107 protein-coding genes and 1 riboswitch (1 of these 108 only partly in view) are annotated in these 115,343 nt (G+C 65.7%); of the genes, 78 read left to right on the top strand and 29 right to left on the bottom strand.

Annotated features, from left to right (window positions below; genetic code table 11):
• The first annotated feature begins 53 nt into the window (after positions 1–53).
• Together ACIBJI_RS23295 and recG are read left to right on the top strand one after the other, a co-directional pair.
• Entirely contained in the window at positions 54–2,576 is a 2,523-nt protein-coding gene (locus ACIBJI_RS23295; RefSeq protein ID WP_397085631.1) for a DAK2 domain-containing protein, read from the top strand.
• 4 nt (positions 2,577–2,580) lie between these two features.
• Complete coding sequence (recG, locus tag ACIBJI_RS23290; protein WP_364341819.1) at positions 2,581–4,854, top strand: ATP-dependent DNA helicase RecG; 2,274 nt, start codon at positions 2,581–2,583, stop codon at positions 4,852–4,854.
• 72 nt (positions 4,855–4,926) lie between these two features.
• On the opposite strand, the gene ACIBJI_RS23285 is transcribed toward recG, so the two are convergent.
• Positions 4,927–6,348, bottom strand: a complete 1,422-nt coding sequence (locus tag ACIBJI_RS23285) for a short-chain fatty acyl-CoA regulator family protein (protein WP_364341817.1) — start codon at positions 6,346–6,348, stop codon at positions 4,927–4,929.
• A gap of 271 nt (positions 6,349–6,619) precedes the next feature.
• Between ACIBJI_RS23285 and ACIBJI_RS23280 the strand changes: the two genes are divergently transcribed.
• On the top strand, positions 6,620–7,006 hold the full coding sequence (locus tag ACIBJI_RS23280; protein ID WP_364341816.1) for a nuclear transport factor 2 family protein: 387 nt from the start codon (positions 6,620–6,622) through the stop codon (positions 7,004–7,006).
• Between the two features lie 286 nt (positions 7,007–7,292).
• Here the strand turns inward: ACIBJI_RS23280 and metE are convergent, their stop codons facing one another.
• The gene (metE, locus tag ACIBJI_RS23275) at positions 7,293–9,548 is read right to left on the bottom strand and encodes a 5-methyltetrahydropteroyltriglutamate--homocysteine S-methyltransferase (protein ID WP_397085628.1); all 2,256 of its coding nucleotides are present in this window, start codon (positions 9,546–9,548) and stop codon (positions 7,293–7,295) included.
• A 140-nt stretch (positions 9,549–9,688) separates the two neighbouring features.
• Positions 9,689–9,993, bottom strand: a riboswitch (cobalamin riboswitch).
• 233 nt (positions 9,994–10,226) lie between these two features.
• On the opposite strand from metE, the gene ACIBJI_RS23270 reads away from it, so the two are divergent.
• The 3 genes from ACIBJI_RS23270 to coaD are packed head-to-tail and all read left to right on the top strand — an operon-like array spanning position 10,227 to position 14,728.
• Positions 10,227–13,631 carry a pyruvate carboxylase gene (locus tag ACIBJI_RS23270; RefSeq protein ID WP_397085626.1) on the top strand — a complete coding sequence of 1,135 codons (3,405 nt, stop codon included), beginning with the start codon at positions 10,227–10,229 and terminating at the stop codon, positions 13,629–13,631.
• Entirely contained in the window at positions 13,628–14,188 is a 561-nt protein-coding gene (gene rsmD, locus ACIBJI_RS23265) for a 16S rRNA (guanine(966)-N(2))-methyltransferase RsmD (protein ID WP_364341810.1), read from the top strand. The genes ACIBJI_RS23270 and rsmD overlap by 4 nt, the downstream gene beginning before the upstream one ends.
• 54 nt (positions 14,189–14,242) lie before the next feature.
• The gene (gene coaD / locus ACIBJI_RS23260; RefSeq protein ID WP_364341808.1) at positions 14,243–14,728 is read left to right on the top strand and encodes a pantetheine-phosphate adenylyltransferase; all 486 of its coding nucleotides are present in this window, start codon (positions 14,243–14,245) and stop codon (positions 14,726–14,728) included.
• A 58-nt stretch (positions 14,729–14,786) separates the two neighbouring features.
• On the opposite strand, the gene ACIBJI_RS23255 is transcribed toward coaD, so the two are convergent.
• Positions 14,787–15,302 (bottom strand): GtrA family protein, encoded by a 516-nt coding sequence (locus ACIBJI_RS23255; RefSeq protein WP_364341806.1) that lies wholly within the window; start codon positions 15,300–15,302, stop codon positions 14,787–14,789.
• 306 nt (positions 15,303–15,608) lie between these two features.
• Here ACIBJI_RS23255 and ACIBJI_RS23250 point away from each other — a divergent pair, with 306 nt between their 5' ends.
• The 9 genes from ACIBJI_RS23250 (at position 15,609) to ACIBJI_RS23210 (ending at position 23,071) form a co-directional block, all read left to right on the top strand.
• Positions 15,609–16,355, top strand: coding sequence for a DivIVA domain-containing protein (locus tag ACIBJI_RS23250; RefSeq protein ID WP_364341804.1), 747 nt, complete (start codon positions 15,609–15,611; stop codon positions 16,353–16,355).
• Between the two features lie 176 nt (positions 16,356–16,531).
• Complete coding sequence (locus ACIBJI_RS23245) at positions 16,532–17,158, top strand: YceD family protein (protein WP_397085624.1); 627 nt, start codon at positions 16,532–16,534, stop codon at positions 17,156–17,158.
• A 61-nt stretch (positions 17,159–17,219) separates the two neighbouring features.
• A complete protein-coding gene (gene rpmF / locus ACIBJI_RS23240; protein WP_014987105.1) occupies positions 17,220–17,402 on the top strand; it encodes a 50S ribosomal protein L32 in 183 nt (60 codons plus the stop codon).
• Positions 17,403–17,424: 22 nt separating this feature from the next.
• Entirely contained in the window at positions 17,425–18,147 is a 723-nt protein-coding gene (gene rnc / locus ACIBJI_RS23235) for a ribonuclease III (RefSeq protein ID WP_364341800.1), read from the top strand.
• Between the two features lie 159 nt (positions 18,148–18,306).
• The gene (gene mutM / locus ACIBJI_RS23230; protein WP_364341798.1) at positions 18,307–19,167 is read left to right on the top strand and encodes a bifunctional DNA-formamidopyrimidine glycosylase/DNA-(apurinic or apyrimidinic site) lyase; all 861 of its coding nucleotides are present in this window, start codon (positions 18,307–18,309) and stop codon (positions 19,165–19,167) included.
• Between the two features lie 55 nt (positions 19,168–19,222).
• Positions 19,223–19,804, top strand: coding sequence for a dihydrofolate reductase family protein (locus tag ACIBJI_RS23225; RefSeq protein ID WP_364341796.1), 582 nt, complete (start codon positions 19,223–19,225; stop codon positions 19,802–19,804).
• Between the two features lie 5 nt (positions 19,805–19,809).
• Positions 19,810–20,865, top strand: coding sequence for a PHP domain-containing protein (locus tag ACIBJI_RS23220; RefSeq protein ID WP_364341794.1), 1,056 nt, complete (start codon positions 19,810–19,812; stop codon positions 20,863–20,865).
• A 125-nt stretch (positions 20,866–20,990) separates the two neighbouring features.
• The gene (locus ACIBJI_RS23215; protein WP_397085621.1) at positions 20,991–22,556 is read left to right on the top strand and encodes a PstS family phosphate ABC transporter substrate-binding protein; all 1,566 of its coding nucleotides are present in this window, start codon (positions 20,991–20,993) and stop codon (positions 22,554–22,556) included.
• A 65-nt stretch (positions 22,557–22,621) separates the two neighbouring features.
• Positions 22,622–23,071, top strand: a complete 450-nt coding sequence (locus ACIBJI_RS23210; RefSeq protein ID WP_396956168.1) for a carboxymuconolactone decarboxylase family protein — start codon at positions 22,622–22,624, stop codon at positions 23,069–23,071.
• 1 nt (position 23,072) lies between these two features.
• On the opposite strand, the gene ACIBJI_RS23205 is transcribed toward ACIBJI_RS23210, so the two are convergent.
• A complete protein-coding gene (locus tag ACIBJI_RS23205; RefSeq protein ID WP_396956167.1) occupies positions 23,073–23,354 on the bottom strand; it encodes a hypothetical protein in 282 nt (93 codons plus the stop codon).
• Positions 23,355–23,719: 365 nt separating this feature from the next.
• Between ACIBJI_RS23205 and ACIBJI_RS23200 the strand changes: the two genes are divergently transcribed.
• The 3 genes from ACIBJI_RS23200 (at position 23,720) to ACIBJI_RS23190 (ending at position 27,318) form a co-directional block, all read left to right on the top strand.
• On the top strand, positions 23,720–24,916 hold the full coding sequence (locus ACIBJI_RS23200) for a glycosyltransferase family 4 protein (RefSeq protein WP_396956166.1): 1,197 nt from the start codon (positions 23,720–23,722) through the stop codon (positions 24,914–24,916).
• A complete protein-coding gene (locus ACIBJI_RS23195) occupies positions 24,913–27,051 on the top strand; it encodes a glycogen debranching N-terminal domain-containing protein (RefSeq protein WP_364341786.1) in 2,139 nt (712 codons plus the stop codon). The genes ACIBJI_RS23200 and ACIBJI_RS23195 overlap by 4 nt, the downstream gene beginning before the upstream one ends.
• Positions 27,052–27,132: 81 nt before the next feature.
• Positions 27,133–27,318, top strand: coding sequence for a hypothetical protein (locus ACIBJI_RS23190; protein ID WP_364341784.1), 186 nt, complete (start codon positions 27,133–27,135; stop codon positions 27,316–27,318).
• A 49-nt stretch (positions 27,319–27,367) separates the two neighbouring features.
• Here ACIBJI_RS23190 and ACIBJI_RS23185 read toward each other — a convergent pair whose 3' ends face one another.
• From ACIBJI_RS23185 to ACIBJI_RS23170, 4 genes are read right to left on the bottom strand one after another with little or no spacing between them, the layout of a single operon-like run.
• On the bottom strand, positions 27,368–28,255 hold the full coding sequence (locus ACIBJI_RS23185; protein WP_397085619.1) for a potassium-transporting ATPase subunit C: 888 nt from the start codon (positions 28,253–28,255) through the stop codon (positions 27,368–27,370).
• A gap of 1 nt (position 28,256) precedes the next feature.
• The gene (gene kdpB / locus ACIBJI_RS23180) at positions 28,257–30,428 is read right to left on the bottom strand and encodes a potassium-transporting ATPase subunit KdpB (RefSeq protein WP_397085617.1); all 2,172 of its coding nucleotides are present in this window, start codon (positions 30,426–30,428) and stop codon (positions 28,257–28,259) included.
• 1 nt (position 30,429) lies between these two features.
• On the bottom strand, positions 30,430–32,100 hold the full coding sequence (gene kdpA, locus ACIBJI_RS23175; protein WP_397085615.1) for a potassium-transporting ATPase subunit KdpA: 1,671 nt from the start codon (positions 32,098–32,100) through the stop codon (positions 30,430–30,432).
• The gene (locus ACIBJI_RS23170; protein WP_364342044.1) at positions 32,101–32,187 is read right to left on the bottom strand and encodes a potassium-transporting ATPase subunit F; all 87 of its coding nucleotides are present in this window, start codon (positions 32,185–32,187) and stop codon (positions 32,101–32,103) included.
• Between the two features lie 379 nt (positions 32,188–32,566).
• On the opposite strand from ACIBJI_RS23170, the gene ACIBJI_RS23165 reads away from it, so the two are divergent.
• The 8 genes from ACIBJI_RS23165 to ACIBJI_RS23130 all read left to right on the top strand — a co-directional run bounded on the left by ACIBJI_RS23165 (position 32,567) and on the right by ACIBJI_RS23130 (position 39,366).
• Complete coding sequence (locus ACIBJI_RS23165; RefSeq protein ID WP_397085613.1) at positions 32,567–32,740, top strand: hypothetical protein; 174 nt, start codon at positions 32,567–32,569, stop codon at positions 32,738–32,740.
• On the top strand, positions 32,737–35,238 hold the full coding sequence (locus ACIBJI_RS23160) for an ATP-binding protein (protein WP_397085611.1): 2,502 nt from the start codon (positions 32,737–32,739) through the stop codon (positions 35,236–35,238). The genes ACIBJI_RS23165 and ACIBJI_RS23160 overlap by 4 nt, the downstream gene beginning before the upstream one ends.
• A 41-nt stretch (positions 35,239–35,279) precedes the next feature.
• Positions 35,280–35,987, top strand: a complete 708-nt coding sequence (locus ACIBJI_RS23155; protein ID WP_364342042.1) for a response regulator — start codon at positions 35,280–35,282, stop codon at positions 35,985–35,987.
• Between the two features lie 104 nt (positions 35,988–36,091).
• Positions 36,092–36,562 carry an OsmC family protein gene (locus ACIBJI_RS23150; RefSeq protein ID WP_364341774.1) on the top strand — a complete coding sequence of 157 codons (471 nt, stop codon included), beginning with the start codon at positions 36,092–36,094 and terminating at the stop codon, positions 36,560–36,562.
• Positions 36,562–36,840 (top strand): acylphosphatase, encoded by a 279-nt coding sequence (locus ACIBJI_RS23145; RefSeq protein ID WP_364341772.1) that lies wholly within the window; start codon positions 36,562–36,564, stop codon positions 36,838–36,840. Before ACIBJI_RS23150 ends, ACIBJI_RS23145 begins: the two co-directional genes overlap by 1 nt.
• 385 nt (positions 36,841–37,225) lie before the next feature.
• Positions 37,226–37,723, top strand: coding sequence for a hypothetical protein (locus ACIBJI_RS23140; RefSeq protein WP_397085609.1), 498 nt, complete (start codon positions 37,226–37,228; stop codon positions 37,721–37,723).
• A complete protein-coding gene (locus ACIBJI_RS23135) occupies positions 37,723–38,886 on the top strand; it encodes a glutathionylspermidine synthase family protein (protein ID WP_364341770.1) in 1,164 nt (387 codons plus the stop codon). The genes ACIBJI_RS23140 and ACIBJI_RS23135 overlap by 1 nt, the downstream gene beginning before the upstream one ends.
• A gap of 30 nt (positions 38,887–38,916) precedes the next feature.
• Positions 38,917–39,366 (top strand): DUF350 domain-containing protein, encoded by a 450-nt coding sequence (locus ACIBJI_RS23130; protein ID WP_063042863.1) that lies wholly within the window; start codon positions 38,917–38,919, stop codon positions 39,364–39,366.
• An 18-nt stretch (positions 39,367–39,384) separates the two neighbouring features.
• On the opposite strand, the gene ACIBJI_RS23125 is transcribed toward ACIBJI_RS23130, so the two are convergent.
• The 4 genes from ACIBJI_RS23125 to ACIBJI_RS23110 all read right to left on the bottom strand — a co-directional run bounded on the left by ACIBJI_RS23125 (position 39,385) and on the right by ACIBJI_RS23110 (position 44,830).
• On the bottom strand, positions 39,385–41,376 hold the full coding sequence (locus tag ACIBJI_RS23125; RefSeq protein WP_364341767.1) for a hypothetical protein: 1,992 nt from the start codon (positions 41,374–41,376) through the stop codon (positions 39,385–39,387).
• A 243-nt stretch (positions 41,377–41,619) separates the two neighbouring features.
• A complete protein-coding gene (locus ACIBJI_RS23120; RefSeq protein WP_397085607.1) occupies positions 41,620–42,561 on the bottom strand; it encodes an alpha/beta hydrolase in 942 nt (313 codons plus the stop codon).
• 208 nt (positions 42,562–42,769) lie between these two features.
• Entirely contained in the window at positions 42,770–43,195 is a 426-nt protein-coding gene (locus ACIBJI_RS23115) for a DUF1707 domain-containing protein (protein ID WP_364341765.1), read from the bottom strand.
• Positions 43,196–43,468: 273 nt separating this feature from the next.
• Positions 43,469–44,830: a hypothetical protein gene (locus tag ACIBJI_RS23110; protein WP_364341763.1), complete on the bottom strand. Its 1,362-nt coding sequence runs from the start codon at positions 44,828–44,830 to the stop codon at positions 43,469–43,471.
• Between the two features lie 583 nt (positions 44,831–45,413).
• Here ACIBJI_RS23110 and smc point away from each other — a divergent pair.
• Positions 45,414–49,031 carry a chromosome segregation protein SMC gene (gene smc / locus ACIBJI_RS23105; RefSeq protein ID WP_397085605.1) on the top strand — a complete coding sequence of 1,206 codons (3,618 nt, stop codon included), beginning with the start codon at positions 45,414–45,416 and terminating at the stop codon, positions 49,029–49,031.
• 58 nt (positions 49,032–49,089) lie between these two features.
• On the opposite strand, the gene ACIBJI_RS23100 is transcribed toward smc, so the two are convergent.
• Complete coding sequence (locus ACIBJI_RS23100; protein WP_364341758.1) at positions 49,090–50,010, bottom strand: NmrA family NAD(P)-binding protein; 921 nt, start codon at positions 50,008–50,010, stop codon at positions 49,090–49,092.
• Positions 50,011–50,115: 105 nt separating this feature from the next.
• Here ACIBJI_RS23100 and ACIBJI_RS23095 point away from each other — a divergent pair, with 105 nt between their 5' ends.
• The gene (locus ACIBJI_RS23095) at positions 50,116–50,907 is read left to right on the top strand and encodes a helix-turn-helix domain-containing protein (protein ID WP_364341756.1); all 792 of its coding nucleotides are present in this window, start codon (positions 50,116–50,118) and stop codon (positions 50,905–50,907) included.
• A gap of 73 nt (positions 50,908–50,980) precedes the next feature.
• Here ACIBJI_RS23095 and ACIBJI_RS23090 read toward each other — a convergent pair whose 3' ends face one another.
• Positions 50,981–51,370, bottom strand: coding sequence for a DUF2237 family protein (locus tag ACIBJI_RS23090; RefSeq protein ID WP_019048221.1), 390 nt, complete (start codon positions 51,368–51,370; stop codon positions 50,981–50,983).
• Between the two features lie 120 nt (positions 51,371–51,490).
• On the opposite strand from ACIBJI_RS23090, the gene ftsY reads away from it, so the two are divergent.
• The 8 genes from ftsY to ACIBJI_RS23050 all read left to right on the top strand — a co-directional run bounded on the left by ftsY (position 51,491) and on the right by ACIBJI_RS23050 (position 62,173).
• Positions 51,491–53,098: a signal recognition particle-docking protein FtsY gene (gene ftsY / locus ACIBJI_RS23085; RefSeq protein ID WP_396956153.1), complete on the top strand. Its 1,608-nt coding sequence runs from the start codon at positions 51,491–51,493 to the stop codon at positions 53,096–53,098.
• Positions 53,099–53,332: 234 nt separating this feature from the next.
• Positions 53,333–54,712 (top strand): ammonium transporter, encoded by a 1,380-nt coding sequence (locus ACIBJI_RS23080; RefSeq protein ID WP_364341751.1) that lies wholly within the window; start codon positions 53,333–53,335, stop codon positions 54,710–54,712.
• A gap of 4 nt (positions 54,713–54,716) precedes the next feature.
• Positions 54,717–55,055: a P-II family nitrogen regulator gene (locus tag ACIBJI_RS23075; protein WP_040868325.1), complete on the top strand. Its 339-nt coding sequence runs from the start codon at positions 54,717–54,719 to the stop codon at positions 55,053–55,055.
• Positions 55,056–55,143: 88 nt separating this feature from the next.
• Positions 55,144–57,612: a [protein-PII] uridylyltransferase gene (locus ACIBJI_RS23070; RefSeq protein WP_397085602.1), complete on the top strand. Its 2,469-nt coding sequence runs from the start codon at positions 55,144–55,146 to the stop codon at positions 57,610–57,612.
• Between the two features lie 108 nt (positions 57,613–57,720).
• Positions 57,721–58,035 (top strand): hypothetical protein, encoded by a 315-nt coding sequence (locus ACIBJI_RS23065; RefSeq protein WP_364341747.1) that lies wholly within the window; start codon positions 57,721–57,723, stop codon positions 58,033–58,035.
• Between the two features lie 160 nt (positions 58,036–58,195).
• Complete coding sequence (gene ffh / locus ACIBJI_RS23060) at positions 58,196–59,749, top strand: signal recognition particle protein (RefSeq protein ID WP_396956148.1); 1,554 nt, start codon at positions 58,196–58,198, stop codon at positions 59,747–59,749.
• 219 nt (positions 59,750–59,968) lie between these two features.
• Positions 59,969–61,063 carry an amidohydrolase family protein gene (locus ACIBJI_RS23055; protein WP_364341743.1) on the top strand — a complete coding sequence of 365 codons (1,095 nt, stop codon included), beginning with the start codon at positions 59,969–59,971 and terminating at the stop codon, positions 61,061–61,063.
• Between the two features lie 126 nt (positions 61,064–61,189).
• Complete coding sequence (locus ACIBJI_RS23050; protein ID WP_364341741.1) at positions 61,190–62,173, top strand: LLM class F420-dependent oxidoreductase; 984 nt, start codon at positions 61,190–61,192, stop codon at positions 62,171–62,173.
• A 277-nt stretch (positions 62,174–62,450) separates the two neighbouring features.
• Here the strand turns inward: ACIBJI_RS23050 and ACIBJI_RS23045 are convergent, their stop codons facing one another.
• Complete coding sequence (locus tag ACIBJI_RS23045; protein WP_364341739.1) at positions 62,451–62,618, bottom strand: hypothetical protein; 168 nt, start codon at positions 62,616–62,618, stop codon at positions 62,451–62,453.
• Positions 62,619–62,843: 225 nt separating this feature from the next.
• Between ACIBJI_RS23045 and rpsP the strand changes: the two genes are divergently transcribed.
• From rpsP to trmD, 4 genes are read left to right on the top strand one after another with little or no spacing between them, the layout of a single operon-like run.
• Positions 62,844–63,269, top strand: a complete 426-nt coding sequence (rpsP, locus tag ACIBJI_RS23040) for a 30S ribosomal protein S16 (protein WP_364341737.1) — start codon at positions 62,844–62,846, stop codon at positions 63,267–63,269.
• Complete coding sequence (locus tag ACIBJI_RS23035; protein WP_040693288.1) at positions 63,269–63,511, top strand: RNA-binding protein; 243 nt, start codon at positions 63,269–63,271, stop codon at positions 63,509–63,511. Before rpsP ends, ACIBJI_RS23035 begins: the two co-directional genes overlap by 1 nt.
• Positions 63,511–64,035: a ribosome maturation factor RimM gene (gene rimM, locus ACIBJI_RS23030; protein ID WP_364341734.1), complete on the top strand. Its 525-nt coding sequence runs from the start codon at positions 63,511–63,513 to the stop codon at positions 64,033–64,035. The genes ACIBJI_RS23035 and rimM overlap by 1 nt, the downstream gene beginning before the upstream one ends.
• Before the next feature lie 26 nt (positions 64,036–64,061).
• Positions 64,062–64,742: a tRNA (guanosine(37)-N1)-methyltransferase TrmD gene (trmD, locus tag ACIBJI_RS23025; RefSeq protein WP_364341732.1), complete on the top strand. Its 681-nt coding sequence runs from the start codon at positions 64,062–64,064 to the stop codon at positions 64,740–64,742.
• A 434-nt stretch (positions 64,743–65,176) separates the two neighbouring features.
• Here trmD and ACIBJI_RS23020 read toward each other — a convergent pair whose 3' ends face one another.
• Positions 65,177–66,031, bottom strand: coding sequence for a LuxR C-terminal-related transcriptional regulator (locus ACIBJI_RS23020; RefSeq protein ID WP_364341730.1), 855 nt, complete (start codon positions 66,029–66,031; stop codon positions 65,177–65,179).
• Between the two features lie 96 nt (positions 66,032–66,127).
• Between ACIBJI_RS23020 and ACIBJI_RS23015 the strand changes: the two genes are divergently transcribed.
• The 4 genes from ACIBJI_RS23015 (at position 66,128) to ACIBJI_RS23000 (ending at position 72,978) form a co-directional block, all read left to right on the top strand.
• Positions 66,128–67,774, top strand: coding sequence for an AMP-binding protein (locus ACIBJI_RS23015; RefSeq protein ID WP_364341728.1), 1,647 nt, complete (start codon positions 66,128–66,130; stop codon positions 67,772–67,774).
• Positions 67,774–69,408 (top strand): AMP-binding protein, encoded by a 1,635-nt coding sequence (locus ACIBJI_RS23010; protein ID WP_364341726.1) that lies wholly within the window; start codon positions 67,774–67,776, stop codon positions 69,406–69,408. The genes ACIBJI_RS23015 and ACIBJI_RS23010 overlap by 1 nt, the downstream gene beginning before the upstream one ends.
• A 243-nt stretch (positions 69,409–69,651) precedes the next feature.
• Entirely contained in the window at positions 69,652–72,081 is a 2,430-nt protein-coding gene (locus ACIBJI_RS23005; RefSeq protein ID WP_397085669.1) for a Tex family protein, read from the top strand.
• A 30-nt stretch (positions 72,082–72,111) separates the two neighbouring features.
• Positions 72,112–72,978: a hypothetical protein gene (locus ACIBJI_RS23000; RefSeq protein ID WP_364341724.1), complete on the top strand. Its 867-nt coding sequence runs from the start codon at positions 72,112–72,114 to the stop codon at positions 72,976–72,978.
• A 74-nt stretch (positions 72,979–73,052) separates the two neighbouring features.
• Here the strand turns inward: ACIBJI_RS23000 and ACIBJI_RS22995 are convergent, their stop codons facing one another.
• On the bottom strand, positions 73,053–73,922 hold the full coding sequence (locus ACIBJI_RS22995) for a sigma-70 family RNA polymerase sigma factor (protein ID WP_397085598.1): 870 nt from the start codon (positions 73,920–73,922) through the stop codon (positions 73,053–73,055).
• 95 nt (positions 73,923–74,017) lie between these two features.
• On the opposite strand from ACIBJI_RS22995, the gene ACIBJI_RS22990 reads away from it, so the two are divergent.
• The 16 genes from ACIBJI_RS22990 (at position 74,018) to ACIBJI_RS22915 (ending at position 87,039) form a co-directional block, all read left to right on the top strand.
• Positions 74,018–74,395: a DoxX family protein gene (locus tag ACIBJI_RS22990; protein ID WP_364341720.1), complete on the top strand. Its 378-nt coding sequence runs from the start codon at positions 74,018–74,020 to the stop codon at positions 74,393–74,395.
• Positions 74,396–74,413: 18 nt separating this feature from the next.
• On the top strand, positions 74,414–74,737 hold the full coding sequence (locus tag ACIBJI_RS22985) for a hypothetical protein (protein ID WP_364341718.1): 324 nt from the start codon (positions 74,414–74,416) through the stop codon (positions 74,735–74,737).
• On the top strand, positions 74,734–75,216 hold the full coding sequence (locus ACIBJI_RS22980; RefSeq protein WP_364341716.1) for a hypothetical protein: 483 nt from the start codon (positions 74,734–74,736) through the stop codon (positions 75,214–75,216). Before ACIBJI_RS22985 ends, ACIBJI_RS22980 begins: the two co-directional genes overlap by 4 nt.
• On the top strand, positions 75,213–75,554 hold the full coding sequence (gene rplS / locus ACIBJI_RS22975; protein WP_011210681.1) for a 50S ribosomal protein L19: 342 nt from the start codon (positions 75,213–75,215) through the stop codon (positions 75,552–75,554). Before ACIBJI_RS22980 ends, rplS begins: the two co-directional genes overlap by 4 nt.
• 106 nt (positions 75,555–75,660) lie before the next feature.
• Positions 75,661–76,404 carry a signal peptidase I gene (lepB, locus tag ACIBJI_RS22970; protein WP_364342034.1) on the top strand — a complete coding sequence of 248 codons (744 nt, stop codon included), beginning with the start codon at positions 75,661–75,663 and terminating at the stop codon, positions 76,402–76,404.
• A 97-nt stretch (positions 76,405–76,501) separates the two neighbouring features.
• The gene (locus tag ACIBJI_RS22965) at positions 76,502–77,236 is read left to right on the top strand and encodes a ribonuclease HII (RefSeq protein ID WP_396956483.1); all 735 of its coding nucleotides are present in this window, start codon (positions 76,502–76,504) and stop codon (positions 77,234–77,236) included.
• A gap of 46 nt (positions 77,237–77,282) precedes the next feature.
• On the top strand, positions 77,283–77,588 hold the full coding sequence (locus tag ACIBJI_RS22960; protein ID WP_011210678.1) for a DUF2469 domain-containing protein: 306 nt from the start codon (positions 77,283–77,285) through the stop codon (positions 77,586–77,588).
• Between the two features lie 180 nt (positions 77,589–77,768).
• Complete coding sequence (locus ACIBJI_RS22955) at positions 77,769–78,125, top strand: YraN family protein (protein WP_364341711.1); 357 nt, start codon at positions 77,769–77,771, stop codon at positions 78,123–78,125.
• Positions 78,125–79,633, top strand: coding sequence for a YifB family Mg chelatase-like AAA ATPase (locus ACIBJI_RS22950; protein WP_364341709.1), 1,509 nt, complete (start codon positions 78,125–78,127; stop codon positions 79,631–79,633). The genes ACIBJI_RS22955 and ACIBJI_RS22950 overlap by 1 nt, the downstream gene beginning before the upstream one ends.
• 686 nt (positions 79,634–80,319) lie before the next feature.
• The gene (dprA, locus tag ACIBJI_RS22945; RefSeq protein ID WP_364341707.1) at positions 80,320–81,471 is read left to right on the top strand and encodes a DNA-processing protein DprA; all 1,152 of its coding nucleotides are present in this window, start codon (positions 80,320–80,322) and stop codon (positions 81,469–81,471) included.
• Between the two features lie 373 nt (positions 81,472–81,844).
• Positions 81,845–82,765, top strand: a complete 921-nt coding sequence (locus ACIBJI_RS22940) for a tyrosine recombinase XerC (protein ID WP_364341704.1) — start codon at positions 81,845–81,847, stop codon at positions 82,763–82,765.
• A 326-nt stretch (positions 82,766–83,091) separates the two neighbouring features.
• Positions 83,092–83,820 (top strand): acetoacetate decarboxylase family protein, encoded by a 729-nt coding sequence (locus tag ACIBJI_RS22935; protein ID WP_364341702.1) that lies wholly within the window; start codon positions 83,092–83,094, stop codon positions 83,818–83,820.
• Between the two features lie 162 nt (positions 83,821–83,982).
• A complete protein-coding gene (locus tag ACIBJI_RS22930; protein WP_364341700.1) occupies positions 83,983–84,348 on the top strand; it encodes a DUF202 domain-containing protein in 366 nt (121 codons plus the stop codon).
• On the top strand, positions 84,345–84,653 hold the full coding sequence (locus ACIBJI_RS22925) for a DUF202 domain-containing protein (protein ID WP_364341698.1): 309 nt from the start codon (positions 84,345–84,347) through the stop codon (positions 84,651–84,653). The genes ACIBJI_RS22930 and ACIBJI_RS22925 overlap by 4 nt, the downstream gene beginning before the upstream one ends.
• A gap of 48 nt (positions 84,654–84,701) precedes the next feature.
• Complete coding sequence (locus ACIBJI_RS22920; RefSeq protein ID WP_364341696.1) at positions 84,702–86,597, top strand: alkyl sulfatase dimerization domain-containing protein; 1,896 nt, start codon at positions 84,702–84,704, stop codon at positions 86,595–86,597.
• Between the two features lie 76 nt (positions 86,598–86,673).
• Complete coding sequence (locus ACIBJI_RS22915) at positions 86,674–87,039, top strand: hypothetical protein (RefSeq protein ID WP_364341694.1); 366 nt, start codon at positions 86,674–86,676, stop codon at positions 87,037–87,039.
• A gap of 155 nt (positions 87,040–87,194) precedes the next feature.
• Here the strand turns inward: ACIBJI_RS22915 and ACIBJI_RS22910 are convergent, their stop codons facing one another.
• The 3 genes from ACIBJI_RS22910 to ACIBJI_RS22900 form a co-directional block, all read right to left on the bottom strand.
• Entirely contained in the window at positions 87,195–87,713 is a 519-nt protein-coding gene (locus ACIBJI_RS22910; RefSeq protein WP_364341692.1) for a DUF1990 domain-containing protein, read from the bottom strand.
• Between the two features lie 69 nt (positions 87,714–87,782).
• Entirely contained in the window at positions 87,783–88,328 is a 546-nt protein-coding gene (locus ACIBJI_RS22905) for a M23 family metallopeptidase (RefSeq protein ID WP_364341690.1), read from the bottom strand.
• Between the two features lie 6 nt (positions 88,329–88,334).
• Positions 88,335–88,874: a hypothetical protein gene (locus ACIBJI_RS22900; protein ID WP_364341688.1), complete on the bottom strand. Its 540-nt coding sequence runs from the start codon at positions 88,872–88,874 to the stop codon at positions 88,335–88,337.
• Positions 88,875–89,239: 365 nt separating this feature from the next.
• Between ACIBJI_RS22900 and rpsB the strand changes: the two genes are divergently transcribed.
• The 5 genes from rpsB (at position 89,240) to ACIBJI_RS22875 (ending at position 94,119) form a co-directional block, all read left to right on the top strand.
• Entirely contained in the window at positions 89,240–90,073 is an 834-nt protein-coding gene (gene rpsB, locus ACIBJI_RS22895; RefSeq protein WP_364341686.1) for a 30S ribosomal protein S2, read from the top strand.
• 170 nt (positions 90,074–90,243) lie between these two features.
• Positions 90,244–91,068 carry a translation elongation factor Ts gene (tsf, locus tag ACIBJI_RS22890; protein WP_364341684.1) on the top strand — a complete coding sequence of 275 codons (825 nt, stop codon included), beginning with the start codon at positions 90,244–90,246 and terminating at the stop codon, positions 91,066–91,068.
• A 249-nt stretch (positions 91,069–91,317) separates the two neighbouring features.
• On the top strand, positions 91,318–92,046 hold the full coding sequence (pyrH, locus tag ACIBJI_RS22885) for a UMP kinase (RefSeq protein ID WP_364341682.1): 729 nt from the start codon (positions 91,318–91,320) through the stop codon (positions 92,044–92,046).
• A 49-nt stretch (positions 92,047–92,095) separates the two neighbouring features.
• Positions 92,096–92,653 (top strand): ribosome recycling factor, encoded by a 558-nt coding sequence (gene frr / locus ACIBJI_RS22880; protein ID WP_364341680.1) that lies wholly within the window; start codon positions 92,096–92,098, stop codon positions 92,651–92,653.
• Between the two features lie 599 nt (positions 92,654–93,252).
• Positions 93,253–94,119 carry a phosphatidate cytidylyltransferase gene (locus tag ACIBJI_RS22875; RefSeq protein WP_364342032.1) on the top strand — a complete coding sequence of 289 codons (867 nt, stop codon included), beginning with the start codon at positions 93,253–93,255 and terminating at the stop codon, positions 94,117–94,119.
• 63 nt (positions 94,120–94,182) lie between these two features.
• On the opposite strand, the gene ACIBJI_RS22870 is transcribed toward ACIBJI_RS22875, so the two are convergent.
• Positions 94,183–94,569, bottom strand: coding sequence for a lipopolysaccharide assembly LapA domain-containing protein (locus ACIBJI_RS22870; RefSeq protein WP_397085591.1), 387 nt, complete (start codon positions 94,567–94,569; stop codon positions 94,183–94,185).
• Between the two features lie 182 nt (positions 94,570–94,751).
• Between ACIBJI_RS22870 and rlmN the strand changes: the two genes are divergently transcribed.
• The gene (gene rlmN / locus ACIBJI_RS22865) at positions 94,752–95,861 is read left to right on the top strand and encodes a 23S rRNA (adenine(2503)-C(2))-methyltransferase RlmN (RefSeq protein ID WP_364341675.1); all 1,110 of its coding nucleotides are present in this window, start codon (positions 94,752–94,754) and stop codon (positions 95,859–95,861) included.
• 141 nt (positions 95,862–96,002) lie between these two features.
• Here the strand turns inward: rlmN and ACIBJI_RS22860 are convergent, their stop codons facing one another.
• The gene (locus ACIBJI_RS22860) at positions 96,003–96,320 is read right to left on the bottom strand and encodes a hypothetical protein (RefSeq protein WP_364341673.1); all 318 of its coding nucleotides are present in this window, start codon (positions 96,318–96,320) and stop codon (positions 96,003–96,005) included.
• A gap of 134 nt (positions 96,321–96,454) precedes the next feature.
• Here ACIBJI_RS22860 and ACIBJI_RS22855 point away from each other — a divergent pair, with 134 nt between their 5' ends.
• The 3 genes from ACIBJI_RS22855 to ACIBJI_RS22845 all read left to right on the top strand — a co-directional run bounded on the left by ACIBJI_RS22855 (position 96,455) and on the right by ACIBJI_RS22845 (position 99,689).
• On the top strand, positions 96,455–96,871 hold the full coding sequence (locus tag ACIBJI_RS22855; protein WP_364341671.1) for a CBS domain-containing protein: 417 nt from the start codon (positions 96,455–96,457) through the stop codon (positions 96,869–96,871).
• A 131-nt stretch (positions 96,872–97,002) separates the two neighbouring features.
• Positions 97,003–97,569 (top strand): hemerythrin domain-containing protein, encoded by a 567-nt coding sequence (locus tag ACIBJI_RS22850; protein ID WP_397085588.1) that lies wholly within the window; start codon positions 97,003–97,005, stop codon positions 97,567–97,569.
• Between the two features lie 5 nt (positions 97,570–97,574).
• Positions 97,575–99,689, top strand: a complete 2,115-nt coding sequence (locus tag ACIBJI_RS22845; protein ID WP_364341667.1) for a catalase — start codon at positions 97,575–97,577, stop codon at positions 99,687–99,689.
• Positions 99,690–99,737: 48 nt separating this feature from the next.
• On the opposite strand, the gene ACIBJI_RS22840 is transcribed toward ACIBJI_RS22845, so the two are convergent.
• Together ACIBJI_RS22840 and ACIBJI_RS22835 are read right to left on the bottom strand one after the other, a co-directional pair.
• Positions 99,738–100,691 carry a TIGR03557 family F420-dependent LLM class oxidoreductase gene (locus tag ACIBJI_RS22840; protein WP_364341665.1) on the bottom strand — a complete coding sequence of 318 codons (954 nt, stop codon included), beginning with the start codon at positions 100,689–100,691 and terminating at the stop codon, positions 99,738–99,740.
• 90 nt (positions 100,692–100,781) lie between these two features.
• Complete coding sequence (locus ACIBJI_RS22835) at positions 100,782–100,982, bottom strand: hypothetical protein (RefSeq protein ID WP_364341663.1); 201 nt, start codon at positions 100,980–100,982, stop codon at positions 100,782–100,784.
• A 207-nt stretch (positions 100,983–101,189) separates the two neighbouring features.
• On the opposite strand from ACIBJI_RS22835, the gene ACIBJI_RS22830 reads away from it, so the two are divergent.
• Positions 101,190–101,447, top strand: a complete 258-nt coding sequence (locus tag ACIBJI_RS22830; RefSeq protein ID WP_364341661.1) for a cold shock domain-containing protein — start codon at positions 101,190–101,192, stop codon at positions 101,445–101,447.
• Positions 101,448–101,480: 33 nt separating this feature from the next.
• On the opposite strand, the gene ACIBJI_RS22825 is transcribed toward ACIBJI_RS22830, so the two are convergent.
• Complete coding sequence (locus ACIBJI_RS22825) at positions 101,481–102,509, bottom strand: alpha/beta fold hydrolase (RefSeq protein ID WP_364341659.1); 1,029 nt, start codon at positions 102,507–102,509, stop codon at positions 101,481–101,483.
• Positions 102,510–102,630: 121 nt separating this feature from the next.
• Between ACIBJI_RS22825 and ACIBJI_RS22820 the strand changes: the two genes are divergently transcribed.
• Positions 102,631–103,668 carry a hypothetical protein gene (locus tag ACIBJI_RS22820; RefSeq protein WP_364341657.1) on the top strand — a complete coding sequence of 346 codons (1,038 nt, stop codon included), beginning with the start codon at positions 102,631–102,633 and terminating at the stop codon, positions 103,666–103,668.
• Here the strand turns inward: ACIBJI_RS22820 and ACIBJI_RS22815 are convergent.
• On the bottom strand, positions 103,665–104,456 hold the full coding sequence (locus tag ACIBJI_RS22815; protein WP_364341655.1) for an SAM-dependent methyltransferase: 792 nt from the start codon (positions 104,454–104,456) through the stop codon (positions 103,665–103,667). The two genes, ACIBJI_RS22820 and ACIBJI_RS22815, sit on opposite strands and share 4 nt — an antisense overlap.
• Before the next feature lie 204 nt (positions 104,457–104,660).
• Here ACIBJI_RS22815 and ACIBJI_RS22810 point away from each other — a divergent pair, with 204 nt between their 5' ends.
• Positions 104,661–105,248, top strand: a complete 588-nt coding sequence (locus ACIBJI_RS22810) for an RNA polymerase sigma factor (RefSeq protein WP_364341653.1) — start codon at positions 104,661–104,663, stop codon at positions 105,246–105,248.
• A 347-nt stretch (positions 105,249–105,595) separates the two neighbouring features.
• On the opposite strand, the gene ACIBJI_RS22805 is transcribed toward ACIBJI_RS22810, so the two are convergent.
• Positions 105,596–106,009: a DUF5997 family protein gene (locus ACIBJI_RS22805; protein WP_364341651.1), complete on the bottom strand. Its 414-nt coding sequence runs from the start codon at positions 106,007–106,009 to the stop codon at positions 105,596–105,598.
• Positions 106,010–106,092: 83 nt separating this feature from the next.
• Here ACIBJI_RS22805 and ACIBJI_RS22800 point away from each other — a divergent pair, with 83 nt between their 5' ends.
• Entirely contained in the window at positions 106,093–107,016 is a 924-nt protein-coding gene (locus tag ACIBJI_RS22800) for a LysR substrate-binding domain-containing protein (protein WP_364341649.1), read from the top strand.
• A 41-nt stretch (positions 107,017–107,057) separates the two neighbouring features.
• Here the strand turns inward: ACIBJI_RS22800 and ACIBJI_RS22795 are convergent, their stop codons facing one another.
• Positions 107,058–107,324, bottom strand: coding sequence for a DUF2631 domain-containing protein (locus ACIBJI_RS22795; RefSeq protein ID WP_364341647.1), 267 nt, complete (start codon positions 107,322–107,324; stop codon positions 107,058–107,060).
• Between the two features lie 150 nt (positions 107,325–107,474).
• Here ACIBJI_RS22795 and dxr point away from each other — a divergent pair, with 150 nt between their 5' ends.
• The 5 genes from dxr to ACIBJI_RS22770 all read left to right on the top strand — a co-directional run bounded on the left by dxr (position 107,475) and on the right by ACIBJI_RS22770 (position 114,194).
• Positions 107,475–108,617: a 1-deoxy-D-xylulose-5-phosphate reductoisomerase gene (gene dxr, locus ACIBJI_RS22790; RefSeq protein ID WP_364341645.1), complete on the top strand. Its 1,143-nt coding sequence runs from the start codon at positions 107,475–107,477 to the stop codon at positions 108,615–108,617.
• 276 nt (positions 108,618–108,893) lie between these two features.
• Positions 108,894–110,096, top strand: a complete 1,203-nt coding sequence (locus tag ACIBJI_RS22785) for a site-2 protease family protein (RefSeq protein WP_364341643.1) — start codon at positions 108,894–108,896, stop codon at positions 110,094–110,096.
• 169 nt (positions 110,097–110,265) lie between these two features.
• A complete protein-coding gene (gene ispG, locus ACIBJI_RS22780) occupies positions 110,266–111,423 on the top strand; it encodes a flavodoxin-dependent (E)-4-hydroxy-3-methylbut-2-enyl-diphosphate synthase (protein WP_364341641.1) in 1,158 nt (385 codons plus the stop codon).
• A 55-nt stretch (positions 111,424–111,478) separates the two neighbouring features.
• Positions 111,479–112,342 (top strand): GNAT family N-acetyltransferase, encoded by an 864-nt coding sequence (locus ACIBJI_RS22775; protein ID WP_364341639.1) that lies wholly within the window; start codon positions 111,479–111,481, stop codon positions 112,340–112,342.
• A gap of 64 nt (positions 112,343–112,406) precedes the next feature.
• On the top strand, positions 112,407–114,194 hold the full coding sequence (locus ACIBJI_RS22770; protein ID WP_364341637.1) for a penicillin-binding transpeptidase domain-containing protein: 1,788 nt from the start codon (positions 112,407–112,409) through the stop codon (positions 114,192–114,194).
• Here ACIBJI_RS22770 and ACIBJI_RS22765 read toward each other — a convergent pair.
• On the bottom strand, positions 114,188–115,343 hold the 3' portion of the coding sequence (locus ACIBJI_RS22765) for a BTAD domain-containing putative transcriptional regulator (protein ID WP_364341635.1). 14 nt of this gene lie beyond the right edge of the window; only the last 1,156 of its 1,170 coding nucleotides appear in the window; its start codon lies off the right edge, out of view; it ends in the stop codon at positions 114,188–114,190. The two genes, ACIBJI_RS22770 and ACIBJI_RS22765, sit on opposite strands and share 7 nt — an antisense overlap.

Below are 115,343 nucleotides of genomic sequence, written 5' to 3'. Positions count from 1 at the left end.
TCTGCCAGCAGTCGCTTGGGTGCGGGTGGCGGTGTGAACGATCGCGGAGAGAGGTGGCGGTGCCCGGAGTGCGGGACATGATGGGTGATGGCCCCGACGCGGGACTGCCTGCCGTTGCCGGGCCGAATGAGCTGAACGGCACGGGTCTACTGCGCTGGGGCCGAATCTGCCTCGAAGGCCTGCAGCAGCGGCGCGAGGAGATCAACGCCCTCAACGTCTTCCCCATCGCCGACGCCGACACCGGTACCAACATGCTCGCCACCATGCGAGCGGCAATGCAGGCCGCGGATGCCGCCGTGATCTCGGCGCGCGGGTCCGAACGATCGGATGGCGCCGCGACCGAGGGTGTTGCTGCGGACGGCGACGCGGTCGCCGGTACTGCGGTGTCGGACGCCCGGGCGGTCAGTGGTTTTGCGGCGGTTGCCGGGACGATCGGCGGTGCCCCGGTATCGGACACCCCGACGACGTCGCCAGAGGAGTTCGCGAACCGAGTTATCGCCACGAACGGCATCGATCGCCGCGGTCTGTCTGATTCCGCGGCGCGTGGGAGCTCGCGGAACGGCCCCAGCGCGGCGCTGTGGGGTGCAACTGCCGACGGGTATCCCGACTCGAGCGAATCGCTCTCGACGCACGATGTGGCCGTGGCTATGGCGCGCGGGGCGACGCTCGGGGCGCGCGGTAATTCCGGGATCATCCTGTCGCAGGTGTTGCGGGGGATTGCCGAGGCGGTGCGCGGTGGGCCGCTGACGGCGCAGACGTTGCGCGACGCGCTGGCCACCGCATCGGCGCTGGTGCGGGAATCGTTGAGTGTGCCGGTCGAGGGGACCATTCTGACCGTCCTGGATAGGGCCGCGGAATGTGCCGCTGCCTGCTCGGAATCCGCACTGGCCGAGGTGGCGGTGGCGGCGGCCGATGGCGCCGCCAAGGCGCTCGGTGATACACCCGCCCAGCTCGGTGTGCTGCGCCGAGCGGGGGTGGTCGATGCGGGCGCGCGCGGGTTGGTCGTGCTGCTCGATAGTCTGGTCGCCCTGACCCTCGGTGAGACACCCGCTCGGCCGGGATACGCGCGCGGCGAATTCGTATTCGCCGGTGACCAGGCGGGTGCTGATCGTGGCACCCTCGCGGCGCAGGCTGGTTCCGCTCTGCGAGCCGACGCCGAACCGTATGGCAGCTGTGCCGAATCCCTGAACAGTGCCGACCTGAACAGTGCCGAACCTCACTTCGAGGTGATGTACCTGCTCTCCGACACCGACGACCAACGAATCGCACACCTGCGCGACCGCCTCGCCGACCTCGGCGACTCCGTCGTGGTCGTTGGCGACGGCGCGGGCTCGTGGTCCGCGCACGTCCACTGCGCCGACGCGGGTGCCGCCGTTGAAGCGGGAATCGCCACCGGCACCCTCAGCGCTATCCGCATCGAAAGCTTCACCACCGACGCAGCCCGGGCACTTGCTGCGGATCGTACCGACGCTGCTGTTCGGCCTGTTCATGTTGGACGCGCAGCTCCGTCTCCGCGTGCTGCCGCCAGCGGGCACCACGATGCAGCTCCCACCGGTGAGGCCGGCGGGCACCACGATGCAGCTCGCACCGGTGAGGCCGGCGGGCACTCTGACACAGACCCTGCGAACGCTACGGGGCGGGTTGATGCCGGCGCGCGGCTTGGAGGTACTGGGCACGCGGTTCCGTCCGCGCATGTTGATGGTGGCGTGCACCGCGATTCAGCGCCCGCCGATAAAGCGGATCGCACTGATGCTCGGGGGCACCGCGATTCAGCCCCGGCGGACCTTGTGGATCCCGCTGATGTGGCCGCTCAGCCTGGTAGTGCCGGACGCACTGACGCGACCGCACGCGTTCAGTTTTCCGGCGTGTCCATCCGATCGGGCGTTGCCACGCACACCGGATCCGATCACGAAGGGCCCGCAGATCGCGCCGTTCTGGCTGTCGCATCGGGGGACGGCGCGGCGGCGCTGTTCGAGGCCGGGGGTGCGGTGGTGCTCGGCGGTGATGGGCGGGTGACCAGTGCGGCGCTGCTTGCGGCGATTCGGCAGCTGCCTAATCGGGAGGTGTTGGTGCTGCCGAACGGCGCGCTGCCCGCGCATGAGCTGGTTGCGGTCGGTGTTGCGGCTCGTGACGCGCATCGGGACGTGTTGTTGTTGCCGAGCGGGTCCATGGTGCAGGGGTTGGCGGCGCTGGCGGTGCATGATTGCGGCCGGATCGCGGTGGACGATGCGTTCGCCATGTCGGAGGCGGCGGCCGCGACCCGTTGGGGCTCATTGCGTGCTGCCACAGAGCGGGCGCTCACCATGGTCGGCACCTGCGAGGCCGGTGATGGGCTGGGGCTGGTCGGTCATGATGTCGTGGTGATCGATCGGGATGCGCCGAGCGCGGGGCGGACCCTGCTGGACCGGATGCTCGCCTTCGGCGGTGAGCTGGTCACCCTGCTCATGGGTGTGGCGGCCCCGGCCGAACTCGCGGACGAACTGGCCGGGCATATCGCGAACGGCTTTCCCGGTGTCGAGGTGAGTGTGTATTTCGGTGGGCAGCAAGCGGATCTGGTGCAGATAGGGGTGGAATAGGAATATGGCGACACTCAGCGATCGGCTGGACCACCTGCTCGGCGTGAAGGCAGCCGAGCCGCTCGCCGACGCCTTCGACATGCATACCGTCGAGGATCTGTTGCGGCACTACCCATTACGCTACGCCACCCAGGGCCAACCGCTCACTCAGGAGCAGCCGGAGGAGGGCGCGCACATTACTGTCATCGGCCGGGTGACGAAAACCGAACTGCGCCCGATGAAGAACCGCAGGGGCCGACTGCTCAAGGTCGCACTCGACACCGGTTCGGTCACCCCGATCGATATCACCTTCTTCAACGGCGACAAGGTGAGTCACCTTGTCCGCGAAGGGGTCCGGGCCATGATGTCGGGCACCGTGCACTGGTGGCGCCCGGATCGCTGGAACCTCTCGCATCCGGATTATCTGATCCTGCCCGAGAAGGAAGAGGACTCGATCGAGAACCTCACCTCGGTACGCGGCGGCGGCGCACTGCGTGGATTGGCGCAGAGCGCGAAAGGTAAAGGGGGAGTGGATGTCTCGTTCTTCGAACGCGAATACATCCCGGTGTACCCCGCGACCGCCAAGGTGCAGAGCTGGGATCTGCTCGCCTGTGTCCGGCAGGTGCTCGACCAACTCGACCCGATCGACGATCCGCTACCAGGTGACCTGCGCGAGGACCGCGGGCTGGTGAAGATCTCCGACGCACTGCGCCTGATCCACCTGCCCGAACGCAAGTCCGATATCGAACAGGCCAGGGAGCGTTTGCGTTTCGATGAGGCGCTGGCATTGCAACTGGTGCTCGCCGAGCGGCGACATGATGCGGAGGCGCGGGCGGCCCGGCCATGTCCGCCCCGATCCGACGGTATCGCAGCGGCTTTCGAAACCCGCTTGCCGTTCGAGCTGACCGAGGGACAGCAAAAGGTGATCGCGGAGATCTCCGACGATCTCGCGCGCAGCCATCCGATGCACCGGCTACTGCAGGGTGAGGTGGGTTCGGGCAAGACCATCGTCGCACTGCACGCCATGCTGCAGGTGGTCGACGCCGGTCAGCAATGCGCACTGCTCGCGCCGACGGAAGTCCTTGCCGCCCAACACTATCGGTCACTGCGCACGATGCTCGGCGATCTCGGCACCGCCGGTGAACTCGGTGCCGCCGAGAACGCGACCAAGGTCGTGCTGGTAACCGGCTCGATGTCGGCATCGGCCAAAAAGGCCGCGCTACTGGATGCGGTCACCGGCGAAGCGGGCATCGTGATCGGCACGCACGCACTCATCCAGGACGCGGTGGAGTTCTTCGATCTCGGCATGGTGATCGTCGACGAACAGCATCGGTTCGGTGTGGAACAGCGGGACGCGTTGCGCGCCAAGGCGAAAGCCGGTACCAGCCCGCATCTGCTCGTCATGACCGCGACCCCGATCCCCCGCACCATCGCCATGACCACCCTCGGTGATCTGGAGACCTCCACCCTCACCCAGCTGCCCCGGGGCCGCTCGCCGATCGTGTCGAAGGTGGTGCCGCGCAAACAGCATCCGAACTGGGTCGACCGTGCCTGGGAGCGCATCCTGGAGGAGGTCGGCGCCGGACGGCAGGCCTATGTGGTGTGCTCGCGCATCGGCGACGACGAGGAGAACGGCAAGGCCCGCAACGGAAAGAAGTCCGGTAAGGCAGAGGAGAAGGAAGGCCCGACCACGGCCGCCGCCCTCGAGGTCTTCGACATGCTGCGCACCGGTCCGCTCGCGAGCGTCCGGGTCGGCCTGCTGCACGGCAGACTCCCGACCGATGAAAAAGACCAGGTAATGCGGGCATTCAACGACGGCGACATCGATGTGCTGGTCTGCACCACGGTCGTCGAGGTCGGCGTCGACGTGCCCAATGCAACCGTCATGGTCATCGTGGACGCGGATCGCTTCGGTGTCAGCCAGCTACATCAGCTGCGCGGCCGCATCGGCCGCGGCAAACATCCCGGCCTGTGCCTGCTGATCACCGACGCGGGCCCCACCGGCACCGCCATGGCCCGCCTGGACGCCGTCGCCGCCACTACCGACGGCTTCGAACTCGCCGTACTCGACCTGCGCCAACGCCGCGAAGGCGACGTCCTCGGCGCCGCCCAATCCGGCACCGCTCGCTCCCTGCGCTTGCTCTCGCTACTCGACGACCTCGAAGTCATCACCGCCGCCCAAAGCCTCGCCCGCCAGGTAGTCGAATCCGACCCAGGCCTACACCACCACCCAGGCCTGGCCACCATGATGCACGCCGCTGTAGACGCCGAACGCTTGGAGTACCTGGCGAAGTCTTGATCGAGAATGCGCTGCTGGACAGGCCCTACTCGACGTTTGCACTGCATCAGTGCATGCTGGTCAATTGTCCGGCTAGCGCAGGGCTCGGGGGTAGGGAAGATCGGTGCTGATGTGCTCGGTGACTGCGAGAGGGTTGCCGATTTGGGGGAAGGCGCGCTGCGGGCAGGAGGGGCGCTCGCAGACCTTGCAGCCCGCGCCGATCGGGACCGCTGCGGCCGGACTGTCGAGTTGTAGACCATTGGCATACACCAGCCGGTCGGCGTATTCGATATCGCAACCCAGCCCGATCGCGAAATCCTTTGTCGCCGTGCCAAATCCGTGTGGCCCGGCCAGCGCGGTGCGGGCGATCCAGAGGTAGCGGCGACCATCTGGCATCGCCGCCATCTGGGTCAGGATGCGACCCGGATTGGCGAAGGCCTCGTGCACAACCCACAGCGGGCAGCTGCCGCCTACCCGGGAGAAATGGAATGCCGTGGCGGACTGGCGTTTCGAGATATTGCCCGCCCGATCGGTGCGGACGAGGAAGAACGGAACGCCGCGCTGTCCCTGCCGCTGCAGGGTGCTCAACCGGTGGCAGATGGTTTCGAAGCCGACCTCGAAACGCAGGCTGAGCAGATCGATGTCGTAGCGCAGTTCCTCGGCCGACCGCAGGAAGCGGCCATACGGAAGTACCAGCGCGCCCGCGAAGTAGTTGGCCAATCCAATGCGCGCCAACGTCCTGGATTCGCCGGTGAGTGACGGTGTTTCGGCCAGTACGGCATCCAAATCCTTGCCGTACAGCAGAAACCCGAGAGTGGTTGCGATTTGAAATGCACGCTGCCCGGGACGCAGCCGCCGCGCCAGCGTCAGCGTGCGGCTGTCCGGATCGTAATGTCGTTTCGGGATGGACGGATCCGCGCCATCACCGCGCACCAGCACGGTGACCCCCGCGCGCTCCTCGGCGACCCTCGCGAGTTGCCGATCGAGTGACCCGATGCTCAGACCACACTCCTCGAAGAGCTGTTCTGCCGCATGATCGAGTTGCGCGATGTGATTGTGATGGTCGTAGAAGAAATCCCGCACATCCTCATACGGCATGGGCACGCCGGGTGCGCCCGCTGGCGCGGCTACCCGCGCGGAGAGTAGATCGAGTTGATCGGTCGCGGCGCGCAATCGCCGATGCATCGCGACGACGATTCGAGACACCTCCGGAAGTCGCGTCGCCAGCTCTTCCACCTCTGTCAGTGGCGCACTGTCACCGCCCGCCGCATCGACGAGGACCTCGTGCAGATCCGAGACCAGCCGGGCATCGGAGTCGGCGGCGAAAAATTGCACGTCGAGGTCGAAGGTGGAGTTGAGCTTCAGCAGCACCGGAATGGTTAGCGGTCGCTGATCGCGCTCGAGCTGGTTGAGGTAGCTGGGCGATAGATCCAGGGATTTCGCCAGCGCCGCCTGGGTCATCCGCCGTTCCTCGCGCAACCGTCTCAGTCGGGCGCCCGCGTACATCTTGCGCACCGCAAGATGGTAGCCCTCGCAATTCGCAATCATCGCAAATTGAAGGATTCTCGCCCGCAGAAATCTGCTGTTGCAAGGGATTTTGCCGAAGATCAATCCTGCGTAGCGTGCGAAGTAGGGCAGCTGGCTCGTCTGGCGTCGGAGTGCCGCAGCGCGAACTGCTGGTCAGGGGCTGATCCTGGCGCAACCAAGCGATTGTTTGGTGTAATCGGTGCGATCGAATCGACCGATGTGCCCGATCGCATCGGCGCAAGGAAGCGAGCGAACTTCAATGCCGAGCCCCGACGAAATCGTCACCGCCATGTGCCGCAGCTGGTCCGATCCCGACCCGGACCGGATCAGCGCCTTCTTCGCCGAAGACGCCGTCTACCACAACATTCCGATGGAACCCGTCAGCGGCCGCGCCGCCATCCGCGATTTCATCGCCGGTTTCCTCAACACCTTCGAATCCATTGAATTCGACGTCCACCACCAGGTTGCCGCCGGGAATATCGTCATGAACGAACGCACCGATATCTTGCGCGGCCTCGGCAAAGACACCCCGCTGCCGGTAGTGGGCGTCTTCGAGGTCGCAGACGGCGCCATTACCGCCTGGCGCGACTATTTCGATATGGCCGCCATCAACCGCGCCTTCGGAACCGCGCCTGCGGCCGAATAATCGAGGGAACCGAATCGGTCGCCCATGCGTCGAATAGGACATCGGGGGTGATATCTGATGGCGACGTATAAGGAGGGGTATGCATGGATCGTTGCTCGGAATGTCATACGGCCTGGCGGCGGGGACTGAGCGCGCGGTCGCGCATGCGCCCGATGGTCCGCAACGGCGAGAGTTGTGAGAGGTACACACCGCGTCGTCGGCTCCGGCCCTTCCCCGGGGCCGAATCTCATTGATACGCAGCCCGATAGCGCGGTGACCAAACCGCGCTATCGGGCTGCACGATCTTCTAGCGCACCGCGGCCGCAGCAGCGACCAAATTGCGCAATGACGCCTCGACCTCGACTGGTCCACGCGTCTTCAACCCGCAGTCCGGATTGACCCAAAGCCGTTCGGCGGGAACGGCCTTCAGTGCGGCGCGCAGGGAGGCGGTGATTTCCTCCACACTCGGCACCCGGGGTGAGTGGATGTCGTACACACCCGGTCCGACGCCGAGATCGAAGCCCGCGGCATTCAAGTCGTCGAGCACTTCCATATGCGAGCGCGCCGCCTCGATCGAGGTCACATCGGCATCCAATCCGGCGATCGCATCGATGACCTCACCGAATTCCGAATAGCAGAGATGGGTGTGGATCTGTGTGGCATCCGATACCCCGGAGGTCGCCAACCGGAACGCGCCGACCGACCACTCGAGGTACGCGCCCTGATCGGCCGCGCGCAGCGGCAGCAGTTCCCGCAGTGCGGGCTCGTCGACCTGGATGATCCGAATACCCGCGGCCTGCAGATCGACCGTTTCGTCCCGGATCGCCAGCGCCACCTGACGTGCCGAATCCGCCAACGGTTGGTCATCGCGCACGAATGACCAGGCCAGAATCGTCACCGGGCCGGTCAGCATGCCCTTGACCGGCTTATCGGTCAACGATTGCGCGTAGCCGATCCAATCCACCGTCATCGGTGCGGGCCGCGCCACATCTCCGAACAGAATCGGTGGCCGCACGCAACGGGTGCCGTAGGACTGCACCCAGCCCGCGTCGGTGGTGGCGAATCCGTCGAGCTGCTCGGCGAAGTACTGCACCATGTCATTGCGCTCCGGCTCGCCGTGCACCAGCACGTCCAGGCCCAGTTTCTCCTGCAACGCGATGACATCCGCGATTTCCGACCGCATCCGCCGCGCGTATTCGGTCTGATCGATCTCACCCTTGCGCAGTGCCGCACGCGCCAGCCGGATCGCCGAGGTCTGCGGATACGAACCGATCGTCGTCGTCGGCAACGAGGGCAGCCGCAGCCGCTCGGCCTGTAATGGCCGCCGCTGTTGCGCGGGAGCCCGCCGAGTTGCATCGGGACCCAGCGTGGCCAGGCGCGCCCGCACCTGCGGATTGCCCAACCGGGGATCGGTGCGCCTAGTGGCGAGAGCGGCACGGACCATGGCCAATTCATCGCAGATCGCCTCGGACCCCGCACTCAGTCCGGTCGCGAGCAACCGCACCTCGGCGACCTTCTCCGCACCGAAGGCCAACCACGAACGCAGCCGCTGGTCTAGGCCGGTTTCGCTCGCCAAGGAATAGGGCACGTGCAGCAACGAGCAGGAACTCGATACCGCAACGGACTTCGCGCACCCCAGCAGCGTGCCGAGCATCGTCAAAGCCTTATCCAAATCGGCCCGCCAGACATTTCGCCCGTCGACCACACCCGCCACCAGCAGCTTGTTCACCAGTGCCGGCACACCGGAGAAGTCCGCGTCTATGGTGAAATCCAGTGCGATACCTTCGATTTCGGTCTCGGCCAAAGCGCTCAACGCAGCACCTGGCTTGCCGAAGTAGGTGGCCACCAGCAGTGCTGGACGATCCGTCGCGGCCGATAGTTCGGCGTAGCTGCGCCGTACGAGTTCCACCTCGTCAGCCGTCAGGTCGGTGACCAGGACCGGCTCGTCGAGCTGCACCCACTGCGCGCCCGCCGCGGCCAGCAGCCGCAACAGCTCCCGATAGAGCGGCACCAACTCCTCCAGGCGATCCAACGCCGCACCACCGGTCGCCTTCGCCAGCTTCAGGAAGGTGATAGGCCCGACCACCACCGGACGCGCGGGCACCCCGAGTGCGAGCGCCTCCCGCAGCTCATCCAACACCTTCGACGGATCCAGCGAGAACACCGTCTCCGGACCGATTTCCGGCACCAGATAGTGGTAATTGGTATCGAACCACTTGGTCATTTCCAGCGGCTCGACCGTATCGGTGCCGCGCGCCGCCGCGAAATAGCGATCCAGCGGATCGGCGATACCGGCCACCCTGGGCGGCAGCGCGCCGAGCAGCACGGCGGTATCGAGCACCTGGTCGTAATAGGAAAAGGTGCCGACTGGGATGGAATCCAGACCGGCCCGCTGCAATTCGGTCAACTGATTGTGCCGCAGGTCAGCGGCGATCGCGTGCAGCCGCTGCGCGTCGATGCGTCCGGCCCAGTAGGACTCGGTGGCGCGCTTGAGCTCACGGTGCGGCCCCACCCTCGGGAGACCGAGAACCGTCGCGGTGAACGGGTTATGCGTAACAGTCACGAATTTCTCCAGTGCTGAGATCGAAGACCATCGCCCTACGAGCTAGCGGAGACCGAGTGACGTGCCGGCGCACCGACGGAGCCCGACAATCACACCAGAGGTCCGCGCGCCCAGTCCACGAGGCGGTGGCCGCCGGATACGGCGTATCCGACACGGCTGGCAGGTCTTCGGACTTGCGGGCACGGGCCTTCTGGCCGACCCCGTACGGGGCTCACCTACTGGCCGTCGCTTCCCGGGCTGACCATTTCGACCTGCAAGCAGTCGCTACAGACCATTTCGAGCGACCTGCAAGCAGTCGCTACAGACCATTTCGAGCGACCTGCAAGCAGTCGCTACGGCCTACCCAGTGCTGATGACGGCGGTCGTTCCTGCATACCGCTGCGGGACAGTCCCGGATTCTCACCGGGTTCCCTCTCGTCCGCGCACCGGTTACCCGATCCGCGAACTCGACTCCGTAACGCGACGATGGGGCTCCATCTCGTCTGCGCACGGCGAACCAGCTGCGTCGACCAGCATAGTCGGTAGCGCCATCCGATTTCCGTGCTACGCCAGTCAACACACAGTTATGTGTCAGCGATATGAACACAACTTCGCAAGCCTGCTAGGACTCGTTGTGAAGATTCCTGCGAAAGGGACTTCCCTGTCAGGCCACGATTCCGGGGCGGGTACCTTAGTTCAATGTTCTCGAAAGTCTTGGTTGCCAACCGTGGCGAGATCGCCATCCGCGCCTTCCGTGCGGCCTACGAACTCGGCATCGGGACAGTCGCCGTCTTCCCGTACGAGGATCGCAACTCGGTCCACCGGTTGAAGGCCGCGGAGTCCTACCAGATCGGCGAACAGGGGCACCCGGTTCGGGCGTACCTGTCGATCGAGGCGATCATCGCGGCGGCCAAGTCCGCGGGTGCCGACGCCATCTACCCCGGTTACGGCTTCCTCTCCGAGAACCCGGACCTCGCGGCGGCCTGCGCCCGCGAGGGCATCACCTTCATCGGTCCGTCGGCCGACGTGCTCGAACTGGCTGGTAACAAGGCCCGTGCGATCGAAGCGGCGCGGGCGGCGGGGCTGCCGGTGCTGAAGTCCAGCGCCCCCTCCGCCGATGTGGACGAACTGCTGGCCGCATCCGAGGTCCTGGATTATCCGATCTTCGTGAAGGCCGTAGCGGGTGGCGGTGGGCGCGGTATGCGCCGGGTGGCCGATCCGGCACAGCTGCGCGAATCGATCGAGGCCGCATCCCGTGAGGCGGAGTCGGCCTTCGGTGATCCGACCGTCTTCCTGGAACAGGCCGTGGTGAACCCGCGCCACATCGAGGTGCAGATCCTGGCCGACCAGCACGGGAATGTCATGCACCTGTTCGAGCGCGACTGTTCGGTGCAACGCCGCCACCAGAAGGTGATCGAGCTCGCGCCCGCCCCGAACCTGGATCCCGCACTGCGCGAGCGCATCTGCAACGACGCCGTGGCCTTCGCTCGCCAGATCGGCTACAGCTGCGCGGGCACCGTCGAATTCCTGCTCGACGAGCGCGGCAACCACGTCTTCATCGAGATGAACCCGCGCATCCAGGTCGAGCACACGGTGACCGAGGAGATCACCGATGTCGATCTGGTGCAGTCCCAGCTGCGCATCGCGGCGGGGGAGAGCCTCGAACAGCTCGGCCTGAGCCAGGACAAGGTCGCCATTCGCGGTGCGGCCCTGCAGTGCCGGATCACCACCGAGGATCCGGCCAACGGCTTCCGCCCCGACACCGGCCGCATCACCGCCTACCGCACCCCCGGTGGCGCGGGCATCCGACTCGACGGCGGCGCGAACCTGGGCGCGGAGATCGGCGCCTACTTCGACTCGATGCTGGTCAAGCTCACCTGCCGCGGCCGCGATCTGCACGCTGCGGTGGCGCGCGCCAGCCGTGCACTCGCGGAATTCCGCATTCGCGGCGTCACCACCAACATCCCGTTCCTGCTCGCGGTGCTCGACGATCCGGACTTCAGGGCGGGCCGGGTCACCACCTCGTTCATCGATGAGCGCCCGCAGTTGCTGACCCTGCGCGGTTCGGCCGACCGCGGCACCAAGATCCTCAACTACCTCGCCGATATCACCGTCAACAAGCCGCACGGCGAGCGTCCGACCACGGTGTATCCGCACGACAAACTGCCCGCCATCGATCTGAGCGTGCCGCCGCCGGACGGTTCCCGTCAGCGGCTGCTGCGCCTGGGCCCCGAAGGCTTCGCGCAGGCGCTGCGCGAGCAGAAGGCCGTCGGCGTCACCGATACCACCTTCCGCGACGCGCACCAGTCGCTGCTGGCCACCCGCGTGCGCACCAATGGTCTGCTCGGTGTCGCCGGACATGTCGCGCGTCTGACACCGGAACTGCTCTCCATCGAGGCTTGGGGCGGCGCGACTTACGATGTGGCGCTGCGCTTCCTGTTCGAGGACCCGTGGGAGCGGCTGGCCGCGCTGCGCGAGGCGGTGCCGAATATCTGTCTGCAGATGCTGCTGCGCGGACGAAACACGGTCGGCTACACACCGTATCCGGAGCAGGTGACGCGCGCATTCGTGCAGGAGGCGACCGACACCGGTATCGATATCTTCCGCATCTTCGACGCGCTCAACAATGTCGATCAGATGCGCCCGGCCATCGATGCGGTGCGCGAAACCGGTACGGCCATCGCGGAAGTCGCGATGAGCTACACCGGCGACCTGTCCAATCCGGACGAAAACCTCTACACCCTCGACTACTACCTCAAGCTCGCCGAGCAGATCGTCGATGCGGGCGCGCACGTGCTGGCCATCAAGGATATGGCGGGCCTGCTGCGCGCTCCGGCCGCCGCGACCCTGGTCTCCGCGCTGCGCAGGAACTTCGACTTGCCGGTGCATGTGCACACCCACGACACCCCCGGCGGTCAGCTGGCCACCTATCTCGCCGCCTGGCAGGCCGGTGCCGACGCGGTCGACGGCGCGAGTGCCGCCATGGCCGGAACCACTTCTCAGCCAGCGCTTTCCGCGATCGTGGCGGCTGCGGCGCACAGCGAATTCGACACCGGCCTCAACCTGCAGAATGTCTGCGACCTGGAGCCGTACTGGGAGGCGCTGCGAAAGGTGTACGCGCCCTTCGAATCCGGGCTTCCCGCGCCGACCGGCCGGGTGTATACCCACGAGATCCCGGGCGGTCAGCTGTCGAATCTGCGTCAGCAGGCGATCGCGCTCGGTCTCGGTGACCGCTTCGAAGAGGTCGAGGCGAAATACGCTGCGGCGGACCGACTTCTGGGCCGCCTGGTCAAGGTCACCCCGTCCTCGAAGGTGGTCGGCGACCTCGCGCTCGCACTCGTCGGTACCGGTGTCGACATCGAAAACTTCGCCGCCGATCCGGGCCGTTACGACATTCCGGATTCGGTAATCGGTTTCCTGCGTGGCGAACTCGGCAATCCGGCGGGCGGCTGGCCCGAGCCGTTCCGCAGTCGGGCACTGGCCGGTCGCGGACCGGCCAAGCCGGAGACCCCGCTGACCCCGGCGGACGAGGCCGGACTCGCCGGTTCCTCCGAACTGCGCCGTGCCACGCTCAACCGGCTGCTCTTCCCCGGCCCCACCGCCGAATTCCTCGCGCACCGCGAAAAGTACGGCGACACCATGGGGCTGTCGGCCAACCAGTTCTTCTACGGCTTGCGTCGCGGCGAAGAACACCGTGTGCAACTGGAGAAGGGCGTCACCCTGCTCATCGGACTGGAGGCCATCTCCGAACCCGATGAGCGCGGTATGCGCACGGTCATGTGCATCATGAACGGCCAACTGCGCCCGGTCGCCGTGCGCGACCGCTCCATCGCCAGCGATATCCCGGCCGCAGAGAAGGCCGATAAGAACAACCAGGGCCATATCGCTGCCCCGTTCGCCGGTGTGGTGACACTTGCCGTGTCCGAAGGCGATTCGATCGCGGCGGGCGATACCGTCGGCACCATCGAGGCGATGAAGATGGAGGCAGCGATCACCGCGCCGCGCGGGGGCATCGTCGGGCGCGTCGCGATCGGCAAGGTACAGCAGGTCGAAGGCGGTGACCTGCTGGTCGAACTGACGGTGCGCGAGTCCGCGGCCGAATGACCCGGATCGTCGCGGGTACCGCGGGCGGGCGCCGGTTACGCGTCCCGCCCGCGGGCACCCGCCCCACCTCCGATCGGGTGCGCGAGGCCCTGTTCAGCGCCCTCGACGCCCGCATCGATTTCGACGGCCTTCGGGTACTCGACCTCTACGCCGGATCCGGTGCACTGGGCCTGGAGGCCCTCTCACGCGGCGCCATGCACGCCCTGCTTATCGAGTCCGACCGCAAGGCTGCCGCCATCGTGCGCGGCAATATCGCCGACCTCGGTCTGCCGGGTGCCGAACTCCGCATCGGCTCCGTCGCCACCGTCCTGGCGGGCGGCGGTGCGGGAAAGTACGACGTGGTCTTCTCCGATCCGCCCTACGACGTCGACACCGCGACGGTCACCGCCGACCTACGCGCCCTCGCCGAACACGACTGGATGGCACCGGACGCCCTCGTCGTAGTCGAGCGTTCCATCCGCTCACCCGAGATCGTCTGGCCCGCAGGCTATATCCCCGCCAAGGCGCGCAAATACGGCGAAACCCGCATCGAACTAGCCGAGTTCGCCCCGGAGTAACTCCGCCATCGCGGCATTCGAGGTCACGATCCGGCCTCCTGATACCGTCTGTCCATGGCAGAAGCGTTGTGCCCGGGCTCGTTCGACCCGGTGACCAATGGACATATCGACGTCTTCGCGCGGGCCGCGGCCCAGTTCGACGAGGTCGTGGTGACCGTCATGATCAATCCCAAGAAACAGGGGATGTTCAGCGTCGAGGAGCGCATGGAGATGCTGCGCGAGGCCACCGCGCACCTGCCCAATGTCCGGGTGGAGTCCTGGCAGGGTCTGCTGGTGGATTTCGCCAAGCAGGAGGGTATCGGCGCGATCGTCAAGGGTCTCCGCGATGCTACCGACTTCGGCTATGAACTGCAGATGGCGCAGATGAACAAGAAGCTCAGCGGCGTCGACACCTTCTTCATCGCCCCCAACCCGGCCTTCAGCTTCCTGTCCAGCTCACTGGTCAAAGAAGTCGCGACCTACGGCGGCGATGTCACCGATATGCTTCCGCCCGCCGTCCACAAGCGCTTGGTCGATCGCCTCGCGGAACGCAAAGGCTGAACGCCCCAACGAAATCCGCCCCGGTTCCGAAGAACCGGGGCGGACTCGTGATAAAGGCTCAGAAGACCAACCCGCGCAGGGCGAGGAAGCGCATACCGCCCACCGCAGCGGTGATGGCCAGAATGGCCGCGGCCTGGAACGTACCGCCCATACCTGGCATCCACACCTCGAGCGCGGCAAGTGCGGCGGTGGTGATCCCGAGTCCGACCAGCGCGAGCCCGCCGCCCTCCCACTGTGCGGTGAACCAGCCGACCCGACCCGCTGCGTGGAAGGTGAGCTGACGGTGCATTTCATTGGCGATCACGGTGCTCACGACCGAGCCCGCGATATTGGCGACCAGGGGACCGACGCCGTGCATCGCGAAGAACAGCAGGACATAGGCGACATTGCTGGAACCGCCGACCAGGGCGAAGCGGATCAGCTGAGCCAGCGCCCGATCGCCACGCAGATACTGCATCAACTGGCCGAACCGAGCGGCCGTCACCGACTGCAGCACCGGGTACGGTCCCGCCCACGGCGTGTACAGGCTGCTTGTCGGCAGAACCGCCGTCCGCGGTAGTTCCAGTACGGTCATTGTCTTTCCGATCCCACACGAGCCTTCGGTACGGACAACCGCGATGGTCATCGCAATCCGCCCGGTCGGCCTCCTCTATCCCCACAGTCCCGGTCAGGGCCTGCGATCCACTTAAGAAGATCTTGTCTGCGACCTTCCTGGACAAATGTAACACCAAGTGGAGACATATCCTCCACTTGTTTTTGTGGCGTACGAGACACCTACACGACACACCGGTGGGGGACTCGGCACGAGCCGTGACGAGAGGCACACTTGGCCTACGGCGGAAAGTTTCGCCGTAGGTCTGCACGAGAGTGGGGTAGGAGCATGTATCGCGTATTCGAAGCTCTCGACGAGCTGGTCGCCATCGTCGAAGAAGCGCGCGGCATCCCGCCCACCCGCGGCTGCATCGTCCCGCGCGGTGACGTGCTCGAACTGCTCGACGACGTGCGCGATGCACTGCCCGGCGAACTCGACGACGCCCAGGATGTGCTCGATCATCGCGACAAGATCGTCTCCGACGCCCGTTCGGCCGCCGAAACGACGGTGACGACCGCGAACGAACAGGCACACCAGACCATCGGATCGGCCCGCGAGGAGGCCGACCGGATCCTCGCCGACGCCAAGGCGCACGCCGACCGCATGGTCGCCGAGGCCAGCGCGCACGCCGACCACTTGGTGAATACCGCACAGGCCGAGGCCGACCGCGTCGTCGCCGACGGCAATGCCGAATTCGAGGCCGTGACTGGTAGGGCCCGCATCGAATCCGAGCGGATGATCGAGGCGGGCAAGGCATCCTATGCCCGTTCGGTCGCCGAAGGTGAGGCCGAGCGCGACCGCTTGGTCACACAGACCGAAGTGGTGCGGGCCGCGCATGCCGAATCGGCTCGATTGATCGACGGCGCTAACGAAGAGGCCGATCGGATGCGCGACGAATGTGACCAGTACGTCGACAGCAGGCTCGCCGACTTCGAGGAGACGCTCAACGCCACCTTGCGGACCGTGCGCGGCGGACGTCACCAATTGCGCTCGGGTGCGGGCGCTCCGGACTACGCGGCCGACTATCGCCGCTGAACCACCCCACCCGGCCCTTCGGCCCGCTCCAGCCGTGCGGCCCTCGACATCCGTACAGTTGGCGAAAGTCGCCGGGCGGCCCGGTCGGAACGACCCAGACGGTTTGGGTCTTCACCGTGCCCTCGCGTATTGTGGACTGGTTGCCCATTTCCCCTCGAATGTGAAGTGAGTTCGTGATGTCCGCCGGTTCCGGTCCCGCTTCGCGTCCTCGTACGGCCGCACGCCGCACGCCGGACGCGGGTTTCGTGCTGGATGTCATCAGCCTGGGCCGCCGCCCAGGCACAATGAAAGCGCTGCATCGCGTGGTCACCACCGACGAGCGGATCGGGCTGGATCTGATCGCCATTCCGGTGGGCGCAGAGGTGGACCTCGATCTGCAGTTGCAGGCGGTGTCCGAAGGTGTGCTCGTCACCGGGACGGTCGCCGCACCGACAGCAGGGGAGTGCTCGCGCTGCCTCGAACCGTTCACCGGCACGGTGGATATTCAGCTCACGGAACTGTTCGCCTATCCGGACAGCGCCACCGAGCAGACCACCGAGGACGACGAGATCTACCGCATCGTGGACGACACGATCGACTTGGAACCGGTGATCACGGACCAGATCGGCCTGGAGCTGCCGCTGCAGCCGCTGTGCACTCCGGACTGCGCCGGCCTGTGTCCGGAATGCGGTGTCCGGATGGCGATTGCGGGTTCCGGCCACGGGCATGAGATACTTGACCCTCGCTGGGCCGGGTTGGCGAAGTTCGCCGCCGAGTCGCCCGGCAACGGCAGCCCCAATGTGGGTGCCAACCCAGACGTTTAGACCAGACCAGTAAGACCATGCTGCCTAACTGGCGAGCAATAGGACAAGAGGAGAAGTAGTCGTGGCCGTTCCCAAGCGCCGGATGTCCCGTTCCAACACCAGGTCGCGGCGCAGCCAGTGGAAGGCCACCGCGCCGACCCTGATCACGTGCCCGAACCGCGCCTGCGGCGAGAAGACGCTGCCGCATATCGCATGCCCCTCCTGCGGCACCTACAAGGGCCGCCAGGTCACCGCTGCTGTCTGATCGTTCGACCTGTCGTATCTACGTGACCGCCAGCAAGGACGAACCCGGCGCGTCCGGTGAACATGCGAGCCTGCTCGCGGCGCTCGGCGTCGACGTGCGGGCCGATTTGCTGCGCCTGGCGCTGACGCACCGGTCGTACGCATACGAGAACGGCGGGCTGCCGACCAACGAGCGTCTGGAATTCCTGGGCGACTCGGTCCTGGGCCTGAGCATCACCGAGCGGCTCTACCATGAGCACCCGGACAAGTCCGAGGGCGAACTGGCCAAGCTGCGGGCGAGCGTGGTGAATATGCACGCGCTCGCCGAGGTGGCGCGCGGGCTCGGCGAAGGCGGGCTCGGCGTGCACCTGCTGCTCGGTAAGGGCGAAGAGCTCACCGGCGGCCGGGATAAGCCCAGCATCCTCGCCGATGGCATGGAGTCGCTGCTCGGTGCGGTCCATCTCGAGCACGGTATCGATATCGCGCGCGAGGTGGTGCTGCGCCTGTTCGCCGACCTACTCGAGCGCGGCCCGCGGATGGGCGCCGGACTCGACTGGAAGACCAGCCTGCAGGAGCTCACCGCCGAACGTGGCCTCGGCGTGCCCAGCTACGAGATCACTTCGACCGGCCCCGACCACGACAAGGAATTCACCGCGACCACCGTGATCGGCGGTCGTCCGTTTGGTCAGGGTGTCGGCCGCTCCAAGAAGGAAGCCGAGCAGAAGGCCGCTGGCGCCGCCTATCAGGCGCTGACCGACAGTATCTAATTCGCGGCGCCTACGGCACCGCGTATTCGCGGCCCCCGGCGTCTCGCTTCCGAGTGGCCGAGACTCGCGACGGCGTCGGATGCGCTTCGGCCACCCGGATGCGAGACAGGCCGCGAACGGGTGCTCGTAAGACTCGCGCGTGGTCGATAGGAGTGCTTGATGCCCGAGTTGCCCGAGGTCGAGGTCGTCCGGCGCGGACTCGCCGCACATGTTGTCGGGCGGGTCGTCGAATCCGTCACGGTGACCCATCTCAGGTCGGTGCGCCGCCATCTCGAAGGCGCGGACGATCTGACGGCCCGGTTGAAGGGTCTGCGGGTCTGTGCCGCCGAGCGTCGCGGCAAGTACCTGTGGCTCACCTTCGACGATCCGGACACCTCGCTCGTCGTCCATCTCGGTATGAGCGGGCAGATGCTCGTGCGGTCCGCCGATGCTCCGGTGGAGAAGCACGCGCATATACTCGCGACTCTCGACGACGGCACGCAATTGCGCTTCGTCGATCAGCGCACCTTCGGCGGCTGGGCGCTCGCACCGCTGGTCGAGGTCGACGGCACCTTGGTGCCCGAGCCCGTCGCGCATATCGCCCGGGATCCACTGGACCCGCGCTATGACCCAGAGGCCGTGGTGGCAGCGGTACGCGCCAAACAAACCGAGATCAAGCGGGTGTTGCTGGATCAGACCGTGATCTCCGGCGTCGGCAATATCTATGCCGACGAATCACTGTGGCGGGCCAAGATCCACGGCAACCGGCTCGCATCCGGCCTGACCAGACCCGCCGTGCGCACCCTGCTCACCGCGGTCGGCGTGGTGATGGAGGAGGCGCTCGCGGCCGGTGGCACCTCGTTCGACGCCCTATATGTCGATGTCAACGGCCAATCCGGTTACTTCGAACGTTCGCTCGCGGTCTACGGGCGCGAGGACGAACCCTGCCGTCGCTGTGGTGCGCCCATCCTGCGGGAGAAGTTCATGAATCGTTCTTCGTACTCCTGCCCGCGCTGCCAACCGAAGCCCCGTCGCCGTTAGGGTTGGCGAGCTACCGTTCTTTTAGGCGGTTAGACCGGCCGTGGAGGAAGGACTTATGCGCAAGCTCACCTACTACGTCGCATCGACTATCGACGGGTTCATCGCCACCGAGGAGGGGTCGGTCGACTTCTTCCCGGTCGGTGGTGATCACGGCCCGGCGATCACCGCGCAGTACCCGGAGACCCTGCCGACGAAGGTGCGGGAGGCCCTCGGCATAGATAAGCGCAACCGTTACTTCGACACCGTGCTGATGGGTCGCAAGACCCACGATTTCGGCGTGCGGACCGGAACCTCCAGCCCGTATTCGCATCTGCGTCAATTCGTCGTGTCGACGACGTTGCCCGAGAGCCCGGATCCGTCGGTTGAGCTCATCTCGGCCGATCCGCTCGCCACAGTGCGAGAGTTGAAGCGGGACAACGGACTCGGGATCTGGCTGTGCGGCGGCGGGGAATTGGCGCAGGTGTTGCTGCCGGAGATCGATCAGATCTTCCTGAAGCTGTACCCGGTCGTACTCGGCAGTGGCCGTCCGCTGTTCGGTGCCGGCCCGCGCCTGCCCGAGGCGGCCCGCTTCCGGGTGATCACCAGCCGGGTTTTCGAGGACGGCGTCGCCTTCGTGAAGTACAGCCGGATTCGGTAACCGCTGTGGCGGAAGACGATTCGATCGCCGCTCCGGGTCCGGTGGAGGCGCTGCGCGAAATCGGCTTCTGGCTGGAACGCGCACGGGCGCAAACACATCGGGTGAAGGCGTATCGGCGGGCTGCCGACATCGTGGCGCAGCTGCCCGAGGGCGAGCGGGCGATCCATCGGGCGGCGCACAGTTGGCAAGAACTCGCGGGGATCGGCCCCAAGACCGCCGCCGTCATCGAGCAGGCGTATTCCGGTGTGGTACCGGACTATTTGAGCGAACTGCGCAAGGCCGCGCAGCCCATCGGGGGACCGGGCAAGCCCATGCGGGCCCAGTTGCGCGGCGATCTGCACACCCACTCCGACTGGTCCGACGGCGGCAGTCCGATCGCGGAGATGATGGGAGTCGCGGCCGCGCTCGGACACGAATACTGCGCGCTGACCGATCATTCGCCGCGGTTGACCGTCGCCAACGGACTTTCGGCCGACCGATTGCGGCGGCAGTTGGATGTGGTCGCCGAGCTGAACGAACGAGTCGCGCCATTCCGAATTCTCACCGGAATCGAGGTGGACATCCTCGACGACGGGGCCCTGGATCAGCACAGCGATCTGCTCGCCGAACTCGATATCGTTGTGGCCAGCGTACATTCGCATCTGCGTGCCGACAGCGAGGCTATGACCAAGCGCATGGTGTATGCGGTGGCGAATCCGAATGTGGATGTGCTGGGCCACTGCACCGGCAGACTGATCGCGGGGCAGCGGGGGCTGCGGCCGGAGTCGAGTTTCGATGCCGAACTCGTCTTCGAGGCGTGCCGGAGTTACGGGACAGCGGTGGAGATCAACAGCCGGCCCGAACGGCTCGATCCGCCGTCGCGACTGCTGCGGATGGCGGTCGAGATGGGATGCTATTTCTCGATCGACACCGATGCGCATGCCCCTGGTCAGTTGGACTGGCTGGGTTACGGCTGCGAGCGCGCTGTCGCGAACGATGTTGCGGCGGAACGGGTTATCAACACTTGGCCAACCGAGAAGCTGCTTGCCTGGACCAAATCGCCAGCCGGGGACGTGGTTTGATCGTCGCTTCAGCACGAGCAGGCCGACCTGTTCGGAGATGATTTCGGCGCCAGCTTCCGACCATCCGGTTAACTGTTGCCGAACACTGGTGCGGGATCTGCGAGGATGCCCGATGACGTTCGAGAATGGTTGACACACAGATCTCTTGGGGGGTGGCGGCGCCGGTGGGTGGCTTTCCGATCGAAATCGTGCTCGGACTCATCGGTATCGCGGTGCCGGTCATCGCATTCCTGTGGGAGTTCGTGTTCGTCGGACGCAAGGAACTCGGCTATCGGGTCCAGATGGATACGCCGGTCACCGGTGAGATCGAGTCGGTCTTTCCTGGAGTGCTGCCGCAGCTGCGCCCGGCGCAGGACGGTGTGAGTCCCCCGCTGAAGGATCTGTCGGTTGTCCTGGTCCGCATCGAAAACAGCGGTGCGACACCGATCGACACGCACGACTACCAAGCACCGGAGGCGGGCCGGGTCGGCCTGCATCTGAACTTTCCACAGCGCCGGGTCATCGGTATGGCGGTGACCGAGCTGAGCGACCAGGGTCTGGCCGATTCGCTGGGCCGTGATTCGGGCATCGCGGTTCGCGAGGATACGGTCGGACATATCGGTGCCATTGATCTGCCGAGAGTGCCGCTCAATCGCGGCGATCACTACAAGATCCTGGCCATCCTGCAACGTTCGGAGGGCACGGGAGAGTATCCGGATCCGGTGCTGAGCGGCGGCATCAAGGGTGGACGGATCATCGAAACCCAGAGCCGTACCGGCATTTCGCGAGTGATGGTGGCGCTCACGGCCTTCCTGGTCGTGGTGATCGTCGTCCAGCTCCTGGTCGCCGTGCTGGCGCCCGATCCGACGCCATTGGATTGTGCCGCGGGCAAACTCTCGGTAGTCGGCTCCTCGGCCTTCGAACCGGTCATTCGCGATGCGGCCGCGCAGTATGGGAAGCGTTGCACCGGAGCGGAATTCGCCTTCGGTTTCGAGGGCACCGAACGCGGACTCGACCAGCTCGCCGAGGAGGGCGAGGACGATCCCGACCTGCTCACGATCAGCGACGGACCGAAAGGTGATGGCTACCAACCGCTGCTGGCACGCCCGCTGGCGCTATCGCTGTTCACCATGATCGTGCACAAGGATGTCGGCGTCACCAACCTCACCGTCGCCCAGATCCAGGATCTGTATCAGGGCCGGATCACCAACTGGCGCGATGTCGGCGGTGCCGATCTGCCGGTCGTGCTGGTCAATCGGATACCGGGATCGGGCACTCGAAATACGTTGGAGCGCAGGTTACTCGGCGGCCCGCAGCCCGATCGGCCGCACGTCAGCTGTGTTGCGATCAAGGATGGCGCACCCGCGACAGCCAGATATTGCGATGTGCAGGTCACCAAGGATATGCAGAAGGCGGTGAGCGATCTCCCAGGTGCGATCGGCTACAGCGAGTTCTCCGAGGCGGTGAAGGTAGGAGCCACGACCCTCACCATCAATGGCGTAACGGCCGGTCGCGACGCCGCCGTCAACCGCAGCTATCCGTTCTGGGGTGTCGAATACGCCTACAGCTACGGCGAACTCCCCGGCGATTCGCTCGGTGCGAGCTTCATACACTTCCTGACCGATCTGACCGGTAAGGATGTGTTGCGCGAGCATGGCAACGAGCCCTGTAGCGAGCTTCCCGATCGGGCCCGCTGCCTGCCGTCTTCGTAACGTTGTCACAGACTCGGCGGCTATCTCGTCCTACTCGGGTAAGCGATTTCGAGAGAGGACGACCTATGTCACGTATGAAGCTCGCCGAGGCGGCGCCCGAGATCTACCAGGCCTGGTACGCCGCCGAGCAGGCCATCCGCCGCGGACCACTGGATTCGACGGTGCGTGAGCTGGTGAAGATCCGCGTTTCCCAGATGAATGGCTGCCTGTTCTGCATCGATATGCACACCACCGATGCGCGGATGGCGGGCGAGACCGAACAGCGGATCTACTACCTCAATGCCTGGCGTGAGTCGGTGAAGTTCACCGAGGTCGAACGAGCCGCCCTTGCCTACGCGGAGGCCGTCACCAGACTTGGTGAACACGGTGTCAGCGATGAAATCTGGGCCGAGGTGGAGAAGAACTTCGACGAGGACGCGCGGGCCGGTCTGGTCGCGGTCACCGCGATGATCAACCTGTGGAACCGGATCGGGGTGCCGCTGCGCATGCAGCCCGCCTCGGCGGCCGAGTCGTGAGTCAGTCGTCCGAGGGCATGATCGGTCTGCTGAAGAATTCCTCGACGGGAACCGGACCGGTGTAGCGTCGGCAACCGCACTGCACCCATACGGGCCCGCCGTAGGTCTTGCGGACCAGCTCGGCATGGCAGGTGCCCGCCTCCGGATCGTGCAGCGCCAGGTCGTGGCCACAGCCGCACCGGGCGACTGCGGCTCCAGCGGGCGAGCGCCTGCCGAACCGGCCTACGGCCCAGCCGGCACCCGCGATTGCGGCTCCGACGGCGAGAGTGATGGGATCGAACATGTTCATATTATATGTATGCGTATAATGAGATGGTAGAGCAATCGCGCACCGGATTTGTTCGCTCGCCCCGTTCGAAATATGCAATTTTGCGATAAGTCCCCTTGATGCCAAAGTCGGATAATGGGCTATTTTATCCCAAATGCTGAGATTTCAGACCGACTGCGTGGTTTGAGCATCCAGAAATAAGGTACGTCTGTGTGCGGCCCCCCTGTTCATGCCAACCGGCGTGACCAGGCCAACCAAGCCTTCATGGACGGCGGTGCAGGCTTCAGTCTCCACCTCCGCCGCGGCGGCCAACACGTTCGGCGCCCAGCGCACCGAAGTGCTGGGTGGATGTGCACAAGGTTGTCCCTGGAAGGATGGTCATGAGCGCAGGTCTAATCGCGCCGAATTCGGCGCCCATTGCCGCTTCGGATTTGCTGTCTACCGATCACGTCGGTGAACGATTCCGCATTGCGATGGTTGTTCCGCCATACTTCGACGTACCGCCGAAGGCCTATGGCGGAGTCGAGGCCGTAGTCGCCGATTTGGTCGACGCCTTGGTCGCACGCGGGCACGACGTGACATTGTTCGGCGCCGGCGAACCCGGTACCACGGCGAAATTCGTTCCGGTTTGGGATCGCGCGTTACCCGAACGGCTCGGCGAGCCGTTTCCCGAGGTCGTGCACGCTCTGAAGGTGCGAAGGGCGATCGAACAGGTTGCCGCCACCTCGGGCGTGGATCTGGTGCACGACCACACCTTTGCCGGACCACTGAATGCCCCGGCATATATGGGACTGGGCTTGCCGACAGTGGTGACCGTGCACGGCCCGGTCGACGAGGGCGACTGCTACCACTACTACCGCGAATTGGGCCAGGAAGTATCGCTGGTCGCGATCAGTGATCGGCAGCGTGAATTGGCGCCCGATCTGAATTGGGTCGGTCGCGTACACAATGCACTGCATGTCGACCAGTGGCCGTACCAAACCGAAAAAGGCGACTACGCACTGTTTCTCGGCCGCTTCACCGCAACCAAGGGCACGCATCTGGCATTGCAAGCCGCGCACGAGGCCGGTATTCCTCTGGTGCTCGCGGGCAAATGCAGTGAGGCACCCGAGCGGGCGTATTTCGAGAAACATGTGCGCCCACTGATCACCGAGCGCGATCATCTTTTCGGACTCGCGGATGCGCAGGCCAAGCGCAAACTGCTCGCGGGTGCGCGTTGCCTGTTGTTCCCGATCGACTGGGAGGAACCGTTCGGCATGGTGATGATCGAAGCGATGGTCTGCGGTACGCCGGTGGTGGCGCTTCGCGGCGGAGCCGTTGCCGAGGTCGTCGTCGATGGTGTGACCGGCCGGATCTGTGATGATCCGTCCGAGCTGCCCGCGGCGATCGCCGAAGCGAGCCAGATGGATCCGGCCGCATGCCGCGCACACGTCGAGGCGAACTTCGGCGCTGGCACGCTCGGGCGCGGCTACGAGCAGGTCTATCACCAGCTCCTGCGTTCGCGGCGTCATGCGCGCGCGGCACTGCTGCTCGATAAGACGGTGCCGGTCCGTATTCCCGCCAGCGAACGCGTATGACCACAGACGCCGGCGTCGCGTCGAATCCCGCACCGCTGAATTCCGGTGAGCCGACCGGTCTCGGCGGTTGTGGAAGTTCGGTGACCTTGGTCGAGGGCGGAACCTTCTGCCTATCGAATCGGCTCGGTGATGTCGAACCGGGACACCCGCACGGGTTGTTCTTTCGCGACGCCCGCGTCATCTCCCGCTGGGAACTGCTGGTGGACGGCAAACCTGCCGAATCACTGTCGGTGCTCAGCCCAGAGGCGTTCGCCGCCAGATTCGTGCTGCGCCGGCCACCGCAGGCCGGACAGGTCGATAGCACCCTGCTCGTGGTGCGCGAACGCCTCATCGCCGACGGCATGCACGAGATTCTGACGCTGGAGAATATGGGCCGCGAGGCCACCGCGGTCACCCTGGAATTGCATGTCGACGCTGATTTCGTCGATCTGTTCGCGGTCAAGGAGGGCCGCGTAGCGCACGGCCGCGCCGAGGTCGCCGTGGCCGAAGGCGAACTGCTGCTGCACGACCGCACCGATCGGATGCGCGGGCTCACGGTCTCGGCGACCGTCGAGCCCGCTGTTCTGCCCGGCACCCTGCTCTGGCGGGTGGTCGTGCTGCCCGGCGAACGCTGGCAAACCGAGATCGTGGCCCAGCCGACCGTCGGTAATCAGCGCGTCCAGGCGCCATTGGCGCCGGGGGAGCACCATGGGCTCAGCGCGCCGAGCCGCAAGATGGCGGCATGGCGACACACCGCGACGAAGATCACTTCCGCGGATCCCGTTCTCACCCAGGTACTCCGCCGCTCGGAAAGCGACTTGGGCGCCTTGCAGATCCACGACGAATCCGGCGAAGGCCGTCCGTTCGTGGCCGCGGGTGCGCCCTGGTTCATGACCCTGTTCGGCCGCGACAGTTTGCTCACAGCGTGGATGGCGCTTCCTTTGGAAGTGGATCTCGCGCTGGGCACACTGCAGCAGTTGGCCGAAATGCAAGGGCAGTGTATCGATCCGCTCACCGAGGAGGAGCCGGGACGGATCATGCACGAAATGCGCCGCGGCCCGGCCAGCGGGCATGTGCTCGGTGGCAGTACCTATTACGGAAGCGCGGATGCCACACCGCTTTTCATCATGTTGCTGGCGGAATGTCATCGGTGGGGCGCGGATTCGGAGGTGATCAGGGAACTGCTGCCCGCCGCCGACGCCGCGGTGCGGTGGATCACCGATTACGGCGATCGTGACGGCGACGGCTTCGTCGAATATCGCCGTGCCACCGATCGCGGCCTGGTCAATCAGGGTTGGAAGGACAGTTTCGACGGAATCAACGATGCTGCGGGACATCTCGCGGAGGCGCCGATCGCGCTGTGCGAAGTGCAGGGCTATGCGTATGCCGCACTGCTGTCCCGCGCGGAATTGGCCGAGGCATTCGACGATCAGCGCGCCGCGACCCGGTTACGCGAGCGGGCCGCCGAACTGCGAGGTAAATTCGCCGAACAGTTCTGGTTGCCGCAACAGGGTTGGTACGCGGTCGCACTCGACGGCGGCAAACGGCAGGTCGACGCGCTGACGAGCAATGTGGCGCATTGTCTTTGGACCGGCATCGCCAGTGACGAGCACGCCGCCGAAATGGTCGGGCGGCTCTCCGGACCCGAAATGGACACCGGCTTCGGGCTGCGCACACTCGCCTCGTCGATGGGTGCCTACAACCCGATGAGCTACCACTGTGGATCGGTCTGGCCGCACGATACCGCGATCGCCGTCGCGGGCTTGCTACGCTACCGGCAGGTGCCGGGCGCGGTCGAGCTCGCCACCCGGCTGGCGGGCGGATTACTCGATGCGGCAGCCTCTTTCGGCGGTCGGCTGCCCGAGCTGTACTGCGGATTCCCGCGCGATCAGTTCGCCGCTCCGGTCCCATATCCCACTTCCTGTTCACCGCAGGCGTGGGCCAGCGCGGCACCGCTATTGCTGGTGCGCTCGTTCCTCGGATTGGATCCGGCCGCGCCGTCGCACACGCTCACTGTCAGACCGCAGCTGCCGCCGCAGTGGGGCACGGTCACTTTGAGTGATCTGCGATTGGGTTCGGCGACCGTGGATCTCGAGGCCGAGGGCGATCAGGTCACCACCGTGCGTCTGCCCGATGATTGGCAGATCACGCGATGAACCGCGCCGAATCGGGTAATCCACCACCGTAAGGACATTGGTTTGCTTCTCCACTGAATACCAGCAGGCTGGAGGTGCACAATGCAGACATCACTGGATCGCCGGGATCTGTGGAGCAGTCAGCACCGTGATTGCAGTGCCGAGCCCATGGATCTCGATCTCGACCTGGCGCGTTTCATCTGCAGTACGCATGCGGGCCATGGCCCGGACTGCCACCAGTATCTCGCCGCATCGGCGTATTGCTTCGCCTGCGTCGAGGACAACTGAACAGAATCGACCGAGCGCCCATTCCCATCGGGAATGAGCGCTCGGGTCGTTAGCCGCGCAACGGGTATCGCTTGTCGAGATCGAGGTTCAGCTCGACCACATCGACGCGCGGTTCACCGAGGAAGCCGAGGGTCCGGCCATCGGTGTGCGCGTCGACGAGTGTGCGCACCTGATCCTCGGAGATATTGCGGGCCTTGGCGATTCGCGTGACCTGGATGGCCGCGTACCGCGGCGTGATGTGCGGGTCGAGACCGCTGCCGCTGGCGGTGACCGCGTCGGTGGGTACTGGTGTGTTGGTTGCGGCGTCGCCGTAGATCGGGACGATGCGGCCGGCCGAGTAGTCCTCGCCCGGTTTGGCGCACTCGACTTCGACACCGTTGTAGGTGTCCAGGAATGGTGTCGTCGGGCATGCTTCGTTGACGCTGATGACCTGCACTGGTTGCGAGACCTCGCCGTCGGTGTCGCGTGGACCGATCACTGAAAGCACCGCGCCGACACCGTCTTTGGTGCAGAACGGGCGGCTGCCGTCGACCGCCTCACGGTCGCCGACCTCCTTGCTGCGCGCGCAGACGGTGGAGAGCTGGCTCAGTTTCACCTTGTCCGGATCGGAGTCGAGGGTGTCGACGATGCTTTCCGGGCCGAGGTTGGACGCGGCGGTGGACAGTGGGTCGTAGCCGTCACCAGCTGCGGAGGGACGGCTTTGGAAGTACTGCGCCAGCACATTGCCGTGTTTATCGGTGAAGGACTGCCCGATCAGGCTGGAGCCCACTGTCTTTCCGTCGACGGTGATCAGCGAGCCCTCGGCTTTGTCGTGCAGGCCGGGCATCTGAGCGACCGCGAAAACCGCTAGCGGATAGACGATTCCGGTGATCGCGGTGAGCACCAGCAGCGCACGCAACGCGGCCAGATGCTGCCGGATCCAGGTTGACATACGCATATCAGGACATCCCGGGGAGGAGTTGGACAACGAGGTCGATGAGTTTGATGCCGATGAACGGTGCGATGATGCCGCCGAGGCCGTAGATGGTCAGGTTGCGGCTCAACAGTTTCGACGCATGGGTCGGTGTGTAGTTCACCCCGCGCAGCGCCAATGGGATCAGCGCGATGATGACGAGTGCGTTGAAGATGACCGCCGACAGGATCGCCGACTGCGGGCTGGCCAGCCGCATGATGTTGAGCGCGTCGAGGCCGGGGAACAGTGCGATGAACAGCGCGGGCAGGATCGCGAAGTACTTGGCGATGTCGTTGGCGATCGAAAAAGTGGTCAGCGCGCCACGGGTGATGAGCAGCTGTTTGCCGATCTCCACGATCTCGATGAGCTTGGTCGGATCCGAATCCAGATCGACCATGTTCCCGGCTTCCTTGGCCGCGGAGGTGCCGGTGTTCATCGCGACGCCCACGTCGGCCTGTGCCAGTGCCGGAGCGTCGTTGGTGCCGTCACCGGTCATCGCGACCAGCCTGCCGCCGTCCTGCTCCTGTTTGATCAGGGCCAGCTTGTCTTCCGGCGTGGCTTCGGCGAGGAAGTCGTCCACGCCCGCCTCATCGGCGATCGCCTTGGCGGTCAACGGGTTGTCGCCGGTGATCATGACGGTGCGGATGCCCATGCGGCGCATCTCGTCGAAACGCTCCCGCATGCCCTGCTTGACGACGTCCTTGAGGTGGATGACACCGAGCAGCCGGGCCGTGCCATCGTTGACCTCACCGACCACCAGTGGCGTACCACCGGAGGCCGAGACGCCATCGACGATCACGCCGATCTCGGTAGGTACGTCCCCTCCTTGTGCGCGAACCCATTCGGTGACCGCGCTGGCCGCACCTTTGCGCAGTTGGTGCCCGTCCTGAAGGTTCACGCCGGACATGCGGGTCTGGGCGGTGAATTCCACCCAGGTCGCGCCGGTCAGCTCGCCCGGGGTGCGTTCGCGTTTGTTGAACGCCTGCTTGGCGTAGACGACGATGGAGCGACCCTCGGGGGTCTCGTCGGCGAGGCTGGAAAGCTGTGCGGCATCGGCCAGTTCGTCATCCGGAACGCCGGGTACCGGAACGAATTCCGAGGCTTGGCGGTTGCCGAGTGTGATGGTGCCGGTCTTGTCCAGCAGCAGGGTGTTCACGTCGCCGGCGGCCTCGACCGCGCGGCCGGACATAGCCAGTACGTTGCGCTGGACCAGGCGGTCCATACCCGCGATGCCGATGGCCGAGAGCAGTGCTCCGATGGTGGTCGGGATCAGGCAGACCAGCAGCGAGACCATGACAATGCCGGTGATGCCGTGCACATCGAGTGCCGAAGTATCCGTAACGCCAGGGTTGTTCGCCTTGGAAAAGATAGCCAGCGGCTGCAGGGTGACCACCGCGAAGACGAAGATGATCGTCAGCGAGGCGAGCAGGATGTTCAGCGCGATTTCGTTCGGCGTCTTCTGCCGGGAAGCACCTTCGACGAGGGCGATCATCTTGTCGATGAAGCTCGCGCCCGGCTCCTGGGTGATCTTCACGACGATCCGATCGGACAGGACCGTGGTGCCGCCGGTGACGGCCGAGCGGTCACCGCCGGATTCCCGGATGACCGGGGCGGATTCGCCGGTGATGGCCGATTCGTCCACCGAGGCGATGCCTTCCACGACATCGCCGTCACCGGGGATGATCTGCCCCGCCTCGACGACGACATAGTCGCCGCGCTGCAGTTCGGGCGCGCTGACCTTCTCCTCGACGATTCTGGCGCCGGGCGACCAGTCGACCAGTCGCCGAGCAACGGTGTCGGTCTTCGCCTTACGCAGGGTGTCGGCTTGTGCCTTGCCGCGGCCCTCGGCGACTGCTTCGGCGAGGTTGGCGAAGATCACGGTGAGCCACAGCCACACCACGATCGCCCACGCGAAGAAGCTGGGGTCGGTGATCGCGAGGATCGTCGACCAGACCGCGCCGATCTCGACGATGAACATCACCGGGTTGCGCCACATGGTGCGCGGGTCGAGCTTGCGCGCGGCATCCGGCAGCGATGTCAGCAGCATCTTCGGGTCGAGCGCGCCACGCGGGACACGACCGCGGTTGTGTTCCAGCCGCTTCTTCGACTCGTTGAACTCGTCCGGAACGCTGGTGATTTCAGTAGTGGGACTGGTCATTTCAGTGGATTCCTTCAGCGAGCGGCCCGAGTGCGAGTGCGGGCAGGAAGGTGAGCGCGACCAAGATCACCGTCACACCGACGACCATGCCGACGAACTGCGGCCGGTGCGTCGGTAGCGTGCCGATCGACTCGGGAGTGGTGCCCTGCTGGGCCAGCGAACCTGCGAGCGCGAGCACGAAGATCATCGGCAGGAACCGCCCGAAAACCATGGCCAGGCCGAGCGCGGTGTTGTACCACTCGGTATTTCCGGTCAGACCCGCGAAGGCGGACCCGTTGTTATTCGCCGCGGATGTGAAGGCGTACAACACCTCTGAGAGTCCGTGCGGCCCGCTGTTGGCCATGCTCGCCCGCTGGTCCGGCATTGCCATGGCGACGGCGGTGCCGACGAGCACGATCAGCGGGCTGATCAAGAAGTACGACGCGGCGAGCTTGATTTCGCGCGGGGTGATCTTCTTGCCCAGGTACTCCGGCGTGCGCCCGACCATCAGACCGGCCACGAAGACGGTGATCACCGCGAGGATGAGCATGCCGTACAGACCCGAGCCGGTACCACCGGGCGCGACCTCACCCAACTGCATGTTGAACATCGTCATCATGCCACCGAGGCTGGTATACGAGTCGTGGAAGGAGTCGACGGCACCGGTCGAGGTCAGCGTGGTCGCGGTGGCGAAGGTCGCGGAATCGGCGACGCCGAACCGCGTTTCGACACCCTCCATGGACGCGCCGATCGTCGTCGGCACGGTCCCATGGTGCTGCAGCTGGAAGAAGTTCTGCAAGGTCACGCTGATAAGCGCGATGGTGCCCATCACGGCCACGATCGCGTAGCCCTGCTTCTTGCTGCCGACCATGCGACCGAACGTGCGCGGCAGCGAGAAGCTGATCACCAGCAGCAGGAAGATTTCCAGCCAGTTGGTCCAGGCGTTGGGGTTCTCGAACGGATGCGCGGAGTTCGCGTTATAGAAGCCGCCACCATTGGTGCCGAGTTCCTTGATGACCTCCTGGCTGGCCACCGGCCCGCCGGTGATCGTCTGCTCGCTACCGTTCAGCGTCTGCGCGACCTGATCGTGCAGGTGGAAATTCTGGATGGCGCCACCGGCGATGAGCACGATCGCGAAAACGAACGCGAACGGCAACAGGATGCGGATAGTACCGCGCACCAGATCCACCCAGAAGTTGCCGAGTTCGCCGGTGTGGCGGCGGGCGAAGCCGCGCACCAGCGCGACCGCCACCGCGATACCGACAGCCGCCGAGACGAAGTTCTGCACCGCGAGACCGGCCATCTGCACCAGGTGACCCTGGGTCGACTCACCGGAGTAGTTCTGCCAATTCGTATTCGTCACGAAACTGATGGCGGTGTTCCACGCCAGCGCCGGTGTCATCTCGGTGCCCGGATCGTTCAGGTGCAGCGGCAGCTTGCCCTGGATCAGCTGGAAGAAGAACAGGAACAGCACGCTGACTGCGGAGAACGCCAGCACACTGCGGGCGTAGACGCCCCAGCTCTGCTCGACCTCGGGCTGTACGCCGATGGCCTTGTAGATCACCCGCTCCGCACGGGAGTGTTTCTTGGCGTTGTACACCCGGAACATGTAGTCACCCAGCGGCACATGCACCAAGGCGAGCGCGATGATCAGGGACGCCAGGAAGGCGATCCCCGCTGTGGTCGTGTTCACCTAGAACCTCTCGGGGAAAAGCAGAGCCGCGACCATGTAGACGGCGACGAGAACGGCCAGAATCAAGCCGACCAGGTTCGCGATCACAGCTTCTCCACCCCCCGCTGGATCAGACCCAGCAGCGCGAAGATCGCCACGGTGAGCACCGTGAACACCACGACAGACATTTACACAACCTCCATTGGCGCTCCCTGTATGGAGCGCGACAGGGTGAGTCAAGCGGTCATTCGAGCTGGTGCGGAGCGTGTTTACGGGTCCTTAGCGGCCCATTGATCAGCATTGACGCTTCGTTTACGGGTATGGGCTCGGGCACTCGGTGAAAGGATGCCGTCAAGGTAGGCGGACAACCCGTCAACACACCGTAAAGATCCAGATAGGCGGCCGATACGGGAGTAGAAATTCATCGACCGGTTGTGCGGGGGCTTCCAACGCGACCGGCTTCCTGTCGGTTGGTGAAGGGATCGTCATGTCGGGTGTCGCAGTCGCGGTGATCGTCGGATTTGTCTTGTGCGCCTTGGGTATTCGCGCGTTGTCGACTCTGGTGGAGGGAAGGGGCGCGACGTCCTGGCATCCGGACGTCGCGACAGACTCGGTACGGATGTCCGGCGACACGCCGTACCGCGCGATGATGGACGAGTGAAACGCGGGCAACTGCGCATCTACCTCGGTGCGGCACCGGGGGTCGGCAAGACCTACGCCATGTTGGGCGAGGCTCATCGCCGACTCGAACGCGGCCGCGACGTGGTAGCTGCGGTAGTGGAGACACACGGCCGAGCCAAAACCGCGGAACTGCTGGCGGGCATCGAGCGGATTCCACCGCGCATGGTGGCCTATCGCGGTACGACGCTGCCCGAACTCGATGTAGAAGCGGTGCTGCGCCGCGCCCCAGCGGTGGTGCTGGTCGACGAACTCGCGCACACCAACGCGCCGGGCAGCAAACACGCCAAGCGCTGGCAGGACGTCGAGGATTTGCTGGCCGCGGGCATCGATGTGATCTCGACGGTCAATGTGCAGCATCTGGAGAGCCTCAACGACGTCGTCGAGCAGATCACCGGCATCCAGCAGAAGGAAACCGTGCCCGATGCCGTGGTGCGCAGCGCCGACCAGGTCGAACTGGTCGATATCACGCCGGAGGCGTTGCGGCGCAGGCTGTCTCACGGCAACGTGTACGCCGCCGACAAGGTCGACGCGGCGCTGCGCAACTACTTCCGGCCCGGCAATCTCACCGCCCTGCGCGAATTGGCGCTGCTGTGGCTGGCCGATCAGGTCGACGCCGCATTGGCGAAATACCGGGCCGACCACAAGATCACCGAGCTGTGGGAGGCGCGCGAACGTGTCGTCGTCGCGGTGACCGGCGGTCCCGAATCGGAGACGGTGGTGCGCCGGGCCGGCCGCATCGCCACCAAATCCAGCGCCGACCTGATCCTGCTGCATGTGGTGCGCGGCGACGGACTTGCCGGGGTGTCGACCGAACGGCTGGCGCGGCTGCGGGAATTCGCCGCGAGCCTGGATGCCTCGCTGCATACGGTCACCGGTGACGATGTGCCGAATACGCTGCTGGAATTCGCCCGCGAGGTGAATGCGACCCAGTTGGTGCTCGGCACGTCCCGGCGCTCGCGCTGGGCGCGCATGCTCGACGAGGGCATCGGCTCCGCCGTGGTACAGGCATCCGGCAAGATCGATGTGCACATGGTCACGCACGAGGAGGCAAACCGAGGGCTGCGCCGCTATTCGCTGATGCCGCGCCAGCCGATCCGCGCATGGCTCGCGGCGGTGCTGGTTCCGGTGGCGGTCTCGGCCGTCTGCTCCTTCTTTCTGGACGGATATCTGCAGCTAGGCGGGCTCAGTGCGGTGTTCTTCATCGGCGTCGTCGCGGTGGCGTTATTGGGTGGCGTTGTGCCAGCGGCACTTTCGGCGCTGCTGTCGGGCATGCTGTTGAACTGGTTCTTCGTCGATCCGCGCTACAGCTTGACCATCGCCGAACCGGACAGCTTCGTCACGGTGGTGGTGTTGCTGATCGTCGCGGTGGCGGTCGCGGCGCTGGTCGATGTGGCCGCCAAACAGACCCGTCAGGCGCGCCGAGCCTCACAGCAAGCCGAGTTGCTGACCCTGTTCGCCGGAGCCGTGCTGCACGGTGCGGATCTGCCCAAGCTGCTGGAATATGTGCGCGAGACCTACGGGCTTCGCGCGGTCAGCATGCAGTGCGGTGACGAGGTGATCGCGGCGGTCGGCACGAGTCCGCCGCAGCGGGCCTCCGAGGCCGAAACCGCGATTCAGGCGGGCGATGCGATGAGCTGGCTGCTGTTGGCCGGACGTCCCCTCGCCGCGACCGACCGTCCGGTGCTCAACGCGGTCGCCAATCAGGCGGCCGGACTGGTCCGCCAGTCCCGGCTGGCCGAGGAAGCCAGCGCCGCCGCGGCCCTGCTCGAGGCCGACCGGTTGCGCCGGGCGCTGCTGTCCGCGGTGAGCCACGATCTACGCACACCGCTGGCCGGGGCCAAGGCCGCGGTTTCCAGTCTGCGCAGTGACGACATCGAGTTCTCGCCCGAGGACACCGTCGAATTGCTGGAAACCATCGAGGAATCGGTGGATCAGCTGACCGCGCTGGTCGGCAATCTGCTCGACTCGTCGCGTCTGGCGGTCGGTGTGGTGCAGCCGCAGTTCCGTCGGGTGTACATGGATGAGGTCGTGCATCAGGCGCTGGTGAGCGTCGGGATGGGCGCGCGCGGACTGCGGCGCGCGGCGATGGATCGGGTCAAGGTGGAGGTCGGCGAGGTTTCGGTGCGGGCAGATAGCGGCCTGCTCGAGCGGGTGCTGGCCAATCTGATCGATAACGCACTTCGGCATTCGACCCGTGATTCGCCTGTTCGGGTCACCGCGGAACGCGACGGCGACCAGGTGTCGATCGCCGTGGTCGATCTGGGTCCCGGTGTCCCGCCGGGCACCGAGGAGCAATTATTCGAGCCTTTCCAGCGGCTCGGCGATCGTGACAACACCTCGGGGGTAGGGCTCGGCCTGTCGGTGGTGCGCGGCTTCGTCGAGGCGATGGGCGGCACCGTGCACGCCGAACCGACACCGGGCGGAGGATTGACGATGATCGTGGACCTGCCTGCCGATGAAACCGAGGTGAGCAGCTGATGATGAGCACAACGACGCCGCGGACCGCACAGGAAGTCGTGATGACCGACAAGAAGCAGGAAGCACCGTCGACGAAGGTGCTTGTGGTCGATGACGAACCGCAGATCGTGCGCGCACTGCGCATCAATTTGTCGGTCCGCGGCTATGAGGTGATCACCGCGGGCACCGGCGCGGCGGCATTGCGAGCGGCCGCCGATAAGCATCCCGATGTGGTCATCCTGGATCTGGGCCTGCCCGATATGGACGGTATCGAGGTACTGGCCGGACTGCGCGGCTGGTCCGCGGCACCGGTGATCGTGCTCTCGGCGCGTACCGATTCGACCGACAAGGTGGAGGCGCTGGATGCGGGCGCGGACGACTATGTCACCAAGCCGTTCGGCATGGATGAGCTGCTCGCTCGGCTGCGGGCCGCGGTCCGCCGCGGCGCGACCGATACCGATACTTCGGATCCGGTGGTGGTGACGTCCTCGTTCACCGTCGACCTGAGCGCGAAGAAGGTCACCAGGAACGGTGAACCGGTGCATCTGACCCCGACCGAGTGGGGGATGCTCGAGATGCTGGTGCGCAACCGCGGCAAACTCGTCGGGCGGCGCGAGCTGCTGCGCGAGGTGTGGGGGCCGTCGTACGCCACCGAAACGCATTATCTGCGGGTGTATCTCGCGCAGTTGCGGCGCAAGCTCGAGATCGACCCGTCGAATCCGAAGCATCTGCTGACCGAGGCCGGAATGGGGTACCGATTCCAGGAGTGATGTCTCGGAGATCACCGGCTCGGGTGGCCATTCGTGGAAGGGCTCGCGCTCGCATGGCGTTGGCGGGAGTGAGTGTTCCATTTAGAGAATGGCAGGATCAGACCATGGCTGACCAGACCACCGCATCCGCGACCACCACCGCCGCCGCGACCGAGCCGACCACCCTGTGGGTCGAGCGCACAGGGACGAGGGCGTACACCGGTCGCAGTTCGCGCGGTGCCGAGGTATTGATCGCGTCGCAGGGCGTACCGGGAGCCTTCACCCCGGGTGAGCTGCTGAAGATCGCCCTGGCGGGCTGCTCCGGACTGAGCGCGGACTTCCCGCTCTCGCGCAAGCTGGGCGACACCTTCGACGCGACCATCCACGTCTCCGGCGACGCCGACCGCGAGAACGAGGTGTACCCGCAGCTCGACGAGGTGTTCGAGCTGGACCTCAGCGAATTGGACGAGCAGGCCCGCGAGCGACTGCTGGTCACCGTGCAGCGTGCCATCGACAAGGTCTGCACCGTCGGCCGGACGCTCAAGGCCGGTTCGAAGGTCACGCTGACATTCGATATCGACGCCATCGACGCGTGATGCCGGAAGCGGTTCGGCTCAGCGCATGGGTGCACGGCTACGTGCAGGGCGTCGGCTTCCGCTGGTGGACGCGCTCACGGGCGTTGGCACTCGGACTCGTCGGACACGCCACCAATGCCCGCGACGGTCGGGTGCATGTGGTGGCCGAAGGTCCGCGACCCGCATGCGAAATGTTGCTGGATCTTCTGCGTTCTGGAGATACTCCTGGTCGGGTCGACCTTGTTGTGGAAAGCTGGGAACCCGCGCGGGGAGATTTGTCCGGATTCGAGGAGCGGTAGTGGTTTCGACGACCGAGCGATGTGATCGTTGAGTACGGGAGGTCCGGGGGCGGGAGACGACGCGGGACGGACTCAGCCCGATCCGGAGCCGGGGTCGTCGAAGCCTGACGTGCCCGAGTCCGGCGGGTACGCGGGGTTTGAAAGCACGCCATCGCAACCGTTTTCGCCGGGGAGTGGGGCCCACTCGGCGGGTGCCGAGGCTGGTCCTGCAAGTCCTGGGTCTGACGCGGCCGGTGGCGGCTCTGGTTCGCAGGATGGCGGGGCTGGTCCGCCGGGTGGCGGGCCGGTTCAGCCCGGCGCCGAGCCGCGGCGGTTCAGTAGCCCGCCGCAAAGGGGCAGTATCCAGCGGCAAGAGCCCGGTATCACCCAGCCGCGCCCGCCGACGGTGGCGGAGGCGCGGGCGCGTGACAAGGCACGTAAGCGCGCCGAGGAGGCCGAGCGGGCCGCGACGGCGGCCGCCGAGCAAAAGAAACGCACTCGCAAGCGCGTGCTCATCGGCGGTGTCGCCATTGTCGGTGTCGCGGGTTTGGTCGGGGGCGGTTATCTCGCATACCGCGCGCTCACCAAACCCGATCAGGTGACCGCCTATTGCACCGTGATCGATCAGAACGGTCAGGAGGTCACCGCGCCCGACGACGACTGCGAGGTCGCCTCGACCGCCGTCGGATCCGGGACGACCGGAGCGTACACCGGTAGCAACGGGATCTTCATCTACAACGGGCACCAGTACCGCTACTACTACGGTGGCAACAACACCGTCGGCAAACCGCCGACCGGCGGAACTACGGTGCAGCCCAAGGGCGCTCAGATCGCGACCAAGAGCGGCAGCACCATCACTCGCGGCGGTCTCGGCACCAGCAGCAAGAGCAGCGGGGGTTCGTAATGCGACGCGTGCGCGCTACGCCGCGGCCCGGCTGGCAGCAGATCATCGAGGGCCAGGGACTTGTCTACGGATCACCAGGCCGGGATGCGAGCGGTCTGCCACGGCCGTACTGGGATGAATCGGTGCGCTACGAGTTCGAGATGTCGGAGATCCTCGCGCTGGAGGCCGATGTCGAACTGCTGCATTCGATGTGCCTGAATGCCGTCGAGCATGTGGTACTCACCGAGCGGTACAAGGATTTCGGTCTGCCCGAATGGAGTTGGGGGCCGATCGCGGAATCCTGGAAGCGCAATGATCCGTACGTCTACGGGCGCTTCGATCTGCGCTATGACGCGCGCCGTCCGGCGAAACTGTTGGAGTACAACGCCGATACGCCGACTTCGCTGCTAGAGGCGGCAATTGTGCAGTGGCACTGGCTCACCGCGCTCTATCCCGATGGCGATCAGTGGAATTCCCTACACGAGAAGCTGGTCGAGCGCTGGACCGAGCTGCGCGACATCCTGCCCTCCGCGCAATTGCATTTCACCTGGTCCGGTGCGGACGCTACCGGTGAGGACAACGTCACCACCGCGTATATGCAGGAGACCGCCGCCGAGGCCGGATTCGACACCATCGCATTACCGATCGAGGACGTCGGATTCGACAGCGAGCTGGAGCGTTTCGTCGATCTGGCCGAGGGTTCGATCGATGCGATCTTCAAGCTCTATCCGTGGGAGTGGGTGCTCGACGACGATTTCGGTAAGCGTGTGGTCGCGAGCCTGCCGCAGACCATGTGGGTCGAGCCGCTGTGGAAGACCCTGCTGAGCAATAAGGCGATCCTCGCCATCCTGTGGGAAATGTATCCCGGGCATCCGAACCTATTGCCCGCCTACCTCGATCAGCCCAATGAGCTCACCGAATACATTAGAAAGCCGAAGCTCGGGCGCGAGGGTGCGAATATGACCATTGTCGGCGCGGGCCTGGAGACGGCCACCGGCGGGGTCTACGGCGAAGAGGGTTTCGTCTACCAATTGCTGGACCCGCTACCGGAATTCGACGATATGCGCCCGGTCCTCGGCGCTTGGATCGTCGGCGACAACGCGGCCGGACTCGGGATTCGTGAAACGGCCGGATTGATCACCGACGACGGCTCGGCCTTTGTCCCGCACCGTATTACGCAGTAGCAAACGCGACCTCACCTCGGAAGGATCACGATGACCGCAGTTGCCCTCGAATCGGGTTACTGGAACTCGCTCGGCACCGGCGTTGGAGCCATCGTCCTCTACGCCATTGTCGGCTTGGCCCTCATGCTCGTCGGCTTCTACGCCATCGATCTGACCACACCCGGCAAGCTGCGCGCGTTGGTCGCTGCGGGTAAACCGAATGCCATCATCGTCACGGCCGCGGGCATGGTCAGCATGGCCTTGATCGTGGTCCTGGCGACCTACGCCTCGGCGGGCAAACTCTCCGAGGGACTCATCGCGGCCAGCGTCTACGGGTTGGTCGGCATTATCGCGCAGGTGATCTCGGTGCGGGTCATCGAGCGCGCACTCGGCATCGATATAGGTGCGGCGCTGGCGTCCGATGTCTACACCACCGAGGTTCTCGTGGTAGCAGCCGCGCATTTCGCGCTCGGTCTGGTTGTCGCCTTCGCCATTCTGTAGTTGGCACCCGCCCGGAGGTCAGTTGTCGTAGGAGGCAACTCCTACGGGCCCAACCCCGAGACAGAGGGCGAGTCCTGGTGTGCGAGGACTGATTCGGAGCATGGACCCGCTACCGACCACTCGAACGTAGACCGTATTCAACCCTTCGCGAACCGGCGCACTCACGGGCTCGCCGTGTTCGAACGAGACAGTAATCCGTCCATCTTCGTTGGCCAGATAGTTGAGCTGCACGGTCCATTCATGCTCGAGCATCGGCCCATCCAACGGAATATCGCTCGGCTGCGGCCCCTGAATCCGATACCCACAGCCGGCCTCGGGCCCGGACACAATACTGCGATTCCACCAAACCGCCGCCTCGACAATCTCACCGCTATCAGTAATCATCCGCAACCGCGGAGTCGAATCAGCAAACGTAGTCGGCGTCGCGAGCGGCGCAAGCACCCGACTGACCAGATTCTGCGGATAAGCCGTCGGATTCAACACATCCCACGGCACCTCCTGCTCCAGCAACGGCACCCCATCACCCGCCGCCAACGCCCCCTTCACATTCGTCACATACGTCCTCGTCGGATTGACCCGCCAAGACTCCACAAACGACGCAGTAGACCAAAGACTGCTCACCAGAAACACCGCCCCCAACACAGCCGTAACCCGCAAACCGGGCACTAATACCGGTATCCGATTACCCATCCTGAGAATCCACCCGGTCACCCGACCACCGACGCCCCAAAGCACCGCACGGCCCCGCCCGCATGCCGCACCGGCCCCACTCCGCAAATGCGGCACACGCGCGAGATCGCGAAAACCGGTAAGTATTTCAGCGGTGCGGCCGTGCGTACCTGGAAGCAGATCCGAACCGTGGTCGCGCGGCTGGGCACGCAATATCAGCGCACCCGCGGCGGTCAACACCACCGCGATATCGGCGAAGTAGCGCAGGGACTGCATCAGCTCGCCGGCCGTGTTCGGTCCGCTGCGGGCCAATGCGACCGGCAGTTGGGCGACGAGCACGTACACCGCCGCTGTCACCCACACCGGCCCCACCCGGAGTCGGGCACGCAGCGAAAGCAGCACCAACGCGCACAATGCGACCCAAGCCGCCACGACAGCCCAACTCGGCGGATCCGCCCACGGCGTCGACGGTAGCCAGCGCTGCCAACTCCACGGTCCGCCGAACAGCGTCGGCACAATCCCCAATGACGTCGCGCCGGGCAATAAGTCACGCAATTCCGCCGGACTGGTGTGCACCGCCGAAACATCCACCACGATCAGATATCCGGCCAGCCAGCAGGCGATCACCACGCCCGACCCACCCCATAGCGCCGCCCCACGCCGCGCCACGACCCGCAGCGCGGATCCGACACCATCGACATGCCGAACGAGCGCCGCAACAGCGAATGCCGCGAACGGAACGATCACCGACTTCTCGAAAAAGAGCAGCGCCACCCCCAACACCACGACCCCTGATGCCGCATACCGTCGCTGCCCGGTCTCGACCAGCCGCACCGCATCAGTGATCACCCAAGCGAGCGCGAATTGCAGCGGCAGCGCATTGAGCGCGGCGGCCCACCACGCGAACGCCGGAAGCGTCAACGGACAGAACAGGTAAAACCCCAGCGGCACCAGAATCGCCCACCGCACCCCCGAAAGCACGACCAGCATCCGCACCACCGCCACCGAAGCCGCCAACTGCAACACCACCAGCGACACCACCGGCCCAGCCCACGTCAACGGTGCAATCGCAGTAACCACCCAAGCCGTAGCAAACGCCAACGGCATGAAATGCCCATCGTGGTTGTACAACAGCAAATCCGCCGACCACAGCGAATGACTCCCCGACCGACCCACCAAAATCAGATCATCCCAATAGAAGAACCCACTCCCCGCTGCCCACCCCCGAATCACCAACTGCACCACCACAAGACATACCGCCACCGCAAGCACACCCCGCCCCGCCCGAACCTCCCGCGCAGGCGCGAGGTCGACCCACTCCGGCACGGCGACGGTATCCATGTCACCCCACCGTAGTGTCACGCCCTAGCCGCGTGACAACTTCGCGCCGTGGACCGCGCGCCCTCTCCTGCCTGCGGTCGCGTTCTCCCGCGCCATGTACCGATTCGCCCGGCGAAATGTGCGCGACGCGTGAATCGGTGCGCGGGAGTGGCCGCCCAGATTGCGGGCAGGCGCAACACGCGCCTAGTTTGCGCGCGAAGTAGGCCACTGCCCGAGACTATCGGCACAACGGGTCAGGCACGGTCATGCGCCGAGGGCTCGGGCCAGGTGCGGCCAGGAATCGTGGAGGTCGGTTTCGAACTGGCCCCAGGTGTGTGAGCCTTCGGGGCGGTTGACATGGATGGCGGGGAGTCCGAGCTCGCTGAGTCGGTCCGCGAATGCATCCGTGCAGGAGCTGGCGATGGCCTCGACGGGCGGGAAGCCGAGTCCGCCTTCATCGATCGCGCCAGGGGTGCCGGTGGCGGCCGAAAGATAGATCGTCTTACCCGCCAACGCACTCGCATTGGCGAACGCATCGTGCATTCGCCAGATCCCTTGGCCCAGCTCACCCCACATATTCACCGGATTTGCCCCGCCGCGGATCACCTGCGCGCTGACCATCGCCACCCCGAGCGCATCCGACGTCCACGGACATCCGCTGTAGGCCGCCACCGCGCTGTACACATCGCGCGCCTGAATGGCCAGGTCCACTGCCGACCCGGCACTCATCGATACACCCGCGATCGCATTGCGTCCGGTGCTGCCGAGCCGGGTATCCAGAACAGCCGGGAGTTCCCGCGAGAGATAGGTCTGCCACCGGTTTCGGCCGACCACCGGATCGTCGCTGAGCCAATCGGTGTACATGCTGTATGCGCCGCCGATCGGCATCACCACGTTGACGTGTTTGTCGGCGAAGAACTGCCGGACATCCGTATCGTCCCACCACGAGATGCCATCGGTGCCACCACCGATTCCGGTGAGCAGATACAGCGTCGGCGCGGGCCCACCCGCCGCTCGAATCACCCTGTTGCTCACCACCCGATCCATAGCGGGGGAGTAGACGTCCACTCGCGAGACCGAGCCGTCCAGCGGCGTCTCACCGACCACTTGCGGCGCCGCCAGCGCAGGCCGAACGGATATGACAGAAATCGCAAAACCGGCCACCAGCACACTCACGAGCGAGGCCAAATACCTTGAAGCCCTCACGATCCCGTAATACCACCGAAGATCAATGCGCAAACCCAATGCGTCCCAACCTCTTCGGGATGCTCACCGAAACTTCCCGCAACGCCACCAAGGCCCAAGGGCTCAGTCGCCGGCCGCCGGATCGAAGGCTTTTCGCGCTGGGCGTCGTCACTCGAAAGCCCGCTCGCTCAGAGTATTCCGACGGCTGGATCCCTGACCATGGCGATTGTCAGTTGGTGTGGCGTCCGAAGCGGCCCGATTCGAAACCGGCCAGCATGCGGAAGGCGAGTACGGCGCCCCATGGGCCGATGACCCAGATCGGCCACGGGTAGGTGAATTCGCCGACGCTGATCGAGATCGCGGCCCAGATGGTGAGCACGAGCACGCTCACACCGAGCCACGAGGTACCTTCGATCTGCTGCCAGATCGGGAAGCGGTTCATCGAGTTCTTCTGTGTGGCAGACTCTTTCGGCAATTTTGGCAGATCCGAGAGAACTAGCTGCAGATCGTCGCGAACGCCGGTCTCGTAGACGCGGGCGACGCGCTGATCGTATTCGGCGAGGTCGATCCGACCGTCGGCCATGTGCCGTCCGAGCAGCCGCACAACCTTCTCGCGCTCCGCATCGGAGGCCCGAGTACCAGGCGAGATTTCCATGTCCAGTTCCTAACGACTAGGTCCATATTCCACATTGGAAGGTGACCTCAGCGTGCACCCTCCAATGTGGAATGTCAAGCGGTGTGCTGCGGAATGGGGCCGGGCTGGCCATCGCTGCGGCATCCGAGATTCCAGCCGCCGTAGCCCCGACGAACTCTGCTCTGCGTTCAGCTGATCACTTGTGGCCTGGTCTGCTCGCTCCGTCGCCTCAGCACAAATGAGCCTGGGTTCGGCTGCCGCCACATCAATGAGCTGGGCTACCCGGTGTGCAGCCTATGATCTGCGATGACGCCGACCAGGTTGCTCGTCTCGCCGCTGCGCCTGTTGTTCGCGCTGGTCGGGCGGGGGCGGTTCGCTGGGGTGTGCACCGGATAGCACGTGCCGATGCGCGCCGGAACTTTTGTCCCGGGGCCAGCCGGTGGTTTCGCGGAAATCCGCCGCTTGTGCCCTGTAACGGGTGGCTGGGGGTTCGTTCCAGTGACTACTCGAGGGCTCGGATTGCCGTGGATCCGCAGGGGTCCTGCGGCGGGCATGCGTTGGTGTGCCTGGTTCGTATGGTGGTTGCTCAGGATGTCGGGTCGCTGGTGCGCCACGGCGGGCGGCTGATGGATCCACCCTGTTATCGGGCGATGCTTCGTAGCGGGGTGTGCCCGATCGTCCGGTTGGGCGTGCTGGCGGATCGTCCCACTGATCGCTCGATGGTGCGTCCCAGCCGTCACTTGGTGCGGCGTCCGAGCGATCACTCGGTGTTCTGCCCGCATGAGCCTCCGGCTGTGCCTCCCACCGATCCTTTGCTCTGCGGCGGGTGTGCGACGGCTGGCCGCGGCCTCCGGCTGGTGGTTCGTCGGGGCGCTTCGCTGAGGTCCGAGGATCTTGACGGGCCGATGTCCGGCGTCGGGTGGGGACCGGCGGGGCTTGGTCGGGTGGTGGTTCGCGGCGGCTTGATCGGGTGGGCCGAGGCGAGTCCACGTCGGGGTTACGGTGAGTGTTCGATAGCTGGTGTGCCCCAATGGTTTCGCGGGACGGGGCGGGTCGGGAAGCATCGGGACCGACCACGGGCAGCTTCCGGGTAATGCGGTGGGAAGTGTCGCCGCGTTCCCGGAAGGCGGCGGGGATGCCCTGGTTGTACAGCCAGGCGCCGGGGTCGTAGCGTTCGTGGCGGTCCAGGTCGGGTGCGGTGTGTTCGAGGAGGTCGAGCAGGTCGCCCCGGCCGCCGCCGAGGGCGGTGCGGATGGCAGGGAAGGTGGAGGCCCGGAAGGCCCAGTCCCATTCGTATGCCGGATGGGCGCCGCTGGTGTCGTGTCCGTGGAAGACGAGATCGCCGGAGCGGGTGATGCGGGCTCGCACCGTTATGCCGTCGGATTCGATATGGAAACCGCGGATATCGGTGCGGGCGCGAGTGGCGGCGTGGTCGGCGGCCTTCACCTCGAACCAGGCGGTTGTCAGGCCGGTGAGCGCGAATCCGGTGGCCACGGCGACCTGCACCCAGACATCGGAAAGGTCGCTGTTTCGACTGACCTCGCAGGCGTACAGAAACACCAGGCTCCCCACGACCAGCGTCGCGATGCGTGTCAGCCGCAGCGTCGTCGCATGACGGATTAGACCGAGCAAGGTGCTGGTCTTGTCCGATGACATGCTGTGCACTTCCGAACTAAGGTTCCGCTGGCGAATCAGACTGGATCGTATGCGCCCGAGCAGCCCGGCGATACTGCAAGCACAAACCGGTCAGTCCGGCGTAGTCGGTAGCGTCTGCCAAGTCGACACAGGGTCACCGACCACGCGGCCAGCGTCGGCTACTCCATCCGCACCCTCGACCGCCTGGCCAGGGAGAACACCGGCCACAGCGCCGAAGACACCCCTCGTTCAGCGAACCATCCTGGAAGCCAAGCGGTTGCTGATCCGCGCACCGGACTTGGTCACCGAATGCGCCGACTCCTCCGGAGTACTTCCGTCAGTGCGAGAACCGAACCTCAACCACCGTCACCGCATGCTGAACGCCCGACGTGCGAACACCGACAAGGGGTGCGAAACTGACGCGCGGCCAGCAAATGTGGGGCACACGAAATGCCGGACATCGGGCGCGGAGTCGATAACCTACGGAGGTGGCCCAGCGGTGTCCGCCCGCTTACGGGGTAACCGATGCTCGGCGGATACCATGGCTGGTCGCCTTATGGGACGACGAATTGTCCGACCACCGCGCAGGGAAGGGTCGTCGAATTTGCACCTGAAGAGTCTGACGTTGAAGGGTTTCAAGTCCTTCGCGTCCGCGACGACCTTGCGTTTCGAGCCGGGCATCACCTGTGTGGTCGGCCCGAACGGTTCGGGTAAGTCGAATGTCGTCGATGCGCTCACCTGGGTGATGGGCGAACAGGGTGCGAAAGCGCTGCGCGGCGGCAAGATGCAGGACGTCATCTTCGCCGGTACCACCGGACGCGCACCGCTCGGTCGCGCCGAGGTCACGCTCACCATCGACAACTCCGACGGTGCGCTGCCGATCGACTACGCCGAGGTCTCCATCACCCGGCGCATGTTCCGTGACGGCGCGGGTGAATACGAGATCAACGGCAGCTCCTGCCGGCTGATGGATGTGCAGGAACTGCTCAGCGACTCCGGCATCGGCCGGGAAATGCACGTCATCGTCGGACAGGGCCAACTCTCGGCCATTCTGGAATCACGTCCCGAGGACCGCCGCGCCTTCGTGGAAGAGGCGGCCGGTGTGCTCAAGCACCGCAAGCGCAAGGAGAAGGCGGTCCGCAAACTGGAGGCGATGCAGGCTAACCTCGCCCGCCTCACCGACCTCACCACCGAGCTGCGCCGCCAACTCAAACCGCTCGGCAGACAGGCCGAGGTGGCCCGCCGCGCCCAGACCGTACAGGCCGACCTGCGCGACGCGCGCCTGCGTCTGGCCGCCGACGACCTGGTCACCCGGCGCAACGAGTTGGAGAGTCAGCAGAGCAAAGAGGCGTACGCGCGCGAGCAGCAGATCACCGTGCAGACCGAACTCGATGCCGCCAATGCCGCACTGGCACAGCAGGAATTCCAGCTGTCCCGACTGACCCCGAGCGCCGAGGCCGCCGCGCAGATCTGGTTCCAGCTGTCCGCGCTGGCCGAGCGGGTCAATGCCACCATCCGCATCGCGGGCGACCGAGCCCGCAATCTGCACACCGAAATGCCCGTCGGCAGCGGACGCGATCCGGAGCAGCTCGAGGCCGAGGCCGAACGTGTGGAGGCCGAGGAGGCCGAACTGCGCGAGACCGTCGAAATCGCGACCGAAACCCTGGAAGCCGCGCGCGAGGCGCTCGCCGAACGCGAGCAGGCCGCGAAGGCCGCCGAGCAGGCGCATCTGGCCGCGGTGCGCGCTATCGCAGATCGGCGCGAGGGTCTCGCCCGGCTCTCGGGTCAGGTCGAAACCCTGCGCACCCGATCGCAGTCGGTGGACGCGGAAATCACCCGGCTCACCGTCGCGATCGGCGAGGCCCGCCAGCGCGGCGAGGCGGCCAAGGCCGAATTCGAAACGGTCCAGGGCGAACTCGGTGAACTCGAGGCCGGGGAGACCGGTCTGGACGCCCAGCATGAGCATGCGGTGCAGGCCCTCGAACTCGCCGATCAGCGTGTCACCGAACTGCGCGAACAGGATCGCGACGCCAGCAAGCGGGTCGCCTCGCTGAGCGCCCGCATCGAAGCATTGGGCATGGGTCTGGCGCGCAGGGACGGCGCGGCCTGGCTGGTCGAGAATCGCGCGCAGGGCCTGCTCGGCCCGCTCTCCGGGCTGATCCGGGTGCACGGTGGTTTCGAGGCCGCGGTCGCCGCGACGCTCGGCCCGCTCGCCGACGCCGTGGCGGCCGATACCGGGGATTCCGCACACGCCGCGATGCGGGCGCTGAAGGAAGCCGATGGTGGTCGCGTCGCGCTCGTCTTCGATGCCGCGAGTGCGCCGATCGCGTCGAACGGTGCGCTGCCCGGCGGGGCGCGCTGGCTGGTCGAGGTGGTCGACGCACCGGACAACGTACGCAGTGCCATTGCCGCGCTGACCGCCGGTGTCGCCGTGGTCGACGATCTCGCCGCCGCCACCGAACTGGTCCGGGCCAGGCCGGAACTGCGCGTGGTCACCCGCGACGGTGATCTCACCGGAACCGGTTGGGTGCTCGGCGGATCCGATCGCGCACCGAGTCAGCTGGAGATCCAGGCCGATATCGATACCGCAAAGGCCGATCTGGTCGCTGCGCAACGCCGCGCCGAGGAGCTGGAGGCGGCCCTTTCCGGTGCACTTGCCGAACAAGCCGACCGCAAGGATGCCGTCGACCAGGCACTGCTCGCACTGCACGAATCGGATCAGGCGCTGGTTGTTATCTACGACCGTCTGGGCAGGCTCGGCGAGGTGGCACGCACCGCCCAATCCGATATCGACCGGCTCACCGGCCAGCGCACGGAAACCGAGTCGGGCCGGGAAGAGGCGTTGGCGGCACTGGCCGATCTCGAAGAACGGCTGCGCCGCACCGAACTCGAATCCGAGGTCGACGACGACGGTATGGGCGCGGCGGGCACCGAATCCGCCGGACGCGACCGTGAGGAAGCCGCCGCCGCACTTGCCGAGGCACGGTCCATGGAGGTGGAGGCCCGCCTGGCAGTGCGCACCTCCGAGGAACGCGCGGAATCGGTTCGCGGCAAGGCGGATTCGCTGCGCCGGGCGGCCCGCGCCGAACGTGAGACCAGGGCCCGCGCCGAACGTGCACAGGCCGCGCGCAGGCAGGCCGCCGAAGTCGCTGCCGCCGTTGCCGAATCCGGCGCCAAGGTCGCCGCCGAACTGGAATCGGTTGTGGCGCAAGCGGGTGCACGCCGTGATGAACTGGTGCGCCGCCGCACCGAATGCGCCACCCAGGTCGAACAGATCAAGGAGCGGGTCCGCGCGCTGACCACCCAGCTCGCCCAACTCACCGACGCTGTGCACCGCGACGAGGTCGCCAAAGCCCAAGCGGCACTGCGCATCGAGCAGATCGAGGCGACCATCGCCGAACAGTTCGGCATCGCACTGTCCGATCTCATCGCCGAATACGGTCCGGATGTGCCGATGCCGCCATCGGATCTGGAATGGCAGGAGTACGAGCAGGCCAAGGAGCGCGGCGAACAGGTGACCGCGCCCGCGCCGATGCCGTTCGACCGCAAGTCCCAGGAGCGCCGCGCCAAGCGCGCCGAGAAGGACCTCGCCACCCTCGGCAAGGTGAATCCCCTTGCGCTGGAAGAGTTCGCGGCGCTCGAGGAGCGCTACAACTTCCTCGCTACCCAACTCGAGGACGTCAAGAATGCGCGCAAGGACCTGCTGGATGTGGTCGCGGAAGTCGACGCGCGCATCCTGCAGGTGTTCACCGAGGCCTACGAGGATGTCGAGCGCGAATTCGTCGGCGTCTTCGCGAAACTGTTCCCTGGCGGCGAGGGCAGGCTGGTGCTCACCGATCCCTCGGACATGCTGACCACCGGCATCGAGGTGGAGGCGCGTCCGCCCGGTAAGAAGGTCAAGCGACTGTCGCTGCTGTCCGGTGGTGAGAAGTCGCTTACCGCGGTTGCCCTGCTGGTGGCCATCTTCCGCGCGCGCCCCTCACCGTTCTACGTGATGGACGAGGTCGAGGCCGCGCTGGACGATACCAATCTGCGCCGCCTCATCGGCCTGTTCGAGCAGTTGCGGGAGAAGAGTCAGCTGATCGTCATCACCCACCAGAAGCCGACCATGGAGATCGCCGACGCCCTCTACGGCGTCAGCATGCGCGGTGACGGCATTACCCAGGTGATCAGTCAGCGGCTGCGCGGGGAGACCCTGACCCCGGTCGGCGCGGCCAGCTGAACCCAGGGCTCTTCGGGATCCGTACGTGCGCGCCCAGTGCGGATCCCGACGACCTCGGTCAGTGTGAAGTGGCCAAGCGGTCGCTGTCCTGTTGGGCCTTGATCTTGGCAGCACCGGTTGTGGTGAGCCAGGATTCGAGGGTGTTGAGGGCGGGGTAGATTTCCCGGAGCGCGGGGATGTCTGCGCGCCAGCCGCCGCCGGATTCGTGCAGCAGCCGCCAGGTATTGCCGATCTGTTCGCCGAGGGCATCGGCTTCGGCCTCGGTGACCTCGTGGTAGCGCACCGGATATCCGGTGGCCCGGGTGATCGCGGCCAGGGCCGCGACGGGAGTGATTGCATCACCGGCCAATTCGAGGGTTCGGCCGTGGAAACGATCCGGGTCGGCGAAGGCCAGTGCGGCGAAGGCCGCGATATCGTCGATCGCGATCATCTGCAGCGGCCGGTCCGCAGCGAACAGGTGCTTGTGTACGCCGTCGATTATGCCGTCGACCGGACTGCCACGCATGATGTAGTTCTCCATGAAACGCACCGGACGCAACAGGGTGTAGCGCGATCCGCTGGCCGCCGCCGCATCCTCGATGCTTTTCTTTCCGGCCTGGCCCCAGGCGGCGTCGTCGGTCATCGAGGCGACACCGGTGAAGACGATCTGTTCGACCCCCGCGCGCTCGGCCGCATCGATCACCGCGATGCCGCGAGTGGCTTCCAGATCGGCCTGCCAACCGTTCGGTCCGAAAGCGGCTGGCGGCACGAGGAATACGCCGCGCGCTCCGGCAACGGCCGCGTCCAGCGTTGCGGGGGTGTCGAAGTCACCGGTCACCAATTCGGCACCGGCGTCGGCCAATGCGCGGGCCGCGGGGGCCTGCGGATCGCGGACCAGCGCGCGTACCGCGATACCGTCGGCCAGCAGTCGGCGCGCGGTCGCGCCGCCCTGCTTGCCGGTCGCGCCGGTGACCAGGATGGGATTCTGCTGAAGGGGCATGCTCGCCTTCTCTGCTCGATACAATCGGGTCGGATAACCCGTATTCGGACGATATGGGTGCGCTCATCCAGTTGGCCAGGTCCAGGAACGGAAGACCGTAACGAAATGTCTGCTTCGCTATCCACTCCAGCGCCGTCGGTAGTCGCCGCGCGGGCCGATGCCCGCCGCAATCGCGCGCTGGTGCTGGCCGCCGCGCAGCGCGCTTTCGCCGAACAGGGCATCTCGGTGTCGCTGGCCGAGGTCGCCCGCAGGGCCGGGGTGGGCGCGGGCACCGTCTATCGGCATTTCCCCACGAAAACCGATCTGCTGGAAGCGGTTATGCAACAGCGCGTCGACCGGCTCGCGACACTGGCCGCCGAATATCTCGACGCGCCGGATCCCGGTGCCGCGTTCTTCGCGGTCTGCACCGACGTGGTCATGTCGTCCCCGCGTAGCCAGGCGCTCTGCGATATGGTCCAGTCCGATGACGGCTGGCCGAAGGCACTGCTTCGCGGCGCGGGCGACCGCTTCCATCATGCGCTCGGCGCGCTGCTGACCGCCGCGCAGCGCCAAGGTTCGGTCCGTGCCGATATCGAAATCGCCGATGTACTGGACATTTTCACGGGATGCGTCGCGATCCAACGACGTCAGCGACCCGGCGGACCGATGATTCGGGCTGTCGCGATCATGCTCGATGCCATGCGCGCGAACTCCGTAACGAAACCTGATTCGGAGGTCAAGCTACGTAACGAAACCGGTGTGCGTAACGAAACTCCGCACTGTCCGATATGCGGTACCGAGATCCGTTCCACCGGCACTGGCCGCCCGGCCCGATACTGCTCAGCGGCGTGCCGTCAGAAGGCGCACCGCCAACGAACCACCCGCGCCGCGCTGGCCGAGGCGGCCTTGCTGCGATAATTCGGATTCCGCCCAGCGACCGTCTGCCCGGGACGGGACGTTCTGGGCAGACGGTCGGCAAAAGGGCGCGGAGTTAGAGCAGATCGCTCACGTCGTCCGGTACGTCGACAGCGTATTTGCGCAAAATGTCCATCGAGATCACTTCCAGGGCGTTTTCATGGGTGGCCGCAAGCACCACGGGCGCGGCGACACCGTCCTCGTGGGCGTGCAACCAGCGCACGGCCACCACGCACCACCGGTCTCCCGGCTGCAGGCCCGGGAAGTTGTTCTCCGGGCGCGGCGTACTCAGATCGTTGCCGATGGACGCCTGGTGTTCGAGAAATTCGGCCGTGACGACGGTGCACACGGTATGGCTGCCCAGATCCTCCGGCCCGGTACTGCAGCAGCCGTCCCGGTAGAAGCCGGTGAGAGGATCGGTGCCGCACTCTTCCAGCGGCCCCCCAAGCACGTTTCGATCGGTCACGTCGCCGATACTATTGTCCCATCGCGAGAAGTTCCGCAGGACAAGAAATCTCGGGGGTTGTGTGTTGGGTCCAGGACGCTGTGGTAAGGCGAAGGACCTGCTTCTGCAAGGATGGTCGGCGTGAGTTCCGAAGCCTGGATCCTGATCGCCGCTGTCGCCGCCCTGCTGGTGGTGGCGTTCGTCGCCGGATTCGTCCTGTACAAGCGCCGTCGCATCACGCTGACGGCGCCCACCGCCGAGAAAGAAGTGACCGACCGGTCGGGTGGATACGCGGCCTCCGGTGGCTTCAACTTCAGTCAGGGCGGCACGGCCACCGCGACACGCCCGGAGCCGCCCTCACCGATCGAGCGAACCGATACCGAGGGGCAGCCGCACGTCGGCGATGACGCGGCGATTCCGCGTGACGCGCCGAAGCGTGGCATTACCAATGTGCCGCTGCCCGAGGGCGATGTCGAAACCGCGGAGTCCGCGCCGATCGAAACCGACGGCGCGGCCACCACGGCCGAATCCGCAACGGCCACGTCCGATTCGGATACCGCGGTCGAATCGGACGAGACGACCGCCGAACCCGGAACCGCCCCGCCCACCAGTGCCGATGGCACCGCGCCTGCGGAGAGCATCACCTCCGCGGACACCGGAACCGCCGCACCCGCGGACACCACCGCACCGACGGACACAAAACCGGCCCCTCCTGCGGACACCACCCCGCGCGCAGCCACGCCGCCAACCCCCGACAAGCCCTCCGTAGAAACCGCCCCCGAACCCACAGCCGCCGACGCGGCCACGACCCCCGCCCTCGAGGAAATCGAGCCGACCGCGGGCCGCCTGGTGCGCCTGCGCGGCCGCCTGTCCCGTTCGCAGAACGCGGTCGGCAAGAGCCTGCTCGGCCTGCTCGGCGGCGGCGACCTCGATGACGATTCCTGGGAAGAGGTAGAGGACACCCTGGTCCTCGCCGATCTGGGCACCGCGAGCACCGCGGCGGTGGTGGAGCGGCTGCGCGAGGAGATGGCCGCGCGCAGCGTCCGCGATACCGAACAGGCTCGCGCCGTGCTGCGCGAGGTGTTGATCGAGGCGCTACGTCCCGAACTCGACCGCTCGGTGCGGGCACTCCCGCACGACGATCACCCGTCGATCCTGCTGGTTGTCGGTGTCAACGGCACCGGCAAGACCACCACGACCGGCAAACTCGCGCGCGTACTGGTCGCCGACGGCCGCCGGGTCCTGCTCGGCGCCGCTGACACCTTCCGCGCTGCCGCCGCTGATCAGCTACAGACTTGGGGTGAGCGCGTCGGTGCGGATACGGTTCGTGGCAGGGAGGGCGCGGACCCGGCTGCTGTCGCCTTCGACGCGGTCAGCGCGGGTATCGAGGGCGGCGTCGACGTCGTCATGATCGATACGGCCGGTCGGCTGCACACCAAGACCGGTCTGATGGACGAGCTCGGCAAGGTCAAGCGCGTTGTAGAGAAGAAGGCCGTGGTCGACGAGGTCCTGCTCGTCTTGGATGCCACCGTCGGACAGAACGGCCTCATGCAGGCGCGTGTCTTCGCGGAGGTCGTCGATATCACCGGCGTCGTGCTCACCAAACTGGACGGAACGGCCAAGGGCGGCATCGTCTTCCAAGTGCAGCACGAACTCGGTGTTCCGGTGAAGCTGGTCGGTCTCGGCGAGGGCGCCGACGACCTGGCTCCCTTTGAACCCGCCGCCTTCGTGGACGCGTTGCTCGGCTAGTTCCGCAACCACCGATCCTCCCTCTCGGAAGCAGCTGTCGGTTTGCTCCGACACCCATCGCACACCTGCGATGAAACGTCTGTGTACGCCAGGAAACGTGGTAGCAACACAACTGCCCCAGGCGTTCACTTAGGCGAAACACAGCATCATCACGGATGAAACACCGAATGAGGACCCTTCTGTGCAGGTCCAATTGCCGGAGTCGGCTGGGCCCGAGATGAGGAGGACATTAAGGTGGCTTTTCCCCTTACCGGTGCACCGGACACTGGTGACACCGCCTGGATGCTGGCCAGTTCAGCGCTCGTATTGTTGATGACGCCTGGCCTGGCGTTTTTCTATGGCGGCATGGTCCGCTCCAAGAACGTGCTCAACATGATCATGATGAGCATCAGTGCCATGGGTCTGGTCGGCGTGCTGTGGTCGCTATACGGATACTCGACCGCGTTCGGTGACAACAAATTCGGCGTGATCGGCGATCCTGCGCAGTTCTTCGGTCTCAAGGGTCTGATCGGCGGCAATTCGGTTGCCGAGGTCAAGGACGCCAGCGGCGCTGTCACCACTGCGGCAGTGAACATTCCGCTCGCGGGTACGATCCCCGCGACCGTGTTCGTCGCGTTCCAGTTGATGTTCGCGATCATCACGGTTGCCCTCATCTCGGGTGCGGTCGCCGACCGCCTGAAGTTCGGCTCCTGGCTGCTGTTCGCCGGTATCTGGGCGACGGTCGTCTACTTCCCGGTCGCGCACTGGGTCTTCGACTTCGATGTCAAGGACGCCGACGGCAATGTCGTGCACGAAGGCGGCTGGATCGCGAACAAACTGCTCGCGGTCGACTTCGCCGGTGGTACCGCGGTCCATATCAATGCCGGTGCTGCGGGCCTGGCCCTGGTGTTGGTGCTCGGCAAGCGCAAGGGCTGGCCGAAGACGCCGTTCCGCCCGCACAACCTGCCGTTCGTGATGCTCGGCGCGGGTCTGCTGTGGTTCGGCTGGTTCGGCTTCAACGCCGGTTCCGCCGTTTCCTCCGGTGGTCTGGCCGGTTCGACCTTCATCACCACTACCCTCGCGACCTGTGCCGCAATGCTGGCGTGGCTGCTGGTGGAGAAGGTCCGCGATGGCAAGCCCACCTCGCTGGGCGCGGCATCGGGCGTGGTGGCCGGTCTGGTCGCGATCACCCCGTCGTGTTCCTCGGTCAACGTGGTCGGCGCCCTGGTGATCGGCTTCGTGGCCGGTGCGATCTGTGCGCTGGCGGTCGGCCTGAAGTTCAAGTTCGGCTTCGACGACTCGCTCGATGTCGTGGGCGTGCACCTCGTCGGCGGCGTCATCGGCACCCTGATGGTGGGCCTGGTTGCCGCACCGGAGGCGGGCGCGGGCAAGACCGGGCTGTTCTACGGCGGCGGCTTCGACCAGCTGTGGCGTCAGGCCATCGGTGCCGGTGCGGTACTCGCGTTCTCCTTTATCGCGAGCCTGATCATTGCCTATATCGTGAAGTTCACCATTGGGCTGCGCGCCAGCGAGGAAGCCGAGTCGGTGGGCATGGACGAGTCCGAGCACGCTGAAACGGCATACGATTTCGCTGCTGTGGGTGGCACGGCACGTACCGCCGTCAAGGAGGCATGACGACATGAAACTGATCACCGCAATCGTCAAACCGTTCACTCTCGAGGACGTCAAATCCGGGCTCGAGCAGGCTGGTGTGCTGGGCATGACCGTCAGCGAGGTGCAGGGCTACGGCCGCCAGAAGGGGCACACCGAGGTCTACCGCGGCGCGGAGTACTCGGTGGATTTCGTGCCGAAGGTTCGGGTCGAGGTTGTCGTGGACGATGCCTCGGTCGACAAGGTCGTCGAGGTGATCGTCGAGGCCTCGCGCACCGGCAAGATCGGTGACGGCAAGGTCTGGGTGACACCGGTGGAGTCGATCATCCGAGTGCGGACCGGCGAACGCGGTACCGACGCCCTCTAAACGGAGAATCGAAATCGAGCGGCGGCCCCGCTCCCACCGGATAGCCCGGTCGGGGCGGGGCCGTACGCATTTGGATGGACGGTGGTTTGTGGGTAGTCACGAGCAAGACGGCAGACAGGTAACCGAGGATGTCGGCACGAACGTCTCCAATGGCGCGACCGACCTGGTCCGCGCACGCAATCAATTGCTCGAGGGTGGACTGCCCCGCAATCCGCGCCTGGACGCGGAATCCCTGCGTTCGGCGCTGGTCGATCTGTTCGAACTGTGGCTGACCACCAAGGGCACCGAACTCGGCATCGGCCGCGACAGCGGTCTCGCCGTGGTCGCCGTCGGCGGACTCGGGCGCAAGGAGATGCTGCCGTATTCGGATCTGGATCTGGTGCTGCTGCATGATGACGTCGATCCCGCGCGGGTGGCCGAGGTGGCCGATCAGCTCTGGTATCCGCTGTGGGATGCGCATATCAAGCTCGACCACAGCGTGCGCACCGTGCCGCAGGCATTGCGCGTGGCCTCCGACGATCTCATCGCGGCCCTCGGCATGCTCGAGGCCAGACACATCGTCGGCGATATGGAGTTGAGCAATCTGCTGATCGGCGGGGTGCGCCGGGAGTGGCGGACCGGAATCCGTTCGCGCTTCGACGAATTGATCGAACAGGCCGAGACCAGGTGGCAGCGCAGCGGTGCGATAGCTCACCGCGCCGAACCCGATCTGAAGAACGGGCGCGGCGGATTGCGCGATATCCAACTGCTCGACGCGCTGGCCATCGCCCAACTGACCGATGCCATGCCGGGTCTGGGGCCAGATGTGCCCGGCGGTGGTCTGAAGCAGGCGCGACGCCGTTTGCTGGATGTTCGCACGGAGCTGCATCGGGTAGCGGGCCGGGCCCGCGATCAACTGCGAGCCCAGGATGCCGACGAGATCGGCGCGGCCTTGCGCATCGGTGACCGTTTCGACCTCGCTCGCACACTGAGCGATTCGGCGCGGACGGTGAGTTATTCCGTCGATGTCGGTCTTCGCACCGCAGCCAATGCGCTACCACGGCGCGGCCTCGCGCGACTGCGGCGCATGCCGGTTCGGCGACCACTCGATGAGGGGGTGGTCGAACACGCGGGGGAGGTCGTGTTGGCGCGGGATGCGCGGCCGCAGCGCGATCCCGGACTGATCCTGCGGGTGGCCGCAGCCTCGGCGCAGACCGGGCTGCCGATGTCCGCGACCACTCTGAATCGACTCTCCGAGGATGCGCCGGAGCTGCGCGAACCCTGGCCCAAGGATGCGGTCAACGACCTGTTGATCCTGCTCGGAGCCGGTCGCGGCGTCATCGATGCGGTCGAGGCACTGGACCGAACTGGCTTGTGGGGCAGGCTGCTTCCCGAATGGGGTGCGGTGCGCGACCTGCCGCCGCGCGATGCCCTGCACACCTGGACCGTGGACCGGCACCTGATGGAGGCGGTCGCCTACGCGAGCGCGTTGAGCACCCGCGTCGCCCGTCCCGACCTGCTGATGCTCGGTGCGCTGCTGCACGATATCGGTAAGGGCCGCGCCGGTGACCACAGCATTGTCGGCGCCGAACTGGCCACCCATATCGGACGGCGTCTCGGCCTATGGCCGTCGGACGTGCGGACACTCAGCGCCATCGTGCGCCACCATCTTTTATTGCCCGACACCGCGACTCGGCGCGACCTGGCCGACCCCGACACCGTGCGATTCGTCGTCGAGGCCCTCGGCGGCGACGTGCAGCTGCTCGAACTGCTGCACACTTTGGCCGAGGCCGATTCGCTGGCTACCGGCCCCGGGGTGTGGGGCGATTGGAAGGCATCGCTGATCGGGGAACTCGTGCGCCGCTGCCGCCTGGTCATGGCGGGAGATCTGCTGCCTGAGCCGGAACCGATCGCACCGAACCTGCTGGCCAAGGCCGCGGCGGGTGGCGTGCACGTCGATCTGCGGCCGGGCGAGGGCAAATACACCTACACGGTCACCGTGATCGCACCGGATACGCCCGGCCTGCTGTCGGATGCCGCCGGGGTGTTGGCCCTGCATTCGCTGCGGGTGCTCTCGGCGACCGTGGGCGGCGAAGGTGCCTCGGCCATCAATACTTTCGTGGTCTCCCCGAAGTTCGGCGATCCGCCGGACGGCGGACTGCTGCGACAGGAGCTGATCCGGGCGACAGCGGGCGATCTGGATCTGTCCGCGCTGCTGGCGAAGCGGGAGCACGAGGCCACCGGCGCTCGCCCGAGCCAGTATGCGCAGGCACAGCCCCGAGTGATCTGGTCGGCGACATCGACTCCGGGCCAGGTGGTCCTCGAATTGCGCGCCGAGGACCGGATCGGCCTGCTCAGCCGGTTGGCCTCGGCGTTTGCCGAATGCGGCGCAGATGTGCGCTGGGCGAAGGTAGTGACCATGGGTTCCGCGGTGGTCGACGCCTTCGGCCTCGACCTCGGCGTCGACATTCCGGAGCGTCGCGAAACCATCGAAAAGGCCGTCCTTGCCGTGGTCCCGCGGCCCGCCCCGAAGCCTCCGGAGGGAGTCGGACCACCAGGCACCAGCTCGGTCTCCTGACCAGGATGATTGACATTTGCACATGATTTGCTGAAAGCATATGCAGCGCGCCCGTCGCACCCTACTATCAGAGCGTCTGGCTATCGCGAGCATGAGGGGAGCAGGTCGGTGGCAATTGAAGTCGTTTCGGCGTCGACGATGACGAGTGACGAGACCACGCATATGGCGCGCTGCGTCGGCGGTGATCGGTGGGTGGTCTCCTGGCTGCCCGGCCGGACACTGTCCGGACAGCAGGCTGTGACCGCTATGACGATTGCCACCGCTGTTGCCACCCGCGATGTGCCGACAGGCGCGGACTGGGCCATGCTCGACGACCTGGCCCTCGAGCTCGGTCTCACCGGTCGGGAGGCGGTTTTCATGGTTGCTCAGGAGAACCACGATTACCGCAAAACCGCAAAACCGCGCCGCCGCACGATGGAATAACCCGAGCACCGCTTGCGCGCCCACTGTTTTCGATTTCGGCGCTCCCGGGTCCCTCCGTGGTTACGCCGCGCTGCCTCCTACGGGCCCGTCGCTCGCGCCGGGGCGAGTCCCATTACCCTGGGATATCAAGTGACGTCCCACGAGATCAGGAGCGCGATCGGTGTTCGAATCCCTGTCCGACCGGCTTACCGGTGCCCTCAAGGATCTTCGCGGTAAGGGGCGTCTGTCACCGGCCGACATCGACGCCACCTGTCGTGAGATCCGCCTCGCCCTGCTCGAAGCCGACGTCGCGCTGCCCGTGGTGCGTGGTTTCATCGCGAAGATCAAGGAGCGTGCCAAGGGTGCGGAGGTCTCCGCCGCCCTCAACCCTGCCCAGCAGGTCGTCAAGATCGTCAACGAGGAACTCGTCGGCATCCTCGGCGGCGAAACCCGCAGACTAACGCTCGCCAAGAATCCGCCCACGGTGATCATGCTCGCCGGTCTGCAGGGTTCCGGTAAGACCACCCTGGCCGGCAAGCTCGCGAAATGGCTGAAGGGACAGGGACATCAGCCGTTGCTGGTGGCCTGTGACCTGCAGCGTCCCGGCGCGGTCACCCAGCTCCAGGTGGTGGGTGAGCGCGCGGGTGCGCCCGTCTTCGCGCCGCATCCCGGCACCTCCATCGGCAGCGGCGCGAATCCGCTCGGCGTTTCGGCGGCCGACCCGGTCGCGGTGGCCGAGGCCGGTGTCGCGGAGGCGCGCAGCAAGCAATACGACGTGGTCATCGTCGACACCGCCGGTCGCCTCGGTATCGACGCCGAGTTGATGGCGCAGGCCGCTGGCATCCGCGATGCGGTGCAGCCGGACGAGACGCTGTTCGTGCTCGACGCGATGATCGGTCAGGACGCCGTCAACACCGCGCAGGCCTTCCGTGACGGCGTCGGCTTCACCGGTGTCGTCCTCACCAAGCTCGACGGTGACGCTCGCGGTGGTGCGGCGCTGTCGGTCCGGAATGTGACCGGCTCACCGATCATGTTCGCCTCCACCGGTGAGAAGCTCGAGGACTTCGACGTTTTCCATCCCGACCGGATGGCCTCGCGCATCCTCGGCATGGGTGACGTGCTGAGCCTCATCGAGCAGGCCGAACAGGTCTACGACCAGCAGCAGGCCGAGGAAGCCGCCCGCAAGATCGGCAGCGGCGAGATGACGCTCGAGGACTTCCTCGATCAGATGCTCGCCATCCGCAAGATGGGTCCCATCGGCAACCTGCTCGGCATGCTGCCCGGCGCGGGGCAGATGAAGGATGTGCTGGCCCAGGTCGACGATAAGCAGCTCGACCGGGTGCAGGCGATCATCCGCGGTATGACCCCGGCCGAACGCGCGAACCCGAAGATCATCAACGCATCTCGGCGCCTGCGCATCGCCAACGGCTCCGGTGTGCAGGTCTCCGAGGTCAACCAACTCGTCGACCGCTTTTTCGAGGCCAAGAAGATGATGGCCATGATGGGCCGCCAGATGGGCCTGCCCGGTTCGCGCCGCAGCAATACGAAGAAGGGCAAGAAGGGCAAGAAGGGTGGGCGCGGACCGACGCCGCCGAAGGTGCGCGGTGGGTTCCCCGGCATGCCGGGTATGCCCGCCGGGATGCCGGATCTGTCTGGTATGCCCGCCGGATTGGACGAGTTGCCGCCCGGGCTCGAGGGCTTCGATCTGTCCAAGCTGAACTTCCCCAAGAAGTAGGCGGCTGCGCCTTCCGCACTTGCGGCTGCGGCGCAAGGCAACCGAACGTACCCGCTCGACCGGGCGCCCTGTCGTCGAACCCTGCACCCTCTACGCGGAGGTTCCAAGACGGAGTGCCGGGCTGGCGAACGTCGGCTGGGAAGCCGTTGCGGGCGGGGTGCCCGTCAAGGGGCGTGGGCAGTAGGTTGGACGGTTCCGAGGGCGGTCGAGGAGGTTGCTGTGCATCTGCGGGGTGTGGTTCTCCCTGATGACGAGGTGCGTGACCTGTGGGTGCACGATGGACTGGTGTCGTTCGATCCCGTCGCGGGGGCCGAAACACTATGCGACACAGGGTGGATCGTGCCCGGCCTTGTCGATGCGCACTGCCACGTCGGGATCCGGTACGGCGGGGGGCACGAGGAGCGTGCGGGTGCCATCGCCCAGGCCGAGACCGAGCGGGACGCGGGTGCGTTGCTGCTGCGCGATGCGGGCTCACCGATCGATACGCGCTTCATTGATGAGCATGAGGAGCTGCCCCGGATCATCCGTGCGGGCCGCCATATCGCCCGACCGCGGCGGTATATCCGGGAGCTCGGCATCGAACTGGGCGATGAGCGCGATCTGCCGGAGATCGTCGCCGAGCAGGCTCGATTCGGCGACGGCTGGGTGAAGATCGTCGGGGACTGGATCGACCGGTCGGTGGGCGATCTGCGGCCGCTGTGGAGCGATGCGATCCTAAAGGAGGCGATCGACGCCGCGCACGCCAATGGCGCACGGGTGACGGCGCACGTCTTCGGCGAGGACGCGCTGCCCGGGCTGATCAACGCGGGCATCGATTGCCTCGAACACGGCACTGGCCTCACCGACGACACCATCGAGTTGATGGTCGAACACGGCACCGCGCTGGTCCCGACGCTGATCAATATCGACACCTTCCCCGAAATCGCCGACAGCGCAGGCAAATTCCCCATCTACGCAGCACATATGCGCGACCTGCACGCGCGCGTCCGCGGCACCGTCGCCAAGGCGCACGATGCGGGCGTTCCGATTTTCGCGGGCACCGATGCGGGTGGATCCATCCGTCACGGCCGGATTGCCGACGAAATCGCCGCCCTGGCCGGGGCGGGGTTGTCGAAACACGACGCACTCGGCGCCGCCTCCTGGAATGCCCGCAGCTGGCTCGGCCGACCGGGCATCGAGGCCGGTGCCCCAGCGGATTTCGTTGTCTACCAGGAAGATCCGCGCATCGACCCGGCGGCGCTCGCTGAGCCGCAATATGTCATCCTGCGCGGCCGCCTGGTCAAAATCCACAATCCGGTCACTGGCCACCGCTGACCCCCGCATTGCGCACGGGCTGTAACTCGTGCGAGGTTGTTACTCTGCGTGCGACAGACTCCCAGGTCAACGGCTTGATGTGGCCAAGATCGGGAAGGTGGGGCGGGGCGCGCGTAGGGTCGGGTTATGACCATTCGCCTCGGTTATCAGATGCCCAATTTCAGCTATGGCCAGCCCGTCAGCGAACTCTTTCCGACCGTGGTCGCGCAGGCCAGGGAAGCCGAAGCCGCCGGTTTCGACACGGTCTTCGTCATGGATCACTTCTATCAGCTGCCCGGTCTCGGTGAGCCGAGTGAGCCGATGCTCGAGGCCTACACCACGCTGTCCGGAATCGCTGCGTCTACCGAACGAATTCAGTTGTCGGCGTTGGTAACCGGCAACACCTATCGCAATCCCGCACTGCTCGCCAAGACCGTCACCACCATGGATCTGGTGAGCGGCGGACGGGCCGTGCTCGGCATCGGAGCCGGCTGGTTCGAGCTCGAACACCAGTCCTACGGCTTCGAATTCGGCACCTTCACCGAACGCTTCCAGCGGCTCGACGAGGCACTGCGGATCATCACGCCCATGCTGCGCGGTGAACACTCGACCTTCGACGGCAACTGGTACCACACCGATAACGCCATGAACGAGCCACGGCTGCGCGATGACCTGCCGATCCTGCTCGGTGGTGGCGGCGAGAAGAAGACCTTCGCACTGGCCGCCCGCTTCGCCGACCACATCAACATCATCTGCAACGCCTCCGAACTGCCCCGCAAGATCGAGGCACTGCACCAGCGCTGCGCCGAAAACGACCGTGATCCAGATACTTTGGAGATCAGCTACCTCTGTTTTCTGATGATCGATGAAGACGGCGACCGCGCACGCAAACAACAACAGGATCTACTCAGCGGCATCGGCGTCGACCTGTCCACGCTGTCGGAGGACCAGCGCAAGCAGACCATCGCCGACCGCCAATTCGTCGGCAGCCCGGCCGAGGTCGCCGAGCAACTGCAAACCAGGGTCCTCGACCAGGGTGTGCAGGGCCTCGTCGTCAACATGGTGACAAACGGCCACGAGCCGGGTGCGGTAGACCTCGCCGGTCGCACCCTCGCCCCGCTGGTCCGCTGAGCGGTTGATCTGAGCGCCGGTTGACCTGAGCGCCCTTTTCCTCGCCGAATCCCGGGCATCCCACGAATCGTGCTCAGGAATGGGCGCTCACGCTAAAGCAGGTCCGGGAGGCACGACCGTCTCGCCCGCCGCGACGTATACCTCCTGACGGTATCGCTCTCACCGAGCCCCGTTCCGATCACCGTCGAAACGGCAGATCTCCGCTAGGGTGCGCCTGGTCGAAAGCCGTAAATTCCGGGCCGGGGTCGTGCTGCTGCGCTATCGAACCACGTGATCGTCAGCTCAGCAGGTTCGCGATCACGCCGATCACGCCGCGAATACCGCCGACAGTGGCGCGCGCGAGGCCGGGCGCCAGCAATTCCATGGCCGCGTCACCGCCGATTTCGGTGGCCGCCTCGGCAACCTGGCCCCGCCTGCGCCGATGGCGCCTCCTGAAGATCCCCATATTGTGATTATCCGAGGCGGGCGGTCGATCGTTTCCGGACGACGCGATTTCGGGAGCGGGGGACCGGTCTGGCAGAATGGACCACCGTCCTTCCTGGACAAGTGTCAGCCCGTCTCCGGTTACGTGCCGCGCGGCGGTCACACACTCCAAGCGCAAAACCGGGCTCGCAGACCGTGCGGGTCGCTGAATTGCGCCGTGACCAACCACTGAAAGGCAGATCAGCACATGGCTGTTCGCATCAAGCTCACCCGTCTCGGCAAGATCCGCAACCCGCAGTACCGCGTGGTCATCGCCGACGCCCGCACCCGTCGTGACGGCCGTGCCATCGAGAACGTCGGCAAGTACCACCCGAAGGAAGAGCCGTCGCTGATCGAGATCAACTCCGAGCGCGTGCAGTACTGGCTGGGTGTCGGCGCGCAGCCGACCGAGGCCGTGCAGCGGCTGCTGGAGATCACCGGCGACTGGCAGAAGTTCAAGGGCCTGCCGGGCGCCGAGGGCACCCTGAAGGTGAAGCCGGCGAAGACGTCCAAGCTGGACCTGTTCAACGCCGCGCTGGCCGCCGCCGATAACGAGCCGGTCGCCGAGGCCGTCACCCCCAAGAAGAAGGCCGCCAAGAAGGACGAGGCCGCCGAGACCGAGGCTGCCGAATAATGTCGGCCGTCGTCGCCGATGCCGTCGAGCACCTGGTTCGCGGCATTGTCGCCAATCCGGATGACGTCCGGGTCGAGCTGATCACCGGCCGCCGCGGACGCACCGTCGAGGTGCACGTCAACCCCGATGATCTGGGCAAGGTGATCGGTCGTGGCGGTCGTACCGCGACCGCGCTGCGCACCCTGGTCGCCGGAATCGGCGGCCGGGGCATCCGGGTCGACGTGGTCGATACCGACGCTTAATGGAACTCGTCATAGGCCGGGTCGCCAAATCGCACGGTGTGCGCGGCGAACTGGTCGTCGAGGTACGTACCGACGATCCCGACGCGCGCTTCACACCCGGTGTGCGGCTGCGCGGGCGGGTGGCGCGATCCAATGAAGTCCGTGAGTTCACCGTGGAGTCGGCCCGAGAGCATTCGGGCCGACTTCTCGTGCAACTCGCCGGAATCTCCGACCGCACCGCCTCCGACGCGCTACGCGGCACGCTGTTCGTCGTGGACAGTGCGGAGCTGCCGCCGTCGGAGGATCCGGACGAGTTCTACGACCACGAGTTGGAAGGCATGAGCGTCCAGCTCGCCGATGGCACCGTTGTCGGCGAGGTCACCGAGGTGCTGCATTCGGCTGCGGGAGAACTGCTTTCGGTGCGCGCTGCCGATGACGGCAGGGAAATCCTGATCCCCTTCGTCACCGCGATCGTGCCTACGGTGTCGCGGGCCGATCAACTGGTCGTCATCGATCCGCCCGAGGGTCTGCTCGATCCGGAGTAGCGGACCGCCGGAAACTTAAGGACTGCATGAAACTCGATGTCGTCACGATATTTCCGGAGTATCTGGAGCCGCTGCGAACGGCGTTGCTGGGCAAGGCCATCGACAAGGGCCTGATTTCCCTGGACGTGCACGATCTGCGGCGCTGGACCCACGACGTGCACAAGTCCGTCGACGATTCGCCCTACGGCGGTGGGCCGGGCATGGTCATGAAGCCGACGGTCTGGGGCGATGCCCTCGACGAGGTATGCCCCGACGATGCCCTGCTCGTGGTGCCGACGCCCGCCGGGGTGCCCTTCACCCAGGCCACCGCGCAACGCTGGGCCGCCGAGAGGCACCTTGTATTCGCTTGCGGCCGTTACGAAGGCATCGATCAACGCGTCTTCGACGATGCCGCCCGGCGGGTACGCGTCGAAGAGGTCAGCATCGGCGACTACGTCCTCATCGGCGGGGAGGCCGCGGTCCTCGTGATGGCCGAGGCCGTGGTCCGCTTACTTCCCGGCGTACTCGGCAATCAGCAATCCCACCAGGAGGATTCCTTCTCCGACGGACTGCTCGAGGGGCCGAGCTACACGCGTCCCGTCTCTTGGCGCGGCCTCGAAGTGCCGCCGATCTTGCTGTCCGGTGATCACGCCAAGGTTGCCGCGTGGCGGCGCGATCAGTCGCTCGCCCGGACCCGCGAACGGCGTCCGGATCTGCTCGAGGAATAAAACCACCGACTCGTCGCCCTATTGAATGTATCGTTAATTAACGGCACATTAATCAACGGTGAACGGTAGGTGGCTATGGTGACAGTGGCTCGCTTCGAGACAGTGCGTCGAGCGGTGGCCTCGACTCTGATCGGTGGCGCGATGATCGTCCTATCGGACCTAGCCGCGCCCGAACTCGTCGAAGTCAGAGTCGCCGCGGATCGGGACACACATGAGCCCGATGCTGGCCGTAGCCGCAACAGCGCAGGTCAGCGCGGCCGCAGCAGCAACCACGGGCAATACAAAGGCCGCAACGAGCGCCCATGCCAGTACACCCCCGAAGGCGTCTGCACCGGCGGGCGCTGACGAGGTTCGGTCATCGTGCCGCGCGCCGCGCATCGAATCGTCCGAGATTCTGTGCGCGGCGTGCGAATTCGTGCGCGGGAGATCGTTGGTCAGGGCAGCAGGCCGAGGCGGCGGGCGGTGACGACAGCCTCGTGGCGGGAGTGCGCGTCGAGCTTGGTCATCGCATTGCGCAGATAGCTCTTGACTGTTTCCGGACCGAGCGAAAGGCGTTGGGCAGCTTCGTGATTGGTGCAGCCGAGGGCGATCTGGGAGAGCACGTCGAGTTCCCGGCGGGACAGTCGCGGCGCATCCGCGGGTGGGTCGCCGACCAGGACTCGGGTGAGGCGTCCGCATACCGAATGTAGGCGTTCGCGTAGGCGTTCGTCCTCGGCCGAGCGGGCCGCACCACGCAGTTCGGCATTGATCTCACGCAGTTCCTCGGCGACGGCGGGTGCGGTCTCGGGCGCGGGAGTGGTCATTTCCAGCAGGCGCAGGCGACGGTCCACCTCGTCACGGATGGTGATCTCGGTGGCGAGGCGTCGGCTGGCCGTGACGACCAGGTCGGCGGTGCGGTCGCCGAGTGGGGTGCCGCCGCGGTTGGCGGCGTAGAGCACCGCGCGGGAGCGATCGTCGACCACCACCGGTACCGCGAGCACCGAACGGATGCGTTCACCGGAAACCGGGCCGTCGTAGTGGTGGGTGATGTCTGAGGCGCTGCGGTAGTCGGCGACCGAGGCGGGGCGGCGCATATCCATGACCCGGCCGCCCAGTCCGGAGGTGCGCAGCACGGTCAGCCCGCGCAGGCCATTGGTGACGGTGCCGACGAATTCGGTGAGCAGCAGCGCGTCGTCATGCACTTCGCCGCCGAAAACCACCGGCACGCCCGCCTTATTCGCCACCCAGCGGATCTCGGCGCGCAGCGCATCGCCGTCGCGCGGCCGCAGCAGCGCGGTGGTGTGGGTCAAAAGACTCACCCCTTTTCGGGGGTAGTGCCGAACGTGATGTGACCCACATCCTATTGGAGATCGAGGTGGCCTGGATCACCGATGAGGAGAGGCGAGATGACCGCGGACCTGAACGCGCGTGTGCGCGAGTTACTGCAGACCTACGACGGACCCGACGCCAGCGCGGCGGATCTGCTGTGCGACCGGCACCCCGCCGATCGGATCGCGTTCACCATTGTCGACCCCGACCTGACCTCGACGGACCTGACCTACGGTGAGCTTCGCGAACGCTCCCAGCGCTTCGCCGTCGCCCTGGCCGGCCTGGGCGTCGAACCCGGCGACCGCGTCGCCACGCTCATGTCGAAGTCCGCCGACCTGGTGATCGCGCTGCTCGGCATCTGGCGCCGCGGCGCGGTCCACGTCCCGCTCTTCACCGCCTTCGCCCCACCTGCCATCGCCTTCCGACTGGCCGCGAGCGACGCGACGATCGTCATCGCCGACGCCGATCAGGCGACAAAGCTGCTACCGGGCGATGACATCCCAGCCGATCCGCCCTGGCGCGTCATCATCGCCGGGAACGGTCCCTCTGGAGGTGACGCGGCGGCATCACTGCGGTTCGCGGATCTGCTCGCCGCCTACTCCGCCGATGACCCGCGCGCGGCCGCTGTGGCGGTCGGCGGGGATGGGCTACTGGTGCAGTTGTTCACCAGTGGCACGACGGGTACCCCGAAGGGCGTGCCGATTCCGGTGCGTGCGCTCGGGGCATTCCATGCCTACCAAGAGTTTTCGCTGGATGTGCGCGCGGACGACGTCTATTGGAACGCGGCGGATCCGGGCTGGGCGTATGGACTGTACTGGGCGATTCTGAGCCCGCTCGCCTCCGGTATCCGCAGCTTGCTGCTACATGCCGCCTTCTCCGCACCGCTGACCTGGCAGGTGCTCGAACGCTTCGGCGTCACCAACTTCACCGCCGCGCCGACGGTCTACCGCGCGTTGCGTGCCGATAGTTCCGCCGCCCCAACCGATCTCCGGTTGCGGCGGGCGTCGTCCGCGGGCGAACCGCTGACTCCGGATGTGGTGACGTGGTCGGTCGAAACCCTCGGCGTCGCGGTACGCGACCACTACGGGCAGACCGAGCACGGCATGCTCATCTGCAATTCCTGGCACGATGCGCTGCGAGTAGACACTCCCGCGGGCTCGATGGGTCGGACGATGCCGGGTTGGCATTGCGCGGTGCTCGCCGAGGATGCAGACGTCGAAGCGCCGATCGGCGAACTGGGCCGGGTCGCGATCGATACCGAACACAGCCCGCTGCTGTGGTTCCTGGGCTACCTCGACGCCCCGGAACGTACCGCGCAGCGCTACACCGCCGACGGGCGCTGGTATCTGACCGGGGATGCCGGATCCCTGGATGCGGATGGTTTCTTCCACTTCTCCGCCCGCGACGACGATGTCATCATCATGGCCGGATACCGCATCGGCCCGTTCGAGGTCGAGAGCGTGCTGGTGCTCGACGAGCGGGTGGTCGAGGCCGCGGTGGTCGGCATGCCCGACGAATTGCGCGGTGAGGTGCTCGAAGCATTTGTGGTGCTGCGCGACGGTTTCGAAGGTAACGCCGAACTCGAGGCCGAATTGCAGAGCCTGGTGAAGCGTAAGTTCGCCGCGCACGCCTATCCACGCAAGGTGTATTTCGTGGACGCCCTCCCCAAGACGCCCAGCGGTAAGGTACAGCGGTTCATCCTGCGGAAGCAGGGGGTTCAGTGATGTCCGCACTTGCGAGTTACGCATCCGGCACCGCGGACACCCCGCTGCTCGGCGATACCATCGGCGATGACTTCGACCGCATGGCCGCCGCCTATGCGGACCGGGAAGCGTTGGTGGACTGCCCATCCGGCCGCCGCTGGACCTATCGCGAACTCGCGGCCGCGATCGACGCACTGGCCACCGGGTTGGCCGAGCGCGGCATCACCAAGGGTGACCGGGTCGGCATCTGGGCCCCGAACTGTGCCGAGTGGTTCCTCACCCAGTACGCGACCGCGAAACTCGGTGCGATCCTCGTCAATATCAATCCGGCCTATCGCACCAGCGAATTGGAATACGTGCTGCGCCAGGCCGGTGTGCGCATGCTGATTGCCGCGCCGGAATTCAAGAGCTCGAACTACATCGCCATGATCGAGCAGGTTCGGCCGAATTGTCCTGACCTGGAACACGTTCTGGTACTGGGCGCTCCTGCATGGGATGCGGTGGCGCAGACCGCTATCGATGCTGGACGACTGGCGGCGATTGCCGCGACGCTGTCCATGGACGACCCGATCAATATCCAATACACCTCCGGCACAACAGGTTTCCCAAAAGGGGCGACGTTGAGCCATCACAACATCCTCAACAACGGCTACTTCGTCGGCGAACTCTGCGGCTATACCGAACAGGACCGGATCTGCGTGCCGGTGCCCTTCTATCACTGCTTCGGCATGGTCATGGGTAATTTGGCGAGCACCAGTCACGGTGCGGCCGTGGTGATTCCGGCCCCTGCGTTCGATCCGGTCGCAACCCTGGACGCCGTGGCCGCGCAGCGGTGCACCTCGCTCTACGGCGTACCGACGATGTTCATCGCCGTACTCGCGGAACTGGATTCGGGTAGGGACGTCGACCTGTCCAGTCTGCGTACCGGCATCATGGCCGGATCACCCTGCCCGGTCGAGGTGATGAAGCGGGTGATCGATCGCATGGGCATGCGTGAGGTGTGCATCTGCTACGGCATGACCGAAACCTCCCCGGTGTCGACCCAGACCCGCCGCGACGACGGCATCGACCGCCGCACCGCGACCGTCGGCCGGGTCGGCCCACACCTGGAGGTCAAAATCGTCGACCCCGCAACAGGTTTGACCATGCCGCGCGGCGAACCCGGCGAACTGTGCACCCGCGGCTATTCGGTCATGCTCGGCTACTGGTCCGAACCAGAGAAGACCGCCGAGGCCATCGACGCCGCCCGCTGGATGCACACCGGCGATATCGGCGTCATGGACGACGACGGATACCTCGCCATCACCGGCCGGATCAAGGACATGGTGATCCGCGGCGGCGAGAACATCTACCCGCGCGAGATCGAGGAATTCCTCTACACCCACCCCGACATACTCGACGCCCAGGTGATCGGCGTCCCCGACCCGAAGTACGGCGAAGAACTGATGGCCTGGATCCGAATGAAGGACGGCACAACACCATTGGACGCCGACGCGATCCGCGCCTTCTGCACCGGCAAGCTCGCCCACTTCAAGATCCCGCGCTACGTGCACATCGTCGAGGAGTTCCCGATGACCGTCACCGGGAAAATCCGCAAAGCCGAAATGCGTGAGCTCGCTGTGGAACTGCTCGTGTCGTCGGACCGTGACGACTGATGTCGTGAGCACATGGGTAACCCGTCGGGGACGTCCAAAACTACGGCAGCAGATCGACCGCCAGCCGGCGACGGAAGTCTTCGTGCACCTCACGACCGGAGCGCGAGTTGTCCAGTCCGTACTCGACCTTCCGTACCAGCGCTGACACCGCGCAGTCCGGGCATCATCATGCCGGTTTACCTGGGCGTGGGCCGTTTGTCAGGTGACAACGGTAGTGTCTCGGGCGTGACGACAGCGCCCGAGATCGCCAGTTCAGCGACGAACACCGACACGACCGCCGCCGCACCGGCCGCGACCACAGCTCTGGCCAGCGTGGGCCGGCGCATCGCCGATGAGCTCGGCGTGCGCGAGACCCAGGTTCGCGCCGCCGTCGAGCTGCTGGATGCGGGTTCCACGGTGCCCTTCATCGCGCGATACCGAAAAGAGGTCACCGATGGCCTCGATGACGCCCAGCTCCGCCAGCTCGACGAGCGCCTGACCTATCTGCGCGAACTCGATGAGCGCCGCGGCGCGATCATCGAATCCATCAAGGGCCAGGGCAAACTCGATGACGCGCTGCTCGGGCAGCTGATGACGGCCGAGACCAAGGCTCGCATCGAGGACATCTACCTGCCGTACAAGCCGAAGCGGCGCACCAAGGCGCAGATCGCCCGCGAGGCCGGTCACGAACCCGTCGCCGATGCACTGATCGGCGATCCGAACACCGATCCCGCGCAGTACACCGCCGAACAGCTCGACGGCGCCCGCGCCATTCTGGTCGAGCGTTTCGCCGAGGACGCCGACCTGGTCGGCGAGCTGCGTGAGTTGATGTGGAACCGCGGCCAGGTCAGCTCGAGCGTGCGGCCGGGCAAGGAGGAGGCGGGCGCGAAATTCGCCGACTACTTCGAATTCAGCGAGCCGTTCAGCAAGCTGCCCTCGCACCGGATCCTCGCGCTGCTGCGCGGTGAGAAGGAAGAGATCCTGCAGCTGCAGCTGCAGCCGGATGCCGAGGAATTGGAGCCGGGCGAGCGGTCGGTCTACGAGGGCCGCATCGCGGTGAAGTTCGATATCGCCGATCGCGGCCGTGCCGCCGATACCTGGCTGCTGGATACGGTTCGCTGGGCGTGGCGCACGAAACTGCAAGTGAGTCTTGGTATCGACACCCGCATGCGGCTGCGTCAGGCTGCCGAGAAGGACGCCGTCGACATCTTCGCCGCGAACCTGCGCGACCTGCTGCTCGCCGCGCCCGCGGGTACCCGCACCACCATGGGGCTGGATCCGGGCTACCGCACCGGCGTGAAGGTCGCCGTCGTAGACGCCACCGGCAAGGTCGTCGCGACCGAGGTCATCTATCCGCACAAGCCGCAGGGCCAGACCGAGAAGTCGCTGGCCGTACTCGGCGCGCTGGTCGCCCGCTTCGGCGTCGACCTCATCGCCATCGGCAACGGCACCGCCTCGCGTGAGACCGATGCCCTTGCCGCCGAACTGATTTCGCGGATTCCGGAGAACAAACCGACCAAGATCGTGGTCTCCGAGGCGGGCGCGTCGGTGTACTCCGCATCGGCTTATGCCTCGCAGGAACTACCGGATATGGACGTCTCACTGCGCGGCGCGGTATCCATCGCCCGTCGTCTGCAGGACCCACTGGCCGAGCTGGTGAAGATCGACCCGAAGTCCATCGGCGTCGGTCAGTACCAGCACGATGTCTCCGAAACCCTGCTGGCCCGTTCGCTGGGCGCGGTGGTCGAGGATGCGGTGAACGCGGTCGGTGTCGATGTGAACACCGCATCGGTGCCGCTGCTGTCGCGGGTATCAGGTATCGCCAATTCGATCGCCGAAAGCATTGTGGCGCACCGCGATCAGCACGGCCCGTTCCGCAGCCGCACCGCCCTGCTCGATGTGCCGCGCCTGGGCCCCAAGGCCTTCGAGCAGTGCGCGGGCTTCCTGCGCATCCGCGGCGGCGACGATCCGCTCGACACCTCCGCGGTGCACCCCGAGGCCTATCCGGTGGTGCGGCGGATCCTGGAATCGACCGGGCGCGGTATGGCGGAACTGATCGGCAACACCACGACCCTGCGTGCGCTGCGGCCCGCCGATTTCACCGATGAGAAATTCGGTATCCCCACTGTCACCGACATCATCTCCGAACTCGAGAAGCCGGGGCGCGACCCGCGTCCGGAATTCAAGACCGCCGAATTCGCGGCGGGTGTGGAGAACGTCGCGGATCTGCAGCCGGGCATGGTGCTCGAGGGTGTGGTTACCAATGTGGCCGCATTCGGCGCATTCGTCGACATCGGCGTGCACCAGGACGGACTTGTGCATGTCTCGGCCATGTCGCACAACTTCGTCAAGGATCCGCGCGAGGTCGTGAAGTCCGGCGATGTCGTCAAGGTGAAGGTGCTCGAGGTCGATGTCGCACGTCAGCGCATCGGGCTGTCGCTGCGGCTGGACGACGAGCCGGGCGATGCGGCCAAGGGCGACGGCGGTCGCAGTCGTGGCCAAGGCGGTCGCGGTGGGCAGGATCGCGGCGGACAGCGGCAGAATGGTCAGGGTAGGCAGCAGGGCCAGGGTCGACAGCAGGGCCAGGGTGGGCAGCAGAATCAGGGCCGCAACCATGGCAACCAGCGGCGCAACGCACCCGCACCGAGCGGTTCGATGGCGGATGCGCTGCGGCGGGCCGGTTTCGGGCAGTAGGGCGATACGGGCGGAGGTTTGTAGGCGGCCATGCGACGGTGGCTCGAAGACGATGTGATCGGGCACGGCCGCCTCCCGCTGCTGTGCTTCCTCCTCGGGTTCATCGTCGGCTTCCTGCTGATCCGGCTCAGCGTCCGACTGATCCGCAAGCAGGTCCGCTGGTGGCCCGGCAATCTGCGCTCCGGTGGGGTGCACATCCACCACATGGTGTTCGGGGTCATCCTGGTGCTGCTGTCCGGCATCGGGATGGTCACCACCTACGAGAGCGCCGGTGCGCTCACCGCGAGCCTGCTCGCCGCCGCCTTCGGTGTCGGCGCGGCCCTGACCCTCGACGAATTCGCGCTGATCTTTTACCTGCGCGATGTGTACTGGGAGGAGCAGGGCCGCACCTCGGTCGATGCGGTCTTCGTAGCACTGGCGGTGACCGGACTGCTGCTGCTCGGGTTCCACCCGCTGTGGTTATTGGATATCAACGACTTCCGCCGCGACCCCAGCACCGAAGTCCGCATCTTCATCGTTTGCTTCGCCGTGGTGAACCTGGGTCTGGCGGCTATCGTCATCGCCAAGGGAAAGATCTGGACCGGCCTGTTCGGCATGTTCTTCCTGCCCCTACTCATGGTCGGCGCATTCCGCCTGAGCAGACCCGGCGCACCGTGGGCCCGCTGGCGTTACCCAGGCAGGCGACGGCTCATGTACCGAGCAATAGTCCGCGAACGCCGCTACCGCCGCCCAGTGATCCGCGCCAAGATCTTCGTACAAGACCTCGTCGCCGGAAAACCCGACGTCGTCCACGTCCGCGAGGCCGCCGAAGCCGAATTGGCTCGCACCGTCGTCCCCGCACCCCCCGCCCCCCACCACTGGCACCACCCCTGGCCCGCCTCTCCTCACGACCAATAACCCCCCCCACACAATTGCCGAGAATGTACTGGTGGAGGGTCCTCTCGACGTTTGCCTCAACCGTTGCACGTTGATCAAGCGTCCAAGGCTGCGTAGCGCAGGCGGGCTGGGTCGGAGAGCAGGTCGATGGCGGCGATTTTGTCGTCGACGATGGTGAAGGCGATCAGTGAGACTGTTCTGTCCTTGGCGGTGTTGAGTAATCCTGGCGCACCGTTGACCAGAACATGTTGCGAGGCAAAGGTATTGGCGGCGCGTTGGAAGGCATCGAGCTGACCGGCCACCGTCGCTGCACCGTGCAGTACGCGCATGCCGGGGAAGCGGGCTCCGGCGTCGGCGCGCAACACCACGTCGGGGTCGAGAATGGCCAGTAGTGCGTCGAATTCACCGCCGCGGGCGGCCGCGAGGAAGGCCTCGACGACCCGACGTTGGCGAGGCAGATCGCGGTCGGCGCGTGGCGCTTGATTCTGGACCCGGCGACGGGCGCGGCTGGCCATCATCTTCGCCGCGGCCGCGGATTTGCCGATGATCGGGCCGATCTGGTCGAACGGCACCCCGAACATATCGTGCAGTACGAAACTCACGCGCTCCGCGGGATTCAGCGAGTCCAGCACGATCTGCAGCGCCAGTCCGACCGAATCCGCGAGTACCGCTTGATGTTCCGGCTGTGTCGCCGCATCGGTGGTGACGATCGGGTCGGGCAGATAGGCCTCCTGGCTGCGGGACTTGCGCGATCGCAACATATCCAGGCAGACCCGCCCGACGGTCGTGGTGAGCCAACCGCCGAGATTGTCGATTTCCGCGGTATCGACCCGCGACAGCCGTAGCCAGGCCTCCTGCACCGCATCATCGGCCTCGCTCAGCGAACCGAGCATGCGATAGGCCACCGCGCTCAGGTGCGCCCGATACGCCACGAATCGGTCCGCCAAAGAATTGTCTTTGCCCACAGCGATCTCCTCGAGGTTGCTCGAAGAGATGACGGAACCGAGCCCGTGAGTGTGACAACCCGTTACCTTGTCGGGCCGCCATCCGTCAGACAGTTATGAACCTACGAAAGACCTCCCGCCTGGCCTACCTCGGCGCCACCGGAATCCTGTTGACCGAGACGGTCGTCGGGTCCTACTGGGATCTCGCGCGAATCTCCTACGTACGCGAGGTTTTCCAACGACTCGAATACCCGATGTACTTCGCCACCATCATGGGCATCGCCAAGGCCGCCGCGGTCACCGCGATCGTGACGCCTGGCTTCCCGCGCGCCGAGGAATGGGCGTACGCGGGCCTGACCTTCGTCTACGGCGGCGCGGCCGCCTCCCATATCGCCGTCGGCGACGAGCCGAAGGCATGGCTCGGACCGCTGGGTTTCGCCGGGCTCACCCTCGCATCGTGGTCCCTACGCCCGACCAGGTCACTCGCGGTCTGATGGGGAGAGGAATCGATCATGGACAACATCATCGAGATAAACGGCACAGTTGCGCCTGGATTCGATTGGGTGCGCGAGGAGTTCGCCGAGGAGAACGGTGAATCCGGTGCTCAACTCGCCGCCTTTGTCCACGGTGAGCAGGTGGTCGACCTGTGGGCCGGTCCGCAGGTCACCGGCGATACCTCGACCGGCTTCACCCCCGTGGACGTCCTGACCCTGCCGAACGATCCGGGCGTACGTGCACAAGGCCAAGGTTCAGCGGGAGGGTCGGCAGCGCCCGCGGACTGGCGGCCATGTACGCCGTCGCGATCTCCGGGCGTGACGGACACCCTCCGCTGTTGAAGCCCGACACCCTCGCGGCGGTGACCACCATCCACAGCGCCGGCCCGGATCTCGTTCGCGGCGACCGCGCGCCCTATGCGCTCGGCTTCGAGGCCAAGGGCCTGTACTACCCGTACCTGAGCGCGAACGCCTTCGGTCACACCGGTGCCGTGGGCAGCGACGGCTTCGCGGATCCGCGCAGCGGGTTGGCCTATGGCTACACTCGGCGGCGCGCGGCCTTCGGGTTCAGGGGGATGGCAGCCGGCGGGGTGGGTGAACTCAGCGCGCCGGAGAACGACCGTTTGGCGGCCGCGGGCACCGTGCGGCCACCCGATGAGCCGGGCCCGATTTTTCCTGCGACCCGCCGATCTGGCACAATGCACAGGTTGCCCTGGGTGCGTTCGGCCCACGGAGCACCCCTTATTCGGAGCATGAACCGGTCGAGCACGCCAGTGCCGCCAGGGTCCTCTGCTCGCGCAAACATCAGAAGGATGAAATGAACACCCTTGACTTCGTCGACGAAAAGTCGCTGCGCAGCGACGTCCCCGACTTCCGTCCGGGCGACACGCTCAACGTGCACGTGAAGGTCATCGAAGGCTCGAAGGAGCGCATCCAGGTCTTCAAGGGCGTCGTGATCCGGCGTCAGGGCGGTGGCATCCGCGAGACCTTCACCGTCCGCAAGGTGTCGTTCGGTGTCGGTGTGGAGCGCACCTTCCCGGTGCACAGCCCCAACATCGACCACATCGATGTCGTGACCCGCGGTGACGTCCGTCGTGCCAAGCTGTACTACCTGCGCGATCTGCGCGGCAAGGCCGCCAAGATCAAGGAAAAGCGCTGAGCCGGTAGCAGTACCGCCCGGCACGAAAGTTCTTCAGTAGCCCGGCACCGGACGTGAGTCATGGTGCCGGGCTAATCTGTTCGGCGTGGCAGACGAAAGTGGGTCGATGACGGTGGCCGATTCGGACGACGAGGGTACGAGCCGTCGCTCGCGGCGCTCGAAGCGCAAGCAGCGCCCCTTCTGGCAGGAATTGCCGGTCCTGATTGTCATCGCCGCGGTCATCGCGGCACTCATGGTCAGTTTTGTTGGACGCCCGTACGTCATTCCGTCCCAGTCGATGGAAGAGACGCTGCTCATCGGCGACCGTATCTACGTGGAGAAGCCGAGCTACTACTGGGGCGAGCCGCAGCCCGGTGACGTCGTGGTGTTCGTCGGTCCGCCGTCCTGGAATACCCGCTACCAGTCGATCCGGTCCAGCAATGTCGTCGTGCGCGGCGTGCAGAACTTCTTCTCCTTCTTCGGACTCGTGCCACCGGATGAGAACGATCTGGTGAAGCGAGTGATCGCCGTCGGTGGCCAGACCGTGCAGTGCTGCGACGCGCAGGGGCGGGTCATGGTGGACGGCAAGCCGTTGGACGAGCCGTACGTCCTGAACGACTACCCGTGGTACCCGGGTCAGCAGAACGCGACCTACCCGGCGGGGCGGGTATTCGGCCCGGTCAAGGTGCCCGAGGGCAACCTGTGGGTGATGGGCGACAACCGCAACCAGTCCGCCGATTCACGCGCCCACGTCAGCGATAACCTGCAGGGCACCGTCCCGATCGACAATGTGCGCGGCAAAACGGTCTTCAAGATCTGGCCGCCCAGCCGGATCGGTCCGGTGAAAGCACAGGATCCCCAGACGAACTGATCGGTGCGAGCCGCAGGATAATTGGATGGTGGGGCAGGGTCGAGTGGCTAGGGCTAATGGCGCGACTGCGGGCAACGGGTGGCCGCCGCGTGTGGTGATGCGTCGAGCCGGTGGGTTGCGCACGTTGGAGGCCGCGCTGATCCGCAGTGGACTCGGCCCGGTCGCCGGTGTCGACGAGGCCGGGCGCGGACCCTGTGCGGGACCGCTGGTAGTCGCCGCCTGTCTACTCGCTCCGAAGGCCTACGACAGGCTGGCCGGACTCGACGATTCCAAGAAGCTCACCGAATCCGTGCGCGAGGAGCTGTACCCGGTCATCACCCGGTTGGCGCTGGCCTGGAAGGTCGTCGTCATTCCGGCCTGGGAGATCGACTCGATCGGCATCCACGTCGCCAATATCGAGGGTATGCGGCGCGCGATCGCCGGACTCGGGCAGACACCGGGGTATGTACTGACCGACGGCTTCCGGGTGCCCGGAATTCCGGTGCCGTCGCTGCCGGTCATCGGCGGTGACGCGGCCGCGGCCTGTATCGCGGCGGCGAGCATTCTGGCCAAGGTGACCAGGGATCGAATGATGGTCGAGTTGGACGAGCGGTTCCCCGGCTATGGATTCGCCGCGCACAAGGGCTACAACACGCCCGAGCACACGGCCGCGCTGGAGCGGCTCGGACCGAGCAGTGAGCACCGCCGATCTTGGCGCAATGTGCGACTGGCAGCGGGGTTGCGGCCGGTAGCCGCGGCGGAGTACGCCGACGCGGAACTGGCCGATGAGGTTTTGCTGGAGGGCGTCGAACCGGATAGCCGAGTGGCTACCGATGCGGCGCATGCGCGATGATGATGTCAGCAGACGCAGTGCGGCGAGAAGGAGGACGTCCCACCCGATGAGTGCCGAGGACCTGGAGAAATACGAAACCGAGATGGAGCTCTCGCTATATCGGGAGTACAAGGACATCGTCGGTCAGTTCTCGTACGTGGTGGAGACCGAGCGCCGCTTCTATCTGGCCAACTCCGTCGAATTGCGGCCGCAGAACGCCGACGGCGAGGTGTACTTCGAGGTGCGCATGAGCGATGCGTGGGTGTGGGATATGTACCGGCCCGCACGCTTCGTGAAGCATGTTCGGGTGATCACGTTCAAGGACGTGAATATCGAGGAGTTGGAGAAGCCGGATCTGCGGCTGCCCGAGTAGACGCTCTGGTCCGCGCAGACTGTGGTTGGTGCTCGGGCCTATAGCATCGGGCACCGACAAGTAGGTGGAGTACAGGCGCTGGATCCTCGGGTTGTCCACAGCTGAGCGGGTATCCACAGGTTTTCTGTTCGCGCAGGTCGCTGTCATCGGCCGTGGGCGCGGTCCGGGCACGCTGAGCCGGTGGCAGAAAACCAGGCGCTCGGCGCACAAGGGGAAGAACTGGCGGCCCGATTCCTGCAGGCCGCCGGGATGGAGATCATCAACAGGAATTGGCGGTGCAAGTACGGCGAACTGGATCTGATCGCCCGGGATGGCCGCGTGACTGCCTTCGTCGAGGTCAAAACGCGAACCGGAACGAAGTTCGGGACGCCCGCCGAGGCGGTCACCTTCGATAAGCAGCAGCGGATCAGGCGGCTGGCGCTGGTGTGGCTGTCCGAACAGGACGGTCCGTGGCGCGATATCCGCTTCGACGTGATTTCGGTGCTGCTGCACCGCGGCCACCGACCTGTCATCGATCACCTGAAAGCGGTGTTCTGATGGCGCTGGGGGTGGCGTATTCGGTCGCGGTGAGCGGGGTGGACGGCCAACTGGTCGAAATCGAGGCGGATATCGGGCAGGGACTGCCTTCGGTGCATCTGGTCGGCTTGCCCGATACCGCACTGCAGGAATCTCGTGACCGGGTGCGCTCCGCGGTGGCGAATATCGGGGAGAAATGGCCGGATGGACGCGTGATCCTGGCACTGTCTCCGGCGACACTGCCCAAAATCGGCAGCGTCTACGATCTGGCCCTCGCGATCGCGGTGCTGGACGCGGCGGGCGCGGTCCCCTCCGATCGGCTCGGAAAGACCGTATTGCTGGGGGAATTGGCGCTGGATGGGCGCGTCCGCCGGGTGCGCGGCATCCTGCCCGCGGTGCTCGCGGCACGCAATGCGGGTTGGACGCGGGTGATCGTGCCGGAATCCGCACTGGCCGAAGCCGGTCTGGTCGACGGCATCGAGGTTTTCGGGGCGACGAGCCTGCGCACCGTCGTCGCGTGGCTGCGCGGTGAGGGCAGTCTGGTGGAGCCCGATGGCATGCTGCCAGACAGCGTGCGCTGTGGCGGCGATCTGAGCGAGGTGGTCGGTCAGGAGGAGGCCCGGTGGGCATTGGAGGTCGCCGCGGCCGGCGGACATCACCTGCTGCTCACCGGGCCGCCCGGAATCGGTAAAACCATGCTGGCACAACGTCTTCCGGGACTACTCCCGCCGCTCACCGAATCCGAGGCGCTCGAGGTGACGGCTATCCATTCGGTCGCAGGCGCGCTCTCCAACGACGCTCCGTTGATCACCATGCCGCCCTTCGTCGCTCCGCATCACTCGACCTCGGCCAGCGCCATGGTCGGTGGGGGATCGGGGACCGCACGTCCGGGTGCCGTCAGCCGTGCTCATCGCGGGGTTTTGTTCCTCGATGAATGTGCGGAGATAGGGACCAAGGTCCTGGAAGCGATGCGAACGCCCTTGGAAGAGGGCGAAGTTCGCATCGCGCGCCGCGACGGAGTGGCTCGCTACCCGGCCCGTTTCCAACTGGTCTTGGCCGCGAATCCCTGCCCCTGTGCCCCCGCCCGCGATGTCGACTGCATCTGCGCCCCGCTCGCGCGCCGCCGATACCTCGGCAAATTGTCCGGACCGTTGATGGATCGCATAGACATCTGGGTTCAGATGCACGGGCACCCCGGGGCGTCGTTCGCCGCCGAGGAAGCCGAAAGCAGCGAGGTCGTGCGCCATCGAGTCGCGGCCGCACGGCAGGCCGCAGTGCAACGTTGGAAGGACTACGGCTGGTCCAACAACGCCGAAGTTCCGGGCCACATCCTGCGCCAACGTTTCCGACTTCCCCACGAAGCAACCGCCCCCATCGAAGCCGCCCTCCGCCTGGGCCGCCTCTCCGCCCGCGGCGCCGACCGGGCCCTCCGCGTCGCCTGGACCATCTGCGACCTCCGCAACGCCGACCAACCCAGTGCCCAAGACGTACTGGCCGCCTTGAACTTCCGCCAACGGAGCTCCCATTGAGCGGGGCGACGGGAGCCGAGCGCCCGATCGTCGGTGAGGTTATGAGGTCCGTTGCGCCAGACATCGGCGACAGTGCAAACGCCTCGGGGTGCGCAGGCACGGCGCACATCGGTGCGGCCGCTTCGGATCTCTCGGCGACCGCAGCGAGTTGCCTTGCTGCCGTGGGGTGTCCGGGCGAGTCGACGGGCAATGTCTCCGATTGGGCACCACTGACGGCGCGTGGCGACCATCCCGCGAGCGGTGCCATGCGCACCCCGGTGGGCAGCGGATCTTGCGCGACGCGAGCGGTCGTTGCACCCGAACCCGCAGAGGCGGCGGCGGGCGGTGCATCCGCCACTGGCGGGTGTGCAGCCGAGTCGATGGCCACCTCGGATTACCGAGCTGCCTGTGGCGGCGTTCCCACCACGGTTCCGTTGCCGGGCGACAGCTCATGTACCACAGGCGATTCGGACGTTGTCTCGGATCGCGTAGAGGTGCGGGCATGCGGCGGATCTATTGCCTCGGCGAGTGGGGCTGCGGCAAAGGGAACCTCGGGTACCTCGGTGGAAAGTGATACGCATCCGGTCGCATTGGTGGACAGCAGGGCGGATGCGGCGGGAGATGTCAGGGCGGGGACAGACCGCACACGTGGTTCGGGGCATGGGGATGTGGATCTGGATGGTTGGGCTTCGGGGAGTTCGGAGCTAATGGTTTCCAGTGGGGATGTTGATGGGCGGCGGTTGGCTTGGGCGTATTTGTCGCGAGTGGTTCAGGGGCCGTGTGCGGCGTTGTCGTCGTTGATCGAGTCGGTCGGGGTTGTGGAGGCGGCGCGGGCGGTACGGGAGTGTGAGCTGCCGGGGTCGTTGCTCGGGCCGACCGCTGAACGACGGAAGATCGATTGTGCGGCGCGGGATCTCGAGGTGATGGAGCGGCTGGGTGGCCGGTTGGTGACTCCGGACGATCCGGAGTGGCCGGCGTGGCGGATGCTCGGGCTCCGCCAACTCGAGCCGGGACGCGATCGGGACGGGGCGGTGCCGTTGGCATTGTGGGTGCGTGGGCCGCAGTCGTTGTCGGAGTCGAGCGAGCGGGCGATCGCGGTGGTCGGGGCGCGGTGCAGCAGCGGATACGGCGAGCACGTCACCGGCGAGATCGTTGGTGATCTGGCCGCACAGGGCTGGACAATCGTGTCTGGAGCCGCCTTCGGTATCGACGGTATGGCGCATCGCTGCGCGCTCGCCGTCGGCGCTCCGACGATCGCCGTCCTTGCCTGCGGCGTCGATCGTCCCTATCCGGCCCAGCACGAGCGACTGTTAGCCGAGATCGCCGAAACCGGTTTGGTAGTCAGCGAATACCCGCCAGGTACGGTTGCCCACAAGAACCAATTCCTGGCCCGCAATCGCCTGATCGCCGCGCTGGCGGACGGCGTCCTCGTTGTAGAAGCCGGACTGCGCAGCGGCGCTCGCAACACCGTGAAATGGGCCCGCCGCCTCGGCCGCCCCGCCCTCGCCATCCCAGGCCCGGTCACCGCCGCCTCATCGGCAGGCTGCCACCGCATGATCCGCGAAGGTGAAGCCCTCCTGGTCACCCGCGCCGAAGACGTCATCGATGAAGCCGGCCCACTACGCCTGTCACTACCAATCGGCCAGCCGTCCGAGCCCAGCGACCGATTACAAGGCCACGAAGCCTCGGTCTACGCCGTCCTCCCCGAAATCGGCTCCCGCCAACCCCGCGCTATCGCCGAAAACTCCGGCCTGGACCTCCCCACCGTCCGTGCCATACTCCCTGCCCTCGAACTCGTTGGTCTAGTGGGCATGGACGAAAACGGCTGGCACCGAACCGCGAATCCTCCGAGCCGATGAACGATTCACGCGCCGAGCCGATCACAGCTCGCTCGAGTGACCCGGAGAGCTCGCGCTCGGCAGCGCGGCTCGTGCTCGCAGCAAGCGAGTCGCGCTCGTCTGGGGGTGTAGCCGTGCTGGTGCCCTCGTGGCGAAGCTCGCTCGCTGTCACGAGGGACAGCTCGAGTGAGCTGAGGGGCGTTTCGCGATCTCCGCGGCCATGGACCGGCATCGGCGCGGACTGGTGCAGTCGGTGGCTCGGTGTCGTTCGTCCGCCGATTTCGGAGAAATGCAGTTGACGCGATGATGCGGCAGACCGTGTCCACGGCGGTAAACCTGCGGCGTTGCGGCGTGCTCACTTGCCAAGGGGGGTGGCGGCGGTGACGGTGGGGGGATGGAGTTGCCGGAGGATCTCGAGGCGTTGCTGGCGGAGTATGAGCGGCATTTGCGGCTCGGGCGGAATCGGTCGGTGCATACGGCGCGGGCGTATGTGGGGGATGCGCGGTCGTTGTTGGGGCATTTGGTTGCGCGGTCGGCGGATTCGGCGGTGCGGGAAATGGATTTGGCGTTATTACGGTCGTGGTTGGCGGCACAGTCGGCTGGTGGGGTGGCCCGGACTACCATGGCGCGGCGGGCATCCTCGGCGAGGACGTTCACCGCTTGGTTGACCAGCACCGGGCGGCTGTCCATCGATCCGGGGTTGCGGCTCGGGTCGCCGAAGGCGCATCGGGTGTTGCCTGCGGTGCTCGGTACGCAGCAGGCTGTCGCGGCTATGGATGCGGCGGAATCCGGTGCGGTACAACGCGATCCGATGGCATTGCGGGATCGGCTGATTGTGGAGCTGCTGTACTCGACCGGGATTCGGGTCAGTGAGTTGTGCGGTCTGGATCTCGACGATATCGATCGCGAACGGCGGCTGGTCCGCGTTATCGGTAAGGGCAACAAGGAGCGCTCGGTGCCCTTCGGAGTACCGGCCGACGAGGCGATTGCGAATTGGCTGCGGTACGGCCGCCCCGCGCTGGCAATAGCCGACTCCGGGCGCGCGCTACTGCTCGGTCGTCGCGGTAAACGGCTCGACCAGCGACAGGCCAGAACGGTTGTCCACGAGGTCGTTTCGGCAATTCCGGGCGCACCCGATATGAGCCCGCACGGTCTGCGGCATTCGGCCGCAACCCATCTGTTGGAGGGCGGCGCGGACCTGCGCGTAGTACAGGAACTCCTCGGCCACGCCAGTATGGCAACCACCCAGCTCTACACCCACGTCTCCATCGAGCGCCTGAAGAAGGTGCACGACCAAGCCCACCCCCGTGCCTGACCGCCCTCGGGATGGAGGACCACTGCACCGGAAGCCGTGATCGGGATCGGGGCGCTGGCCACCAGGATGTCTCGTCCACCCGCTTACAGCGGCTGCGCACCCCGCTGCAGGGAGGAGTGTGCAGCTGACAGTGGTGTGCGAGCGGGGCAGGACCATCGAAGCGACCGCGGGCTCAGATGATAATTGAAACGCGTTCTTGTAGCTGAAAGCGATGCGACAAGAGTGATATGGCGTCTATTCTGACACGAGTTCTAGTTTGGAGGATTCGTGAACACCGCACGATTTGTCGACGGTGCATGCTGCACTGCTATCTCGGGGCGGGGCCGATGAGTACGCATGTTGTGCTGGGCAAGCAAGTGCAGATGCCCGTGCGGATTCGGCTTGCGCGTGCATTTATGGCGACCTACTCGGTATCGGCGGCTGCCGCGCAGCGACTCATCGCCTACTCCGGCCTGGAGATCCTTCGGCTGCCGGGCGGTCGCGCGATGTGCACGCTCGTTTTCGTCGATTACGTCGACGGCGACCTCGGGCCGTACAACGAGTTCGGTGTGTCGTTCATGGTCCGCCACCACACCGCTGGACCCACCGGCACGCTCGGTGATCTGCGCGCGCTGTCCACCGGTGGCGCGGGTGTCTTTATCCATCGTCTCCCCGTAGACGGTGAATTCACCTTGGCGGCGGGCCGCGGTATCTGGGGTTTCCCCAAGGAAATCGCCGATTTCGACGCACAGCACGAGGGCAGCGTGCGACGTGGCGCACTGCGTCAGAGCGGACAGTTGATCGTCGATCTCACCATCCGCCCCGGTCTCGCGGTCCCGCAGCGCCGTAGCGGCTCCTCCTTCGACGCCTACTCCCATATCGATGGGATCACCCGCTGCACGCATTGGCAGATGGAGCCGTCCGGCATGCGCGTTCGCCCCGGTGGCGCAGAACTGTCCCTCGGCGAGCATGCCTGGGCCGACGAATTGCGCTCCCTCGGATTACCCAAGCGTGCACTCATGGCCTCGACCGTCGATCGGCTCGCGATGACCTTCCAGGACGCCACACCCGTCTGACCGGGAGCGCTGCACACGCGATCGCGATCTTTGTAGACGACCGCAATGCCGGTAGTTAACCTGACGTAGCGGAACGTTCGCATGCGGCAGGAAACCGACAAGCGATGCAGAGGTGCCCGTGAATTCCGACGACGACCATGGCGCAGTCCGAGCCGAGGCGGCATGACCCTCCCCACCCCCGCTGAGGAATCCGAGGACGGGGAAGACGAGATCGACTACCGCTTCACCCTCGCCAACGAACGCACCTTCCTGGCCTGGATGCGCACCTCGCTCGGCCTGCTCGCGGGCGGTGTCGCGGTGCACACGCTGGTGCAGCCGCTGCGGATGTCGGGGCTGCGTCGCACGCTCGCGATGAGCTGCATCGTGCTCGCTGTGATCATCGCGGTCGGTGCGTATGGACATTGGCGGCGCGTCGGTCGGGCCATGCGAAACGGTGAACCGCTACCCAACACGATCATGGTGCCGATTCTGTCGGCGGGTATCGCCGTCGTGTCGGTATTTGCATGCGTGGTGGTGTTGTTTCGATGAGCGCCAAGGGTCTGGCCGCCGAACGCACCGCTTTGGCGTGGCGGCGCACCGCCGTTGCCGCGATAGTCGTGGCCGCGCTTTTCGTCAATCATGCCGCGATGCACGGGTGGCGCGCCGTCGCCATCGCACCGACCGGCGCGGCGATCACCATGGCAGCCGTTGCGGCCCTTTCCTTTTCACGCAATCGCGCCTTGCATCAGGGGCGCTTCGGCCACGGCGGGGGAGCCATTGCCGCGACCATGCTGGCGGTGCTGGCCGTCGCATGCGTCGCGGCCGCTATCAGTTTTACGGATCCACGGCCCTAATGCGTTGCGGGCCGGACATGTTCGGCGGACAACCACAGGAGGATGGATATGAGCACTGCGACCGAGCCGAGCGAATTCATCGTCGCCGAGCAGCAACGAGCGACTGCCGCGCTGCCCTCTGATACGGCCGATCTCGCGGATGCGGACCGCGGGTTCATCGCGGCACTCAAGCCCGGGGAGGTGCGCACGCCGGATGGAAAGATGGTGTGGGACAACGACTCCTACGCTTTTCTGCAGGGAAGCTGTCCGGCGTCGGTCAATCCGAGCCTGTGGCGGCAGTCCGGTCTGGTTGTCAAGCAGGGACTGTACGAGGTCGCGGCGGGTATCTATCAGATCCGCGGGCTCGACCTGTCGAATATGACGCTGATCGAGGGCGACACCGGTGTGCTCGTGATCGATCCGCTGATCTCGGCGGAGACCGCTGCGGCGGGCCTGGCGCTGTATCGCGCGCACCGAGGCGATCGACCGGTGACCGGATTGATCTACACCCATTCGCACGCCGACCATTTCGGCGGTGCGATGGGTGTGACGACGGTCGACGAGGTTGCGGCCGGTCGCTGTCCGGTGCTCGCACCGGCCGGGTTCCTCGAACACGCGGTTGCCGAAAACATCTATGTGGGAACGGCGATGGGGCGTCGATCTGCCTATATGTACGGCGCCGCGCTGCCGCGCGGTCCGAAGGGGCAGGTCGGCGCCGGTCTCGGACAGACTACGTCGATGGGCACGATCACATTGATTTCGCCGACGGTGGATATCACCGGCACCGGCCAGGAGGAGACGGTCGACGGGATCCGGATCGTGTTCCAGCTCACCCCGGGCACCGAGGCGCCCGCCGAGATGAACTTCTTCTTTCCCGATATGCGCGCGCTGTGTATGGCCGAAAATGCGACGCACACAATGCATAATCTGCTGACGCTGCGTGGCGCGCTGGTGCGTGACCCGCATGTGTGGGCCAGGTATTTGACCGAGTCGATCAATCTGTTCGCCCGTAATTCCGACGTGGTCTTCGCCTCGCATCACTGGCCGACCTGGGGAACCGAGCGGCTGGTGGAATACCTTTCGCTGCAACGTGATCTGTATGGATACCTGCACGATCAGACGGTGCGCAGGCTCAATCAGGGATATCTGGGTGGTGAGATCGCCGAGATGCTGGAGCTGCCACCGGCCATCGCCGATGCATGGCACACGCACGGGTATTACGGCTCGGTCAGCCACAATGTCAAGGCCATCTACCAGCGGTACATGGGGTGGTTCGACGGTAATCCGGCGCATCTGTGGGAGCATCCGCCGGTCGAATCCGCGCGGCGCCATGTGGAATTCATGGGTGGTGCCGACGAGGTGCTGCGCAAGGCGCAAACCGCTTACGACGCGGGCGACTACCGGTGGGTCGCCCAGGTGGTCAACTACGTCATCTTCGCTGACCCGACTAACGAGGCGGCGAAAACACTGCAGGCCAACACCTTCGATCAGCTCGGCTATGGTGCGGAGAACGCCACCTGGCGCAACTTCTACCTCAGCGGAGCATATGAGCTGCGCAACGGCTCGTTTGGCAGCCCGACGACAACTGCGCCCACGATGCTGGAGGCGCTGACCATCGAGCAGATTTTCGATGTGATCGCGCTGCGCATCGACGGACCGAAGGCGTGGAATCTGCGCGTGGTGATCGACTGGCATATTACCGACGAAAAACGCACCTACCGCCTCGAACTGCGCAACGGCCTGTTGGTCCACTACGACAAGCCCGACGGCGCCGACATACCCGATCCGGACGCATCTTTCACCTTGACGAGGGCGATCCTGATTCGAGCCTTGTTGGCAGGCGAGAACCTCGGCGCACTGGTCGCCGCGGGCGATATCGCCATTGCCGGGAATCCCAGCGGGCTGAACTCGGTGGTCGGTGTGATCGACGCGCCGGATCCTGACTTCGCCATCGTCACCCCGTGAGATCGTGCCGGGACCTTGTGTGCCGATCGACTAAATCGCTCGACGCGCGAGGTCCGGGCACGTATGGTCGGCGACCATGTCCACGGAAGCCATCGACAAATCCGTACCTGTGCGTGAGCGCCTCCGCACTGCGCTGTCCGCTGCGATGAAGACCCGCGACCGCAGCGCGATCTCCGGGCTGCGCTCAGCCCTCGGTGCCATCGATAACGCCGAAGCCATCGACACCGTGGACATCAAGGCCGGTGCCATCGAGACCAGTGCGGTCGGACTCGGCGCCGCCGAAGCTCGCCGCCGCGATCTCACCGAGGCCGATATCGAACAGATCGTCCGCGCCGAAATCGCCGACCGACAGCATGCCGCCGCCGAATACGACGCTCTCGGCCGCTCCGATCACGGCGATCTGTTGCGCGCCGAAGCTGCCGCGCTCGAGGTGCAGCTCTAGGTACCCGACGCCGGGTGCTGTGTACGTGCAGAGCCGTGGGCGCGAGGCCCGGATGGCTGCGAAGCACGTCGATCACCCGCAGGTTTTCGTGTTGGCCATCGAGGAAATAGCACCGAATTCGGCTGTGCCGCAGTCGAATAAGCGGTGGACGGATACTAGGCGGAGGTCGGGAGGGTATCGATGTACTTTCCGGCGATGATGCGTTGAATGGCTCGAACCACCGGTCCGCCCAGCCGGACGTACCAGGCCCCCGGGCGGGAGAAGGCCGTGACCACGCCGTAGACGGCGGCGTCGGTGGTGTCGTATTCGACGGCGAAGAGTTCCTCGCCGATTTCCGGATGTCCGGGCAGCGTGCCGTAGGCAAAGCCGCGCCGGTCGGGTTCGTCGAGGACGTACACGACCCGGCACGGTGCGGTGATGCCGACCGGACCGATGCCCAACCGCACCGTCAGTCCCGTCCCTGGCTCCGCGGTCGGTGTGTCGGCCTCCCGAAAGATGCCGGTGCCCTTCTGCATTCGATATGCCAGGATCTCCGCACCAGCGCGCTCGAACAGCGCCCGCCCGGATCCGATGCGGCGGCGCAGCCGAAACCGGTGATAGCCCGCAGGTGACACCCCCTTCGTCGCGCCGACCTCGGTATAGGTGAACGGCGGATCTCCGAGCGCATATCCCATAACCCGATCCTCGTCCCGGAACGGTCACGACGGAAGGGCGCCCGTCGAACCCGCTGCTCGGCCCCTGATTCATGGCACGGGCTTCAGTCGCAGGGGAGTCGGGTGCAGTAGTCCGAGTGGATCGATGTACTCACGTCGGCTGTGCCCACTCGCTTCTCGTCTCGCACCCCAATGCAGGCACGCCGCCGCCACGCAACCTTCGTGTCCTGCCTCCAAGGTGCCGATTCGCATTCCGCGCGCAACTCGCAGGCCCACCGAAACCTCGGCTTGTACCGGCTCGTATGTCGTGCGAAGACCGCCGGAATGGTCGATCGACACAACTGGTTTGCCCGCGACCGTTCCCGCGAACACCACGATTCCCGCACCGGCCGCGAAGACCGCCTGCCCAGGCGCACCTGCCAGATCGACACCACGATGCCCAGGAAGCCAGTCCTGCGCCGGTTTGTCGAACTGCCGCTCGACTGCGGGCCGTGGTTGCAGCGGCCAGCTGAACTCCCCGTGTGGCGCAGCCGAAACCGACTGCTCCGCAACGAGTCCCAGCAGAGCGACGACGCCGAGGATGATCGAAATCAGGCGCCGACGATAGACCCCGCCGACCCAGCCGAGGCGATGCATCCGAGATCAGCGCCGCAGCGGGAGCGGAGCCCGCTGAACCAGATCCAGCAGCCGCGACAGCAGATCGCTGAAAACCCGCGGCAACGAACTCGCCGATCCGGTACCGCCCCGACGCGCGATATCGGTGGCGAGCGGCGTCGCGCCCTCCGCAGAGATCGGCGTCTGTACCCCTTCAGTCGGACGTACCTCTAACGCGCTGTCCACATTGGGCACGTTGAGTGCGAGGTCCGCACGGTGTGCATCTGGTGCGATATCGACACGGAGTGCGTCGGGCGCGACATTCACAACGAGCGGTGCAACCCGAAGCGGATCGGGCATCCACGTGAGTCCGCCACCCGCCGAACAAGCCGAACCCGTGCAATCCCCGAACACGACTTCCGTTCCAGGGAAACCGCCATCATGCCCAGTGGTTGCCAGCGGACCCCAAGGCAACGCCGCGGCAGTCGAGCTGTTCGGTGGTGCGGTCGAAACCGGCTGTGCCAGAACCAGTGACAGCAGGAATAGCGGTGGGATGAGCATGGTTATCGAGATAGCTATGCGATTCATGCTTCAAGCGTCGGCCGCGCATGACGCCCGCAGTACCCTAGCTTCGGCGAGTGTGGACAACTTGCTCGGTTGTGGAGAGGGCTCGTTTCGACCCATGACAGGGCGATTTAGAAACTGACCCCCTCAGCCCGTAGACTGGTCGAGCGGTCTGTGCCTGCACTGACCGACTTCGCGCGCCACCCCATGCTTGCTCGTAACGGCGCTGTTCGAACCGGAGCTCGACTTCGTGAATCGGCAGTGCATGCGAAGCAGGGAATCATCGGCTGGTCCTGATCCTAGCGATCGGGTCCGATGATCCGGAGGCGCCAGGGCGGCGGATCACCGATTCGCCGCGGCAACCGGCAACGAAAGAGGGATACGGCACCATGGCTGTCGTAACAATGAAGCAGCTGCTCGACAGCGGCGCACACTTCGGACACCAGACCCGGCGCTGGAACCCGAAGATGAAGCGGTTCATCTTCACCGACCGCAACGGCATCTACATCATCGACCTGCAGCAGACGCTGACCTACATCGACAAGGCCTACGAGTTCGTCAAGGAGACCGTCGCCCACGGTGGCACCGTCCTCTTCGTCGGCACCAAGAAGCAGGCCCAGGAGTCGATCGCGGCCGAGGCGACTCGCGTCGGGATGCCCTACGTCAACCAGCGTTGGCTGGGTGGCATGCTCACCAACTTCTCCACTGTGCACAAGCGCCTGCAGCGCCTCAAGGAACTCGAGGCGATGGAGCAGACCGGTGGCTTCGAGGGTCGCACCAAGAAGGAAATCCTCATGCTCACGCGTGAGATGAACAAGCTGGAGCGCACCCTCGGCGGTATCCGCGATATGGCCAAGGTGCCCTCGGCCATCTGGGTCGTCGACACCAACAAGGAGCACATCGCCGTCGGCGAGGCGCGCAAGCTGAACATCCCGGTCATCGCGATCCTGGACACCAACTGCGATCCCGACCTGGTCGACTACCCGATCCCGGGTAACGACGACGCGATCCGTTCCGCCGCTCTGCTGACCAAGGTCGTCGCCTCCGCGGTGGCCGAGGGCGTGCAGGCGCGGGCCGGTATCTCCTCCGGTGACGAGAAGCCGGAAGCCGGTGCGGGCGAGCCGCTCGCCGAGTGGGAGCAGGAGCTGCTCGCGCAGGCCGCCCCCGCCGCGAGCGAGGCCGAGGCTGCCGCCGAGGCCCCCGCCACTCCGGCCGACGCCTGATCGGTGCCTGATGGCGGTGGCAGCGGGTGCCTACATGGTGACGCGAGCTGCCGCCTCCGGCCCCGTAGCTGCCACCGCGGGCGTTTGTTCACCTTGCCGACCTCTCCTGATAGGAGCGGTCGGCAAGGTGGTGTTACCACCCGAAACAACACACAGGAGGAGCGCCACCCATGGCGACATACACCGCCGCTGACGTGAAGCGGCTGCGGGAGCTCACCGGCTCCGGGATGATGGACTGCAAGAACGCGCTGGTCGAGACCGACGGCGATTTCGACAAGGCCGTCGAGGTGCTGCGCATCAAGGGTGCCAAGGACGTCGGCAAGCGCGCCGAGCGCGCCACCGCCGAAGGTTTGGTCGCCGCCAAGGGCGGCGTGCTGATCGAGATCAACTCCGAGACCGACTTCGTCGCCAAGAACGCCGAATTCCAGGGTCTGGCGGACAAGATCGTGACCACCGCCGCGGCCGCCAAGCCGGCCGATCTGGACGCCCTCAAGGCCCTGGACCTGGGCGGCCAGACCGCCGACGATGCGCTGCAGGCGTTGGCCGCCAAGATCGGCGAGAAGCTCGAGCTGCGTCGGGTCGCGTCCTTCGACGGCCCCGTCGCCGTCTACCTGCACAAGCGTGCCACCGACCTGCCGCCCGCCGTCGGCGTGTTGGTCGAGTACCAGGGCGAGGGTGACACCGCCGCCGAGGCCGCGCGTGCGGTCGGCATGCAGGTCGCCGCGCTCAAGGCCAAGTACCTGACGCGCGAGGATGTGCCGGCCGACGTGGTGGAGAACGAGCGCCGCATCGCCGAGCAGACCGCCAAGGAAGAGGGCAAGCCCGAGGCCGCGCTGCCGAAGATCACCGAGGGCCGCGTCAACGGCTTCTTCAAGGATGTCGTCCTGCTGGAGCAGGCATCGGTCACCGATTCGAAGAAGACCGTCAAGGCGCTGCTGGAGGAGGCCGGTGTCACCGTGACCCGCTTCGCCCGCTTCGAGGTCGGCCAGGCCTGATCACGCCCCGCGAAACCCCTCGTGCGCCGGATACGGTGTACGAGGGGTTTCGCCTGTCCGGACGCTGGCCGTTCATCCGCAATTCCCGAGCCTGACCGGGCTGGTTCGTTGCGTCCGAGGGGGTCTTCTACCCACATCGAATCCGAGTAGGGCAGGATAAGGGCGCTCCGTATTGAGCCTCCGCGTTGCCATCCGGCCCACGTGCTGTGTCGACAGACCGAAATCTATCGCCGAAGGAGACGAACACCCATGACGGACCCCGGGACCGACCGCCCAGGATATCGCCGGGTGCTCCTCAAATTGGGTGGGGAGATGTTCGGTGGCGGCAAGGTCGGGCTCGACCCCGATGTGGTGCAGACGGTCGCCGAGCAGATCGCCGAGGTGGTCTCCAGCGGTGTTCAGGTGGCCGTGGTGATCGGCGGTGGCAATTTCTTCCGCGGCGCCGAACTCGAGGAGCGCGGTATGGAACGCGCCCGTTCGGACTATATGGGCATGCTCGGCACCGTGATGAACAGCCTTGCGCTGCAAGACTTTCTGCAACAGCAGGGCGTCGACACCCGCGTGCAGACCGCGATCACCATGGGCCAGGTGGCCGAGCCGTATCTGCCGCTGCGCGCCAAGCGGCACCTGGAGAAGGGCCGTGTGGTCATCTTCGGCGCGGGCATGGGCATGCCCTACTTCTCCACCGACACCACCGCCGCCCAGCGCGCACTGGAGATCGACGCCGACGTGGTGCTGATGGCCAAGGCCGTCGACGGGGTCTTCACCGCGGATCCCCGGGTCGACGAGAGCGCGACCATGTACACCGAAATCACGCACAAAGAGGTCATCGAGCGTGATCTGAAGGTCGCCGACGCGACGGCCTTCAGCCTGTGTATGGACAACCAGATGCCAATGCTGGTGTTCAATTTGTTGACGAAGGGCAATATCGCCCGTGCGGTCGCCGGTGAGAAGATCGGCACCTTGGTTCGGTCCTGACCCCGCGCCCGCGGATCATGACGATGACGACGCTGTGGAGGAAACGGTCGTGATTGAAGAAGCGCTCTTCGACGCCGAGGAGAAGATGGAGAAGGCCGTCACGGTGGCGAAGGACGACCTCGGGTCCATCCGTACCGGTCGGGCGAATCCGGGTATGTTCCAACGGATTGTCATCGACTACTACGGTTCGCCGACCCCGATTACCCAGGTGTCGAGCATTTCCGTGCCCGAACCGCGGATGGTGGTGATCAAACCGTATGAGCAGTCGACGCTCGGCGCGATCGAAACCGCGATCCGCAATTCGGATCTCGGTGTCAACCCCACCAACAACGGTGACATCATTCGGATCTCGGTTCCGCAGCTGACCGAAGAGCGGCGCCGCGAACTGGCCAAGCAGGCCAAGGGTAAGGGCGAGGACGCCAAGGTCTCGATTCGAAATGTCCGCCGTAAGGCCATGGACGAACTGTCGCGGATCCAGAAGGATGGCGAGGCGGGTGAGGATGAGGTCGGGCGCGCCGAAAAGGAGCTCGACAAGACCACCGCGAAATATGTCGGCCAGGTCGATGAACTGGTCAAACACAAGGAAGCTGAACTGCTCGAGGTCTGAGGTCCGAGGCCGGATCTTTCAGGCCCGCCCGGGCGGGGGACGAACGGAACGACGAGTTGAGCGACGGGACAATCGTGGCCGAGAACGCCGCCGCGACCGGTGCGGCCGAGGAGCCGAGGCCGGCCAACGGCACAGTTGATGCGACGGACGGGCGCGCGGTCGATGCCGCGATTCCCGAAGCCGCACCTCCCGAACCTGTGCGCACCGACTTCGCTGCGTCCGAGGCTGCGCGTCGGGAATCCGGTTCGCCGGTGGCCTCGCCCGGTCGGCCCGCGACTTCGGGAGATTCGACCGCCGCACCCTCAGCGCCCGTTCCCGAGACTGATGGACCTGCGACACCGGGACGCTCCGCCAATGGACCCGCTGGTTCCGGGCCTGCGGCCGGTGGACCCCCGGCACCCGGGCCTGCGGCCGGTGGACCCGCGGCCGATGGACCCGCGGCACCGGAACCCGCGGCCGATGGACCCGCGGCACCGGGATCCGCGACCAATAGCACCGCGATCCCAGGAACCGCCACCGATGGGCCCTCGACCTGGGGGCCGGTGACGCCCGGCTCCGAAAGCGACGGATCCGCGAACCCCGAATATTCGACCGCGCCGGTGAATCCCGCCGTCCAGCAAGAGAACTCGGCGGAACCCGCAGCCCCCGCCTCGCGTGCCGGCCGCAATCTGCCCGCCGCCTTGGCCGTCGGCTTCGGCCTCGGTCTCTCGCTCATCGCGATCCTGCTGTTCGTGCCGAAGGTATTCATCGGCGTCGCGGCCGCCGGAGTCGGCGTCGCCACCTGGGAGGTCGCCAAGCGGCTGCGGGAGGCGGATGTCCTGGTCCCGCGGATCCCGCTCATCGTCGGCGGTCAGGCGGTGTTCTGGCTCGGCTGGCCGTGGGGCGCCAGCGGCGTGGCGGGTGCCTTCGCCGCGACCACACTGATCTGCATGGTGTGGCGTCTTTTCGATCACGGCTTGCGTACCGCGCCGCGAAACTTTTTGCGCGACACCGCGATTACGATTTTCACGCTGGCCTGGATCCCGCTGCTCGCCTCGTTCGCGACGCTGCTGCTGCTCGAGCCCGACGGTAATCTGCGGGTGCTGACCTTCATGATTCTGGTGGTCTGCTCCGATGTCGGCGGTTACGTCGCGGGTGTGCTGTTCGGGCGGCATCCGATGGTGCCCGCGATCAGCCCGAAGAAGTCCTGGGAGGGCTTCTGCGGTTCGCTGGTGTTCAGCGTGATCGGCGGTCTGCTCACCGTCACCCTGCTGCTGGAAGCCAATTCGATGATCGGCGTGGTGCTCGGCGTCGGCCTTGTGCTGGTGGCGACCGTGGGCGATCTGATCGAATCCCAGGTCAAGCGGGAATTGGGCATCAAGGATATGGGCACTCTGCTGCCCGGCCACGGCGGCATCATGGACCGCCTCGACTCGATGCTGCCCTCGGCCTTCGTGTCCTGGTTGGTGCTGTCCACTTTGATCTGAGTCAGCGTCCATTCTCGAGCTGAATTTTCGACGCAAGAATGGGCGGTAAGTGCGAACCGCGTACTACCGCTTCGCCGCCCGCCGAAGCTGAATGATCCGCACGCCGCCGACCAGCGCCATCACCAGTGCGCCCGCGATCACCGACAGCAGCACCAGGATGCCGACCGGCAGGGACAAGCTCCAGAAGAACAGATCCACCCGTTGCTGTTCCAGGTTCTGCAGGATGAAGATCAGCAGCACGATCCCGATCAGCGTCGCGGCGACGAGGGCGACCCAGGTGTCACCGGTCCGGCTCTTCGCCAGCGACTTGCGACCGGTCGGCTCCACCGTTCTACGGTCGGTCGGTTCCACCGTCCTACGGTCGGTCGGCTCGACCGTCTCACGGCCCGTCGACGCAGGTGCGACATCATCGGTGCGCTCCGGCTCGGACGACTCGGCGTGACTGGTCATACTTCGATCATTGCCGATCGCTATCCCGGGTGCACGCATTTCTGGGCGCTGACCGGTATGTCGTTATGTCGAGGCAGGGGCTGCTCACCCGCCCTGATCGCACGTGACCTTCGTCGCGTCGGGCGTCGTGATGGTCACCTTCGGTCCGGGCCGCATACGCGAGATGGGACACTGGAGAGATTATGACCGTCTCCCTGCCCCTCGTCTTCGATGCTCCACGCCGTGGCATGCCGCCGCGGCACCTCGCCGACCTCGATGCCGACGGGCGCAAGGCCGTGGTCGAGGAGCTCGGTCTGCCGAAGTTCCGTGCCGATCAGATCGCGCGCCAGTACTACGGCCGCCTGCAGGCCGACCCGGACCAGATGACCGACCTGCCCGCCGCGGTGCGCGAAAAGATCGGCGCAGCGCTGTTTCCGCCGCTGATGTCGGTGGTCAAGCATGTTGCGTGCGATGGCGGCGAGACACGAAAGACCCTGTGGCGCGCGGGCGATGGCACCCTGCTCGAGAGCGTGCTGATGCGCTATCCGGACCGTGCCACCCTGTGCATTTCCAGCCAGGCAGGCTGCGGTATGGCGTGCCCGTTCTGTGCCACCGGCCAGGGTGGGCTCAATCGCAATCTTTCTACCGCCGAGATCGTCGACCAAGTTCGTGCAGCGGCCGCCGCTATGCGCGATGGTGAGGTCTCGGGCGGTCCGGGCCGCTTGTCCAATATCGTCTTCATGGGCATGGGCGAGCCGCTGGCCAATTACAAGCGGGTGGTCGCCGCGGTTCGCCGCATCACCTCACCCGCGCCCGACGGCTTCGGTATTTCTCAGCGCAACGTGGTCGTTTCCACCGTCGGCTTGGCTCCGGCCATTCGCAAGCTCGCCGACGAGGACCTCTCGGTCACCCTCGCGGTCTCGCTGCACACCCCCGATGACGAACTGCGCGACACCCTGGTGCCGGTGAACAACCGCTGGCCCGTCGCCGAGGTCCTCGATGCCGCCCGCTATTACGCCGATAAGAGCGGCCGTCGGGTGTCCATCGAATACGCGCTGATCCGCGATATCAATGACCAGCCGTGGCGTGCGGATATGCTCGGCGCCAAGCTGCACAAGGCCCTCGGCTCCCGTGTGCACGTGAACGTCATCCCACTGAACCCGACGCCGGGCAGCAAGTGGGATGCCAGCCCGAAACCCGTTGAGCAGGAATTCGTTCGGCGCGTCAACGCACAGGGCGTGCCGTGCACGGTGCGCGATACGCGGGGCCAGGAAATCGCCGCCGCCTGCGGACAGCTGGCCGCAGAGGGGTAGGCAGTTCCCCGAAGTCACAGTGGTTGATCCAGAGCCGGGCACCTGTCGATGACGCTGCTGCACGCGTCCACGGTGTCCAGGTCGGCCAGAATCTCGGCGCGACATCTGAGCGTAGCGCCGGTCCTCGCAGGTGAGTGTGTGTCAGTGACCGCCCGGCTCGAGCAGGTCGCGGCCCTCGTCGGCCTTGACTCGGCGGTGTTCGGCGAGGATTAGCCCGCCGCCGCAGATCAGGCAGACGACGGTGGCGATTCCTGCCACGATGGCCCAACCGGCGAATCCGTAGCCTGCGGCGGTGAGCGTCAGGGCGGCAGCGACTACGCCGAGCAGCACCAGGATGACGCCGGGCCAGTTGTGGGTGTCGGCGATCAATTCGCCCGCGTGGTTTCTGGTGTTGCGTGCGCGGTCCGGGAAGTCGGAGCGCAGCCGATCGGATTCGGGCTGGTCGTGTCCAGGAAACATGGCGTCCTCTCCGTTCGGATGGATCGTCTCGTTCGTGCGGATACCCCGGATGTTCGGGATCAATCAAGGGTGTATCGGGCAACGCGACGGGTACCGCGAACCCGAATTGCTCGCGACGAATTGGGAGGACAACCGTGACAACCGCTCGTGAACTCATGACCGAAGGTGTGCAGTGCGTGCGATCCAGCGATTCGGTGGTGGAGGCCGCCAAGCTGATGAAACAGCTGAGTGTGGGCGCGCTCCCGATCTGCGGTGAGGACAATCGGCTCGAGGGCATGCTGACCGACCGCGACATCGTGGTGAAGGTACTTGCCGAGAACAAGGATCCGCTCGGCGTCAAGGCCGGAGAACTGGCCGAGGGCACACCGATCACGGTGCAGGCGGGCACTGATGCCGATGAGGTGCTCAATGTGATGTCGGTGCATCAGATCCGCCGGGTGCCGGTGCTCGACGGCGACCAGTTGGTGGGCATTGTGGCGCAGGCCGATGTGGCCGTCGCGCTCGGCAATGCCGATACCGGCGGCGTGGTGGAGGCGGTGTCTACGGACTGACCGCGACCTGCGATCCGGCTCGGCTCCGGCTCGTCCGCACTGTCTCCGTCTCAGGTGTGAGTGTTCCGCTTGCGGGTATGCGCGGACGAGAGGAGCCGCGGTGGCTCCGTCCCCGATCGAGGAGGTACGCAATGGCCACCGGTCAGAAGGAAGACGTCGTCACGCTCTTGCTGGCACAGCACGAACTGATCAAGGGCCTGATCGAAAAAGTGCAGCTTGCGCAGGGTGCGGCCAAGCGGGAGCCGTTCGAGGAGTTGGTTCGCGCACTGGCGGTGCACGAGAGCGCCGAAGAGGAAGTGGTGCATCCGGCATCACGGCGCACATCGGTGCCCGCCAGCGTTGTCGACAGCAGGTTGCACGAAGAGCAAGAGGCCAAGCACGCGCTGGCCGAGCTCTACGACATGGGTGTGCAGCATGAGGACTTCGATACCAAGTTCCGCTCCTTCGCCGAATCGGTGATCGAACACGCCGATCTGGAGGAGAAGGAGGAATTCGACCAGCTGCGCCAAGACATCTCCGCCAATGAGAGCGCGGTGCTCGCCGATGTCGTGCGGGTCGCTGAGGCCGTCGCCCCGACCCGGCCGCATCCGGAGGCGGGGGAGTCGGCACTGGTGAATATCGTTGCCGGACCGCCACTTGCGCTCTTCGACCGGATTCGCGACGCGGTGCGTGATTGGCGCCGCAAGACCGAGGGGTGAGCGGCGTGACCGACGCGACGAACAAGAACGGCGCATCGAATGAGAAGCAGCGCCAGCTGGACCGATACCGGGTAGATCGCGAACAGGGGAAGCTCACCACACAGCAGGGCGTACGGGTGGACAGCACCGATGACGCCCTGAAAGTAGGGGAGCGCGGATCGACGCTGCTCGCCGATTTCCATGCCAGAGAGAAGATCACCCACTTCGATCACGAGCGGATTCCGGAGCGGGTTGTCCATGCCAGAGGTGCGGGCGCCTACGGACACTTCCGGCCCTACGATGGCTGGCTCAGCGATTTCACCACCGCCCGCTTCCTCACCGATTCGAGCGTGGAAACACCGGTGTTCGTCCGGTTTTCGACTGTCGCCGGCTCGCGCGGATCCGCCGATACCGTGCGCGACGTGCGTGGCTTCGCGACGAAGTTCTATACCGCCCAGGGCAATTACGATCTTGTCGGCAACAACTTCCCGGTGTTCTTCATCCAGGACGGAATCAAATTCCCGGACTTCGTGCATGCGGTGAAGCCCGAGCCGCACAACGAGATTCCGCAGGCTGCCTCCGCGCACGACACCCTGTGGGACTTCGTCGGGGAGCAACCGGAGACGCTGCACGCGATCATGTGGCTGATGTCGGACCGGGCATTGCCGCGCAGCTATCGCATGATGCAGGGCTTCGGTGTGCACACCTTCCGACTCGTCAACAGCGAGGGCCGAGGCACCTTCGTGAAGTTCCACTGGACACCGAAACTGGGCGTGCATTCGCTCGTGTGGGACGAGTGTCAGCAGATCGCCGGACGTGATCCCGACTTCAATCGGCGCGATCTGTGGGACTGCATCGCGGCGGGCCAGTATCCGGAGTGGGAGCTGGGCGTGCAGCTGGTCTCGGACGAGAACGAATTCGGCTTCGACTTCGACCTGCTCGATGCGACGAAAATCATTCCGGAAGAACAGGTTCCGGTGCAGCCGGTCGGCCGCATGGTGCTGGATCGCAATCCGGACAACTTCTTCGCCGAGACCGAGCAGGTAGCCTTCCACACAGCCAATCTGGTGCCCGGTATCGATTTCACCGATGATCCGCTGCTGCAGTTGCGCAACTTCTCCTACCTGGACACCCAGTTGATCCGCTTGGGCGGGCCGAACTTCGCCCAGCTGCCGATCAACCGGCCGGTCGCCGATGTGCGCAATCACCAGCAGGATGGCTACGGCCAACACGCCATTCCGCAGGGCGAGGCCGCGTATACCAAGAACACCATCGGCGGCGGTTGTCCGGCATTGGCGAACACCGAGATGTTCCAGCACTACGCTGAGCCACTTACAGGATCAGCTATTCGTCAGCGTGCCAACAGTTTTCGGGAGTACTACCGCCAGCCGCGAATGTTTTGGCGCAGTATGTCACCGCCGGAGGCCGATCATATCGTCGCCGCCTTCGCCTTCGAACTCGGCAAGGTGGAGCGGGTGGCCATCCGGGCCAGGGTGCTCGAACATCTGGTGCAGATCGAGCCGGAGCTGGCCGAGCGGGTCGCGGGTGAACTGGGTATGCCGGTACCGCAACCGGACTCGGGCGATCGGGAGGCGGTGGTATCTCCCGCACTGTCGCAACTGAATACCGTCACCGACACCATCGCGACCCGCAAGATCGCGATCCTGGCTGCTGACGGGGTGGACACCCTGGGTGTACGTCGCATCAAATCGTGGTTGACCGAGCGTGGTGCCATCCCCGAAGTGCTTGCGCCGCATGCCGGTACGCTGGGCGGTGACGGCAGTGACGGTGAAACCCTCGCCGTGGACCGGTCGCTGGCCACCGTCGCGTCGGTTCTCTACGATGCGGTGCTCGTCGCGGGTGGAAAACAGTCCGCCGACACGCTGGCGGGCAATGGCGCGGCGGTGCATTTCGTCCTGGAGGCGTTCAAACACGTCAAAGCGATCGGCGGCTTCGGCGACGGTGTCACGCTGCTGCGGGTCGTCGGTCTCCTATCCGATACCGATCAGGACGCGCAAGCAGGCGTCTTCACCACGACCGCCAGCGGTGCGGGCGTGACCGAGGACTTCATCGAGGCATTCGCGAATGCGGTTGCCCGGCACCGGGTCTGGAACCGGGCGACCGTCGCGGTACCGGCCTGACCGTCTCGGTTCACCCCTAACCGTCTCGGTTCAGCCCTAAGCCTCGGGTCAGTTCAGGGCGGGCTGGATCTCCTTCTCCCATGCGGTGAAGAAGCCATCCAGATCGGGCCCGATCTGTTGGACGTACAGTTCGTCGACACCGGCATCGAGATACTGCTGAAGTTGGCGGATATGACGTTCCGGATCGGGCCCGGTGGCGAAGTGGTCGCGGGTGGATTCGCGATCGATCAGGCTCATCGCGTCCTCGAAATCGCGCGGCCGCGGCAGTGTTTGGGAAAGTTGGCCCGGCAACAGCTCATTGGCCCAAAGGCGATGTGCGGCGTCCAGACCCGACTCCTCGTCGCGGGACCAGCTGACCTTGGCGCCCGCCTGTACCGGTTTCGCGCCTCCGCTCGCGGTACGGAAGGTGTCGACCGCATCGGCGTCGGGCAGCACGGTGCAGAAGCCGTCACCGATGCGGGCCGCCAATTGCGTTGCCTGCGGGCCGAATCCGGAGATATAGATCGGCACCGGAGCATCGGGCAGGGTATAGATTCTGGCGTCCTGCACGGTGTAGTACTGGCCGCGGTGGTTGACGTTACCGCCGCGGTGCAGCCGCCGAATCAGCTGGACCGCCTCCTCCAGCATTTCGAGCCGGACCGTGGGCGATGGCCACGGATCGCCTAGAATGTGCTCGTTGAGTGCCTCACCGCTGCCGACGCCGAGAACGAAGTTGCCGTCGAGTTGGACGGCGGCGGTCGCGGCGGCCTGCGCGATGATGACGGGATGAATGCGGACGGTAGGGCAGGTGACCGCCGTGGTGATCGGCAGGTCGGTGGCCTGCGAGAGCGCTCCGATGGTGCCCCACACGAAGGGGCTGTGCCCTTGGGCGTCATTCCACGGATGGAAATGGTCGGAGATCCACAGCCGTTCGAATCCGGCCTGTTCGGCGCGTTTGGCCTGCTCGACGAGTTCTTTCGGCCCGAACTGTTCGCTGGCTAAGAAATATCCGAAGGTGACCATGTCCGGCGCTTACCCAGGTTCGCCGGTGATATTCGACGCATACGAACGGGCCCCGGATCGAGATGACCGAGGCCCGTTCGACAGGTGGAGCTAGCTGCCGCTGTGGCTGTGCTGGCCGCCCTTCTGCTTGGCCGCCGTCGGCTGCGCCTGTGCGCCCTTACGACCGGCCTCATGCGGGTCTGCGGCGTTTTTCTGGCCGAAGCTGCCGGTGCTGGCCTTTCCACCCTTGCTGGCCTGCTCCTGGGTGTCCTTGCGATTACCGAACTGCCCGGGGTTCTTCGGATCTGCCATGGTCGGCACTCCTTTTCGGTAGTTGGAACTATCTGCGGCCCCGGTTCGGACCACATCTGCGACCTACCCCGGATCGAGTCGACTAATCGAGTTGATGTCTCCCGGTTGCGCGACGATCTCGCGCCCTGAAAAGTAGTGTTTACCAGTGCCATTCGCGGGTAGGCCGGATGCGGGGGTATCGCCGATCCCGACCTCGCGGAGGCTACGATGAGCAGCGTTATCGATCCGACCTCGGTATGGCTGACCGGTACGGTGGCCTGGTTCGACGAACAGCGTGGGTTCGGCTTCATCGAACCCGACGGTGTCCGGCAGTGGCCGGTGTTCGTCGAATACAGCCATATCGATGTGCCGGGCTATCGCGCACTCGCCGAAGGTCAGCAGGTGCGTTACCTGTGCGATCCCGAGGCGCAAGGTCGTGCGGCCGCGGTGGTGCGTCCGTACCTTCCGCAGGACAGCCGGTTGTGATCGCGGAATGTCAACTACTGCAGGCAGATTGAGCTATCCGACGGCCGACTTCATCCAGTCGACGACGGCGGCCTGATACTGCGCGGTGTTCCGTGCGAGATTCACCGAATGTCCGCTGCCGGGCAGCACGAAGGTGCGCAACCGCGCGGCCGGACTGAAAAACGCCGCCTCCGCGGTTTGCAGAGTCGCGCTATCGGCGCAGATCGAATAGGCGGGTCCGCACGACAACCGGTCCAAACTGCCATTGACCAGCATGACCGGGGCGGTGATGAAGCTCGACATCCCGGGCAGGGTGGAGGTGAGCCCGTCGGGATATTCGGTGAGCGAGAAGGTTTCCTTGGTCGCCTCGTCGATCGCGAGCACCTGCGGATCGAAATTATCCGGCCCGAAGAAATCGCTGGCCCGAGTGCCCGGCTGTGTCACGAGATAGCCCGAATCGTATCCGCGGCTGGCGAATACGGGATCCCGCACGGCCTGGTAGTACGTGCCGATGACACCGAGGACGTCCGGCACGCTCAGGGTGTGTGAGTATCCGGTGAGCAGTACGCCGTCGACGTCGTGGTAAGTGGTGGCCTCCATGACCGAGGTGCCCGAACTCAGCGAATGACCGCCGGTGACGACCTTGCCGAACGGTTGTGCGCCCGCGAGCCCGTGGCGCAGGGCCTGCACGATGTTGTGCAGGGCTTCCGCGGTGGCGGTCGCGGTCAGTGACATGCTCGGCGGGCGGGTGCTCGCGCCGTTACCGAGTCGATCGGCCACCAGCGTCGCGTAACCCGCGGCGTTCATCGCGCGGCGGAAGTTGTAAGTCTCTGGGGCGTAAGGGAAATCCCAGTAGGTGTGGTTGTAATTGGAGCCCGCCATCAACACCATGACGGTGTCGGTCGGCCGATCCGGCAGGCACAGAGTCGCGGCCAAGGTCCCCTCCGGTACCGGAAAAGAGATCTCCTGACAACGGTCGGGTGCGGCCGCCGGATCGGCACCGGCCGCGCCCGGTACGACACCGAGCATTGTCGCCGCCGCGGTAGCGGCCACCAACATCCGGGCGTAGAGCTTGTTCGTCACCGCGTTCCCTCCGAATGGGAAATATCGTGCGCTGCGCCATCTTCTGGCGAATCACCATACCGCACACGAAGATCCGTAGCTATGGGGTTGCGTGGCGGAGATGCGATCTACGATGCACGGCATGGGTTCGCGTGGTGTGCATTTCGTCGGTAGCTTTCCGGGTACGAGTACGGACGACGCTATGCGTGCGATGCTCGATGCCGCAGGACCGCGGCTACGCACGCTCCCTACCGGGGAAACGCGCCGCTATGAGTTCTATATTCAGCCGATCATCGAGGATCTGGTGGCGCAGGGCGCATTGGAAGTGAAGAAGCCGGGCACGTGGCGGTCCAGTAGAGAACGCACCATCCATCGCGTCGCATCCGGTCGCGAACTGACCGGCGACATGATGGACCTCGGTTATCTCGCCGAGGCCGAGGAGGCGCTCCCGATATTTCGGGATTTGCGCGCGGCGCGCGAGCTGCCCGAATTAACCCTCCAGATCGGGATGCCGACCGATTTCACCCTGGCATTCGTCGCCATGGGCATATCCGGAGTCAGGTCGCACCGCAAGGCGTTCCGGGACGCGACCGTGCGCGACATCGCGGCCATCCACGAACTGGTCGGTCCCGACGTGGTCGTGCAATTGGAGGCCACCGCGGAAATGGTGATCATGGCGAAGACGCAGCCATTGCACCAGCGAGTGGAGACGGCATTGCACCTTGGCGAGGGGATTGCGGCGCTGGCCGAATCCGCGCCTGCGGGAACGAGATTCGGCGTGCACCTGTGCGTCGGCAGTATGCACAACAAGTCCAGGGCCAACATGCGTGATCTGCGCCCCTTCGTGGACCTGGCCAATTCCGTTGTCCGGCAGTGGCCTTCGGATCGGCCGCTGACCTATGTGCACGGTCCGTTCGCGGCGGGAGAGATGCCGCCGTCGGCGGATCCCGGGTTCTACGCACCCCTGGCGGACCTGTCACTCGACGAGGGCACCAATTTCTATGCGGGATTAGTCCACGACACTCCCACGGTGGCAGAGCAGGTCGAGACCTTACGGTTGATCGAGAACGCCCTGGGCAGACCGGTGGACGGCGTCGCGAGTGCGTGTGGACTCGGCCGCCGTCCGCGTCCGATCGCCGACGCGCTCGCGGCACGCGCCGATACGCTCGCCGCGACCTAGAGCTTGCGCCCGATTCCGCCCAAAAGCACCAACTTGGTGCGCGGCAGGTCATCGTCGAGCCAATCCTGTACCGGCACCAGACCGGGCTCGACCACCTCGAAACCGTCCAGGAAGGCGGCCACCATATCCGGGGTCCGGAATTGGACCTGCGCCGAGCTGCCGTCGGTATCGCCGGTCGATTGCGCGACGAATTCCGAGTATGTGTCGACCGATCCGTGGGTGAAGGCCAGGATGCTGCCCGGTGCCATCACATCGCGGAGTTTCGCGATGATCCCGGCAGGGGCTTCGTCGTCCATCACGAAGTGCAGCACACCGACGATCAGAATCGCCACCGGCTGGTCGAAGTCGATCTGTCCTTCGGTCCGCGCCTTCTCGATGATCTCGTCCGTTCGGCGAATATCACCGAGTATCGATGCGACACCGGATGTGCCGGACAGCAGCGCGTTGGTGTGCACGTACACGACCGGGTCGTAGTCGATCATCACGACGCGTGCCGTGGGGTCGACCTTCTGTGCCACCTCGTGCACGTTGGGTGAGATGGGGATTCCGGCACCGATATCGATGAACTGCCGAATCCCCGCATGGGCCGCGTCTTCCACAGCGTTGAGGAGGAATTTACGACTGAACCAGGCCGTCGTCTTGGTGTCCGGCGCGACCGCGAGCATTCGCTCGGCGACTCGCTGGTCCACCTCGTAGTTGTCCTTACCGCCGAGCAGGTAGTTGTACACCCGAGCAGCGTTCGGCTTGGATGGATCGACGCGCACCGGCGCCCGATCGGCCTCAGCCACCGCACCTCCCTTTGATATCCCTGGGCACATGGTAACAACGACTGGTCGTTTGTCCGCGTGGATCGAGCTGCGGGACTCGATGGCGGTGAATCCTTTGTGCGGGTTCACACCTCTCATACCTGTGTCGGCAACACGGTCGGCACGAGATCGGAGGTTTGTCGTGATCATTGCCACGATTGTTGTTGGGGCGCTGCTCATTTGCGCGTGCAGCATCACCGTGCTGCGGCGGCGGAGCCGGTCGAAGTGACCGAGGTGTGCTGGCCCGACGAACATCTCGTCGCCGCGGCGCGGGCTGGCGATATCGAGTCGATCACCACGCTGGTGTCCGGATCGCATCCGCACGTGCGTCGATTCGCGTACTCGCTGTGCGCGTCGCCGGAGGATGCCGAGGACGCGGCGCAGGAGGCGTTGATCATTCTGTACCGCAAGATCGGGACCTTGCGGGCATCGGGTGCGTTGGCCTCGTGGATGTTTCGGATTGTGCGCAACGAATGTCTGCGGCAACTGCGGTTCCATGTGCGTCGGGCCGAGCCGATTCCCGACTCGGCCATCGCGTCGGCGGAGGAGGAGGCGATCAATCGCCTGGAGGCCGAGCGGGTGGCCGCGGCGATCGCGGCGCTGCCCGGCGATCAACGACGGGTGCTGATCATGCGAGATGTGCAGGGGTACAGCGGTCGAATGGTCGCGGATCTGCTCGGGCTGAGCACCGCGGCGATGAAATCACGGCTGCATCGGGCGCGTGCGGCGGTGCAGCGGAGTTTGGAGGTCGGTAATGAGGAAGTCATCGCGTAGCGATTCCATGAGAGGTGGTGGTCGAGCACCGGGTGGGCGCGATGAATTCGCCAGTGCGTCGCTATCTCGCCATTTGGTCCGTGGCGCAATCGGATTCGGCGCTGTAATCGGTTCCTTCGCGCTGATGCCAGCGGTTGGCCTCGTCAGCCTGCTGCTCCTACCGGTCGGCCTCGTCGCATTGCGTGGCTGCCCGACGTGCTGGGCGATCGGCCTGCTCCAGACCCTCTCCCGTGGCCGATTACAGCGCTCGTGCACCGACGGACGCTGCCAACTGGTCACCACGAATCCCGATGCGACATAACCACTTCCGCTGAAACGCAGCCGCACCCCAGATGGGTGCGGCTGTGCTAGGCGCGGTTCTTGGCGGGCCGGTTGGCGGCGGCGCGGCGTTCGGCCTGTTGGGTTTTGATGCGCTCGTTTTCCTCGCGCACCGCGGCGTAGTTCTCGCGCTCGCGGATCAGCCATTCCGGCGGGTCGGCGAGCAGCGCGGCGATTTCCTCGGCATTCATCGCATCGGAGACTTCGGCGCGGGCCAGGCCGGTATTGGAAACTCCGAGTTTGCGGGCGACGATATCGCGAGGGAAGGGGCCGGTCTTGCGCAGTTCGGTCAGCCAGGCCGGGGGATTGGTGCGCAACTGTTCGAGTTCGGCGCGGGAGATCGGCGAGTTGCGGAATTCCTCGGGCGTCGCCGGAAGGTAGATGCCGAGTTTGTTCGCCGCAGTAAGCGGCTTCATGGTCTGCGGTTTCTTATCCGGGCTCACCGGTACAGCGTATCCGGCCCGGTCTCGCCCTCAGACCACCCGCCTCGGTAGTCGACAGCCCTGATGGCAATACCCTCATACGAATGAACCCCGAGTCCATCGACGTGACCCGCCTGCGCTGGTTTGTCGCGGTTGCCGAGGAACTGCATTTCGCCCGCGCGGCGAAATCGCTGCACATTTCGCGGCAGAAGTTGAGTCACACGGTGATCGGCTTGGAGCAGGAACTCGGGAGCAAACTTTTTGTGCCCGGTGCGCAGCCGACGCAGCTGACCGAGGCCGGACAGCAGTTGCTGCGCGATGCCAGGTACATCATCGCGCGCGCCGAAGAAGAGCCCGAGCCGGTGGCCCAGGGGGAGGTCGCACTGCGGGTCGGCTTCGTACCTGGCGTCACGGTCTCCAAATGGACGCGCATCTGGGCTGAGCGGTTTCCGGACTCCCCGCTGGAGGTGATCGCGATCCCGATGGCCGAACAACTCGCCGCGCTGCGGGACGGGCGCGTCGAGGCCTGCTTCGTCCGCCTACCCATCGATCGCGCAGGTCTGAGCGCGATTCCGCTCTACCGAGAGCTTCCTGTCGTCGTGCTGCCCAAGGATCACACCCTGTCGCTGTTCGAACAGGTGGGCATGGGCGATCTGGAAGGCGAACGAATCCAGGACTCGAGCGATATCGATGCGATCGCGGGCACTATCGAATTGGTCGCGGCCGGTGTCGGTGTCGCCATCGTCCCGCATTCCATTGCCCGTCTGCATGCCCGCCGCGACCTCGTCTACCGGACGATGATGGGCGTCCGGGATACCGAAATCGCCCTGGCCTGGCCCGCCGCACAGACCACCGACCTGATCGAGGACTTCGTCGGTATCGTGCGCGGTCGCTCGGAACGCAGCTCACGCACCCAGGCTCAGCGCAAGAAGACCGAGCCGAAGAAGACCACCGCCAAGCGCTCGACAAAACATGTCGTCAAGACCACCGGAGCCAAGAAAAAGCCCGCCAAACGACGAGGGCGTTAGGCGGGCGTATCCCCAAGCGAGTCAATACCTTTCGGTGTGGACTACCGAGGCTTGCGGCGCAGGATCGAGTCGCGGATCATGATGCCCGCGATCACGGCGGCGAAACCGATCAGGAACACGTCCTCGATGTGGCCCTTGTGGTTGCCGATCGTCATGGCCACCAGGATCACGCAGACGATCCAGCCCGCGACACGGAAGGTGCGGCGCGATTCCCCGCTCCAGCCCCATTCGGCGGACGGAACCTCGGCGGTATCCACGTGGGTGACGATTGCGCGGTCACTGGTGGGTTCGAGTTCCGTGGCGGCCACGATCGCTCCTTAGCTCGGTGTGGGCGTTGCTGCCGATATCGTGGCATACGACCGCTCGTCGTAGCCAGCAGGGCTGTGTTTGATCGGCGGAGTGGTTACGCAGGCTACCGCCTCGCGGCGCGTCGCCGGCTCCGCTGCCACAATGGGGCCGTGTCCGACATCGTGAGAGTCCTTCTGCTCGGCAGCACCGGTTCCATCGGTACCCAGGCGCTCGAGGTGATTGCCGCCAATCCCGACAAGTTCGAGGTGGTCGGCCTGGCCGCGCGCGGCGGCAATACCGAGTTGCTCGCGGCGCAGATGGCCGCCACCGGGACCCGCAATGTCGCGGTCGCGGATCCGGCTGCGGGCACCCGACTCGACCTGGCACTGAGCGGTCCCGGCGCGGTCACCGAACTGGTGCGTCGCACTGAGGCCGATGTAGTACTCAACGCATTGGTCGGTTCGCTCGGCCTGGAGCCGACCCTGGCCACGCTGCAATCGGGCACCCGGCTGGCGCTGGCGAATAAGGAATCCCTCGTCGCGGGCGGCTCGCTGGTGACCCGCGCCGCCGCACCCGGCCAGATCGTGCCGGTCGATTCCGAACATTCCGCGCTCGCCCAGTGCCTGCGTGGCGGCCGGGCCGAGGAGGTGGACCGGCTGGTGCTCACCGCGTCCGGCGGTCCGTTCCGCGGCTGGAGCACCGAAATGCTGGAATCGGTGCATCCGTCCGAGGCGAAGGCGCATCCGACCTGGTCGATGGGGCTGATGAATACGCTGAATTCGGCATCGCTGGTGAACAAGGGCCTCGAACTGATCGAGACGCATCTGCTGTTCGGGGTGCCCTATGACCGCATCGATGTCACGGTGCATCCGCAGTCGATCGTGCACTCGATGGTCACCTTCAAAGACGGCTCCACGCTGGCCCAGGCCAGCCCGCCGGATATGAAGCTGCCCATCGCGCTTGCCCTCGGCTGGCCCGACCGGGTGCCGGGCGCGGCGGCTGCCTGCGACTTCAGCACCGCGTCGACCTGGGAATTCGAGCCGGTCGACAATGCGGTATTCCCGGCGGTCGAGCTGGCCAGGCAGGCGGGCACCGCGGGCGGCAGCGTCACCGCGGTTTACAACGCGGCGAATGAGATTGCGGTGCAAGCCTTCCTGGACGGGATCATTCGGTTCCCGGATATCGTGCGCACCGTCGCCCGCGCGGTCGAGGCGGCCGATCGGTGGCAGGCCGAGCCCGAGACACTCGACGACGTGCTGGCGGCCGACACCTGGGCGCGCGACTACGCCCGCGCGCTGGTCCACCCCGCCTGAGCGCGTATTTCCCGCGCTATCCGGTGACTTTTGCGGCATGCGTACGCAAGTGCGTGGCCGGGCGGATCGTCGGCCCCGAACGGCCTTCGATGCGATCGGACGCGCCGCCGAATGGTGGCCTGGCAGACTTGGGAGCGAAGGTTGGTCGGCGTCCGGTTACTGTGGTCGGGGTGCTCGCGGCGCGGACGGACGCGCCTGTGCGGGTAATCGCGGCCGCTGCGGGCGGCCGCACTTCATTTGAGGCGAGCTGCGCAACGCAGGAGGGCTGTACAGCAAATGGTGTTCGCGTTGGGGTTCGTACTGTTCGCCCTCGGCATCACGATATCGATCGCGCTGCACGAATGCGGGCATATGTGGACCGCCCAGTCCACCGGCATGAAAGTGCGACGCTATTTCATCGGCTTCGGTCCGAAGATTTTCTCGTTCCAGCGCGGTGAAACCGAATACGGCCTCAAGGCGCTCCCGCTCGGCGGCTTCTGCGATATCGCGGGCATGACCGCATTGGACGAACTCGCACCCGAGGAACTCGACCGGGCCATGTACCGCCAGGACACCTGGAAGCGCCTGGTGGTGATGTTCGGCGGGATCGCGATGAACTTCGTGCTCGGCTTCCTCCTGCTGGTCGTGCTTGCTATCGGCTGGGGCCTGCCGCGCTTCGACCAGCCGCCGGCCACCACCATCGGTGCGATGAAATGCGTAGCCCAGCAGAATCCGGATAAGTCGCTTGCCGACTGCCAGGGCACCGGTCCGGCGCAGCGGGCCGGTATGCAGCGCGGTGACGTGGTCAAGGCCGTCAATGGCGTGAAGGTGACGACCTGGCAGCAGTTCACCGCCGAAACCCAGAAGCAGACCGGTACGTTCACCTACACCATCGAGCGCGGCGGTCAGACCAAGACCATCGAGGTCACTCCGGAACGCATCACTCGCTATCCCGACGACGGCGGTCCTGGCCGCGAGGTCAGTGCGGTCGGCGTCGGTTCGGAATACTACGAACCCCTGAAGTACAACGCGCTGGCCGCGATTCCGGCTGCGGGCGCATATACCGGGCAGATGTTCGTGCGCACGGTGGAATCGCTGGCCCAGATGCCGCAGAAGGTTTCCGCGCTGTGGACCGCGGTCACCGGTGGTGAGCGCGATCCGGAAACCCCGGTCAGTGTCTACGGCGCGAGCAAGATCGGTGGCGAGACTGCGGAGCGCGGCCTGTGGGGTGTGTTCATCCTGGTCCTGGCCAGCCTGAACTTTTTCCTCGGCGCCTTCAACCTGTTGCCGCTGCTGCCGCTGGACGGCGGGCATATCGCGGTGGTGCTCTACGAGAAGATCCGCAATACCGTCCGTGGCTGGAAGGGGCTGGCTCCGGGCGGTCCGGTCGACTACCTGAAACTGCTTCCGGTGACCTACGTCGCAGTGGTGATCGGTGGTGCGTATATGGTGCTCACGCTGGTCGCCGACATCGTGAATCCGATCCAGTTGTTCCGCTGAGCGCTAACCTGTCGCGATAACCCCCGCGAACGCCGGATTGCTGGTATTTCGGGACATCTGTGTGTCATGACTCATGTCATGGCCCTCACAGGGTGAGCAGCCGCGGCACGCGGCTAAGCTCGGTAGGCGAACGGCCCGAAAAAGTACGCACGAAAGTAGGCAGCCGAAAGTGACCAGCACAATCGGATTGGGGATGCCGACCGCACCCGCGGCCGTTCTCTCGCCTCGCCGCAAGACCCGCCAATTGATGGTCGGCAATGTGGGCGTCGGCAGCGATCACCCGATTTCCGTGCAGTCGATGACCACCACCAAGACCCATGACGTCAACGCCACCCTGCAGCAGATCGCCGAACTGACGGCCTCGGGCTGCGATATCGTGCGCGTCGCCTGCCCGCGCCAGGAGGACGCCGACGCATTGGCGACCATCGCGCGCAAGAGCCAGATCCCGGTCATCGCGGATATCCATTTCCAGCCGCGCTATATCTTCGCTGCCATCGATGCGGGTTGTGCCGCGGTGCGCGTAAACCCGGGCAATATCAAGGAATTCGACGGACGGGTCGGTGAGGTGGCCAAGGCCGCCGGCGCGGCGGGCATCCCGATTCGCATCGGCGTGAATGCCGGTTCGCTGGATAAGCGGATGTTGGAGAAGTACGGCAAGGCGACCCCGGAGGCGCTGGTCGAATCGGCGCTGTGGGAGGCGAGCCTGTTCGAGGAGCACGGCTTCGGCGATATCAAGATCTCGGTCAAGCACAACGATCCGGTGGTCATGGTCGAGGCCTACCGCCAGTTGGCCGCGCAGTCCGATTACCCGCTGCACCTCGGGGTGACCGAGGCCGGTCCGGCCTTCCAGGGCACCATCAAGTCCGCCGTCGCGTTCGGTGCGCTGTTGTCCGAGGGCATCGGCGACACCATTCGGGTGTCGCTGTCCGCGCCGCCGGCCGAGGAGGTCAAGGTCGGCGGGCAGATCCTGCAGTCGCTGAATCTGCGCCCGCGCAAGCTCGAGATCGTTTCCTGTCCGTCCTGCGGTCGTGCCCAGGTCGACGTGTACACCTTGGCCAATGAGGTGAGCGCCGGTCTGGAGGGCATGGAGGTGCCGCTGCGGGTTGCTGTGATGGGCTGTGTGGTGAACGGACCCGGTGAGGCACGCGAGGCTGACCTCGGTGTCGCCTCGGGCAACGGCAAGGGCCAGATCTTCGTGAAGGGGCAGGTCATCAAGACCGTGCCGGAGGCGCAGATCGTGGAGACCCTGATCGAAGAGGCCATGCGCATCGCCGAGGAGATGGGCGAGACGCCCGGCGCCGGCGAACCCGTCGTCACCGTCGGGTAGCACGGGTTCCCGAGTAGCCGTACCGGACTCGGCCGATTCGTGGCAGGCTGTCGATGTGCGGAGTCTGCTGGAGCCCGCGCGGCGGGCCAAGGATGCCCCCGCGCGTCAGCTCGCGAACCGAGATCTGGCACAGGTGCTGCGGGTGCTGGATAGCGATCCGATCGCCTCGTGCATGGTGGCGGCGCGGTTACAGGAATTCGGCTTGGATACCGGCGTCGGGCACGGCGAACTGTGGAGTCGGGGTGGTCCGTCGGAATCGCTGTGCTTCTCCGGTGCGAATCTGGTGCCCCTGCGCGGCGATGAGGATGCGTTGCGCGCCTTCGCCGCGCGGGCGGTCCGCTGGCCGCGGGTGTGTTCGTCGGTGGTCGGGCGTCAGGAACTGACGCTGCCGCTGTGGGAGATGTTGTCCGCGCATTGGGGACCGGAACGCGAGCTACGCGGTGCACAGCCGCTACTAGCCCTCGGCCAGCCCGCTCTGGCCACCGCGGATACGCAGGTCCGCCGAGTCCGGCCGGATGAGTTGGAGCGCTATCTCACCGCGGCGATCGCCATGTTCATCGAGGAGGTCGGCGTCGACCCGCGCGCGGGCGACGGCGGCCGCGGTTATCGGCGCCGGATCCAGAGTCTGATCGAATCCGGCCGCGCCTGGGCGCGTTTCGAGGACGGCGAAGTCGTGTTCAAGGCCGAGGTCGGATCGCTGTCCCGGCGTACCGGGCAGATCCAGGGCGTGTGGGTGCATCCCGAACGGCGCGGCGCTGGTCTCGGCACCCGTGGTACGGCCGCCGTGGCGAATGCGGTGGTGGCCTCGGGCCGCACCGCCAGTCTGTATGTGAACGACTACAACGGCATTGCCCGCCGGGCCTACAGCCGAGTCGGGTTCCGGCAGATCGCCACCTTCGCGACCGTTCTGCTCGACTGAACGCGGCGCCGAACATCGGTGTGCCACAGCCGTTTGCTTGCTGTTGACTATACGATCGGTCCCGATGTCGACTCGCATGCTCATTACGCTGGCCGTCGCGGCATTCGCGGCGGTGGGGACCGCCTGCTCGGCCAACCCGCAGGGACCGGTGCCCGCGGCCGATGCCTTCCTGGCCGCCTTCGCCGACCACGACAGCGCGGCCGCGGCCGAACTCACCAGTCAGCCCGAGAAGGCGACCGCCGCGCTGCGTTCGGCATGGGGCGAGTTGCAGGCCGAGAAGTTGATCGCGCATACCGGCGCGGCCAGGGTCATCGGCGATACCGCGACCGTCGACTACACCTACGAGTGGCACCTGCCCAAGGACCGCATCTGGAAGTACTCCGGTCAATTGCAGATGGGTCGCAGTGACGGCCGCTGGATGGTGCGCTGGACCTCCTCCGATATCCACCCCAAACTCGGCGATACCCAGACCATGGCACTGCGCGCCAACCAGGCCCCGCGCGCCAGGGTGAACGAGCAGTCCGGCAGTGATGTGCTGGTGCCGGGCAAGGTATCTCGGGTCGCGTTCACCGCGGCCTCCGCCCCGGATCCGGGTTACACCGCGACCTCGCTGGCGGCGGCGCTGAACCGCTTCGACGAGCGGCTCACCCCCGTGTCGATCCTGAATGCGGCGTACGCCGCCAAGGGCGAGTACACCGTCGCGCTCTTGAGCGAGTACGAATACGACCAGGTGAGTGCTGATCTCATCGGCCTGCCCGGGGTAACGCTGACCCAACAGTGGGATATGGTCGCCACCGACCGGAATTTCGCACCGGATCTGCTCGCGCAGGTGCGCAAGACGGTGGTCGCCGAGGTGGACGGTAAGGCGGGCTGGAGCGTTGTCACCATGAACGCCAACGGCGCCGATACCGACGTGCTCACCGAGGTGCCCGCACAACCCGCCCCGTCGTTCTCGCTCAGCATCGACCGCAACGTGCAGAACTCCGCACAGCGGGCCGTCAGTGGCCGCGAGGAACAGACCATGATGGTGGTGCTGCAGCCCTCGACCGGCGCGATTCTCGCTGTCGCACAGAATAGGGCGGCCGACCGCGACGGTCCGGTGGCCACCATCGGCCAGTATCCGCCGGGCTCGGTCTTCAAGACGGTGACCGCGGCAGCCGCCATGTCACTCGGAAAGGCCACGCCCGAAACGGTTTTGCCGTGTCCGAGCCGAATTGTCATCGGGGACCGGACAATTCCGAACTACAACCTGTTCCAACTCGGTGACGTACCGATGGCCACCGCCTACGAGCGATCCTGCAATACCGCATTCGCGAAATTGGCCAGCGAGCTGCCGAGCGATGCGCTGCACGATACGGCCGCGAAACTCGGTGTGGGACAGGGGTATACGGTTCCCGGCCTGCCGACCGAATCGGGTTCGGTGCCACCGGCCGACGACATGATCCAGCGCACCGAGGACGGTATCGGCCAGGGCAAGGTGGTGGTGAGCCCGTTCGCAATGGCGGTGCTCGCGGCGACCGTCGCGCACGGGTCCGCGCCGGTGCCGTATCTCATCGCCGGGCGGATCACCGAGATCAAAGGCGATCGTCCGGCCATCGGTGCGGAGGTGATCGATGGTCTGCGCATGATGATGCGCAAGGTGGTCACCGGCGGTACCGCCGAACGTGTTGCCGACCAGGGCGAGGTGTACGGGAAGACCGGGGAGGCCGAGGTCGACGGCGGCTCGCATTCGTGGTTCGTCGGCTATCGCGGGGATCTGGCTTTCGCGACATTGCTGGTCAAGGGTGGCAGTTCGGATCATGCCGTCGCGGTGACGCGCGATATGCTCGCCGCCCTGCCCGCGGGCTACTGAACGCGCCTGGAGTTGGTGCGACTGGTGGACTCCGGCGGGGTGCCGCGGTCGGGCATTTCATAACGCAGTGTGGTGGAACCGATTCGGATGACATCACCGTCCGCGAGTGCGGTATCGGCGCCGATCGGCACACCGTTGACGTAGACGCCATTGGCCGAATCCCGATCCCGGATGAAGATCCGGTTGTCGCGCGGCACGATGCGCGCGTGCTTGCGGCTGACCCGGGCATCGTCGAGCACGATGTCGTTATCCCATTCGCGGCCGATCCGCAGCCCGGTCGCCGGGATGGCGATCGCTTCGCCGTCGCCGACCCGCAACCAGGCCTGCCGCAGCAGGTCGGGCAGGTCCTGTTTGGTCACCCCGGGTGAGGAAGAGACCGTCGGCAGTGCCTGCTGGCTGCGGATCGCTTCCTCCAGTGCCAGGGTGCGTGGATCCGGATCGATGCCCTGCTCGTCGGCGAGGTTGCGGCGGATGCGCAGGCAGGCGGCGAGTGCGTCGGCCTGGCGGCCCGCGCGGTAGAGCGCGGAGATGAACAGTCGCCAGAGTCGCTCGTTCACGGCGTGTTCAGCGGTCAATGCGGTCAGCTCGCCCAGGACCGCGCCCTCGCGACCGCACGCGATATCCGCGTCGAGGCGATCGGCGATGGCATTCAACCGTCGTTCGTCCATATCGGTGGCGAAATTGTCGGCAAAGCGCAGGCCGCGCAATCCGGCGACCGTCTCACCGCTCCACTGTGCGAGCGCGTCGGCGAAACATTCGGCCGCTGTTTCCAGATCGCCGGTGGTGAAGGCCAGCGAGCCTTGGGTCCTGGCCCGCTCGAAACGGCCGACGTCGCATTGGTCCTCGCGGATATCGAGGAGGTACCCGGCGTGCACGGTGCGCAGGACGGCTCGATCGTCCACCCCGGCCGAACGCAGAATCGTGCGCAGATTCGAGACGTAGGCGTAGAGGCCGTCGACGGAGCGATTGGGCATCTCCTCTTCCCAGATGCTGTTCGCCAGTGTGGTTTTCGCAACGGCCCTGCGGCGATTGATGACGAGCATGGCCAGCAGCGCGCGCAGTTTGGCGCCCGGCAATGGCACCGCCTGATCGTCGACCAGCAGGCGCACCGGTCCGAGCACTCGAATATCGAGTGCCGGTCGATTCGAG

The sequence above is a fragment of the Nocardia sp. NPDC050408 genome, assembly GCF_044458905.1.
GTDB lineage: Bacteria > Actinomycetota > Actinomycetes > Mycobacteriales > Mycobacteriaceae > Nocardia.
Note: the sequence above shows the minus strand (reverse complement) of the source record. Positions and strands in the feature narration are given on the sequence as shown.

Coding starts and splice junctions, on each gene's coding strand:
- recG (WP_364341819.1), top strand. CDS start 2,581: ATGGCGACACTCAGCGATCGGCTGGACCACCTGCTCGGCGTGAAGGCA.
- ACIBJI_RS23280 (WP_364341816.1), top strand. CDS start 6,620: ATGCCGAGCCCCGACGAAATCGTCACCGCCATGTGCCGCAGCTGGTCC.
- ACIBJI_RS23270 (WP_397085626.1), top strand. CDS start 10,227: ATGTTCTCGAAAGTCTTGGTTGCCAACCGTGGCGAGATCGCCATCCGC.
- rsmD (WP_364341810.1), top strand. CDS start 13,628: ATGACCCGGATCGTCGCGGGTACCGCGGGCGGGCGCCGGTTACGCGTC.
- coaD (WP_364341808.1), top strand. CDS start 14,243: ATGGCAGAAGCGTTGTGCCCGGGCTCGTTCGACCCGGTGACCAATGGA.
- ACIBJI_RS23255 (WP_364341806.1), bottom strand. CDS start 15,302: ATGACCGTACTGGAACTACCGCGGACGGCGGTTCTGCCGACAAGCAGC.
- ACIBJI_RS23250 (WP_364341804.1), top strand. CDS start 15,609: ATGTATCGCGTATTCGAAGCTCTCGACGAGCTGGTCGCCATCGTCGAA.
- ACIBJI_RS23245 (WP_397085624.1), top strand. CDS start 16,532: ATGTCCGCCGGTTCCGGTCCCGCTTCGCGTCCTCGTACGGCCGCACGC.
- mutM (WP_364341798.1), top strand. CDS start 18,307: ATGCCCGAGTTGCCCGAGGTCGAGGTCGTCCGGCGCGGACTCGCCGCA.
- ACIBJI_RS23225 (WP_364341796.1), top strand. CDS start 19,223: ATGCGCAAGCTCACCTACTACGTCGCATCGACTATCGACGGGTTCATC.
- ACIBJI_RS23215 (WP_397085621.1), top strand. CDS start 20,991: ATGGTTGACACACAGATCTCTTGGGGGGTGGCGGCGCCGGTGGGTGGC.
- ACIBJI_RS23210 (WP_396956168.1), top strand. CDS start 22,622: ATGTCACGTATGAAGCTCGCCGAGGCGGCGCCCGAGATCTACCAGGCC.
- ACIBJI_RS23205 (WP_396956167.1), bottom strand. CDS start 23,354: ATGTTCGATCCCATCACTCTCGCCGTCGGAGCCGCAATCGCGGGTGCC.
- ACIBJI_RS23200 (WP_396956166.1), top strand. CDS start 23,720: ATGAGCGCAGGTCTAATCGCGCCGAATTCGGCGCCCATTGCCGCTTCG.
- ACIBJI_RS23195 (WP_364341786.1), top strand. CDS start 24,913: ATGACCACAGACGCCGGCGTCGCGTCGAATCCCGCACCGCTGAATTCC.
- ACIBJI_RS23190 (WP_364341784.1), top strand. CDS start 27,133: ATGCAGACATCACTGGATCGCCGGGATCTGTGGAGCAGTCAGCACCGT.
- ACIBJI_RS23185 (WP_397085619.1), bottom strand. CDS start 28,255: ATGCGTATGTCAACCTGGATCCGGCAGCATCTGGCCGCGTTGCGTGCG.
- kdpB (WP_397085617.1), bottom strand. CDS start 30,428: ATGACCAGTCCCACTACTGAAATCACCAGCGTTCCGGACGAGTTCAAC.
- ACIBJI_RS23165 (WP_397085613.1), top strand. CDS start 32,567: ATGTCGGGTGTCGCAGTCGCGGTGATCGTCGGATTTGTCTTGTGCGCC.
- ACIBJI_RS23155 (WP_364342042.1), top strand. CDS start 35,280: ATGACCGACAAGAAGCAGGAAGCACCGTCGACGAAGGTGCTTGTGGTC.
- ACIBJI_RS23150 (WP_364341774.1), top strand. CDS start 36,092: ATGGCTGACCAGACCACCGCATCCGCGACCACCACCGCCGCCGCGACC.
- ACIBJI_RS23145 (WP_364341772.1), top strand. CDS start 36,562: ATGCCGGAAGCGGTTCGGCTCAGCGCATGGGTGCACGGCTACGTGCAG.
- ACIBJI_RS23135 (WP_364341770.1), top strand. CDS start 37,723: ATGCGACGCGTGCGCGCTACGCCGCGGCCCGGCTGGCAGCAGATCATC.
- ACIBJI_RS23130 (WP_063042863.1), top strand. CDS start 38,917: ATGACCGCAGTTGCCCTCGAATCGGGTTACTGGAACTCGCTCGGCACC.
- ACIBJI_RS23125 (WP_364341767.1), bottom strand. CDS start 41,376: ATGGATACCGTCGCCGTGCCGGAGTGGGTCGACCTCGCGCCTGCGCGG.
- ACIBJI_RS23115 (WP_364341765.1), bottom strand. CDS start 43,195: ATGGAAATCTCGCCTGGTACTCGGGCCTCCGATGCGGAGCGCGAGAAG.
- ACIBJI_RS23110 (WP_364341763.1), bottom strand. CDS start 44,830: ATGTCATCGGACAAGACCAGCACCTTGCTCGGTCTAATCCGTCATGCG.
- ACIBJI_RS23100 (WP_364341758.1), bottom strand. CDS start 50,010: ATGCCCCTTCAGCAGAATCCCATCCTGGTCACCGGCGCGACCGGCAAG.
- ACIBJI_RS23095 (WP_364341756.1), top strand. CDS start 50,116: ATGTCTGCTTCGCTATCCACTCCAGCGCCGTCGGTAGTCGCCGCGCGG.
- ACIBJI_RS23075 (WP_040868325.1), top strand. CDS start 54,717: ATGAAACTGATCACCGCAATCGTCAAACCGTTCACTCTCGAGGACGTC.
- ACIBJI_RS23050 (WP_364341741.1), top strand. CDS start 61,190: ATGACCATTCGCCTCGGTTATCAGATGCCCAATTTCAGCTATGGCCAG.
- ACIBJI_RS23045 (WP_364341739.1), bottom strand. CDS start 62,618: ATGGGGATCTTCAGGAGGCGCCATCGGCGCAGGCGGGGCCAGGTTGCC.
- rpsP (WP_364341737.1), top strand. CDS start 62,844: ATGGCTGTTCGCATCAAGCTCACCCGTCTCGGCAAGATCCGCAACCCG.
- ACIBJI_RS23035 (WP_040693288.1), top strand. CDS start 63,269: ATGTCGGCCGTCGTCGCCGATGCCGTCGAGCACCTGGTTCGCGGCATT.
- rimM (WP_364341734.1), top strand. CDS start 63,511: ATGGAACTCGTCATAGGCCGGGTCGCCAAATCGCACGGTGTGCGCGGC.
- trmD (WP_364341732.1), top strand. CDS start 64,062: ATGAAACTCGATGTCGTCACGATATTTCCGGAGTATCTGGAGCCGCTG.
- ACIBJI_RS23015 (WP_364341728.1), top strand. CDS start 66,128: ATGACCGCGGACCTGAACGCGCGTGTGCGCGAGTTACTGCAGACCTAC.
- ACIBJI_RS23010 (WP_364341726.1), top strand. CDS start 67,774: ATGTCCGCACTTGCGAGTTACGCATCCGGCACCGCGGACACCCCGCTG.
- ACIBJI_RS23000 (WP_364341724.1), top strand. CDS start 72,112: ATGCGACGGTGGCTCGAAGACGATGTGATCGGGCACGGCCGCCTCCCG.
- ACIBJI_RS22990 (WP_364341720.1), top strand. CDS start 74,018: ATGAACCTACGAAAGACCTCCCGCCTGGCCTACCTCGGCGCCACCGGA.
- ACIBJI_RS22985 (WP_364341718.1), top strand. CDS start 74,414: ATGGACAACATCATCGAGATAAACGGCACAGTTGCGCCTGGATTCGAT.
- rplS (WP_011210681.1), top strand. CDS start 75,213: ATGAACACCCTTGACTTCGTCGACGAAAAGTCGCTGCGCAGCGACGTC.
- lepB (WP_364342034.1), top strand. CDS start 75,661: ATGACGGTGGCCGATTCGGACGACGAGGGTACGAGCCGTCGCTCGCGG.
- ACIBJI_RS22965 (WP_396956483.1), top strand. CDS start 76,502: ATGCGTCGAGCCGGTGGGTTGCGCACGTTGGAGGCCGCGCTGATCCGC.
- ACIBJI_RS22960 (WP_011210678.1), top strand. CDS start 77,283: ATGAGTGCCGAGGACCTGGAGAAATACGAAACCGAGATGGAGCTCTCG.
- ACIBJI_RS22950 (WP_364341709.1), top strand. CDS start 78,125: ATGGCGCTGGGGGTGGCGTATTCGGTCGCGGTGAGCGGGGTGGACGGC.
- dprA (WP_364341707.1), top strand. CDS start 80,320: ATGGTTTCCAGTGGGGATGTTGATGGGCGGCGGTTGGCTTGGGCGTAT.
- ACIBJI_RS22940 (WP_364341704.1), top strand. CDS start 81,845: ATGGAGTTGCCGGAGGATCTCGAGGCGTTGCTGGCGGAGTATGAGCGG.
- ACIBJI_RS22935 (WP_364341702.1), top strand. CDS start 83,092: ATGAGTACGCATGTTGTGCTGGGCAAGCAAGTGCAGATGCCCGTGCGG.
- ACIBJI_RS22930 (WP_364341700.1), top strand. CDS start 83,983: ATGACCCTCCCCACCCCCGCTGAGGAATCCGAGGACGGGGAAGACGAG.
- ACIBJI_RS22925 (WP_364341698.1), top strand. CDS start 84,345: ATGAGCGCCAAGGGTCTGGCCGCCGAACGCACCGCTTTGGCGTGGCGG.
- ACIBJI_RS22920 (WP_364341696.1), top strand. CDS start 84,702: ATGAGCACTGCGACCGAGCCGAGCGAATTCATCGTCGCCGAGCAGCAA.
- ACIBJI_RS22915 (WP_364341694.1), top strand. CDS start 86,674: ATGTCCACGGAAGCCATCGACAAATCCGTACCTGTGCGTGAGCGCCTC.
- ACIBJI_RS22910 (WP_364341692.1), bottom strand. CDS start 87,713: ATGGGATATGCGCTCGGAGATCCGCCGTTCACCTATACCGAGGTCGGC.
- ACIBJI_RS22905 (WP_364341690.1), bottom strand. CDS start 88,328: ATGCATCGCCTCGGCTGGGTCGGCGGGGTCTATCGTCGGCGCCTGATT.
- ACIBJI_RS22900 (WP_364341688.1), bottom strand. CDS start 88,874: ATGAATCGCATAGCTATCTCGATAACCATGCTCATCCCACCGCTATTC.
- rpsB (WP_364341686.1), top strand. CDS start 89,240: ATGGCTGTCGTAACAATGAAGCAGCTGCTCGACAGCGGCGCACACTTC.
- tsf (WP_364341684.1), top strand. CDS start 90,244: ATGGCGACATACACCGCCGCTGACGTGAAGCGGCTGCGGGAGCTCACC.
- pyrH (WP_364341682.1), top strand. CDS start 91,318: ATGACGGACCCCGGGACCGACCGCCCAGGATATCGCCGGGTGCTCCTC.
- ACIBJI_RS22870 (WP_397085591.1), bottom strand. CDS start 94,569: ATGACCAGTCACGCCGAGTCGTCCGAGCCGGAGCGCACCGATGATGTC.
- rlmN (WP_364341675.1), top strand. CDS start 94,752: ATGACCGTCTCCCTGCCCCTCGTCTTCGATGCTCCACGCCGTGGCATG.
- ACIBJI_RS22860 (WP_364341673.1), bottom strand. CDS start 96,320: ATGTTTCCTGGACACGACCAGCCCGAATCCGATCGGCTGCGCTCCGAC.
- ACIBJI_RS22850 (WP_397085588.1), top strand. CDS start 97,003: ATGGCCACCGGTCAGAAGGAAGACGTCGTCACGCTCTTGCTGGCACAG.
- ACIBJI_RS22840 (WP_364341665.1), bottom strand. CDS start 100,691: ATGGTCACCTTCGGATATTTCTTAGCCAGCGAACAGTTCGGGCCGAAA.
- ACIBJI_RS22835 (WP_364341663.1), bottom strand. CDS start 100,982: ATGGCAGATCCGAAGAACCCCGGGCAGTTCGGTAATCGCAAGGACACC.
- ACIBJI_RS22830 (WP_364341661.1), top strand. CDS start 101,190: ATGAGCAGCGTTATCGATCCGACCTCGGTATGGCTGACCGGTACGGTG.
- ACIBJI_RS22820 (WP_364341657.1), top strand. CDS start 102,631: ATGGGTTCGCGTGGTGTGCATTTCGTCGGTAGCTTTCCGGGTACGAGT.
- ACIBJI_RS22800 (WP_364341649.1), top strand. CDS start 106,093: ATGAACCCCGAGTCCATCGACGTGACCCGCCTGCGCTGGTTTGTCGCG.
- ACIBJI_RS22785 (WP_364341643.1), top strand. CDS start 108,894: ATGGTGTTCGCGTTGGGGTTCGTACTGTTCGCCCTCGGCATCACGATA.
- ACIBJI_RS22770 (WP_364341637.1), top strand. CDS start 112,407: ATGTCGACTCGCATGCTCATTACGCTGGCCGTCGCGGCATTCGCGGCG.